Source organism: Kosakonia sp. CCTCC M2018092 (genome assembly GCF_003864115.1).
Classification (GTDB): domain Bacteria; phylum Pseudomonadota; class Gammaproteobacteria; order Enterobacterales; family Enterobacteriaceae; genus Kosakonia; species Kosakonia cowanii.
On the sequence record NZ_CP034225.1, the window covers coordinates 57,672 to 173,014 of the forward strand.

Annotated in this window: 105 protein-coding genes, 1 tRNA gene and 1 pseudogene (2 of these 107 cut by a window edge); 47 read left to right on the forward strand and 60 right to left on the reverse strand. The window is 55.3% G+C overall.

What is annotated here, in order from left to right:
• From EH164_RS00290 to EH164_RS00340, 11 genes and pseudogenes are all read right to left on the reverse strand, one after another.
• A protein-coding gene (locus EH164_RS00290) for an AbrB family transcriptional regulator (RefSeq protein WP_124966959.1) crosses the window boundary here: on the reverse strand, positions 1-311 show its start. 748 nt of this gene lie to the left of the window's left edge; only the first 311 of its 1,059 coding nucleotides appear in the window; the start codon lies at positions 309-311; the stop codon falls past the left edge of the window.
• A 214-nt stretch (positions 312-525) separates the two neighbouring features.
• Positions 526-2,022, reverse strand: coding sequence for a pyridoxal-dependent decarboxylase (locus EH164_RS00295; RefSeq protein WP_241174992.1), 1,497 nt, complete (start codon positions 2,020-2,022; stop codon positions 526-528).
• A 251-nt stretch (positions 2,023-2,273) separates the two neighbouring features.
• A complete protein-coding gene (locus EH164_RS00300) occupies positions 2,274-2,864 on the reverse strand; it encodes an N-acetyltransferase (RefSeq protein WP_124966961.1) in 591 nt (196 codons plus the stop codon).
• 227 nt (positions 2,865-3,091) lie between these two features.
• Positions 3,092-3,392: pseudogene (gene rhuM / locus EH164_RS22865) on the reverse strand (RhuM family protein); the annotation flags it as partial.
• 375 nt (positions 3,393-3,767) lie between these two features.
• Positions 3,768-4,364: a hypothetical protein gene (locus EH164_RS00310; protein WP_124966962.1), complete on the reverse strand. Its 597-nt coding sequence runs from the start codon at positions 4,362-4,364 to the stop codon at positions 3,768-3,770.
• Complete coding sequence (locus tag EH164_RS00315) at positions 4,357-5,271, reverse strand: DUF4747 family protein (RefSeq protein WP_124966963.1); 915 nt, start codon at positions 5,269-5,271, stop codon at positions 4,357-4,359. Before EH164_RS00315 ends, EH164_RS00310 begins: the two co-directional genes overlap by 8 nt.
• A gap of 448 nt (positions 5,272-5,719) precedes the next feature.
• On the reverse strand, positions 5,720-8,053 hold the full coding sequence (locus EH164_RS00320; RefSeq protein ID WP_124966964.1) for a primase-helicase zinc-binding domain-containing protein: 2,334 nt from the start codon (positions 8,051-8,053) through the stop codon (positions 5,720-5,722).
• An 11-nt stretch (positions 8,054-8,064) separates the two neighbouring features.
• Positions 8,065-8,385: a DUF5375 domain-containing protein gene (locus tag EH164_RS00325; protein ID WP_076736647.1), complete on the reverse strand. Its 321-nt coding sequence runs from the start codon at positions 8,383-8,385 to the stop codon at positions 8,065-8,067.
• Positions 8,382-8,615 carry a hypothetical protein gene (locus tag EH164_RS00330; RefSeq protein WP_124966965.1) on the reverse strand — a complete coding sequence of 78 codons (234 nt, stop codon included), beginning with the start codon at positions 8,613-8,615 and terminating at the stop codon, positions 8,382-8,384. The genes EH164_RS00325 and EH164_RS00330 overlap by 4 nt, the downstream gene beginning before the upstream one ends.
• Positions 8,612-9,169 (reverse strand): host cell division inhibitor Icd-like protein, encoded by a 558-nt coding sequence (locus EH164_RS00335; RefSeq protein ID WP_124966966.1) that lies wholly within the window; start codon positions 9,167-9,169, stop codon positions 8,612-8,614. The genes EH164_RS00330 and EH164_RS00335 overlap by 4 nt, the downstream gene beginning before the upstream one ends.
• Positions 9,166-9,432, reverse strand: coding sequence for an AlpA family transcriptional regulator (locus EH164_RS00340; RefSeq protein WP_124966967.1), 267 nt, complete (start codon positions 9,430-9,432; stop codon positions 9,166-9,168). Before EH164_RS00340 ends, EH164_RS00335 begins: the two co-directional genes overlap by 4 nt.
• A 539-nt stretch (positions 9,433-9,971) precedes the next feature.
• Here EH164_RS00340 and EH164_RS00345 point away from each other — a divergent pair.
• The 4 genes from EH164_RS00345 (at position 9,972) to EH164_RS00360 (ending at position 12,782) form a co-directional block, all read left to right on the forward strand.
• Entirely contained in the window at positions 9,972-10,766 is a 795-nt protein-coding gene (locus EH164_RS00345; protein WP_124966968.1) for a capsid protein, read from the forward strand.
• The gene (locus tag EH164_RS00350; RefSeq protein WP_124966969.1) at positions 10,766-10,972 is read left to right on the forward strand and encodes an ogr/Delta-like zinc finger family protein; all 207 of its coding nucleotides are present in this window, start codon (positions 10,766-10,768) and stop codon (positions 10,970-10,972) included. The genes EH164_RS00345 and EH164_RS00350 overlap by 1 nt, the downstream gene beginning before the upstream one ends.
• Entirely contained in the window at positions 10,969-11,382 is a 414-nt protein-coding gene (locus EH164_RS00355) for a phage polarity suppression protein (RefSeq protein ID WP_164483589.1), read from the forward strand. The genes EH164_RS00350 and EH164_RS00355 overlap by 4 nt, the downstream gene beginning before the upstream one ends.
• 482 nt (positions 11,383-11,864) lie before the next feature.
• Complete coding sequence (locus EH164_RS00360; protein WP_124966971.1) at positions 11,865-12,782, forward strand: TIR domain-containing protein; 918 nt, start codon at positions 11,865-11,867, stop codon at positions 12,780-12,782.
• 78 nt (positions 12,783-12,860) lie between these two features.
• On the opposite strand, the gene EH164_RS00365 is transcribed toward EH164_RS00360, so the two are convergent.
• From EH164_RS00365 to EH164_RS00375, 3 genes are all read right to left on the reverse strand, one after another.
• Positions 12,861-14,867 carry an ATP-binding protein gene (locus EH164_RS00365; protein ID WP_164483590.1) on the reverse strand — a complete coding sequence of 669 codons (2,007 nt, stop codon included), beginning with the start codon at positions 14,865-14,867 and terminating at the stop codon, positions 12,861-12,863.
• A gap of 1 nt (position 14,868) precedes the next feature.
• Positions 14,869-16,047 (reverse strand): tyrosine-type recombinase/integrase, encoded by a 1,179-nt coding sequence (locus tag EH164_RS00370; protein WP_124966973.1) that lies wholly within the window; start codon positions 16,045-16,047, stop codon positions 14,869-14,871.
• 162 nt (positions 16,048-16,209) lie between these two features.
• Positions 16,210-16,304, reverse strand: a tRNA-Sec gene (locus EH164_RS00375).
• Positions 16,305-16,590: 286 nt separating this feature from the next.
• Between EH164_RS00375 and EH164_RS00380 the strand changes: the two genes are divergently transcribed.
• Both EH164_RS00380 and yicI read left to right on the forward strand, forming a co-directional pair.
• Positions 16,591-17,982 carry a glycoside-pentoside-hexuronide family transporter gene (locus EH164_RS00380; protein WP_124966974.1) on the forward strand — a complete coding sequence of 464 codons (1,392 nt, stop codon included), beginning with the start codon at positions 16,591-16,593 and terminating at the stop codon, positions 17,980-17,982.
• Positions 17,983-17,992: 10 nt separating this feature from the next.
• Positions 17,993-20,311 carry an alpha-xylosidase gene (gene yicI / locus EH164_RS00385; RefSeq protein WP_124966975.1) on the forward strand — a complete coding sequence of 773 codons (2,319 nt, stop codon included), beginning with the start codon at positions 17,993-17,995 and terminating at the stop codon, positions 20,309-20,311.
• Between the two features lie 461 nt (positions 20,312-20,772).
• On the opposite strand, the gene EH164_RS00390 is transcribed toward yicI, so the two are convergent.
• The 7 genes from EH164_RS00390 to gmk all read right to left on the reverse strand — a co-directional run bounded on the left by EH164_RS00390 (position 20,773) and on the right by gmk (position 30,000).
• Positions 20,773-22,497, reverse strand: a complete 1,725-nt coding sequence (locus EH164_RS00390; protein WP_124971190.1) for an AsmA family protein — start codon at positions 22,495-22,497, stop codon at positions 20,773-20,775.
• 123 nt (positions 22,498-22,620) lie between these two features.
• Entirely contained in the window at positions 22,621-24,006 is a 1,386-nt protein-coding gene (locus EH164_RS00395) for an NCS2 family protein (protein ID WP_124966976.1), read from the reverse strand.
• A 125-nt stretch (positions 24,007-24,131) separates the two neighbouring features.
• Positions 24,132-26,213: an ATP-dependent DNA helicase RecG gene (gene recG, locus EH164_RS00400; RefSeq protein ID WP_054802721.1), complete on the reverse strand. Its 2,082-nt coding sequence runs from the start codon at positions 26,211-26,213 to the stop codon at positions 24,132-24,134.
• A 3-nt stretch (positions 26,214-26,216) separates the two neighbouring features.
• Positions 26,217-26,906, reverse strand: coding sequence for a tRNA (guanosine(18)-2'-O)-methyltransferase TrmH (gene trmH, locus EH164_RS00405; protein ID WP_054802720.1), 690 nt, complete (start codon positions 26,904-26,906; stop codon positions 26,217-26,219).
• A gap of 4 nt (positions 26,907-26,910) precedes the next feature.
• Positions 26,911-29,028 (reverse strand): bifunctional GTP diphosphokinase/guanosine-3',5'-bis pyrophosphate 3'-pyrophosphohydrolase, encoded by a 2,118-nt coding sequence (spoT, locus tag EH164_RS00410; protein ID WP_042715011.1) that lies wholly within the window; start codon positions 29,026-29,028, stop codon positions 26,911-26,913.
• 18 nt (positions 29,029-29,046) lie between these two features.
• Positions 29,047-29,322 carry a DNA-directed RNA polymerase subunit omega gene (rpoZ, locus tag EH164_RS00415; RefSeq protein WP_007369481.1) on the reverse strand — a complete coding sequence of 92 codons (276 nt, stop codon included), beginning with the start codon at positions 29,320-29,322 and terminating at the stop codon, positions 29,047-29,049.
• Positions 29,323-29,376: 54 nt separating this feature from the next.
• Positions 29,377-30,000, reverse strand: coding sequence for a guanylate kinase (gene gmk / locus EH164_RS00420; RefSeq protein ID WP_042715009.1), 624 nt, complete (start codon positions 29,998-30,000; stop codon positions 29,377-29,379).
• A 255-nt stretch (positions 30,001-30,255) separates the two neighbouring features.
• Between gmk and ligB the strand changes: the two genes are divergently transcribed.
• Positions 30,256-31,935 carry an NAD-dependent DNA ligase LigB gene (gene ligB, locus EH164_RS00425; RefSeq protein ID WP_124971193.1) on the forward strand — a complete coding sequence of 560 codons (1,680 nt, stop codon included), beginning with the start codon at positions 30,256-30,258 and terminating at the stop codon, positions 31,933-31,935.
• On the opposite strand, the gene EH164_RS00430 is transcribed toward ligB, so the two are convergent.
• Positions 31,929-32,546 carry a trimeric intracellular cation channel family protein gene (locus EH164_RS00430; protein ID WP_042715004.1) on the reverse strand — a complete coding sequence of 206 codons (618 nt, stop codon included), beginning with the start codon at positions 32,544-32,546 and terminating at the stop codon, positions 31,929-31,931. The genes ligB and EH164_RS00430 overlap by 7 nt on opposite strands.
• 263 nt (positions 32,547-32,809) lie before the next feature.
• Positions 32,810-33,673 carry a YicC/YloC family endoribonuclease gene (locus EH164_RS00435; RefSeq protein WP_124966977.1) on the reverse strand — a complete coding sequence of 288 codons (864 nt, stop codon included), beginning with the start codon at positions 33,671-33,673 and terminating at the stop codon, positions 32,810-32,812.
• 124 nt (positions 33,674-33,797) lie between these two features.
• On the opposite strand from EH164_RS00435, the gene rph reads away from it, so the two are divergent.
• A complete protein-coding gene (gene rph, locus EH164_RS00440) occupies positions 33,798-34,514 on the forward strand; it encodes a ribonuclease PH (protein ID WP_042715001.1) in 717 nt (238 codons plus the stop codon).
• Positions 34,515-34,634: 120 nt separating this feature from the next.
• Complete coding sequence (gene pyrE, locus EH164_RS00445) at positions 34,635-35,276, forward strand: orotate phosphoribosyltransferase (protein ID WP_094418916.1); 642 nt, start codon at positions 34,635-34,637, stop codon at positions 35,274-35,276.
• Between the two features lie 35 nt (positions 35,277-35,311).
• On the opposite strand, the gene EH164_RS00450 is transcribed toward pyrE, so the two are convergent.
• The 4 genes from EH164_RS00450 to coaBC all read right to left on the reverse strand — a co-directional run bounded on the left by EH164_RS00450 (position 35,312) and on the right by coaBC (position 38,884).
• Positions 35,312-36,328, reverse strand: coding sequence for an SMP-30/gluconolactonase/LRE family protein (locus tag EH164_RS00450; protein WP_124966978.1), 1,017 nt, complete (start codon positions 36,326-36,328; stop codon positions 35,312-35,314).
• 184 nt (positions 36,329-36,512) lie between these two features.
• Positions 36,513-37,109: a nucleoid occlusion factor SlmA gene (gene slmA, locus EH164_RS00455; RefSeq protein ID WP_124966979.1), complete on the reverse strand. Its 597-nt coding sequence runs from the start codon at positions 37,107-37,109 to the stop codon at positions 36,513-36,515.
• A 124-nt stretch (positions 37,110-37,233) separates the two neighbouring features.
• The gene (dut, locus tag EH164_RS00460; RefSeq protein WP_164483591.1) at positions 37,234-37,692 is read right to left on the reverse strand and encodes a dUTP diphosphatase; all 459 of its coding nucleotides are present in this window, start codon (positions 37,690-37,692) and stop codon (positions 37,234-37,236) included.
• Positions 37,670-38,884 (reverse strand): bifunctional phosphopantothenoylcysteine decarboxylase/phosphopantothenate--cysteine ligase CoaBC, encoded by a 1,215-nt coding sequence (gene coaBC / locus EH164_RS00465; protein ID WP_124966980.1) that lies wholly within the window; start codon positions 38,882-38,884, stop codon positions 37,670-37,672. Before coaBC ends, dut begins: the two co-directional genes overlap by 23 nt.
• A gap of 169 nt (positions 38,885-39,053) precedes the next feature.
• Here coaBC and radC point away from each other — a divergent pair, with 169 nt between their 5' ends.
• The 4 genes from radC to mutM all read left to right on the forward strand — a co-directional run bounded on the left by radC (position 39,054) and on the right by mutM (position 41,251).
• Complete coding sequence (gene radC, locus EH164_RS00470; RefSeq protein ID WP_124966981.1) at positions 39,054-39,722, forward strand: DNA repair protein RadC; 669 nt, start codon at positions 39,054-39,056, stop codon at positions 39,720-39,722.
• Between the two features lie 216 nt (positions 39,723-39,938).
• Complete coding sequence (gene rpmB / locus EH164_RS00475) at positions 39,939-40,175, forward strand: 50S ribosomal protein L28 (RefSeq protein WP_002436699.1); 237 nt, start codon at positions 39,939-39,941, stop codon at positions 40,173-40,175.
• Positions 40,176-40,195: 20 nt separating this feature from the next.
• Entirely contained in the window at positions 40,196-40,363 is a 168-nt protein-coding gene (gene rpmG / locus EH164_RS00480; protein WP_003024094.1) for a 50S ribosomal protein L33, read from the forward strand.
• Positions 40,364-40,441: 78 nt separating this feature from the next.
• On the forward strand, positions 40,442-41,251 hold the full coding sequence (gene mutM, locus EH164_RS00485) for a bifunctional DNA-formamidopyrimidine glycosylase/DNA-(apurinic or apyrimidinic site) lyase (RefSeq protein WP_124966982.1): 810 nt from the start codon (positions 40,442-40,444) through the stop codon (positions 41,249-41,251).
• A gap of 39 nt (positions 41,252-41,290) precedes the next feature.
• Here mutM and coaD read toward each other — a convergent pair whose 3' ends face one another.
• Positions 41,291-41,770 (reverse strand): pantetheine-phosphate adenylyltransferase, encoded by a 480-nt coding sequence (gene coaD / locus EH164_RS00490; protein ID WP_124966983.1) that lies wholly within the window; start codon positions 41,768-41,770, stop codon positions 41,291-41,293.
• A gap of 8 nt (positions 41,771-41,778) precedes the next feature.
• Positions 41,779-43,056, reverse strand: a complete 1,278-nt coding sequence (waaA, locus tag EH164_RS00495) for a lipid IV(A) 3-deoxy-D-manno-octulosonic acid transferase (protein WP_124966984.1) — start codon at positions 43,054-43,056, stop codon at positions 41,779-41,781.
• Between the two features lie 385 nt (positions 43,057-43,441).
• Here waaA and rfaQ point away from each other — a divergent pair, with 385 nt between their 5' ends.
• The 9 genes from rfaQ to EH164_RS00540 all read left to right on the forward strand — a co-directional run bounded on the left by rfaQ (position 43,442) and on the right by EH164_RS00540 (position 52,360).
• Complete coding sequence (rfaQ, locus tag EH164_RS00500; RefSeq protein ID WP_124966985.1) at positions 43,442-44,494, forward strand: lipopolysaccharide core heptosyltransferase RfaQ; 1,053 nt, start codon at positions 43,442-43,444, stop codon at positions 44,492-44,494.
• Positions 44,494-45,618, forward strand: coding sequence for a glycosyltransferase family 4 protein (locus EH164_RS00505; RefSeq protein ID WP_124966986.1), 1,125 nt, complete (start codon positions 44,494-44,496; stop codon positions 45,616-45,618). The genes rfaQ and EH164_RS00505 overlap by 1 nt, the downstream gene beginning before the upstream one ends.
• On the forward strand, positions 45,611-46,408 hold the full coding sequence (gene rfaP, locus EH164_RS00510) for a lipopolysaccharide core heptose(I) kinase RfaP (protein ID WP_124966987.1): 798 nt from the start codon (positions 45,611-45,613) through the stop codon (positions 46,406-46,408). The genes EH164_RS00505 and rfaP overlap by 8 nt, the downstream gene beginning before the upstream one ends.
• A 19-nt stretch (positions 46,409-46,427) precedes the next feature.
• Complete coding sequence (gene waaB / locus EH164_RS00515) at positions 46,428-47,522, forward strand: lipopolysaccharide 1,6-galactosyltransferase (protein WP_124966988.1); 1,095 nt, start codon at positions 46,428-46,430, stop codon at positions 47,520-47,522.
• Entirely contained in the window at positions 47,519-48,535 is a 1,017-nt protein-coding gene (waaO, locus tag EH164_RS00520; RefSeq protein WP_124966989.1) for a lipopolysaccharide 3-alpha-galactosyltransferase, read from the forward strand. Before waaB ends, waaO begins: the two co-directional genes overlap by 4 nt.
• Before the next feature lie 20 nt (positions 48,536-48,555).
• Complete coding sequence (locus tag EH164_RS00525) at positions 48,556-49,578, forward strand: glycosyltransferase (RefSeq protein WP_124966990.1); 1,023 nt, start codon at positions 48,556-48,558, stop codon at positions 49,576-49,578.
• 20 nt (positions 49,579-49,598) lie between these two features.
• Positions 49,599-50,297: a lipopolysaccharide core heptose(II) kinase RfaY gene (rfaY, locus tag EH164_RS00530; protein WP_124966991.1), complete on the forward strand. Its 699-nt coding sequence runs from the start codon at positions 49,599-49,601 to the stop codon at positions 50,295-50,297.
• A 96-nt stretch (positions 50,298-50,393) separates the two neighbouring features.
• A complete protein-coding gene (waaZ, locus tag EH164_RS00535) occupies positions 50,394-51,251 on the forward strand; it encodes a 3-deoxy-D-manno-oct-2-ulosonate III transferase WaaZ (protein WP_124966992.1) in 858 nt (285 codons plus the stop codon).
• 26 nt (positions 51,252-51,277) lie between these two features.
• Complete coding sequence (locus EH164_RS00540; protein WP_124966993.1) at positions 51,278-52,360, forward strand: glycosyltransferase family 9 protein; 1,083 nt, start codon at positions 51,278-51,280, stop codon at positions 52,358-52,360.
• Between the two features lie 34 nt (positions 52,361-52,394).
• On the opposite strand, the gene EH164_RS00545 is transcribed toward EH164_RS00540, so the two are convergent.
• The 4 genes from EH164_RS00545 to rfaD are packed head-to-tail and all read right to left on the reverse strand — an operon-like array spanning position 52,395 to position 56,606.
• On the reverse strand, positions 52,395-53,651 hold the full coding sequence (locus EH164_RS00545) for an O-antigen ligase (RefSeq protein ID WP_124966994.1): 1,257 nt from the start codon (positions 53,649-53,651) through the stop codon (positions 52,395-52,397).
• Between the two features lie 10 nt (positions 53,652-53,661).
• The gene (gene rfaC / locus EH164_RS00550) at positions 53,662-54,621 is read right to left on the reverse strand and encodes a lipopolysaccharide heptosyltransferase RfaC (protein ID WP_124966995.1); all 960 of its coding nucleotides are present in this window, start codon (positions 54,619-54,621) and stop codon (positions 53,662-53,664) included.
• Positions 54,622-54,624: 3 nt separating this feature from the next.
• On the reverse strand, positions 54,625-55,671 hold the full coding sequence (rfaF, locus tag EH164_RS00555; protein WP_124966996.1) for an ADP-heptose--LPS heptosyltransferase RfaF: 1,047 nt from the start codon (positions 55,669-55,671) through the stop codon (positions 54,625-54,627).
• A 2-nt stretch (positions 55,672-55,673) separates the two neighbouring features.
• Entirely contained in the window at positions 55,674-56,606 is a 933-nt protein-coding gene (gene rfaD, locus EH164_RS00560; protein WP_076769324.1) for an ADP-glyceromanno-heptose 6-epimerase, read from the reverse strand.
• Between the two features lie 214 nt (positions 56,607-56,820).
• Between rfaD and kbl the strand changes: the two genes are divergently transcribed.
• The 3 genes from kbl to EH164_RS00575 all read left to right on the forward strand — a co-directional run bounded on the left by kbl (position 56,821) and on the right by EH164_RS00575 (position 60,372).
• Complete coding sequence (gene kbl / locus EH164_RS00565) at positions 56,821-58,014, forward strand: glycine C-acetyltransferase (RefSeq protein WP_124966997.1); 1,194 nt, start codon at positions 56,821-56,823, stop codon at positions 58,012-58,014.
• 9 nt (positions 58,015-58,023) lie between these two features.
• On the forward strand, positions 58,024-59,049 hold the full coding sequence (gene tdh, locus EH164_RS00570; RefSeq protein ID WP_124966998.1) for an L-threonine 3-dehydrogenase: 1,026 nt from the start codon (positions 58,024-58,026) through the stop codon (positions 59,047-59,049).
• 288 nt (positions 59,050-59,337) lie between these two features.
• Positions 59,338-60,372: a glycosyltransferase gene (locus EH164_RS00575; protein WP_124966999.1), complete on the forward strand. Its 1,035-nt coding sequence runs from the start codon at positions 59,338-59,340 to the stop codon at positions 60,370-60,372.
• 6 nt (positions 60,373-60,378) lie between these two features.
• Here the strand turns inward: EH164_RS00575 and EH164_RS00580 are convergent, their stop codons facing one another.
• The 3 genes from EH164_RS00580 to gpmM are packed head-to-tail and all read right to left on the reverse strand — an operon-like array spanning position 60,379 to position 64,130.
• Positions 60,379-61,308 carry a divergent polysaccharide deacetylase family protein gene (locus EH164_RS00580; protein ID WP_124967000.1) on the reverse strand — a complete coding sequence of 310 codons (930 nt, stop codon included), beginning with the start codon at positions 61,306-61,308 and terminating at the stop codon, positions 60,379-60,381.
• Positions 61,309-61,310: 2 nt separating this feature from the next.
• Entirely contained in the window at positions 61,311-62,576 is a 1,266-nt protein-coding gene (gene envC, locus EH164_RS00585; RefSeq protein ID WP_124967001.1) for a murein hydrolase activator EnvC, read from the reverse strand.
• A gap of 9 nt (positions 62,577-62,585) precedes the next feature.
• Positions 62,586-64,130: a 2,3-bisphosphoglycerate-independent phosphoglycerate mutase gene (gene gpmM, locus EH164_RS00590; RefSeq protein ID WP_124967002.1), complete on the reverse strand. Its 1,545-nt coding sequence runs from the start codon at positions 64,128-64,130 to the stop codon at positions 62,586-62,588.
• Positions 64,131-64,373: 243 nt separating this feature from the next.
• On the opposite strand from gpmM, the gene EH164_RS00595 reads away from it, so the two are divergent.
• The 5 genes from EH164_RS00595 (at position 64,374) to cysE (ending at position 67,526) form a co-directional block, all read left to right on the forward strand.
• The gene (locus EH164_RS00595) at positions 64,374-64,805 is read left to right on the forward strand and encodes a rhodanese-like domain-containing protein (protein WP_042718673.1); all 432 of its coding nucleotides are present in this window, start codon (positions 64,374-64,376) and stop codon (positions 64,803-64,805) included.
• A gap of 47 nt (positions 64,806-64,852) precedes the next feature.
• Positions 64,853-65,104, forward strand: a complete 252-nt coding sequence (gene grxC, locus EH164_RS00600) for a glutaredoxin 3 (protein WP_054802704.1) — start codon at positions 64,853-64,855, stop codon at positions 65,102-65,104.
• Between the two features lie 39 nt (positions 65,105-65,143).
• Positions 65,144-65,611: a protein-export chaperone SecB gene (gene secB / locus EH164_RS00605; RefSeq protein WP_124967003.1), complete on the forward strand. Its 468-nt coding sequence runs from the start codon at positions 65,144-65,146 to the stop codon at positions 65,609-65,611.
• Positions 65,611-66,621, forward strand: coding sequence for an NAD(P)H-dependent glycerol-3-phosphate dehydrogenase (gene gpsA / locus EH164_RS00610; protein WP_042718668.1), 1,011 nt, complete (start codon positions 65,611-65,613; stop codon positions 66,619-66,621). The genes secB and gpsA overlap by 1 nt, the downstream gene beginning before the upstream one ends.
• 83 nt (positions 66,622-66,704) lie before the next feature.
• Positions 66,705-67,526, forward strand: coding sequence for a serine O-acetyltransferase (gene cysE / locus EH164_RS00615; protein ID WP_042718667.1), 822 nt, complete (start codon positions 66,705-66,707; stop codon positions 67,524-67,526).
• Between the two features lie 108 nt (positions 67,527-67,634).
• Here the strand turns inward: cysE and trmL are convergent, their stop codons facing one another.
• The 8 genes from trmL to EH164_RS00655 form a co-directional block, all read right to left on the reverse strand.
• The gene (trmL, locus tag EH164_RS00620; RefSeq protein WP_042718666.1) at positions 67,635-68,108 is read right to left on the reverse strand and encodes a tRNA (uridine(34)/cytosine(34)/5-carboxymethylaminomethyluridine(34)-2'-O)-methyltransferase TrmL; all 474 of its coding nucleotides are present in this window, start codon (positions 68,106-68,108) and stop codon (positions 67,635-67,637) included.
• Positions 68,109-68,170: 62 nt separating this feature from the next.
• Positions 68,171-69,358, reverse strand: coding sequence for an FMN-dependent L-lactate dehydrogenase LldD (gene lldD, locus EH164_RS00625; protein ID WP_124967004.1), 1,188 nt, complete (start codon positions 69,356-69,358; stop codon positions 68,171-68,173).
• The gene (gene lldR, locus EH164_RS00630; protein ID WP_124967005.1) at positions 69,355-70,131 is read right to left on the reverse strand and encodes a transcriptional regulator LldR; all 777 of its coding nucleotides are present in this window, start codon (positions 70,129-70,131) and stop codon (positions 69,355-69,357) included. The genes lldD and lldR overlap by 4 nt, the downstream gene beginning before the upstream one ends.
• Positions 70,128-71,783 (reverse strand): L-lactate permease, encoded by a 1,656-nt coding sequence (gene lldP, locus EH164_RS00635; protein WP_124967006.1) that lies wholly within the window; start codon positions 71,781-71,783, stop codon positions 70,128-70,130. Before lldP ends, lldR begins: the two co-directional genes overlap by 4 nt.
• 261 nt (positions 71,784-72,044) lie before the next feature.
• The gene (locus EH164_RS00640; RefSeq protein WP_124967007.1) at positions 72,045-72,407 is read right to left on the reverse strand and encodes a YibL family ribosome-associated protein; all 363 of its coding nucleotides are present in this window, start codon (positions 72,405-72,407) and stop codon (positions 72,045-72,047) included.
• A gap of 54 nt (positions 72,408-72,461) precedes the next feature.
• Entirely contained in the window at positions 72,462-73,049 is a 588-nt protein-coding gene (gene mtlR / locus EH164_RS00645) for a mannitol operon repressor MtlR (RefSeq protein WP_076770295.1), read from the reverse strand.
• Positions 73,049-74,212, reverse strand: coding sequence for a mannitol-1-phosphate 5-dehydrogenase (gene mtlD / locus EH164_RS00650; protein WP_124971199.1), 1,164 nt, complete (start codon positions 74,210-74,212; stop codon positions 73,049-73,051). Before mtlD ends, mtlR begins: the two co-directional genes overlap by 1 nt.
• Positions 74,213-74,306: 94 nt before the next feature.
• A complete protein-coding gene (locus EH164_RS00655) occupies positions 74,307-76,220 on the reverse strand; it encodes a PTS mannitol transporter subunit IICBA (protein ID WP_124967008.1) in 1,914 nt (637 codons plus the stop codon).
• A gap of 654 nt (positions 76,221-76,874) precedes the next feature.
• On the opposite strand from EH164_RS00655, the gene EH164_RS00660 reads away from it, so the two are divergent.
• The 4 genes from EH164_RS00660 to EH164_RS00675 all read left to right on the forward strand — a co-directional run bounded on the left by EH164_RS00660 (position 76,875) and on the right by EH164_RS00675 (position 81,373).
• A complete protein-coding gene (locus EH164_RS00660; protein ID WP_124967009.1) occupies positions 76,875-77,483 on the forward strand; it encodes a glutathione S-transferase in 609 nt (202 codons plus the stop codon).
• 92 nt (positions 77,484-77,575) lie between these two features.
• Positions 77,576-78,952 carry an L-seryl-tRNA(Sec) selenium transferase gene (selA, locus tag EH164_RS00665; RefSeq protein WP_124967010.1) on the forward strand — a complete coding sequence of 459 codons (1,377 nt, stop codon included), beginning with the start codon at positions 77,576-77,578 and terminating at the stop codon, positions 78,950-78,952.
• On the forward strand, positions 78,949-80,799 hold the full coding sequence (gene selB, locus EH164_RS00670; RefSeq protein WP_124967011.1) for a selenocysteine-specific translation elongation factor: 1,851 nt from the start codon (positions 78,949-78,951) through the stop codon (positions 80,797-80,799). The genes selA and selB overlap by 4 nt, the downstream gene beginning before the upstream one ends.
• A 106-nt stretch (positions 80,800-80,905) precedes the next feature.
• Positions 80,906-81,373, forward strand: a complete 468-nt coding sequence (locus EH164_RS00675) for a 4Fe-4S dicluster domain-containing protein (protein ID WP_124967012.1) — start codon at positions 80,906-80,908, stop codon at positions 81,371-81,373.
• Positions 81,374-81,380: 7 nt separating this feature from the next.
• Here the strand turns inward: EH164_RS00675 and avtA are convergent, their stop codons facing one another.
• Together avtA and EH164_RS00685 are read right to left on the reverse strand one after the other, a co-directional pair.
• Positions 81,381-82,637, reverse strand: a complete 1,257-nt coding sequence (gene avtA, locus EH164_RS00680; RefSeq protein ID WP_370276871.1) for a valine--pyruvate transaminase — start codon at positions 82,635-82,637, stop codon at positions 81,381-81,383.
• A gap of 136 nt (positions 82,638-82,773) precedes the next feature.
• Positions 82,774-84,810: an alpha-amylase gene (locus EH164_RS00685; RefSeq protein ID WP_124967014.1), complete on the reverse strand. Its 2,037-nt coding sequence runs from the start codon at positions 84,808-84,810 to the stop codon at positions 82,774-82,776.
• A 317-nt stretch (positions 84,811-85,127) separates the two neighbouring features.
• Here EH164_RS00685 and EH164_RS00690 point away from each other — a divergent pair, with 317 nt between their 5' ends.
• The gene (locus EH164_RS00690; protein ID WP_076769334.1) at positions 85,128-85,955 is read left to right on the forward strand and encodes a protein bax; all 828 of its coding nucleotides are present in this window, start codon (positions 85,128-85,130) and stop codon (positions 85,953-85,955) included.
• 48 nt (positions 85,956-86,003) lie between these two features.
• Here EH164_RS00690 and xylR read toward each other — a convergent pair whose 3' ends face one another.
• From xylR to xylF, 4 genes are all read right to left on the reverse strand, one after another.
• The gene (gene xylR / locus EH164_RS00695; protein WP_042718640.1) at positions 86,004-87,182 is read right to left on the reverse strand and encodes a D-xylose utilization transcriptional activator XylR; all 1,179 of its coding nucleotides are present in this window, start codon (positions 87,180-87,182) and stop codon (positions 86,004-86,006) included.
• A gap of 102 nt (positions 87,183-87,284) precedes the next feature.
• Entirely contained in the window at positions 87,285-88,466 is a 1,182-nt protein-coding gene (xylH, locus tag EH164_RS00700) for a xylose ABC transporter permease XylH (protein ID WP_042718639.1), read from the reverse strand.
• A complete protein-coding gene (locus tag EH164_RS00705; protein WP_124967015.1) occupies positions 88,444-89,985 on the reverse strand; it encodes a xylose ABC transporter ATP-binding protein in 1,542 nt (513 codons plus the stop codon). The genes xylH and EH164_RS00705 overlap by 23 nt, the downstream gene beginning before the upstream one ends.
• Before the next feature lie 87 nt (positions 89,986-90,072).
• On the reverse strand, positions 90,073-91,065 hold the full coding sequence (xylF, locus tag EH164_RS00710) for a D-xylose ABC transporter substrate-binding protein (RefSeq protein WP_124967016.1): 993 nt from the start codon (positions 91,063-91,065) through the stop codon (positions 90,073-90,075).
• A gap of 349 nt (positions 91,066-91,414) precedes the next feature.
• Here xylF and xylA point away from each other — a divergent pair, with 349 nt between their 5' ends.
• The 4 genes from xylA (at position 91,415) to EH164_RS00730 (ending at position 95,807) form a co-directional block, all read left to right on the forward strand.
• Positions 91,415-92,737: a xylose isomerase gene (gene xylA / locus EH164_RS00715; protein WP_042718634.1), complete on the forward strand. Its 1,323-nt coding sequence runs from the start codon at positions 91,415-91,417 to the stop codon at positions 92,735-92,737.
• Positions 92,738-92,776: 39 nt separating this feature from the next.
• The gene (xylB, locus tag EH164_RS00720; protein ID WP_124967017.1) at positions 92,777-94,231 is read left to right on the forward strand and encodes a xylulokinase; all 1,455 of its coding nucleotides are present in this window, start codon (positions 92,777-92,779) and stop codon (positions 94,229-94,231) included.
• A gap of 121 nt (positions 94,232-94,352) precedes the next feature.
• Positions 94,353-94,889 (forward strand): isochorismatase family protein, encoded by a 537-nt coding sequence (locus tag EH164_RS00725; RefSeq protein ID WP_124967018.1) that lies wholly within the window; start codon positions 94,353-94,355, stop codon positions 94,887-94,889.
• Positions 94,890-95,807 (forward strand): GlxA family transcriptional regulator, encoded by a 918-nt coding sequence (locus tag EH164_RS00730; RefSeq protein WP_124967019.1) that lies wholly within the window; start codon positions 94,890-94,892, stop codon positions 95,805-95,807.
• On the opposite strand, the gene EH164_RS00735 is transcribed toward EH164_RS00730, so the two are convergent.
• Positions 95,800-96,795, reverse strand: coding sequence for an acyltransferase (locus tag EH164_RS00735; protein WP_124967020.1), 996 nt, complete (start codon positions 96,793-96,795; stop codon positions 95,800-95,802). The two genes, EH164_RS00730 and EH164_RS00735, sit on opposite strands and share 8 nt — an antisense overlap.
• A gap of 172 nt (positions 96,796-96,967) precedes the next feature.
• Between EH164_RS00735 and EH164_RS00740 the strand changes: the two genes are divergently transcribed.
• From EH164_RS00740 to glyS, 3 genes are all read left to right on the forward strand, one after another.
• Positions 96,968-97,267, forward strand: a complete 300-nt coding sequence (locus EH164_RS00740; RefSeq protein ID WP_124967021.1) for a YsaB family lipoprotein — start codon at positions 96,968-96,970, stop codon at positions 97,265-97,267.
• 135 nt (positions 97,268-97,402) lie between these two features.
• A complete protein-coding gene (glyQ, locus tag EH164_RS00745) occupies positions 97,403-98,314 on the forward strand; it encodes a glycine--tRNA ligase subunit alpha (RefSeq protein WP_042718627.1) in 912 nt (303 codons plus the stop codon).
• A gap of 9 nt (positions 98,315-98,323) precedes the next feature.
• On the forward strand, positions 98,324-100,393 hold the full coding sequence (glyS, locus tag EH164_RS00750; RefSeq protein WP_124967022.1) for a glycine--tRNA ligase subunit beta: 2,070 nt from the start codon (positions 98,324-98,326) through the stop codon (positions 100,391-100,393).
• Positions 100,394-100,591: 198 nt separating this feature from the next.
• Here glyS and EH164_RS00755 read toward each other — a convergent pair whose 3' ends face one another.
• The 3 genes from EH164_RS00755 to EH164_RS00765 are packed head-to-tail and all read right to left on the reverse strand — an operon-like array spanning position 100,592 to position 102,563.
• The gene (locus EH164_RS00755) at positions 100,592-101,551 is read right to left on the reverse strand and encodes a sensor domain-containing diguanylate cyclase (RefSeq protein WP_124967023.1); all 960 of its coding nucleotides are present in this window, start codon (positions 101,549-101,551) and stop codon (positions 100,592-100,594) included.
• Positions 101,552-101,553: 2 nt separating this feature from the next.
• Entirely contained in the window at positions 101,554-102,195 is a 642-nt protein-coding gene (locus tag EH164_RS00760) for a chemotaxis protein CheC (RefSeq protein WP_042718620.1), read from the reverse strand.
• Positions 102,192-102,563: a response regulator gene (locus EH164_RS00765; RefSeq protein ID WP_054802698.1), complete on the reverse strand. Its 372-nt coding sequence runs from the start codon at positions 102,561-102,563 to the stop codon at positions 102,192-102,194. The genes EH164_RS00760 and EH164_RS00765 overlap by 4 nt, the downstream gene beginning before the upstream one ends.
• A gap of 420 nt (positions 102,564-102,983) precedes the next feature.
• On the opposite strand from EH164_RS00765, the gene EH164_RS00770 reads away from it, so the two are divergent.
• From EH164_RS00770 to EH164_RS00780, 3 genes are all read left to right on the forward strand, one after another.
• Entirely contained in the window at positions 102,984-104,603 is a 1,620-nt protein-coding gene (locus EH164_RS00770; protein ID WP_124967024.1) for an ABC-F family ATP-binding cassette domain-containing protein, read from the forward strand.
• A 174-nt stretch (positions 104,604-104,777) separates the two neighbouring features.
• Complete coding sequence (locus EH164_RS00775; protein WP_042718613.1) at positions 104,778-105,740, forward strand: hypothetical protein; 963 nt, start codon at positions 104,778-104,780, stop codon at positions 105,738-105,740.
• The gene (locus EH164_RS00780) at positions 105,740-106,327 is read left to right on the forward strand and encodes a hypothetical protein (RefSeq protein WP_042718611.1); all 588 of its coding nucleotides are present in this window, start codon (positions 105,740-105,742) and stop codon (positions 106,325-106,327) included. The genes EH164_RS00775 and EH164_RS00780 overlap by 1 nt, the downstream gene beginning before the upstream one ends.
• A gap of 51 nt (positions 106,328-106,378) precedes the next feature.
• Here the strand turns inward: EH164_RS00780 and EH164_RS00785 are convergent, their stop codons facing one another.
• Positions 106,379-106,672 (reverse strand): HTH-type transcriptional regulator, encoded by a 294-nt coding sequence (locus EH164_RS00785; protein ID WP_042718609.1) that lies wholly within the window; start codon positions 106,670-106,672, stop codon positions 106,379-106,381.
• A gap of 390 nt (positions 106,673-107,062) precedes the next feature.
• Here EH164_RS00785 and EH164_RS00790 point away from each other — a divergent pair, with 390 nt between their 5' ends.
• Positions 107,063-107,776 (forward strand): DUF3053 domain-containing protein, encoded by a 714-nt coding sequence (locus EH164_RS00790; RefSeq protein ID WP_094418951.1) that lies wholly within the window; start codon positions 107,063-107,065, stop codon positions 107,774-107,776.
• Between the two features lie 61 nt (positions 107,777-107,837).
• On the opposite strand, the gene ghrB is transcribed toward EH164_RS00790, so the two are convergent.
• The 5 genes from ghrB to EH164_RS00815 form a co-directional block, all read right to left on the reverse strand.
• Complete coding sequence (gene ghrB / locus EH164_RS00795) at positions 107,838-108,812, reverse strand: glyoxylate/hydroxypyruvate reductase GhrB (protein WP_124967025.1); 975 nt, start codon at positions 108,810-108,812, stop codon at positions 107,838-107,840.
• Entirely contained in the window at positions 108,809-110,101 is a 1,293-nt protein-coding gene (locus tag EH164_RS00800) for an MFS transporter (protein ID WP_124967026.1), read from the reverse strand. The genes ghrB and EH164_RS00800 overlap by 4 nt, the downstream gene beginning before the upstream one ends.
• A gap of 79 nt (positions 110,102-110,180) precedes the next feature.
• Complete coding sequence (locus tag EH164_RS00805; RefSeq protein WP_124967027.1) at positions 110,181-111,122, reverse strand: sugar kinase; 942 nt, start codon at positions 111,120-111,122, stop codon at positions 110,181-110,183.
• Positions 111,115-111,876, reverse strand: a complete 762-nt coding sequence (locus EH164_RS00810) for a sugar phosphate isomerase/epimerase (protein ID WP_124967028.1) — start codon at positions 111,874-111,876, stop codon at positions 111,115-111,117. The genes EH164_RS00805 and EH164_RS00810 overlap by 8 nt, the downstream gene beginning before the upstream one ends.
• A 114-nt stretch (positions 111,877-111,990) precedes the next feature.
• The gene (locus tag EH164_RS00815; RefSeq protein ID WP_124967029.1) at positions 111,991-113,007 is read right to left on the reverse strand and encodes a LacI family DNA-binding transcriptional regulator; all 1,017 of its coding nucleotides are present in this window, start codon (positions 113,005-113,007) and stop codon (positions 111,991-111,993) included.
• Positions 113,008-113,250: 243 nt separating this feature from the next.
• Between EH164_RS00815 and EH164_RS00820 the strand changes: the two genes are divergently transcribed.
• On the forward strand, positions 113,251-115,343 hold the 5' portion of the coding sequence (locus EH164_RS00820) for a molybdopterin guanine dinucleotide-containing S/N-oxide reductase (RefSeq protein ID WP_241175058.1). It continues 187 nt past the right edge of the window; 2,093 of the gene's 2,280 nt are visible here — the first part of the coding sequence; the start codon lies at positions 113,251-113,253; its stop codon lies beyond the right edge, outside the window.

The window sequence follows — 115,343 nt, forward strand, 5'->3', positions numbered from 1 at the left end:
CCGAGAATGGCGCTGGCGAAAATTACGGAGAAAATACAGACCACAAACAGCGGCCAGTCGGCGGCGATACGACCAAATACCGACGGCGGAATCGCGTGCGCAATCATCGCGCCCACCACCGCCTGCGCGGCGCTAAACCCCTGTTTATTAATGGTGACCGGACGATTGTTGATCGCGAGAAAAATGCCCGCGAACATCGGGCCAAGCAGCAGGGCGGCGGGAAGATGGAGCCACTCCATCACCACCACCAGCAACAATGAGAGGGTAATAAGTTGCAACCAGTTACGCCATATGGGCGTTAACGTGGTCATTAACGGCAATCCTTTTGTGTCGCGGCAATATGAATAAATAGGCTGGATGACATACGCTTCCCGCAATCAATAAATTGAAGAGCAAATCAGATTATTGGAATGTAAGCGCTCTCTCTGTGGACTGCAAACCTGAGACTCTTTTTAAATAAAAAGGGTGTAAATCAAACATTATTTACACCCTGCGTCACTAATGCCGGAAAAATAAAGAGATCTTTTATTGCTGTAATTCCTGCCCTACTACCTCGTCCCGTGCCGCCATAATGCAATCCAGCACGTGCTTCATCAGCTCCGGCGTCAGGTGCATGTTCATAATGTAGATTTTCAGTGCGAACACTTTGGCATCAGGATCGGCCGCATCGCGGTTGTACTCTGTGACGCAGAATCCGGTGGTAAAGCTCATATAGGGCGTATGCATATCGTTAATTTGCTTGCCCTCACGGAACCACGCATAGAGTTTATTACCAATATCCAGCGTTAACTGATTATGCGCCGACAGCTGTGGTTTATACGCGGGATCGGTCAGTTCACGTTGATACTGCTCCTGCGCATCCACTCCTTGCGGATAGATGCGCAGCAGGGTGACCATGCCATTGTCCTGCGGATTGACGCATACCGTAGACGGCTCTGCTTGCAGCAGATTACGCATTACAAGATGATTTTCCAGGATCGAGCCCAGGCACGCCTGGAAGCCCTCATAACCAAAGTATTTCATCGTCGCCCAGCCCGCGACCGCGCCGGTTGCCGCGCGCGAGACTTCAAGCGTGTAGTGGTAAGGATTGTAATCCGTACGCGACTGCAGATAAGCCGAGCCCGGACGCTGCAACAGCGCTTCAAACTCGCCGGCATCGCGGTAAGCAAAGAAGCTGCTGGTGTAAGGCGAAAAGCCCGCTTTATGGAAATCAATGCCGATAGCGTCCGCGTATTTCATCTTCTCAAGTTCACGCGCGTTGCTCTTCATCATCGGCAGTAGCGCTTCGGTGAACTGCAGCGGGTTAGCGGCAAAGTCATATTTCTGGAAGGCCAGCCATGACCAGCTGGTCACTGCATCGCAGTAGAGCAGCGCCTTGCCATATGGCGCAGCGTTGCGATAGCGATCCAGTAAGCGGCGCACGTCCGCCACCGGATCGAAGGCGTTAGCGTCGGTTGTCCCCATCGTACAGACCACTGACGCAACCGGGATATTTTGCATCCGCAGCGCGATCAGCACCGCTTCCAGATCTTTTAGATCCATGGCGTTAGTCTTCGGATCGGTTTTGATGCAGATAATGTTATCCGTCCCGAGACCGGTCCAGTCTGTGCTGTTCAGCATGGTGAAGTGCGCCTGCTGAGAACAGAGGACTTTCGCATTGGTGCGCACGCCTTCGCGTCTGGAGTCAGGCAGAACGCGCGACAGGGCATATTTGAGATGATAGGTCCAGCAGCCGGAGCCGCCGTAGGTATAAAGACCGCCAGCCCGCTGCGCATCCCAGCCAATTAAATTTGCTAACATCCCACCGCTTTCCAGCTCAGCGCGTTGAACGTTCCAGGAGTACTCCCCCGACACAATATTGGGGGAGAATACCTGTGCGATCATGCCTGCAATAACCGATGCTGTATTGCCCTGAGGGATGGTATTACACATCGCTAATGGATGGCCCCAGTTCGGCATGCCGTGAAAAAGCGATGCCGTCTCGTTAATAACATCCTCGCACTGGCGTAAATTATCGGCCATTTCAGCAACTCTGACGCTTTTATAATCAACGTCAAGCTCGCCGCTATTACCTAACCACGCTGGGCCATTATTTTCCGGCCGCAATCTGTTTATATATTCTGAAATACGCGTAATGTTTTCAGAAAGAGCGTCATGGTTATCAGAAAATGCTGAAGGAAACAATGAGTTTGCTAATTCCTGATATTTCTTTGCTCTTCTTGGTTGATTTTTATTAATAGTATTCATCACAATCCTTTGCGCGTGGAGTGGTATTAAACGAGCGGTTTTTGCGGTTCTCTTAAAATAGGGTAAAGCTCAGGAAAACCGTCAATGCAGAGTTTGAAATCTGCGGGTTTAAAGCCAAGCCGCCCGGCAAGACGCTGTACACGCGCAGCTGTACATTCGGCATAGCAAGGTACGCCTGCTTGATCCTGTAAATGGATTAACCGGTACATCAACGCGTTAATAACGTCCATGCCGCGATCCTGGCCAGGAATAGCAAGCACGAAAATATAGAAATGTGGATTTTTTGGATGATAAGCACTCAGTTTGTGCATTAAATAGGCCATAGTAGCGTAATCGGCGCTATATTCATCCCGTAACTGTTTGAACAGGATCTCATCGGTAATATTTTCTGAGTCATAATGAAAATACATTAATGCACCGACATTATTTTCATCAATAATAACGCCGCCTTTACGTAGCGCGACTTCGGCATAGATCCTGAAGAAGCTGCGCAGCGCCTCCCTTCGTCTTTCCGGCGCTGGAAAGGCAGATTCAATAAGCACATCATCATAAAATGCTTCGGCAAGCAGATCGCATATCAGCTCAATATCAGAAAAGGTAGCATCCCTTACATTCATTATTTTTCCTCGATTAGTTGGATTGATATAAATGTTCTATTAATGCGTCGTTATTAATTGCAGGGGTTGTATGGCGAAAAAAGATATCATGATTAATAAATGTGAGGGAAGCGAAACATCCGAAAATAAAATGACAGATCGCATGTTGCTAAAGAGGAGAATAATTATTGTAGAGATGTTGTTTTATTTACATAAAAGCTATTGGCTCTTTTATTAAACAAATAAAATTAAGTCATGTTGAGTGATGCGTTTATCGATTTTTTGCTTTCTGCTTCTTTTAAATAACGCTGTAGCCTGGTAGATCGACAATATTCAGCAAGCGCTTTTCATCCGCTATTTTTAACCAATCTTGCCTGCGTCGTGTAAAACCTCCCGATGGTTAAATCGCAGAAATTGATCCAGCTTATTTTGCCAGTCGCGGAGGAATATATACTTACAACAGCGAGCCTGATCTTCATCAAATTCCAGCCACATATTTAATATACGGTTGAGTTCTCCAGCTTCATGTTGGCTGAGGAGATATTTGGCGCCTGCTCGCTGATCGTCAGCGGCCAGCGCATATGGAGCGCTTAATTGATTTAAGGCGCGCGCAGGCTGCTAATAGCGTGGTGTAAATCAGAAGTGATGTTTAAAGATTTGCCAGACAGAGACTTAATTTTGGCGGAAGATCACAGGAGTGCGATTTGTTGCTTATTGTTATGATTTTAAAGGCTTTTTTTATATCCTGCTTTTGTTTTATACACATTCTTATACACGTCAGTTTATGCCTTAAAAGGATTTTTTTGTCATAGAAACTTTTGTTGTCTAGAGACATAGTTAATTTAGAATAACAATAGATATTGATGTCCGGTTTATAGGTTGAAGAAAAATATATGGTAATGTGTAGATGAAAATGCATTAATTCTACAGTTTATCTAATAAACTGTTGTTAGTAAGTCCAAATAAAACTCCGAGCATTTCAATTATCACGATGAAACTATACCAAAGCATGAGCCAAGTGAAAATGCAAATATAAAATCCATTAAAAAATACTATTTGGAAAATACCAGTAGCAAGTGTTAGCACTAATATAATCAAAGGATAAGCTAAATCTGAACTAAGAACCAATACGCTACCGGATTTCATTTCCTCACTTTGGGAATAAGCTGTTTGAAATTCTTTAACTACTGATTTATCTAGCGCAAATATTAATGCATAGACGCCGATACCAAAGCCAATCAGCGATGGAAAAATAGATGTAATTATTGTACCCGGTGAATTAATTGCATATGATCCGATATGTGCTGCTAGTTCTGCCGCCTCAAGAGATTTAGCAAGAGCGCCTAAGTAGGTTAAAATAGTTAAGGCACATACAAGAATAAATTTGATGAAGAATTTTCTTACCCATAACTTTAAAGGAGCAAATCGCTTTCCTGAATTAGCGTCACCATTGTATACATAACTATTAGTAATTAATAGCAACGTCCCTATTACAGGGATGGATCTGAAAAACTTATACATTCTCATTTTCCTGTAATTTCTCATCTTTATTTTTTAAATAATTTCTGATTTTTACCGAGCAACTCACTAGAAATGTTCTGTCGGTTTGATCGGATCTATTATGTCTTAAGTTAAGGAATAAAGGCGAGTTTTCAGAATCGTAATTCATCATTTTAGTTTCTCTGGAATTAGGTAGCTTTACTTTATACCTCATTTTTATTTTACCGTGTGTTTGAGCAAATTTAATGATTTTTTTAACAAAGGGCGGAATGTTAAGCATATAACCATCATCACTTGAGCCATTTATTTTTAGTTTCTGCATTTTACTTTGCTTCATTTCTTCTAAAATATTTTCTGCGTCATCGCCGTTGGGGGCGTAAAGATCTATATCAACGGATTTATATGCTATTGCTTCTAGAAAAACTTCGTCAAGGGCACTAGGGAGCGATAGCATATTAATTGTGAGTGTATGGTCAGGAAACTCTTTTAAGGCAATATCCCGAAGGAAATATTCCAAAATCTCCGTCAACTTTTGATAGTTTTTTGATGGCGCTGCATTTTGATCAATGGCCAATATGTGGTTTTTAGCGTCAAAGACGAAAGGTATTTTCTTTTTCCCGGATACTGCAGAGCGCTGTTTGCTTCTTTCAAATAATAATCTATCAGTTAATAACTCTGTCACATCATCGGTTTCGTTGTACTTGATGAAATTACCATTTATACCGCCTCGTTCGCTGTAAAATTCGTATGGGCCTATGTATGATGCTTTGCCTAACTTATAATGATAACCTAGATGGTTTTTTGATTTTATTTCTCTTATATTCTTTTCTTTTAATACCATAAAAAGCTTTTTATACCCACTTATTCCAACTTCATTGGAAGAAATCGTTGGCAGAAGTTGAACATTATAAAAAATAAAGCTTGCCATATAAAGATTCCTTTCGTTCTATATTTAGTAGAATATTTGTTCATTTTTCATTCTTAGTCAAGAAGCTTGTTGCGATTGTTAAATCTAGTTATTTTTACGCTTTCCTTTAAAAAATAAATTTTTCAGTGGGTTGTAAGGTATTGATGATTTTTTAAGTCAGGATTGTTCCTTAGATCATGCGATAAAGGTACTTGTAAACTCATCATCGCTCATAGTGCTGTACGATTGGCACATGGGGGTTTGACTTAACGGATAGGGTGCTTTAACTAACCCAGCGACTCCAACAAAAACTTTTTTTGGGCTTTACTGTTCACACTGTTCACCCTCCTCTTTTACCCTTTACTTTCAGTAGCTTGAGTGGTGAACAGAAGGTGAAGGGTGAACAGTGCACTGTTCACTACCGGGAATGTCAGATAAAAAAAGACCGGCGGCTGCCGGTCTGGTGAGGTTATGTCGCTGCGGGCTCGTCGCACTTCGGCAGCCAGTCGCTGTTACTGTCTTCCCGGAGGGTGAGATTGGTCTGCGTCCCGTGTTTTGTGTGCCGCTTTTCGTAGTTTATGCCGTACTCTTTCAGCATCATCGGCAGCCCTGTTCCGAACATTTTCAGGCTCAGCACATGCTTAAACCCGTTCGCCTCCATATACACCAGGTAGGCATGATAGAGATAGCTGCGGGGCTGACGCGGCACGATGTTGGCGTTGCCCATGAACATCCCGTTAGTCTGCGGCAGCGCCTCCAGATAGCCGCAGAAATCAAAGGCCGGATCGGCATCGCGTTTGATGCTCAGCGCCTCGTCAGAGTTCTGCTGCGACTGGAGCAGCGTGCGGGCGCTCATGGGGTCGCTGAACCGCTGCATAAGCTGGCGCACAATGACCGCCAGCTCGCGGGCGATTTTGTCCTTCAGGTGCGGGTCGCGCTCTGCCGGGGCTATCTGCTCCGGGAAGTGGATAATCACCCGGCGACGGGACACGCCGCCGCTGCGGTCGGTGAAGCGCATCGGGTTGTTGTTCACGGCAAGAATCACCGCCGGAATATGCGTGGAATACGCATCCCGGTATTTCGGGTCAACCGACACGGCATCGCCCCCGGTGATGGCCTTGAGTCCCGCCCCGTCCCCGCTCCACTTCTCCTGGTCAGGCAGGCGGATGAGCGAGAAGCCAATCAGGGCTGCGCGTTCACGCGGTGATTCCAGTGTCTCGATGGTCGCCGACGTGGCGTTGTCCTCGCCTGCGAGCATGGTCGCAATCTCGGCCAGAATGCTTTTCCCGCTTCCGCCTGGCCCGGTCACTTCGAGGAAGAGCTGCCAGTCATAGCGGTTCGCCAGCACCATAAACAGCGCGGCCAGTATCACATCGCGTTTGTCAGCACTGCCACCGGCGGCGCGGTCGAGCCACTGCCAGAAATGCGGGGCATGCGATGCCAGCGTTTCGCCCGCCACCGGCGGGGTGAAATCCACATCACACAGGGTACGCAGCCAGTGCGATTTGCTGTGCGGGGTGAACGTGCCGGTTTTCGTGTCCAGCACCCCGTTACGGAAACCAATCAGACGACGGGCGGGCGCATTCTGCTGCGGGATAATCAGTTTCAGGGTCTCCACCACCGAGGCGATACGTCCCGACGAGAAGGGGGCGCGCAGGCGCTGGAACAGCCCGGCCACGTCGCGGGCAAAGTCTGAAGGCGGTATGACCTTCCAGATACCGTTTTCATACCGGGACAGGAGCTGGCCGTTCGCATCCACCGCCAGCGCCTCGCCGTAGTGCTCATGGACGCGCATGGCCTTCTCACTGGTGCTCATGGCGGTAAATTCCGCCTCGCTCATGGTGTCGAACGGACTTGCAACCGGCGGGCGGATGGCGTCGTAAACTGCCCGGCGCGTGGCATCCTCCCCGTTCAGGGTAAAGGCATCATTCCAGTCCCCGAACACCGGCGGCAGGGCAACCACCCCGTTGCAGGCGTCTGCGGCCGCTGCGGCTTTTGTCTGGCCGTCACCGCTCAGGTCACGGTCAGCCGCGAGGATAATCTGGCAGGCCGGGTGCTGACGGCGGGCAAGGCTCGCCAGAGAAAGGAGGTTCACGGAGGACAGCGACACCATCACGGTCTCGCCGGTCAGGTGATGCACGGTCAGCGCCGTGGCATACCCCTCCGCTATCCACAGGCGTTTTCCGGCCTGTTTCTGGCCTTCGATGATGTGGCATGCGCCTTTCACCGCCCCGCCTTTCAGGGTGCGTTTGTCCCCGTCAGCGTTAATGAGCTGGACGTTAACCAGTGCCCCGGTGTCGTCATGCAGGGGGACAACCACATCCCCGGCGCGGTAGCTCACGCCCCCGGTTTTGTGCGTGGTGGCGAGGGTCAGGCATTCGCGGCCAGCCAGCCCCTTGCGGGTCAGGTAGGCGTTACCGGTGACCGGGCGGGCAGAGGCCACGAGCTCAGCCGCTACTGCGGCCGCCGCTTTTCGCCCGGCGTCCGTTCCGGTGTCTGCGGTCGCGGTGGCTGCCGGGGCAACCGGCGGCAGGGTGCCGGTCACGGCATTCACTTTTCCGGCGGCCTCGGACGGGGTTACGCCGAACACCTTTTCAACCAGTTTCAGCCCGTCACCCGCGCCACACTGGTTACAGAACCACGTTCCGCGCCCCTCTTTATCGTCAAAGCGGAAGCGGTCAGAGCCGCCACAGACGGGGCAGGCCTGATGCCGGTTTCTGATGACCGGGACGCCCAGCGCCGGGAGAATGCGCGGCCAGTGGCCGCACGCCATGTTAACGGTGTCCGTTACGTTCATTTTCATTGGTGTGTTCCTCAGTGCAGGACAGGCACGCTGATATGGCGGGCGCAGAGTTCATCCATCACGGCCAGACCGAGAAAGGACAGCGACGGGGCGGCTTTCAGGGGACCGGCATCCATTAAATCTTCCAGCAGGGCACAGGCAATCAGGCGGCCTTTTTCCTCGCCGTGCTGGCGCAGGTAGAAGCCCTCCAGCTCGGCGGCAATGGCCGATTCCAGCGCATCGAGGGTGAGGTGCGGGTAACGGTGCTGACGGTGGCACACGGTCAGCCAGGCACAGGCCACGGCGCGGCGGTAAAGCGCGGCGCGCAGCACGGGTGTTAGCGGGGTTTTCATGCGCTGACCTCCTCTGTGAGCCAGCGCTGCATGCAGCGCTCCACCACGCCGTCGAGCTGGGTGGTCATCAGGTAAATCACGGAGGAGAGCTGCGCCTGGTGCGCCGGTTCGCGGCTGACCGTCACGCTGTCATTTAACAGCGTCATGGCATTCACGAACTGGCCGACGTTACGCAGGTGCTCCAGGCACGCAAGCTCATCACGGGTGAGCGTCAGGGTCAGGTCTTTCACGCGCACACCTCCGCCACCGGCAGACGCCCGGCAAACGCGAGAATGTAATCCCGGACAAGGGAGCGGCGTGCAGCGCGCTCGTCACCGGCAACGGTGCGGAGCATACAGATACGGGGTGTGCGGTCAGCGCGGCGAACAGCAGCGAAGACATAGACAAACTGCGGGTGTGACAGGGTGAGGTGGGTAGCCATGGTGGCAGCCTCCATTGAGTAGCGGTTATTGCCACCACCGGAGTTCCTACGCTCATGGGTGGTAGCCCGGACGGGGGTAGGAATACCGGCCTCAATGGATACCGGCCAGCCCGAAGGCTGCCCCGCCCGGGCCACCATTATCTGTATGAAACCATGGTGTGTGCATAAACACCACAGCCCGATAAATGGGTGTGCCTGAGCCACGACATAAAAAAAGACGCCTGGCGCGTCTGTTGTCGCCATTGAGTAACTCGGGTTCCTACGCCCGGCTGCCGATTTTGCGGCAGCGCGAAAACTATACCCGGGAACGGCCAGAAGAAGCAAGCCAGGAAAAGGCGGTTTTTGCACGGCGAACATCATCATGCGTCACAGCCCCGGTTACGGTCGGCGATGCGGGCAGCCATCCAGGCGGTGATTTCGGTGTGCAGCCAGGCGACATTTTTGCCGCCCAGGGAGACCTGCTGCGGAAAGGCATTCCGGCTGATGAGATCGTAAACGGTGGAGCGCGACAGACCGCAGAGGTGCATCACTTCGGGCAGGCGCAGAAAGCGCTCCTGAGCGGGCTCAGTCCCCGGCATTAGCGGGGCGGCAGGGACAGAAATCGGGGAAGAAAAAGCGGTGTGCATCGGGCTACCTCATAAAGTCCGTGTGGTGCCGGTCATGTCTTTCCGGCGTCAGGTAGCGCTCTATTTTGTGAATATTTTCAGTCAGGGCAACAAGTGATTTTTCACGTTTCAGGCGGGCGAATGGCTGATTTTTATACGGTGGCAATGTTCTCGCACATCCTGAACATGGTCTGGCACATTCTGGCATACCCGGATATAACCAGAATGAATTTAATATTAACAAATTATAACAATTTTATCTGAAAGCGGGCCAGGCAGCATTTCAGGCCGGTGAACAGTGGTGAACAGTGGGTGAACAGTCAGACCCTCAACTGTTCACCCCTTAACTTACTGTATTACTTACTTTTTATCTTTCTGGTGAACAGTGTGAAGAGTTAAATACAGAAAAACAAACAGGGAGAGGGGTTTTCCTGCGACCTCTTTCTGGCGAGCCGGTTTTTTCAGCGGTTTTCTGTACCATCCCGGCCACAACAGCAACAGCTCGTGATGTTGTGCAGGCCACGGCAGAATGCCCTCACACTGAAAAGAGAGAGCCCGCCATGAAAACTGAAATTATCACCGCCCTGATGAAAACCGTTGCCAGCACCCGGCCTGCCCCTGACCGCGCACTTATTGAGAATGTCGTGGCGGTCGCCAGTGAAAAGGCTGCGCAGAAAAATGCCGCCGCCGTAAGTGAGGCGCTCACCCGCTTTACAGAGGCGAAAGCCGCCCACACCGGCAGCATGATGGCGCTGAACGACATCGGCGCAGCCATCATCCGCAGCGAAAAAGAACGGCAGACTGCCCTTGAGGAAAGCGCGGAGGCTGACAAAAGCTGGCGTACCCGCCTGCGCAGCCTGGGTGGTGCCATGACCCCGGAACTGAAAGCCGAACACGGCCGCCGCATGGCCGGGCGCGAGCTGGCAGAGGAGTTCACCGGCCTGATTGCCGAGCTGGAGACAGACAAATCCCGTGCCATGCTTGAGGCGTGTGCGACCGGCAGACAGTATGTCGATGAACACAGGGCTGCCCTTACCGTCTGCGCACAGGCGGCCTGGTCAGAAGCGATGAACACCATCAGCCCGGCGCTGGTACGCGCTTACTGTCTGCGCCTGCGCGAACTGGAGCTGAACGGTGAGTCACGTCCGGGGCGTGTGCTGGGTGAGGAGCTGCAACAGCATGTTGCCCTCCAGGCACAGTTCTATACCTTCGACATGGACAGTGAGCCGGTTATCTCTCAGCTCGGCCTGCACCGCCCGCCGCTGACCGGCGTAGACATGACCCTCTATAAAAGCCCTGTTAAACGTAATCAGCTTGCCGCAACGCTGGCAGAGAAAAACAAGGCGCAGGGCTGATGTTCCACTGCCCGTACTGCAGACAGCCCGCGCACACCCGTACCAGCCGGTATGTGTCGGAGAACCTCAAGCAGCGCTACCACCAGCGCACCAGTCTTGAATGCTCGGCCACGTTCCGCACCTCCGAGACGCTCGACGGGGTGATACGTCAGCCGGCCATGCCGGAAAACGCCGTGGCGCTTTTAACCGCAGGAGAGAGACCATGACAGGAAACACCCTGACGCAGGCCGCAGAGACCTGCAAGCAACACCGTGCCGTGTGGCTGAGCCGCCGGGAAACGCCCTGCGCCCCGGAAGAAACCCGGCAGGCCGCAAGACAGTACATCCGTGCCCATGAGACCGTCCAGGCACTCAGTATCCGCCACCGGCTTGATGACTTCATGCATCAGCACGGCGCAGAGCTGGCCGCCATTCTTGCCCCGGAGCTGATACATATCCGCAGCCTCCCGGCGCACCTGCAACACCGGGCGCTCGACCGGGCAACGCATCATCTGCGCGACGCCCTCGCATCCTGGCTGGCCGCCGGTAACGGGATTAACCCTGACGGCTGCGCGGTGCTGAATGCCGTCGGAATCAGGCCCGATAAAGCGTCGCGCACGGACAGCCAGCAGCCATAATTCTCCGAAAAATGCGCACCGGTAATCCCCTGCCGGGCGCATCCTCCCGCCCTGAAAAATCCCCAAAAAAAACCGTTAATTATTTAAAAAATACCCTGCATGCATATGCTGCATTTAACTGCATTTATTTCTGCCTCCGCCTCATGCCCGCCCGCGCCAGTCCCGGCGCGGTCTGAGCCCGGTCATGCACCTGCATGTAAACCGGCCCGTGAAGCGGGCAGGCGAGGAGGGGAAAGCACTGCGCGCCAGCGGTGATGCGTAATAAAAAAATTATCGCCTGCGCCATAGTCGCTGTTAATTCGTCGCTAGTAGGCTGTGGTCATGTGCGTGTATAGGGAAAGCATCACACGCAGATGAACAGGTTTAAATCTTTTTAATGGACACCTGAAGCCAGTGGTTAGCATACTAATGCTCTAGAGTGACTACATGCTTTTGATAAAAAAACTATACTTTTAAAAATTATATGTCTGGGGGGGTAGAGGATGTTTAATTTATTAATTACAAGTGATGAAGAGGGTTGGGCAACGGGACGGTATGTGATGAGCCGAAGCAGAGCAATCGTCGAGTATACAGCTCCCGAGATTATTGAACGTTACAAAGATTTAAATCAGAAGAATATAGATGAACTTAAAAAGTTCCCCTGTCTATTTGTTGTGGAGGCGGAGCCAGTTCCTTCATTGATTGGTTATATTACAGACATAAGATTACGAGCGAAGGAATGTGTCATAGAATTTAGAATTGATAATAGTTTTCCACCTTTACCGCCAGGGGCTATTAATTCAATTCGAACAGACATTGATCTTGGTGAGTGGGAGTTGTCAAGAACGCATTGGGCTGTAAAAGATGAGCCATTATTTGAGATACTTTTGGAAAATAAATTTATAACAAAGGAAAATATAAATTCATCTTATTTCTTTCGAGTCTATGATAGTTTTGATGATCCGCTTGCTAATAAAAATGAAATATCCAGATATAATCATAAGCAAGTATTTATAGTTCATGGTCATGACGAAATAACACGACTTCAGGTCGAGGATTTCTTAAGATCTCTAAATATTGAACCAATAGTTTTAAGCCAACAACCAAGCTCAGGGAAAACAATTATAGAAAAAATAGAGCATTACTCAAATGTTGGTTTTGGGGTGGTTTTATATACCGAGTGTGATGTTGGAGCTAAAAAAGGCTCGCTCGTTTATAAATACAGAGCTAGGCAAAATGTTATATTTGAACATGGTTTTTTGATTGGGAAACTAACAAGAAATAGAGTCGCTGCTCTAGTAAAAGGCAATATTGAAACTCCAAATGATATCAGCGGAGTAGTGTATATTAATATAGATGAGAGTGAACGATGGAAAAATGAACTTACACAGGAGATGAGAGTTGTGGGATATAATGTTTGAATCGGAATTAGCTGTATTGAAATAGCATGGAACTGTACTCGCTTGAAGCATGGTATCTCCTAGCGAGTACAGATGGAACTATTGTGATGGGGTCCAGGTAAATTGTGCTGGTGAATCTGAGGTTCGGTGTGCGTTGACTATCTCATCAGCATTCGTATATAGCCCAGCTTGGATTTTGTCTTTTTCTACCTGCAGTTTTTGATTAAGAAAATCGTGTTTTATTTTAAATTCTGAGAAAACTTCAGACCATGTTCTAACATAGACTTCATACTCTCCTTTATAAACCAAGCCATAATCACCTTTCCCTTTATAAGCCTCCATCATATGCTCAATATATCCTGTGCTATCATATTTATTTCCAATTAAATAAAACTTCCATGTCATGTTGCTTGCATTGAATAGGCTTTCATTTCTTATGACTTGATAATACTCATATACTTGGTCTACTTCCTTTTTTCCTAGTCTAATATTTACAGGGTGTTTAAGCTCAACGACAATATGCTCTATCTTGTTTTCGTTCATTCTTTGACGAACCATAAATAGGTCCATTTCTTTTTGCTCAGAAACGTGCCCTACTTTATGTTTTCTAATTTTTTCTCCCCGTAATATATATGCATGTCGCCTAACCGCCTCATTAAAATCGGGTTCCTCGGCAGTTACTAGTTGATATTGCTCTCCTAACAACCAGTAATTTTTTTCCATCATTTTCTGCAAGTGTGGAACTTCACCAGCATACATCTCTGGGTCATATACTAGCTTTTCAAATTCGACCACGGCTTTATATCTATCAGTTAATAGTTCGATGGTCTTTAAAATTGAAGATAGTTGCGTTACCTTCAATTGTTCAGCGAAACGGTCTTTTTCCTCTGATGAAAGAGATATAACACTATCAACTATATTGAAAAAGCTTTCGACCTCACCACCATCAATTATCAAGGACAGCATGCGAACCAGGATTTTTTGCTGAGGTTTATTTAGATCTTTAAAAAATCTTGGTTCTATTTTATAGAGTTCCTGTATGGCTTCACGTAAGTCATCGGCTTTCATTTTTTCCCATTTGTTATTGTAGTTAAAGGTGGGAAATATTCCTCTTTCTTCATATTTATCGACAAGTTCTTTAGCATATTCAACTAAAAAAGGTTTGCGTTTTGTTCTTAAAAAGGAATTAAGTTCGTTAATTAATTTTTTATAAATTTCTGAACCAGTGCTGTTTGAATAGAGATCATCTTGGTCGTTGTTGGAAATGAATTCATTAAAATATGAGCTTTTAACGTAAATACTGTGATAAAATGAGTCTGACTTGTTATTTAACTGCGTTGTTTCTGAATGGCAGAAATTACCATTTTCATTAGAAAAATAAAATCTTGATGATTGCGTGTTTAATTTACTTACCCATCTAACATATTGTATATTAAAAGAATATTCTTCAATTATGATTTCGAATGTCTCTTGGTCTTTGATCATGTTTTCTGGGTTGATTGCATGGCCACCAATTTTTAATGAGTAGCCAGATTCTCTGAATAAATATAAGAACCATGAAAATTCTTTTTCTACATATGGAGTTAGGGTATTTTTTATATATGTATCTGACAGTTCAATGATATTGGTAAAAACAACATTTGTACCAGAGTATTTTGAGCTAGATAATGAGCCATCTATCTTGGAAAAGTTGTCTAAACTATCGGAGTTAATAGTTATTGAATAGTCATATAACAGATTATCATTGTTTAAATAAGTAGTGTCCCAAGTAGCCTTATTTGCAAACTTAAAAAATGTAAGTCTGCCTAATCCATTTTTTCCATGAACCAAATTAATATGCTTCAAATCTGTACCATTTCTTTTCTCAGAAGAGAGAAATGGTTTAAATCTTATGTCCAATTCTTGTTCGGATATACCTGTGCCATTATCCTTTATAGATAAGTAATCAAGAGTACCAAAATCATTACTTGACCACTTTATTTCAACCTCATCGGCTTTGGCATCGAATCCATTCCAAATATATTCAGCGATGGCGCTAAAAGGCTTAATAGATTTTAATCTGTTTTTAATACCTCTGTCATTTACAATTACTCTTTCTTTTGACATTTTATTTTTCCCTAAACTTAGTGATGTTATCAGCATACCATGTGAGCATTTTTTTTCTTTGAGGTAGATACAATGCATGATTGTATCTACCTCTAATACTATTCTTATCAACATGAGCAAGCTGCATCTCTATCCATGCTGTGTTAAACCCATGTTCATGTAGAATAGTAGACATGGTATGCCTAAAACCATGACCTGTAGCACGTCCTTTGTATCCCATTAACTCAATCACTTGGGTAACACTCTCTTTGCTTATAGGGTTGTTACGGTTATTTCGTCCAATGAAAATATACGGATAACGTCCGGTAATTGGATATAGCTGTTTAAAGAGTTCCACTACTTGCGGTGAGAGAGGTACAATATGAGGCCTACGCATTTTCATTCGTTCCGCTGGAATCTCCCATGTCTCTTTGTCGAGATCAACTTCCTCCCACGTAGCAAAACGCATTTCTTGCGTCCTTACGCCTGTGAGCATCAAAATTTTTGTCGCGTTTTTAGTAATGATGCTTCCAGTGTACGCCTCTAAATCCTGAACAAAATGAGGTAGTTCTTCTGCTGATAGGAACGGGTGATGTCTTTGCTTGGGAACTGCCAACGCGATAGCCAAATCAGGTGCAGGATTGTATTCAGCACGCCCTGTTATGATGGCATAGCGAAACACCTCTCCACACCTCTGTCGCACCTTTCTAGTTTTCTCTAAAGCCCCACGTTTTTCAATGCGTCGCAGCACTTCAAGCAACTCTAGTGGCTTAATCTCACCTATAGGTCGTTTACCAATGAAAGGGAAAACATCCTGCTCAAATGTTTTGATGATTTCCTCTCGATAAGCAACCGTCCAACGATCGGCTTTAGTTGAATGCCACTCACGGCTTACTGATTCGAAAGAGTTTTCTATTGATAGCTTTTGAGCGAGTTTTAATGCTTTGCGTTCCTCTACCGGGTCAATGCCATTAACAACTTGCTTACGGGCGGTATCACGCTTTTCGCGCGCTTCTGCAAGGCTTACTAAATCGTAGCTACCAAATGACATTAACCGTGCTTTCCCGGCAAAGCGGAAACGGAAACGCCAGCCCTTCGAGCCATCGGGCTTGATAAGCAATGACAGGCCTTGCCCGTCATTCAATGTGTAGGGTTTGTCTTGAGGCTTTGCTCGTTTGATTTGTATGTCTGTCAGTGCCATGTGTATAAGTCAAAATTGTGTAAAAAAAATCTATACACATCACTATACATATTTTTCATGGATTCAGGGAGAAGTTGTCGGACTGCCACGGATGAGTAATTTGATAGTTCTATTGAAAACAAAGGTTTTTTTAGACGATTACGGATGGGTGTGGAGCAACTTTGGCGGAAGATCACAGGAGTCGAACCTGCCCGGGACCGCTGGCGGCCCCAACTGGATTTGAAGTCCAGCCACCTCACCGGAGATGACGATCTTCCGCGCCTGCATTGCTACATGGAGGCGGGGCGCATTATACCTACTTTCAGTGATTTACCACATCCCTCACCGTAATTTTTCACGTTCTGCTTTCCCTTTCTCTGACCGTTTAAGATAAATCTCTATCTTTTCCATTGGTTAGCTTTTTTCATACGTTAAGGAATCGCGATCACAGAAAAGAATAAACGTAATTTAATAACCAGAAATCGCAATTTCCGCCCGTAAAGCGATCGATTAAAACCCTTAACACCGTAATCGGCATGGTTTTGCTGCGTTAAGGAAACAAAAATGGACAGTCAGGCTATTTCTGTAAAAGAAAAGATTGGCTACGGGATGGGCGATGCCGCCAGCCACATCATCTTTGATAACGTCATGCTCTACATGATGTTCTTCTATACCGATATCTTCGGCATTCCCGCCGGGTTTGTCGGCACCATGTTCCTGCTGGCGCGTGCGCTGGACGCCGTTTCCGATCCCTGCATGGGGCTGCTCGCCGACCGTACGCGCAGCCGCTGGGGCAAATTCCGGCCATGGATTATCTTTGGCGCGCTCCCTTTCGGTATCGTCTGCGTGCTCGCTTACAGCACGCCGGATCTCAGTCTTAACGGCAAGATGCTCTATGCCGCTGTCACCTATACGTTACTCACCCTGCTTTATACCGTCGTCAATATTCCCTACTGCGCGCTGGGTGGGGTCATCACCAACGATCCGCAGCAGCGCATCTCTCTGCAATCCTGGCGCTTCGTGCTGGCTACCGCAGGCGGCATGCTTTCTACGGTATTAATGATGCCGCTGGTGAAGCTGATTGGCGGAGGGGATAAGGTTGTCGGTTTCCAGGGCGGGATCGCCGTGCTTTCGGTGATTGCGTTTATGATGCTGGCATTCTGCTTTTTCACCACCAAAGAGCGCATCCAGGCCCCGCCAGCCACCACTTCCATGCGTGAAGATCTGCGCGATATCTGGCAAAACGATCAGTGGCGCATTGTGGGGATGCTGACCATTCTGAACATTCTTGCGGTGTGCGTGCGCGGTGGCGCGATGATGTATTACGTCACGTGGATTATGGGCGATGCCGCAATCTTTACCGCTTTTCTCACGACCTACTGCGTCGGCAACCTGATTGGCAGTGCGCTGGCGAAACCGCTCACCGACTGGAAGTGCAAAGTCACCATCTTCTGGTGGACCAACGCCGCGCTCACCCTGCTCAGCATTGCCATGTTCTTTATTCCCCTCCAGGCCAGCTTCACCATGTTCGCCTTTATCTTTGTTATTGGCGTGCTGCACCAGCTGGTCACCCCGATCCAGTGGGTGATGATGTCCGACACCGTCGATTACGGCGAATGGTGCAACGGCAAGCGTCTGACCGGCATCAGCTTTGCGGGCATGCTGTTTGTGCTGAAGCTCGGCCTCGCGCTTGGCGGAGCGCTGATTGGCTGGGCGCTGGCGGGCAGCGGCTATGAGGCCGCCGCATCGCGACAGAACGGTATGACACTCACCATCATCGTCTCGCTATTCACGCTGGTGCCGGCAGCCTGCTATCTGTTCAGCGCGATTATCGCCAGGCGCTACTACACCCTGATAACCCCCCTGCTGAAGTCGATTGTGGCGCAGCTGGCGCGCGGCGAACACCGTAGCCAGAAGCGGTTCGGCAATATCTCACCCCGGGAAGAGTTACTGTAAGGAGCAACGCATGAAGATCAGTGATGGCAACTGGCTTATCCAGCCCGGCCTGACATTAATCAATCCGATTCAGGTATTTGATGTTGACCAGCAGGGGAGTGAGATGGTGGTGTATGCCGCCCCGCGCGACGTGCGCGAGCGCACCTGGCAACTGGATACGCCGCTCTTTACGCTGCGCTTCTTCTCGCCGCAGGAGGGCATTATCGGGGTGCGTATCGCGCACTTTGAGGGCGGCACAGAGAAAGGTCCGCATTTCCCGCTCAACATTGCGCAAGATGTGGCGGTCGCGATAGATAACACGCAGACGTATGCCGAGCTACGCAGCGGCGCGCTGGCCGTTCGGGTGACGAAAGGCGAAGCGTGGGCCATTGATTTTCTGCGCAACGGCGAGCGCATCACCGGCAGCCAGCTTAAAAACAGCGGCTACGTGCAGGATGGTAACAGCGGGCGCAATTACGTTTTCGAACGGCTGGATCTGGGCGTCGGTGAAACGGTTTATGGCCTGGGCGAGCGCTTCACGGCGCTGGTGCGGAACGGACAATCTGTGGAAACCTGGAACCGCGATGGCGGCACCAGCACCGAACAAGCCTATAAAAACATTCCTTTCTATCTCACCAACCGGGGCTACGGCGTGCTGGTCAATCATCCGCAGGCGGTGGAGTTTGAAATCGGTTCGGAGAAAGTCTCCAAAGTGCAGTTCAGCGTTGAGGGGGAGTCGCTTGAGTACTTCGTCATTGACGGCCCGACACCGCAAGCGGTGCTAAACCGATATACCCGCTTCACCGGCCGCCCTGCGCTACCACCGGCGTGGTCGTTCGGCCTGTGGCTCACCACCTCTTTTACCACCAACTACGACGAAGCGACCGTAAACAGCTTTATCGACGGCATGGCTGAGCGCCAGCTGCCGCTGCATGTTTTTCACTTCGACTGCTTCTGGATGAAGGCCTTCCAGTGGTGCGATTTTGAGTGGGACCCGGTGACCTTCCCGGATCCGGCAGGGATGATCAAACGCCTGAAGGAGCGTGGGCTAAAAATCTGCGTCTGGATAAACCCCTACATTGGACAAAAATCCCCGCTGTTCCGCGAACTGAAAGAGAAGGGCTATCTGCTGAAACGCGCGGACGGCTCGATATGGCAGTGGGATAAATGGCAGCCGGGGCTGGCGATTTATGACTTCACCAACCCGCAAGCCTGCCAGTGGTATGCCGATAAGCTCAACGCGCTGGTGGCCATGGGCGTCGACTGTTTTAAAACCGATTTCGGCGAGCGCATCCCAACGGATGTGGTGTGGCACAACGGTGCCTGCCCGCAAAAAATGCATAACCACTACGCCTATATTTACAACGAGCTGGTGTGGAACGTGCTGAAAGATAAGGTGGGTGAGCAAGAGGCGGTGCTGTTTGCCCGCTCGGCCTCCGTCGGCGCGCAACAGTTTCCGGTGCACTGGGGCGGGGACTGCTATGCCACCTATGAATCGATGGCGGAAAGCCTGCGCGGCGGGTTATCCATTGGTCTTTCCGGCTTTGGCTTCTGGAGCCACGATATCGGTGGCTTCGAGAATACCGCGCCTGCGCATATCTATAAGCGCTGGTGTGCGTTCGGCTTACTCTCCAGCCACAGCCGCCTGCATGGCAGCAAATCCTATCGGGTGCCGTGGGCTTACGATGATGAGTCCTGCGATGTGGTGCGCTTCTTCACGCAGCTGAAATGCCGCCTGATGCCCTATCTCTACCGGCAGGCGGTAGCAGCAAGCGAATGTGGTGTGCCGATGATGCGCGCAATGATGCTGGCTTTCCCGGACGATCCGGCCTGCGATTACCTTGACCGCCAGTATATGCTCGGCGACGCCCTGCTGGTCGCGCCGGTGTTCAGCGAAGCGGGCGAGGTGCAGTTTTACCTACCGGAAGGGCGCTGGACGCACCTGTGGCATAACGACCTCCTCGAAGGTAACCGTTGGCACAAACAGCGACACGGCTTTATGAGCCTGCCGGTCTACGTTCGCGACAATACGCTGCTGGCGCTGGGCGATAACGATCGGCGACCCGATTACGCCTGGCATCAGGGCACTGCGTTCCAGCTCTTCCAACTCGACGATGGGCGCGAAGCCGTGTGTGAGGTGCCGGATAGCAGCGGCGAGAGCATTTTTCGCGTATCCGCCAAACGTGAAAGCGGCGTGATCACCGTGCGTGCTGATGGCGAAGGCAAAAACTGGACGCTGTGCCTGCGCAATATTATGCAGATAACCCATCTGCAGGGGGCGACGGCGAGCAAGAGTGAAACCGGTTTGGTCATTACCCCGCATGGCACCGAAGTTTCTATCACCCTCTAAACGCAGATTGCCCGGTGGCGCTAACGCTTACCGGGCCTACAAAGGGAAAGTCAACGTAGGCCGGATAAGCGCAGCGCCATCCGGCAAAGGCGCAGGAGCTTGCCCGGTGGCGCTAACGCTTACCGGGCCTACAAGGGGAAGGTCAAACGTAGGCCGGATAAGCGCAGCGCCATCCGGCAATGGTGCAGGAGCTTGCCCGGTGGCGCTAACGCTTACCGGGCCTATAAAGGGAAGGTCAAACGTAGGCCGGATAAGCGCAGCGCCATCCGGCAATGGTGCAGGAGCTGCCCGGTGGCGCTAACACTTACCGGACCTACAAAGGGAAGGTGAAACGTAGGCCGGATAAGCGTAGCGCCATCCGGCAATGGTGCAGGAGCTGCCCGGTGACGCTAACGCTTACCGGGCCTACAAAGGGAAAGTCAAAAGTAGGCCGGATAAGCGCAGCGCCATCCGGCACGGGGTTACGGAGTTGCCTGCGACGGCGCTGCGGCTGGCGCAACGGCACTCGCGCTGCTCACCGTACCGCCGTGCATGCTCTGTTTAATCTGCTGTTTTTGCGCGTTGACCGCCTGTAACTCGCCGTTGACGGAGGGCTTTAACGGCGCTTCGGCGCGCACCTGGCCGCTGGCGGTTAACTGCAAATTGCCTTCGCCATCAATCGGCAATGCGGGCCAGCCCCACGCCTGCAATACATTGACCGGCACGCCGCGCCCGCTGAGGCTGACATTGACACTGCGGTCCGGGGTTTGCGCAACCACCGCTCTCGCTTCCAGCAGCCCCTGACCGGTAAAGGCACTAAGCTCGGTGATATTGACCGTGTTGCTATTGGCATTGAGCGCCAGCGACGGGCGGCGGACATCGACGCGGTTAAAGGTGCCTGCGGCGGCGTTCAGCTTCGCATTTCCGCTCCAGATCCCCCATTTGCGCTCGCGCACCAGCTGCAAATTGTTGCCATAGCCATCCAGCGCGGTGAGCTGCCACGGAAACGTCGGATCGATATCAATCACCAGGTTGCGGCTGGCGCTGAATTTTTTCAGCACCAGGCTGTTCAGCCATGGGGGTAGATCGTCCATCCACAGCTGTTTCCAGTTTGCCGGCAGCGTGTATTCCAGCCCGGCAAACGCCGCATCATCCAACACTAGCGCCTTACCTGTGCGGTACCAGTTACCGGAGGTGCGCACCATGCCGTTTTCCCAGCGGGAGGTGAACTGCTGCAGCGCGATGCCCTGCGGGGAGAAGCTGGCATTAAGAATCGGGTCGAAGAAGTGCAGCGAACCGTAGATAAACTCGCTGGCATTCATCGACAGTTTGCCCTCTTCGCTCTCCCAGTCGCCCTTCCTGAAGGTCAGGTTGCGCAGGCTAAGATCGAGGTCAGTCACCGCCCACTCTGGCCCCTGCAAGGTGGCGTCGGTCACTTCCACACGGCCGATTTTCAGCGAAGGCAGGGTGGTGAGCGGGGCAAAGAAATCCTGCAGTGACTTATCGCTTTGCAGACGAATATCGTTAAGACGCAGATTATTCACTACCCAACTGCCATCGGCGCTGCGCTTTGCATCACCCGTGAGCGAGCCGCGCGCCATATCGGCACCGATAGTGGTTAAGGTCACCACATCCTTATCGATACTGCCCTGAATCAGCACGTTACTGGCGGGAACGCCATTTAACGTCAGCGAACCGGCGCTCATCTGCAACTGCGTTTTACTGCCGATCACATTACCTGCGGCTGGCTGCCAGGGTGAAATACCGCCGGTAACGCGCTGGGCACTTAACTCCCAGCCAGTTGCCGGGCTGTTAAAAGCCATGTTGCGCAGTTGCAGGCGATCGGCCTGGAAAGGCAGCGGTGCGGCGGTTGGGGAGAGGTTAAGCGTACCGTCCTGTAACAGAATGGTGTCGGCATGCAGCGGGTCGGTGAGTTGTCGGCTGCTGAGGCCAATATCGACCATTTTTGCCACCAGCGTTGCTGGCTGACCTTTGCGGCCGAAGCTGACGCCTTTTAATACCAGATGAGAAGGGGAAGAGAAGCGGTGGTCAACAGCGTCGAATGTGAGGCGATAATCGCTGTTATCGCTGATCCACCGACTCGCTTGCGTCGCGCCCCAGCGGGTTTGCAGCAGGAAGTAGGCCGCCAGCAGCAGCACCAACAGGATAATAGCGACCGCTAACAGCAGCTTCCCAAGAAATTTCATCATCTTCCTCCCTCACGTGACCGTAAGGGAGTTATGCACGAATTGCGCGCGATGCTCAAGGGAGGAATGATGAAAGGAAATTGCTGCGGCAACAGAAGATACTCAGTTGCCGCGCGAGGCAATTTACTCTTTTTCCGGGGGGAAGATGAGGTTCAGGACGATAGCGGTGATCCCGCCTGCCGCGATACCGGAGGAGAGCAGATTTTTCAGCCAGTCCGGCGCAAATTGCAGGATCTGCGGCTGCTGCGACACGCCTAAACCCACCGCCAGCGACAGCGCGATAATCAGGATCGCGCGGCGGTTGAGCGGTTCGCGGGAGACAATGCGCACGCCGGAGGCGGCGATAGTACCGAACATCACCAGCGTGGCTCCGCCGAGTACCGGCTCCGGTAACTGCTGCACAAACGCGCTCACCGCCGGGAAGAGGCCGAGCACCATCAGCATCACCGCGATAAAGAAGCCGATATAGCGGCTGGCGACGCCGGTTAGCTGGATCACCCCATTGTTCTGACCAAAGCAGGAGTTGGGAAAGGTATTGAACACCGCAGAGACAAAGGAGTTAAGACCATTCGCCAGTACGCCGCCCTTCAGTCGCTTCATGTAGAGCGGGCCGGAAACAGGCTGTTCAGAGACGTCGGAAGTGGCGGTGATATCGCCGATGGTCTCCAGGGAGGTGATCATAAAGACCAGCATCAGCGGCAGTAACAGGCTCCAGTCGATGCTCAGGCCGTAATAGAGCGGCGTCGGCACCATAAAGGTACTCTCCGGCGCGTTGTATTCCGGCAGCATGCCCATAAACATCGCCAGCACATAGCCCACCGCCATTGCGATCACCAGTGAGGCAATGCGCAGATAGGGGTTACGCTGGCGGTTAAGCAGGATAATCAGCCCGAGCACCACGCCTGCCAGCAGCAGGTTTTTTGGCGCGCCGAAGGTGTGATTGCCCATTGCCGCGAAGCCGCCGCCGACGGAGGTCAGGCCAACCTGAATCAGCGACAGACCGATAATCATCACCACCACACCGGAAACCAGCGGGGTGATAATGCGGCGCGCCAGAGGCAAAATACGCGAGATAACCATTTCTGTGCAGCTTGCCAGCATCAAGGTGCCAAACAGCGCTGCCATCATCGTCGGCACATCGGCACCGCCGGTTTTCAGCGCCGTGCCGCCCATAATCAGCGGTGCCACAAAGTTAAAACTGGTGCCCTGAATTGAGAGCAGCCCGGAGCCGACCGGACCCCAGGCTTTAATTTGAATCAGCGACGCGACGCCGGAAGCGAAGAGCGACATGCTGAGAATATGTTGAGTGTCCTGAGCCGGTAAACCCAGCGCCTGGCAGATCAGCAGCGCGGGCGTGATCACGCCAACAAACATCGCCAGCAGGTGTTGCAGCGCCGCAAACAGTGTTTGTGGCAGCGGGGGACGATCTTCAAGGCGGTAGATCAATTCGCTGGGTTGAGTCTGCGCAACCGGTTGCGCCTTTTCCGACTCGATGGTGTTTACGGACATCTCAAGCTATCCCCTGATGGAAAAGCGCTGATTTTATCGGACTGAATGGTAAAAGCAAACGGTTGCTTAGGATAGAAGCATACTTTTCTAAGGGAGGTTGATCTCGCACCAACAGGTTCTAAAAATCAGGCGTTGGAGTAGCGTTCCGTTTCCGGCATCCAGCGGTCAATCAGCGCTTCTGCCAGTTGTGGATAACGTTCGTGAATGTGGCGCGCAACGCGCTGCACTTCGGGGATCATTGCCTGGTCGCGCAGCAGATCGGCGACTTTGAATTCGGCGTTGCCGGTCTGGCGGGTACCCAGCAGTTCGCCCGGGCCGCGGATCTCGAGATCTTTTTGCGCAATCACAAAGCCGTCGTTGCTGTCGCGCAGCACCTGCAGGCGCTTTTGCGCGGTTTTCGACAGCGGGGATTTGTAGAGCAGCACACAGTGTGAGGCCACTGCGCCACGTCCGACGCGCCCGCGCAGCTGGTGGAGTTGCGCAAGACCGAGACGTTCGGGGTTTTCAATAATCATCAGGCTGGAGTTCGGCACATCCACGCCAACTTCAATCACCGTGGTGGCGACCAGCAGATGCAACTCGCCCTGTTTAAAGGCCTGCATCACTGCCTGTTTCTCTGTCGGCTTCATGCGGCCATGCACCAGCCCAACGTTCAGCTCCGGCAGGGCCAGCTTTAACTCTTCCCAGGTCGCTTCTGCGGCCTGGGCTTCCAGCAGATCCGACTCTTCAATCAGCGTGCAGACCCAGTAGGCCTGGCGACCTTCACCGGTGCAGGCGCTGCGGACGCGATCGATAATCTCGCTGCGACGTGTATCGGGAATGGCGACCGTGGTCACCGGCGTACGGCCCGGTGGCAGTTCATCAATCACCGAGGTATCGAGATCGGCATAGGCCGTCATCGCCAGCGTTCGCGGGATCGGCGTGGCGGTCATAATCAATTGATGGGGGTGAAAGCCCTGCTGCTGCCCCTTTTCCCACAGCGCCAGCCGCTGGTGGACGCCAAAGCGGTGTTGCTCATCAATAATCACCAGCGCCAGGCCGTTAAACTGCACCTGCTCCTGGAAAATGGCATGGGTGCCAACGATCATCTGTACCTGACCGCTGGCAATCGCCTCTTGCTGCGCCAGGCGGGCTTTGCCTTTCTGCTTGCCCGCCAGCCAGCCGACTTCGATACCGAGCGGCGCAAACCAGGCGCGGAAATTGTTGGCGTGCTGCTCTGCCAGCAGTTCGGTGGGCGCCATCATCGCCACCTGTTTACCATTAGCGATCGCGCGTAGAGCCGCGAGCGCGGCCACCAGCGTTTTACCGGAGCCGACGTCGCCCTGGACCAGGCGCATCATCGGCATATCCAGCGCCATGTCGCGTTCAATTTCTGCCACCACCCGCGCCTGAGCGCCGGTTGGTTTAAAGGGCAGGGAGGCGAGCAGCTGCTCTTTTAACGTATCGTTAGCGGCGAGCGACTGCGCATGGTAACGCTGCGCACCGGCGCGCAGCGCCAGCATGCTCAGGTTATGGGCCAGTAGCTCTTCGAGAATTAGTCGGCGCTGGGCGGGATGCTGCCCGCTCTCCAGTTCGCTTAATTGCAGCGATGGCGGCGGGCGATGCAGCGTATGCAGCGCCTCCGGCAGGCTCATCAGACCCTGCGCCAGTTCGGGCGGCAGCAGTTCGCTGATGGCACAGGTTGCCAGCAACTCCAGTGCCTGATCGGTTAATTTGCGCAGCGTGGCCTGCTTAACGCCTTCGGTTGTCGGGTAGACCGGCGTTAACGTTTCCTGAAGCTCCGGCGTGCTGAGGTCGCCCTGCACCTTGTACTCCGGGTGGATCATCTCCGCGCCATACTTTCCGCGTTTCGCTTCGCCATAAGCCAGCACGCGGCGGCCAACCGCAAGGCTGTTTTTCATCGCCGCGTTGAAGTTGAAAAAGCGCATGGTCAGCATGCCGGAGCCGTCGCTTATCTGGCAGGTCATCATCCGGCGACCGCCGAACGTGACGTTACAGTTCAGCACTTCGCCCTCCACCGTGGCGTAAATGCCCGGCAGCAGGTCAGCAATGGGGTAGAGTTGAGTGCGATCTTCGTAACGCAGGGGAAGGTGTAACAGCAGATCCTGAACGGTATGCAGGCCAATTTTCGCCAGCTTGCTGCTCTGCGCCGCGCCAACGCCGGTCAATGAACTCAGTGGCACCGCATCGAGCAGCTTCCCTTTCATCGGTTACCTCGAAGCCTGCATGGTAGCCCACCACGTCGGGTCGGCTTCAATCTGCCCCTCATTATTCACATGAGGATAAGGCAGGCCTTTTTGTTTCGCGACCCGCGCGAGCACCGGGTAGCCGCCTTCGAACAGCAGGCGCTGCTGCTCGGCGTCCGGCAACATGCTGTTTTCACGCTTATACATACCGGCGTTTTGCCGCTGGCGCTGCGCTTCGTAGAGAATGAGCGCCGAGGCTACGGAGACATTGAGCGACTGCACCATGCCCGTCATCGGAATGATGATATCCCGATCCGCGAGATCCAGCGCTTGCTGAGTGATCCCGGTTTTCTCCTGCCCCATCAAAATACAGGTCGGGCGGGTATAGTCGATTTCACGGAAGTCGACGGCTTTGTCCGACAGATGGGTAGCCAGGATCTGCATGCCGCGCTGCTTGAGCACGCCGACGGCATCTTCAATGGTTCGGTGAGTTTTAACATCCACCCAGCTGTTGCTGCCCGCGGCGGAAGAGGCCATGGTGCGCATGCGGTTCCCCGGCCAGACAGCGTGCACTTCATGCACGCCGACGGCATCCGCAGTACGGATAATGGCAGAGACGTTATGAGGTTTATGGACCTGCTCCATGCAGACCGTCAGATCCGGCTGACGCCTGGCGAGCATCTCGCGGATTCGCGCATAACGCTGAGCATTCATACAATCAGTTTCGGTTACGGGTGACTTTAATCACATCCGGCATCACGCGGATTTTACGCATGATATTCGCCAGATGAACGCGATCGCGCGCCGTCAGGCGGATGAACGCGCTATAAACGCGGCCATCTTTCTCTTCCGTATTCAGGCTCTGAATATTGGAAGTGGCGGTGTTAATGGCCGCCGTCAGGTTCGCCAGCGCGCCCTGGTGGTTAAACATATCCACCTTGATCTCGGTGATAAACTCCTGCGCTGTCTCTTTATCCCACTCCACGGCCATAAACTTCTCTGGCTCTTTCTGGTAGCCACGAATATTACGGCAGGACTCATGGTGGATAACCAGCCCTTTACCGGGGCTGACGTGGGCGACAATCGGGTCGCCGGGGATCGGGCGGCAGCATTTGGCGAAGGTGATCAGCACGCCGTCTGCGCCTTTGATCGGCAGGTGCGCGGTATTTGCGCCAGTCGGTGCGGCGGTGCCCGGCGTGGCTTCCCCTTGCTGCAGATTTTTCGCCACCACAACGCTCATCGCGTTGCCAAGGCCGATTTCCGCCAGCAGATCGTCAAGCGATGCCAGCCGCATACGCTCCAGCTCGCGCTGAATATGCTCCTGCGGAATTTCCGCCAGCTTGCGGCTTCCGCCCAGCGCGTGATTCAGCAGACGGCGGCCGAGGCTTACGGAGTCGTCGCGCTTGAGGTTCTTCAGCATCTGGCGGATCTTCGCGCGCGCTTTCGAGCTGACGACAAAGTTCAGCCAGGCGGCATTCGGGCGGGCGCCCGGCGCGGTGATAATCTCCACCGTCTGGCCGCTGGAGAGCGACTGTGACAGCGGGTAGGGCTGACGATCGACGCGCGCGCCAACGCAGGCGTGACCGATATCCGTGTGCACCGCATAGGCGAAATCCACCGGCGTGGCGCCAGCAGGCAGTTCGACAATGCGGCCTTCGGGGGTGAAAACATAAATCTCATCGGGGAAGAGATCAGATTTAACGCTTTCGATAAATTCGAACGAGCTACCGGCGCTCTGTTGCAGCTCCAGCAGGCTCTGCATCCAGCGCTGGGCGCGGATTTGCGCGGTAGTGCTGCTTTCGCCGTGCTCTTTATAAGCCCAGTGCGCGGCAACCCCCATTTCCGCCATTTGATCCATATCTTCAGTACGGATCTGCACCTCGACCGGTACGCCGTGCGGGCCAATCATTGAGGTATGGAGGGATTGATAGCCGTTCGCCTTGGGGATGGCGATGTAGTCCTTTACGCGGCCAGGACGCGGCTTGTAGAGGCTATGCATCTGACCGAGTACGCGATAGCAGGTATCGAGATCGTGAACAATGACGCGGAAGGCGTAAATATCCATGATCGAGTGAAAACGCTGCTCTTTCAGCACCATCTTGCAGTAGATGGAGTAAAGGTGCTTTTCCCGCCCGCTGACGCGGCAGGGAATACCCGCTTCCTGTAAACGCCCTTCGATTTCCGAGAGGATTTTTTGAATCATCTCTTTGCGGTTGCCACGCGCGGCTTTTACCACTTCTTTGATCACGCGATAGCGGTTCGGGTAGAGCGCCTCAAAGCCCAGCTCTTCCAGCTCGGTTTTGATGTGATGGATACCTAAACGGTGCGCCAGCGGACTGTAGATTTCGAGGGTTTCACGGGCGATGCGGCGACGCTTGTCCGGGCGAAGAGAGCCCAGCGTGCGCATGTTGTGGGTGCGGTCGGCAAGCTTGATAAGGATGACGCGGATATCCTGCACCATCGCCATGATCATCTTGCGAAAGTTTTCCGCCTGCGCCTCTTTTTTATCCTGGAATTTGAGCTTATCCAGCTTGGAGACACCCTCCACCAGCTCGGCAACGCTTTTGCCAAAGAGCTGCTCCATATCCTGGTAGGTGGCGGGGGTATCTTCAATCACGTCATGCAGCAGCGCGGCCATCAGCGTTTCGTAGTCGAGTTTCATCTCGGCCAGAATACAGGCCACCGCTACCGGGTGCGTGATATAAGGTTCACCGCTTGAACGTGTCTGACCCTCGTGAGCGTCACGTGCAACGAGATACGCCTGCCTGAGACGTTTGATCTGGTCTTCAGGCAGATAGTTTTGAATCAGCTGATTCAGGCTTTCAAACAGATACAAGGGTGACCTGCAGGTTAATTAACGACGACCTTCAGCAATGGCGGTAACAGCCTGCAGTTCTGCGGCTTCCTGCTCTTGCTGTTCCTGGCGCTCACGGACATCAAGGATCTGGTTGTTAATCAGACCTTCTTCGATTTCGCGCAGCGCGATAACGGTGGTTTTATCGTTTTCTTCCGGTACTAACGGATCTTTACCGCCAACCTGCATCTGACGAGCGCGACGCGCGGCGACCAGCACCAGGTCAAAACGGTTACCAACTTTCTCTACAGCGTCCTGAACAGTTACGCGTGCCATACTTAAAATGCTCCACAGGTGAAGAAATGACTGGGCATGATACTGAAACCAGGCTCAGTCTGCCAATAGTTTGCTGATTAAAGCGTCATGTCGCTGCTTTTGGCGGCTCATGCGCAGACGTTCAGCGCGAATAATGGTTTTCAGATCGCCCAGGGCGGTATCGAAATCATCATTCACAATCAGGTAATCATACTCGGCGTAATGGCTCATTTCGGCAACCGCCTGGGCCATACGTTTCGCGATCACCTCTTCGCTATCCTGGCCGCGGCCACGCAGGCGGCGATCCAGCTCCAGCTTCGACGGCGGCAGAATAAAGATGCTGCGCGCCTGCGGCATGCGGGTACGAATTTGCTGCGCGCCCTGCCAGTCGATATCAAGAAACACATCGACGCCCGTTGAGAGCACTTGCTCAATCGTCGCGCGCGAGGTGCCGTAATAGTTGCCGAACACTTCGGCATGCTCAAGAAACGCATCCTCACTAATCATCGCTTTGAACTCATCGTGATTAACGAAGAAGTAGTGTTCACCGTGCACTTCACCCGGGCGCGGTGCGCGAGTGGTGTGCGAAACAGAAACTTGCGTGTCGTATAACGGTTGGGTTTTCAGCAAAGCCTGGATGAGGCTTGATTTACCCGCGCCGCTAGGGGCGGAAACAATATAGAGCGTGCCTTGAGCCATGAGAGTCTTTTGTATGTGAATGCGATAGGAACTTACATACGTGCCTATTATACACATCGCCGCTACGTGACGTAGCTTTTGTCACCCGTTTTCCCATCAATGATTCGATTTTGCGTACTGCTTTCCTGATTTTTATGCACGTTTTCATCGCCATGTAAGTTTCCCGGAAGCCCGCTCGCATCCTGCTCTTTTCCCGCTCGAAAGCGCTCAACCGCAGCGCTATAACCACTCCGCAATCACAAGGGAGAAGGGATGATGTGGAGAAGAGTTGGGGTCACCATTTTTCTACTGCTATGGAGTGCGTTCAGCTTCGCGGCTTGTCCGGTCTGGTCGCCCTCACGGGCGCAGGAGGAGGTAAAGCGCCTGAAACAGCAGCTCAGCAGATGGAACGACGATTACTGGTCCAGAGGCGCAAGCGAGGTGAGCGATGATGTTTACGATCGGATGAGCGCGCGCCTGGCGAACTGGCAGCGCTGTTTCAACATAACGTCCGCAGACATTGCGCCTGCTTTACCGGGCGGCAATCTTAATCATCCGGTTGCCCATACCGGGGTGCGCAAGCTGGCGGATAAATGGGCACTGCAGCAGTGGATGAGGGGAAAGCAGGAGCTTTGGGTACAGCCAAAAGTGGATGGCGTTGCCGTCACGCTGGTCTATCGCAACGGCAGGCTGGCACAGGCTATCAGCCGGGGTAATGGCCTTGCGGGCGAGGAGTGGACAGCAAAGGCGCAGGCCATTCCTGCGATCCCGAAAACCGTTACCGGTGCACTGGCGAATAGCGTCTTGCAGGGTGAGCTCTATTTACGCCGCAAGGGACATATCCAAAAACAGGCCGGGGGGCTTAATGCCCGAGCAAAAGTCGCCGGTGCGATGATGCGGCACGACAACCCGGAGTTGCTTAATGACCTCGCTTTCTTTGTCTGGGCCTGGCCCGATGGCCCTGCCACTTTAGCGCAGCGGTTGGTGGCACTAAAAAAGGCGGGCTTTGAAGAGGCGCACTACTACAGCGCGCCGGTTAACAGCGTGCAGGACGTAGAGCGTCTGCGCCAACACTGGTTCACTTCGCCGCTGCCTTTCGTCACGGATGGCGTGGTGGTGCGCACCAGTGCGGAGCCTGCGGGCAAAGAGTGGTTGCCTGGTCAAAGTAACTGGGTGGTAGCCTGGAAGTATGAGCCGGTAGAAGAGGTGGCAGCGGTGCAGGATATTCAGTTTGCCATCGGGCGGACCGGGAAAATTTCCGTTGTCGCGCTGCTGGAGCCGGTAAAACTGGGTGATAAGCGTGTGCAGCGCGTGAATATTGGGTCCATCCAGCGCTGGCAGGCGTTAGATATCGCACCGGGCGACCATATTGCCGTCACCCTCGCCGGACAGGGGATCCCTCGCGTGGAGCGCGTGGTCTGGCGCAACCTTGTTCGAAAGCTGCCCACGCCGCCGGAGGCTCGCTTTACGCCGCTGAGTTGCTTTTATGCCACGCCGGATTGCCAGCAACAGTTTATTGCCCGCCTCTCCTGGCTCAGTTCCGACAAGGCGCTGGAGATAGCCGGATTGAGCGAGAGCGGCTGGCGGACTCTGCATCAGGCTCACCATTTTGAGCATCTTTTCTCCTGGCTGGCGCTGACAAAAGAGCAGTTGCAGGCCACACCCGGTATGTCGCCCGCGCGCGGGCTGCAACTGTGGCACCGTTTTTCCTTAACGCGGGAGAGACCTTTAAGCCGCTGGCTTCACGCGCTCGGTACGCCGTTGCCACAATCGGCGATCAATGCCGCGGGCGATGTTTCATGGCGGCAGATGCGAAGCCGGGATGAGCTGGCCTGGCAACAACTACCCGCCATCGGCGCACAGAAAGCGCGTCAGGTTGTCGCTTTTATCCGCGAGCCGGCGGTTGAGCAGCTCACGGCGTGGCTGGCGAAGCAGGGCGTAAAGGCCTTTCAGTGAGCATTATGCTTGTAGTGAAACACCGGCAGGCCCAGTTTCCAGCGAATCGCCAGCAGGCGGCTGGTAAAGCCAAACAGCAGGGTGGTAATCACCACGATGTCATGGTTGGTGACGACATGGCTTAGCGCGATATAGAACACGGCGGCAGCAAATGCGATCCCGGCATAGAGTTCTTTCTGAAACACGAGAGGGATGCGCTTACAGAACATATCGCGCAGCACGCCGCCAAAAACGCCGGTGATGACGGCCGCAATCACGGCGATGATGGGGCCTTCGCCCATATCGAGGGCGATTTGCGCCCCGATAATGGAAAATACCACCAGGCCGAGTGCGTCGAGCACCAGAAACAGGCGGCGCAGATGGGGCATCACCGGGGCAAAGATTGTTGTCAGTACCGCTGCGACAGCAACAATGATCACATACTCCGGGTGCTTCACCCAGCCAAGCGGGTAGTGGCCAAGCAGGATATCGCGCACCGAACCGCCGCCGAGTGCGGTCGCAGTGGCAATAATAATGACGCCAAAGGTGTCCATACGACGTCGCCCTGCCGCCAGCGCGCCGGTCATGGCTTCGGCAGTGATGCCGATTAGATAGAGAATGTGTAACAGCATGCCGCCCCCTTAAACTCAGTGCGGGCAGGGTAATGATTAAGCCGGAAGAGGGCGATTGAGATTTTCTAAGGAGAGGCGTTTCGGATTAGATTGGCTAATGTCTTTGATAACAAGATTTTATCTTTATGCCATTGATTTTATTTAACTTAACTTGAATTCATCTGCAGTGTGCGCCAAGGTTACAAGCCTGTTATCAATAAATAATATGCAGGTGGCAGAGTGCAGAAAAAGGCCCTGGCGGGCCTTTTGATAGGAAGAGAAGTTTATTCGATATTCTGAATCTGCTCGCGCATCTGCTCAATAAGCACTTTCAATTCAATAGCCGAGTTGGTCACTTCCGCATTGATTGATTTAGAGGCCAGCGTGTTCGACTCGCGGTTGAACTCCTGCATCATAAAGTCGAGGCGGCGACCCACAGCTTCCTTCTTCTTCAGGATGTTGTAGGTCTCTTTAACATGCGCTTCGAGCCTGTCCAGCTCTTCGGCAACGTCGATTCGCTGCGCCATCATCACCAGCTCTTGCTCGAGGCGGTTGTTTTCCAGCTGCACCTGCGCCTCTTCCAGCTTGCTGACCAGGCGCTCACGCTGCCATTGCAGGATTTGCGGCATATGGGCGCGCACATTGTTGACTTCGGTGCTGACGCCTTGCAGACGCTGCTCGATCAGCGCTTTCAGCGCCTGGCCTTCGGTTTCACGGGCGACGATAAAGTCGTCCAGCGCGCCATCCAGCGTGGCGAGGATTTCAGCGGTAATCGCATCGAGATCCTGCTCCTGAGCCGCCATCACGCCAGGCCAGCGCAGAATATCGACCGGGTTAATTTCACCTTCGTCGCTCTGCATTTTTACCCAGTTAGCGGCGGTGACCAGCTGCTTAGCCAGTTTTTCATTCAGAATCAGCTCGCCCTGCGCGCTGGCGTCCGGCTCAAAGCGTAAGGTGCATTCCACTTTACCGCGGGTCAGACGGGTACGCAGACGCTCGCGGACAACCGGTTCAAGGCTGCGGAATTGTTCCGGCAGGCGGAAGTAAGTTTCCAGATAACGCTGGTTAACCGAGCGCAGTTCCCAGGAGGCGGAGCCCCATGCACCCTTGATTTCACGCCGGGCGTAGGCGGTCATACTGCGGATCATAGTCGTTCCCGTTTTGAAGGAGAGATGCGGGGGATTATAGCTTTGGTGGCCTTATCAGGATAGGAATAACCAGGGTTAGCCAGTATAATGCGCAGCCACATTCGTAACAGCCGGAGAAATCATCATGCGTCCAGCAGGCCGAAGCGCCACTCAAGTGCGCCCCGTCACCCTGACCCGTAACTACACAAAACACGCAGAAGGTTCCGTGCTGGTGGAATTTGGCGACACCAAAGTGCTCTGCACCGCCTCCATCGACGAAGGTGTTCCACGCTTCCTCAAAGGCCAGGGCCAGGGGTGGATCACTGCCGAATATGGCATGTTGCCGCGCTCGACCCACACCCGTAACGCCCGTGAAGCGGCGAAGGGCAAGCAGGGCGGACGTACCATGGAGATCCAGCGCCTGATCGCGCGTGCACTGCGCGCGGCGGTCGATCTGAAAGCGCTTGGCGAATTTACTATCACCCTCGATTGCGATGTTCTGCAGGCCGATGGCGGTACCCGTACCGCGTCGATCACTGGTGCTTGCGTGGCGCTGGCCGATGCGCTGAACAAGCTCATTGCCGCAGGCAAGCTGAAGACCAACCCGATGAAAGGCATGGTCGCGGCCGTTTCAGTGGGCATCGTCAATGGCGAAGCGGTATGCGATCTGGAATATGTTGAAGACTCAGCGGCTGAGACCGACATGAACGTCGTGATGACTGAAGATGGCCGCATGATCGAAGTGCAGGGCACCGCAGAGGGCGAGCCCTTCACCCACGAGGAACTGCTCGCAATGCTGGCGCTAGCCCGAGGGGGCATTGAGTCCATTGTCGCGGCGCAAAAAGCGGCATTAGAAAATTGATTTTGAGGGCGACGATGAGTCGCCCTTTTTTTTGCGCAACATCCGGCCTTCAAGCCTGTTGTCTGCGCAACGCACTTTGCTAAATTTTTAAATCATCAAAACAGGAAGAGGAGCGGATCCATGAAAGCGTACCAGCGTCAGTTTATTGAATTTGCGCTTAACAAACAGGTACTGAAGTTCGGCGAGTTCACGCTGAAATCCGGGCGCAAAAGCCCCTATTTCTTTAATGCCGGGCTGTTTAATACCGGGCGCGATCTGGCGCTGTTAGGCCGTTTTTACGCTGAAGCGTTAATGGATTCCGGGATTGATTTCGATCTGCTGTTCGGCCCGGCCTATAAAGGCATTCCGATTGCGACTACCACTGCGGTAGCGCTGGCAGAGCATCACGAGCGCGATGTGCCTTACTGCTTTAACCGTAAAGAAGCCAAAGATCATGGCGAAGGCGGTAACCTGGTCGGCAGTGCGCTGCAGGGCCGTGTGATGCTGGTGGATGATGTGATCACCGCCGGGACGGCGATCCGCGAGTCGATGGAGATTATTCAGGCTAACGGCGCGACCCTTGCTGGCGTGCTGATCTCGCTCGACCGTCAGGAGCGTGGCCGCGCAGAGATCTCTGCAATTCAGGAAGTTGAGCGTGATTATGGCTGCAAGGTGATTTCCATCATTACGCTGAATGACCTGGTGGATTATCTGGAAGAGAAACCGGAGTTGGCCGATCTGGTCGCCTCCGTGCGTGCGTATCGCGAAGAGTACGGCGTCTGAGTAGCTACCCGGCAGCAGGCCTGCCGGGTTTCGCCTTACAGAAGCTGTGCGCCCTGCGTGTTGACATACAGGGCGTAAATCGAGCTGCTGGCTGCCATAAAAAGCCGGTTTCGCTGCTCACCGCCGAAGCAGAGATTGGCGCAGCGCTCGGGCAGATGAATCATACCAATCGCTTTGCCCTGCGGGTTAAACACCCGGACACCATCCAGCTCGTCGCTGCCCATCCCCCAGCCGCACCATAAATTGCCGTCAACATCGCAGGCGATACCGTCCGCGGTGCCGTTGCCACAATCAATATGTACCCGCTTATTTTGTAACTGCCCGTCGACAATGTCCCACGCTAGTATTAAACGATTAGGCCTAGCGCGACTCTCCACTACATAGAGGATTTTTTCGTCCGGCGAGAAGCAGATGCCATTCGGCCCGCGCACATCGCTCAGCACCACTTCCAGCTTGCGGGTCTGCGGATCGAGACGATAAACATTCTGCGGCAGCTGCGGCTCGGCTTTATGCCCTTCATAAAAACCGGCAATGCCAAATGGCGGGTCGGTAAACCAGATTGAACCATCTGATTTGACCGCGATATCGTTCGGCGAGTTGAGCGGCTTACCGTCGAAGCTATCCGCCAGCACTGTGATGGTGCCATCGTACTCCGTGCGCGTAATGCGCCGCGTATCGTGCTCACAGCTGATTAGCCTCCCCTGGCGATCGCGGGCATGACCGTTGGCGTTATTCGCCGGTTTGCGAAAAACCGCGGTCTCGCCGGTCTGCTCATCCCAGCGCATCACCGCATTATTGGGAATGTCGCTCCAGAGCAGCATGCGCATATCACCAAACCATACCGGCCCTTCCGCCCAGCGACAGCCGGTGGCGATTTGCTCCACTTTCGCGCTGGAGACCATATATCCGCGAAAAGCGTCATCAAGCGCGACCACGCGCGGATCCGGGTAGCGCGGCGCAGGTGTCCAGGCAGCGAAGCTCTTTTGACTCAGTAACAGGGAAGCGGTAGCGATACCGCTCAGCTTTAACAGTTCCCGACGAGATGTTGCCATCCGGTCTCTCCTTCTTGCTTTTGTAGGGTATCGAAGCGGTAATTTGTTTCAGGAATAACCAGGTGCCTGAAGGAGCGTAGAGAATCGGGAAAGGTGCCACATCTGGCATTTTTACGAATTACGTTGGGCTTTTACACAGAATGGCGGGAAATGCGAATGCAGCCACAGAGGCTGCATAAGGTGATTACTGTAATTGCAGAAGTAACAGCGGCCAGCGCGCGTCAAAATCTTCGGTTGGGCTATATTTGAACTCGCTGCGCACATAGCGCGACAGCATCCCTTCACAGAAGGCCAGCAACTGGCTTGCCAGCAGCGTTTCGTCGGTCGTATACCCTTCACCTTCACGCATTTTGCGTTCGCGCAGCACCTGGCGCAGCTGCGCTTCGATACGCTCAAACAGCTGGTTAATACGCCCTTGCAGGCGATCCTGCTCAAACATCAGCGCATGGCCGGTCATGATGCGAGTCAGGCCTGGGTTACGTTCGCCGAAGCCCAGAATCAGTAAGACAATCAGACGCAAACGCGCAGTCGTGTCTTTTTCATCTTTTAAAATCAGGTTGATGCGGGTAATCAGGCTATCTTCGATAAACTCGATCAGGCTATCGAACATGCGTGTTTTGCTGGGAAAGTGACGATACAGCGCGGCTTCAGAGACGCCGACCGATGCCGCCAGTTTCGCCGTGGTAATACGTTGGCTTCCATCGCTGGATTCCAGCATTAACGCCAGAGATTGAAGTATTTCCTCACGGCGATTCTTTTTCGCAGTCTGTTTTTCTGCCATGTTCTAAAAAACCCCAGAAAATAATCACTTGTCAGGCGAGCAACCACACAACGGCCGCAAATGCCTGGCATTTGCGGTCATCTTATCGCGTTAGAGTGTTGTGTAATGCGTTAAATAGCGCGGATTATTGACGCCCGGAGTGGCCAAAGCCGCCTTCGCCACGCACGGTGGCATCGAACTCTTCCACCAGGTTAAATTCAGCCTGCACCACCGGTACAAAGACCATCTGCGCGATACGCTCGCCAGGCACAATGGTGAAGCTCTCTTTCCCGCGGTTCCAGACGGAGACCATCAGCTGCCCCTGGTAATCGGAATCAATCAGCCCCACCAGGTTGCCCAGTACCACGCCATGTTTATGACCGAGGCCCGAGCGCGGCAGAATCACGGCTGCAAGTGTTGAGTCGGCAATGTGAATCGCCAGACCGGTTGGCAGCAGCGTGGTGTCGCCTGGCGCCAGCTCTACGGCGTCATCCAGACAGGCGCGCAGGTCAAGACCGGCGGAGCCGGAGGTGGCATAGGTCGGCAGCGGGAACTGCTCACCCACGCGCGGGTCCAGAATCTTAACGTCGATTTTTTTCATCATAACGGGTAACAATCTCGTCCAGTAATAGGTGTCCCAGCAGCGCTTTGCGCTCCAGCGGCAAGCGCTTATCGCCATCTTGCCAGAACAGATGTAATGCGTTGTTGTCGCTATTAAAGCCTTGATTAGATTGCGAAACATCGTTGGCGCAAATCAGGTCGAGGTTTTTGCGGGCGCGTTTCTGCCGGGCGTATTCTTCCACATTATTCGTTTCCGCGGCAAACCCAACAACATAAGGTCGATGGCTGGTGAGTGCCGCAACGCCGGCGACGATATCGGGGTTTTTCACCATTTTTATTGTGATTTCATCGCCTTGCTTTTTAATTTTCTCAGGGGCGACCTCGCTGGCGCGATAATCCGCGACCGCCGCGCAGCCGATAAAAATATGCTGCTGCTGGGCGCGCTGCTGTACCGCCGCTTCCATCTCAAGGGCGGTGGTGACATCCAGACGCTGAACAAAGGCGGGCGTAGGCAGCGACACCGGGCCTGAAACCAGCGTCACGTTCGCGCCGCGCTTCGCGGCCGCTTCAGCAATGGCGAAGCCCATTTTGCCGGAGCTGAGATTGGTGATGTAGCGCACCGGATCCAGCGGTTCGCGGGTCGGGCCGGCGGTAATCATAATGTTCAGATGTTGCAAATCCTTGACCGGGGAAAAGTGAGCCGCGGCCATATCAACAATAGTCAGCGGATCGAGCATGCGGCCCGGGCCGACATCACCGCACGCCTGGCTACCGCTGTCTGGCCCCCACAACAGCAGGCCGCGCGAAGCCAGCACCTGTAAATTGTGTTGGGTGGCGGCGTTACGGTACATCTGCTGATTCATCGCCGGGACAACCGCAACCGGAGATGGGGTGGCTAGGCAGATGGTTGAGACCAGATCGTTCGCCATGCCCACCGCGACGCGGGCGATTAAATCAGCGGTGGCGGGTGCCAGAATCACCAAATCGGCCCATTTACCCAACTCGATATGCCCCATTGCCGCTTCCGCAGCGGGGTCGAGCAGGCTGTCAGAGACCGGGTAACCGGAAACGGCTTGCAGACTTAGCGGTGTGATAAAGGCTTTGGCGGCCTCGGTCAGCGCCACGCGGACTTCCGCGCCGCGATCGCGCAAGCGGCGCACCAGCTCAGGCGCTTTATAGGCCGCGATACCGCCGCTTACGCCGAGGACAATTTTTTTACCCGCCAGAGTTGTCATGATTCTTTCCCGTTGGATTCGCCAGAGGGTGGGGATTTTATCACAATCCTGATGTCGTCGTGCCTATGCCCGTAAACCACTTTGCGAGGCGTTACGCAATGTTGAAAAGTGCCATTCGATGAGCATTCCAGGATGTGGCAGCATGAGTTCCTGACAGGGAGGTGTGGATATGGCGATTGTGTTAATTCCTCAAAAGCCGCGTGAAAAGATGATGCAGTTGGGCGTTGAGTCCCTTACGGACGTTGAGTTACTGGCGCTGTTTTTACGCACCGGCGCGTGCGGGAAAAGCGTACTTACCGTTGCGCGCGAGATGTTAAACCACTTTAGCTCGCTCCACTCTCTGCTCTGTGCTGACTATGATGAGTTCCGGTTTATCTCGGGCATTGGCGTCGCCAAATATGCGCAGCTCAGGGGCATCGGTGAACTGGCGAGACGCTCCTACAACGCGCGTATTGCCGAGGAGAGCTCTCTGCTCAGCCCGGACATGGTGCGGGAGTTTTTACAGAGCCAGCTGGCGAACGAAGAGCGGGAGGTCTTTATGGTGATCCTGCTTGATAACCGCAATCGCATCATCAAACATGCCCGGCTATTTTCCGGCACGATTAACCATGTTGAGGTGCATCCGCGAGAAATTTTGCGCGAAGCGATAAAATTCAATGCGGTCGGCGTGATCCTCGCGCATAATCACCCCTCGGGTAATGCTGAGCCCAGCAGAGCAGATAAGGCCATCACCGAACGAGTGATAAAATGCTGCCAACTCATGGACATTCGCGTTCTTGATCATCTGGTCATTGGTCGCGGCGAGTGCGTTTCTTTTGCGGAACGCGGTTGGATTTAGACCACTTTGCGCGATCCATCGGGATCTTTGTCTGTTCGGGACTTGAGCACACCGCCGAGTCAGCGTATACTACGCCACCTTTGAGAATCTCGGGTTTGGCATTTGGGCCTGGCAATCGAGAGTTCACATAGAACTGCGATGACCGGGCTGTAAAGCCTGACGAGGCGCCAATACCCCATACGAAGCTCGAGCTAATTTGATTTTTGGAGAATAGACATGTCCCGAGTCTGCCAAGTTACTGGCAAGCGTCCGGTGACCGGTAATAACCGTTCCCACGCACTGAACGCGACTAAACGCCGTTTCCTGCCGAACCTGCACTCTCACCGTTTTTGGGTTGAGAGCGAAAAGCGTTTTGTCACCCTGCGTGTATCTGCTAAAGGTATGCGTGTAATTGATAAGAAAGGCATCGATACAGTTCTGTCTGAACTGCGTGCCCGTGGCGAAAAGTACTAAGTACTTAAAGGATATAAATCATGGCTAAAGGTATTCGTGAGAAAATCAAGCTGGTTTCTTCCGCTGGTACTGGTCACTTCTACACCACCACGAAGAACAAACGTACTAAGCCGGAAAAACTGGAACTGAAAAAGTTCGATCCAGTTGTCCGTCAGCACGTGCTGTACAAAGAAGCTAAAATTAAATAATTTTAGTTTTCTTGAACAAAAACCCCGCACTGTCGGGGTTTTTGCATTTCTGATAGCCCGCAAAAAGCCGGAGACGAGATGCCTGAATTACCAGAAGTTGAAACCAGCCGCAGAGGCATTGAGCCGCACCTGGTCGGTGAGACCATCCTGCATGCGGTGGTGCGTAACGGCCGCTTACGCTGGCCTGTTTCCGATGAGATCCACAGCCTGAGCGATAAACCGGTGCTCAGCGTGCAGCGACGCGCTAAATACCTGCTGCTCGAACTGCCGGATGGCTGGATCATCATTCACCTCGGTATGTCCGGCAGTCTGCGCATTCTTCCCCATGAGCTTCCCGCACAAAAACATGACCATGTCGATCTGGTGATGAGCAACGGCAAAGTGCTGCGTTACACCGATCCGCGTCGTTTCGGGGCCTGGCTGTGGACCAAAGAGCTGGAAGGGCATAACGTGCTGGCGCATCTCGGCCCGGAGCCGCTGAGCGACGCCTTTAATGCCGACTATCTGCGGGAGAAGTGCGCGAAGAAGAAAACGGCGATCAAACCCTGGCTGATGGATAACAAGCTGGTGGTGGGCGTCGGGAATATTTATGCCAGCGAATCGCTGTTTGCCGCCGGGATCCATCCCGATCGGCTCGCTTCATCCCTCTCGCAGCAGGAGTATGAACTGCTGGTACGCGTGATCAAAGCGGTGCTGTTACGCTCCATTGAGCAGGGCGGGACGACGCTGAAAGACTTTCTGCAAAGCGATGGCAAACCAGGTTATTTCGCGCAGGAGTTGCAGGTTTACGGGCGAGAAGGACAGCCGTGCCGCATCTGCGGTGCGCCAATCGTGGCGGCAAAACATGCGCAGCGCTCGACGTTCTACTGCCGTCAGTGCCAGAAATAGGTGTGGAGTAAAGCCGGATAAACTATCCGGCATAGAAGCTTACTTCAGCTTATCAAGCAGCGCCTGGTGAACCGGCTGCGGCAGGAAATGCGCGACGTCGCCCTGATGGCGCGCCACCTCTTTGACCAGCGAAGAGGAGATAAACGACCACTCTTTCGACGGCATTAAATAGACGCTTTCCAGATCCGGCATCAGATGCCGGTTCATATGCGCCAGCTGCATCTCATACTCAAAATCCGCCACCGCGCGCAGACCGCGGATCAAAATCGTGGCCTGCTGGTCACGCGCGAAGTTAGCCATCAGATCGCTAAAGCCCACTACCGTGACATTTTGCAGATGCGCCGTTGCCTGCTTCGCCAGCGCAACGCGCTCATCAAGGCTGAACATCGGCTTTTTGCTTGGGCTGGCGGCAATCGCCAGTATCAGCTCATCAAACATCGCGGCGGCACGGGTCACAATATCGATATGCCCGTTAGTGATGGGATCAAACGTACCAGGGTAGATCGCCCGCTTTTGCATAATCAACCTTATTGCGCTTTAGGTGGCAGATAGGGTTCCAGCAGTTGCAACAGAAGCTGCAGAGCGCCCTGGTTCTGGTAGAGCACTTCCACTGCGTGGCGACCGTAAAAACTCCGGTAATCTTCATCGGTCAACAAAGAGGTGATCTCTTTGATGAGCGCATCCACGTCGTTCACGGTGATCAACCCATCAGCCTGCGTCAACCGCGCGCAGATATCTTTGAAGTTGAACGTATGCGGCCCCATCAATACCGGAATCGCATGCGCGGCGGCTTCAAGAGGGTTATGCCCGCCTCTCTCTACCAGCGACCCGCCGACAAAGGCCAAATCGGCAATGCCGTAAAGCAGCATCAACTCGCCCATCGTGTCGCCAACCACCACCTGCGTGCTGGCAGAGGGGATCTCGCCGGAAGAGCGCGTGATGAAACTCAAACCCGCCTCCCGCACCATATTCACGGCGTCAGGGAAGCGTTCAGGATGACGTGGAACCAGAATCAAGAGTAAATCAGGAAACTGTTTTAGCAAGGCCTGATGCGCGAGCAGCATGATGCTCTCTTCGCCTTCATGGGTGCTGGTAGCAATCCACACCGGGCGATGAGGTGCCCACTGACGACGCAGCGCGACAGCGCGGGAGGCAAGCTGCGGTGTGACAGAGATATCAAACTTCAGGCTACCGGTTACGGTAAGCTGATTGCGTTTGGCGCCAAGTGCGATAAAACGGTCGCCATCTTCGCTGTTTTGCGCGGCAATCAGCGTAATTTTACGCAGCAGCTTCTGAATAAATTTACCCAGCTTCGCATAGCCAGCGGCGGAGCGCGCCGAGAGGCGGGCGTTGGCAATCACCAGCGGAATGTTTCGTTTATGCAGCGCGCTAATCAGGTTGGGCCACAGCTCGGTTTCCATAATCAACACCAGCTTGGGGTCGACCTTATCAAGGAAACGGTTTAGCGCGCCGGGCAGATCGTAAGGCAGATAGACATGCTGAACGTCGCCGCCAAATGCGGACATAACGCGCTCAGAGCCAGTTGGCGTCATGGTGGTAACGGTAATCGGCAAATCGGGATAGCGGTGACGTAAGGCGCGCACCAGCGGAATCGCCGCCAGAGTTTCGCCGACCGAGACGGAGTGCAGCATGATGCCGCCTGCTTTCAACGGCTTATTGTAGAAGCCATAGCGCTCGCCCCAGCGTTTGCGGTAAGCCGGAGCTTTTGCACCACGCACCCACAACCGCACCCAAATCAGCGGCTGAATGATGTACAGCAGTGTGGTGTAGAGCAATTGGAGCATAGTATGTTGCAGGCTTAGGAATGTGCTGGGGATTTTATGTATTTAGTACCGGCATTGCTATTACTTTTGCTGAAATCGGTCAAATTCACCTCTTATCACGTCATTAGTATCAATCTTATGAATTTTTTTTCATTTTTATATAATTTATTGAATGTTTCAGAACGTACCCATTATCACCATGCAGCATTGTTATGTTTTTATCATATTGATTTTTATGGTCATTATAAGGGCTTTGTTGAAAAGTGCTTCGAGTCGGATTGGTGATAAAGAAGTGGTACAATAAAAGATCTATAAGTGCGCAATATCAGTGTTCAGGTAGCTGTCGAGCCTGGGGCGGTAGCGTGCCTGTAATTTTTCACGGACATCACATCAAGAAGAGCCGATTGTGGAAAAGCCATTTCACCGAATTCTGGTTATTAAAATGCGTTTTCATGGAGACATGCTGCTGACTACGCCGGTCGTCAGTACGTTAAAACGCAACTATCCTGATGCGCGCATTGATATGCTGCTTTACAAAGACACAATGCCAATCCTATCCGAAAACCCGGAGATTCATGCTCTTTATGGCATGAGCAATAAAGGGGCGTCATCAAAGGAAAAGATACAGAATTTCTTCTCTCTTGTGAGCCAATTACGCAAGAATAATTATGATCTTATCGTCAACCTGACGGATCAGCATATCGTGGCGCCGCTGGTACGTTGTCTGCCAGCAAAAGTGAAAATTTCACAGGATTACGCCCATCGTCAGTCCGCTTTCTGGAAAAAGAGTTTTACCCATCTCGCACCGTTTGCCGGTGAGCACGCGGTAGAACGTAACTTATCGACCCTTGCTCCGCTGGGCATCACTGACTTCTGTCGTGAAACCACCATGAGCTACGCGCCTGAACACTGGGAGCGTATGCGCAGCGCACTGAATGAAGCAGGCGTTGGTGAACACTATGTTGTCGTGCAGCCGACTGCCCGACAGCTATTTAAATGCTGGGACAATGAAAAATTCTCGCAGGTGATTGATGCCCTGCAAGCCCGGGGCTATGACGTTGTGCTGACCTCCGGTCCAGGCGCGGACGATCTCGCCTGCGTTGAGGAGATTGCCCGCGGATGCGCGCGCAGGCCCGTCACCGCTCTGGCAGGTAAAACACGTTTTCCTGAACTGGGCGCTTTAATTGCCCACGCTGCGCTGTTTATCGGCGTGGATTCCGCGCCAGGTCATATCGCCGCCGCGGTGAAAACGCCGATTATCTGTCTCTTTGGCGCGACCGACCACGTTTTCTGGCGCCCGTGGAGCGACAACATTATTCAGTTCTGGGCCGGCAATTATCAGCCGATGCCTGCGCGCAGCCAGCTGGACAGAAACAAGAAATATCTCTCCGTCATTCCGGCAGAAGATGTCATCGCAGCAACGGAGAAAATGTTGCCCTCTTTAGAAGGCGTCTCCTGATGATTGTCGCTTTCTGTTTATACAAATACTTTCCCTTCGGCGGTCTGCAGCGCGACTTTATGCGTATTGCGCAAACCGTTGCCGGGCGCGGGCATCATGTCAGGGTTTATGTCCAGTCCTGGGAAGGCGATGTGCCAGCCGGGTTTGAGCTGATCCGCGTCCCGGTCACCTCGCGCACTAACCACGGTCGCAACGCCGAATATCACGCCTGGGTAGTGGCGCATCTGGCGCAGCATCGCGCCGATCGCGTGGTCGGCTTTAATAAAATGCCGGGCCTTGATGTCTATTATGCGGCCGATGTTTGTTACGCCGAAAAAGTGGCCCAGGAGAAAGGCTTTTTTTATCGCCTGACGGCTCGCTATCGCCACTATGCCGCGTTTGAGAAAGCGACCTTTGAACAAGGGAAAGCGACGCAGCTGCTGATGCTGACGGATAAGCAGATCGGTGATTTTCAACGGCACTACCATACAGAAAGCGACAGGTTTCACATTCTGCCGCCGGGGATCTATCCGGATCGTAAATATAGCCAGCAGATCGCCAATGCCCGCCAGATCTTCCGTGAAAAAAATGGCATCGCGGACGATCGGTTCTGGCTGTTACAGGTCGGATCCGATTTCAGCAGGAAAGGCGTTGATCGAACGCTTGCCGCTGTTGCCGCGCTGCCAGAAGCATTAAGAAAGAAAACGACGCTGTTTGTGGTCGGCCAGGACAAGCCGGGGCGCTTTGCCGCCCAGGCGGCGAAGGCAGGTATCAAAGAGAATGTGCACTTCTTTTCAGGGCGCAGCGACGTGGCTGAACTGATGGCGGGTGCCGATCTGCTGATGCATCCGGCTTACCAGGAAGCGGCGGGCATTGTGCTGCTCGAAGCGATAACAGCTGGCCTGCCGGTGATTGTCAGCGCCGTTTGTGGATATGCGCACTATATTTCCCGCGCGCAGTGCGGCGTGGTGATTGACGAACCATGGTCTCAGGCCGCGTTAAACGAGGCGCTACAGCATGCGCTGCAAGAGCCAGCCTTGCGCGAAGCGTGGGCGGAGCGGGCGCGCCACTTCGCGGACACAGAAGATCTTTATAGCCTGCCGGAGAGAGCGGCGGACATCATTACGGGTGAAGTGAATGGTTGAATTGAAAGAGCCGCTGGCGACACTCTGGCGGGGTAAAGATGCGTTTACTGAAGTTGAAAAGCTACAGGGAGAGGTGTTTCGCCAGCTCGAAACGCGCCGCACCCTGCGTTTTGAACTTGCCGGTAAAAGCTATTTCCTGAAATGGCATCAGGGCACGGCGTTTAAAGAGGTAGTGAAAAACCTGCTTTCGCTGCGCCTGCCGGTGCTGGGTGCCGATCGCGAGTGGAAAGCCATTCATCGCCTGCATGATGCGGGTGTTGATACCATGCACGGCGTTGGGTTCGGCGAAAAGGGTGCTAACCCTATCAATAAAACCTCCTTTATTATCACTGAAGATCTAACGCCAACCATTAGTCTGGAAGATTATTGCGCCGACTGGCTGAAGACGCCGCCGGAACCGCGCGTCAAACGGATGATTATTCGACGCGTCGCAACCATGGTGCGCAAGATGCATCAGGCTGGTGTAAACCATCGTGACTGCTATATCTGCCATTTTCTGCTTCATCTGCCGTTTGACGGCGATGAGCAGCATCTGAAAATCTCGGTGATCGATCTTCATCGTGCGCAAATGCGCGCGCATGTGCCGACGCGCTGGCGCGATAAGGATCTGATTGGGCTCTACTTCTCTTCACTCAATATTGGTCTTACCCAGCGGGATATCTGGCGTTTTCTTACGGTTTACTTTGCCGCGTCGCCGCGAAAGATTGTTCAGCAAGAAGCGGGATTGTTAGCGCAAGCGCAGGCCCGGGCTGAAAAGATCCGCGAAAGAACGGAACGTAAGTCTCTCTAAAATGAGAAGTGGTCACTCAATGAAAATTGCATTTGTTGGCGAAGCGGTATCGGGTTTTGGTGGCATGGAAACGGTCATCAAAGCTGTCATTCATTCGTTTCAGCAAGACGCCTTTGCACAGTGTGAGATGTTCTTTTTTTGCCGTAACGACAAAATGGATAAAGGATGGCTGGCAGGGATTAACGCCGCTTACTCCTTCTCGAACAGTAAACTCAGCTTCCTCAGGCGCGCGATACATATCCGTAATTTCAAGCGCTGGGTAGATGAGCATAAGCCCGACCTCGTTATCTGTATTGATACACCTTCCTGCTTTCTGGCAAGCAGAGCGCGGCGTAAAAGCAAACATCGTTTTACCGTTTTGTCCTGGCCGCATTTCTCGCTGGATCACAAAAAGCACGGCGATGCTGTAGCCTGGGCTGATTATCACCTCGCGATAAGCAGCGGCATCAAAACGCAGATGGAGGCGCGGCACATTGCGCCAGAGATGATCCACGTCATCTATAACCCGGTTGAACCGCAGGCTGATACGATCCCCGCCCCGAATGCGGACGAGACCACGACCTTCTTATATGTCGGCAGGATGAAGTTTGAAGGGCAGAAACGGGTTAAAGATCTGCTTGATGGGCTCGCGCAGGTCAAGGGCGACTGGCATCTGCATGCAATTGGTGACGGCTCGGATTTTGAAAAGTGCAAGGCCTACGCGCGCAAGCTCAATATCGACCGCAATATCACCTGGCATGGCTGGCAGGCTCAGCCCTGGGTGGTGGTCAGGGACAAGATAAAAAAAGTCTCCGCATTGCTGCTGACCTCATCTTTTGAAGGCTTCGGCATGGTGCTGCTGGAGGCGATGGCGTGGGGCGTTCCCTGTATCAGTGCAAACTGTGTGGCCGGCCCGGAAGATATTATTCGCCAGGGCGTGAATGGTTACCTTTACCCGCCGGGCGAAATGGCTGAGTTTGTGACATTGCTACAGCAGGTTGTTGATCGTCGTACCTCGTTCCAGCCGGATACGATTAAGCAGTCAATCAACAGGTTTTACAGCGAAACATATAATCGAAATATGCGAGAGGCGATTCGCTCTGTCCTCGCTGCACTGACAACGAGCATTAAATGAGCCAAACTTATTTTGATGAGAAAGAAGTGATTCTTTCGATAAAGGATTATAACTATTTATCTGATGCTGGCATCAGTACGTTTAATATCGCCTACGGCATCGATAAAAATTTTCTTTATGGATGTGGGATCTCGATAGCGTCAATTCTTTTAAATAATAAAGATAAGCGTTTATCCTTCCATGTCTTTACAGATTATATAACCGAAGAGGATAACAAAAAATTCTCTTCGCTCGCAGAGCAGTACCAGTCACGAATCACGGTTTATCTGGTGAACTGCGATAAATTAAAATCGCTGCCCAGCACCAAAAACTGGACCTATGCGACCTATTTCCGCTTCATTATTGCTGACTACTTTACGGAAAAAGCCGACCGCGTGCTCTATCTTGATGCGGATATTGCCTGTCAGGGTAACGTCCAGGAGCTGATTGATCTTGAGTTCAAGGATCATGAGATCGCCGCGGTTGTTGCTGAAGGTGATATCACCTGGTGGCAAAAGCGGGCGGTGAGCCTGGACTCGCCAGGATTAGTTAACGGTTATTTTAATGCGGGCTTTTTGCTGATTAATATCCCGTGCTGGACAGCGAATGATATCTCGCGGAATGCGATTGAAATGTTACGCGATCCGATTGTCGCCAGCAAAATTACGCATCTCGATCAAGATGTATTGAATATGCTGCTGGTGGATAAAGCGAAGTTTATTGATAAAAAATTTAATACTCAGTACAGCATTAATTATGAATTGAAAACCGGCGTATTAAATCCGGTAAACGAAAATACGGTATTTATTCATTATATTGGGCCAACGAAACCTTGGCACGATTGGTCGGACTATCCTGTTTCACAGGGCTTTCTGCGGGCTAAAAGAGAGTCACCGTGGAAAAATGATCGCTTACTGAAGCCAACCAATGCAAATCAGTATCGATATTGTGCCAAGCATATGCTGCATCAGAAGAAGTTCGTTAAAGGGTTGATTAGTTATTTGTTCTATTTTCAAAAGAAAATCGCAAACTAAAAAAATACATAGGTGATGCAGTGGACTCATTTCCAGGTATTAAAATTTCTGAATTCGAAGTTTTTGATCATAGCAAAGAGAAAACAACCAACGCTCTAAACATCGCCTATGGAATTGATCGCAACTATCTTGATTGGGTGGGCGTATCAATAACGTCGATTGTAATCAATAACAGCATCAGCATTAATTACCATATCATTTCAGATGAGTATGATGACTGTTTCCTGAAGCGAATAGCGGTTCTGGCTGAGAAGTATGCAATCAAAATCAGCTTATACTTGATTAATGCTGAATGCCTGAGCGATCTTCCGAGCACCAAAATATGGTCACGTGCCATGTATTTCAGGTTGTTCGCCTTTGAATACTTCAGCAATAGCTTCGATAAGTTGCTCTATCTCGATGCTGACGTCTTTTGTAAAGGTAAGCTTGACGAGCTGGCTGGGTGTAATCTTGAAAACGTTGCCGCCGCGGTGGTCAGGGATGTTGATTCGATGCAAAGTAAAGCCATCGAAAGATTAAAAGACCCTGACATCCGCAACAATTATTTCAACTCTGGCGTGGTGTTTGCCAATCTTAAAGAGTGGGTAAAAAACGATCTCACTAATCGTGCATTCTCCATTCTGCTTGATAAAAATAATTGTGGCATACAATTTAAGTATCCGGATCAGGATGTGCTTAATGTATTACTAAAAGATAAAGTCCATTTTCTGCCGGGAAAATTTAATACAATTTACACCATTAAGAGTGAGTTAAAAGATAGCACTCACCAGAATTTCAAGAATATTATTTCGGATGAAACAGTATTAATACATTATACAGGTGCAACAAAGCCCTGGCATAAATGGGCGACGTATCCGTCCACCATTTACTATCAAACAGCGTTAGCTGCGTCACCATGGAAAGATCAACCGCCGCGTGACGCAAGAACATTTATTGAGTTTAAGAAGAGATACAAACATCTTCTGGTGCAACATAAATATATGGCAGGTATCAAAGCAGGTTTCTTATATCTTCTGAGAAAATATTCTTTACATTCAAAATAAAATAATAGCTGGTTTAATTTATGAGTGACAAATATCAAGTTGGGGGTTATGTTGTTTTCACCAAAACAGGGGTTGAAAAATACCTGAAAATCTTTAAAGATTTCATGGATTATAATCTCGATGTGATAAAAGTTTTTCGTAGTATTGATGACACAAAAGTTGTGTTAATCAATACGGAATATGGTAAGTACATTTTAAAAGTCTTCGCACCTAAGCAGAAAAAAACAGAGCGTTTTCTCAAGTCTATTTTCAAGGGCGATTACTATGAAGCCTTGTTTCATCAGACTGAACGCATCAGGAAAAATGGCGCCGGTGCAATCAATGATTTTTACCTGCTGGCGGCTAAAAAGACATTTCGCTTTGCCCACTCCTATATTATGTTAATTGAATATATTGATGGTATTGAGTTAGCAGACTTTACCTCTATTGATGATGAACTTAAACAAAAAATAAAATTATCGATAGATGAGTTGCATAAAAATGGTATGGTCTCAGGCGATCCGCATAAAGGCAATTTTATCATTCAAGGCGGTGAGGTTCGCATCATCGATTTGTCAGGTAAATCGCCATCCCGGATACGAAAAGCCAAAGACCGCATCGACCTGGAGCGACATTACGGTATTGTTAATAGCGTGAAGGATCTCGGCTACTACCAGTTTGTTTATAAGAAAAAAATACGTAATTTTATTCGTAGGGTTAAAGGCAAACCGGTTCGCTGAAAAAGTATAAAAATTTTCAAGTTTGGCCCACATTATTAAAGATAAGCATATTGTTAGTCTGAAACAGTAATATGTATTAATCCCAACAGGTTTATTATGAAAAATATTAAATATATTACACATGCATGTGTTGAACGGTTGAAAAGACACAAGTCTTCAGATGACATTGTTATCTTTCTGTCTGGGCCTACGTCAAAGAAGACACCTCTGTCGATTCTTCGAACTCGTGATGTGATCGCGGTCAACGGGTCAGCCGCTTATTTAATCGAGAACGATATTACTCCGTTAATTTACGTTTTAACGGACGCCCGCTTTTTGCTGCAGCGACGCGATGATTTTTATCACTTCAGCCGCAGCAGCCGTTTTACCATCGTTAACGCAGATGTGTACGAGGCGGCATCGGAAGAGGATAAACATTATCTGCGCGAAAATTGCCTGGTCCTGCGCGCCTTCTATAAACGGGAAAAAGGTGGGGCGGTGAAAAAGGTAAAATTTCTGATGAAAAGCCGCCTGCATAAAAATTTACTCATCAATATCCCATGGTCAAAGAAAGGGCGTCTGGTCGGCTTCAGTAAAGATATCGCTTTGGGCTACTGCTCATGCCATACGGTGGCTTACACCGCGATTCAAATTGCGTATTCGTTGCAGTACAGTGCAATTATTTGCTCAGGCCTCGATCTGACGAATACCTGCCGTCGCTTTTATGAAGAGATCAGCAATCCTATGCCCTCTGAATTAAGTAAAGATCTGCCGAAGATTTTACCTTTCTTTATCTTTATGCGGGCTAACATTCCAGATATAAATATCTATAATCTTTCGGATGATACCGCAATTAGTTACGACATCATTCCTTTCATTCAACCCGATGAACTTGAAAATAATCATTATAAAAACAGTCGCGAGTTGCATGAAAAAATTGATTTCGAACGCAAAGCAAATACCTTTGCTAACTAGTGACAGACACCTTTTTGGTAAGAAAAATGCGCCTTGGAACTTTCCACAAGAAGAAAAAGCATTTAATCAATAAAATTAAAATCAATTTCCTCTCTGTGTTGCTTAAAAACAGAAGGGGAGCTGATATTGATGGCAAAAGCATCAAGAGCTGCTTGTTAATTCATGACAACAGCAAGATTGGCGACCTGATTGTTCTCAGTGCGCTTTACAGAATACTGGCCAAAAAAGGTATCACGTTATCGATACTCTCCTGCGGCACGGGGCACGCTTTTCTTAAAGCGCACCCGCATATCGAGCAGCTGTTCATAAAAAAATCAAACAGCCTGACGGAAACGCTTAAACTTCGCCGCCAGTTACGAGAGCGGCAGTTCGATGTTGTTCTCGATCCCTTTGAAACGTTTCCCTGCTTTGGTCACGCGCTGCTGCTCTCGGGCTTCCGGGATTCGTACGTGCTGGGATTTGATAAATGGTACCAGCGCTACTATTCGCGCTACAACCCTCATGATGAGCAGTTGAATGAGCATATGTCTTCGCGCACGAACGTCATTGTGCGACAGCTTTTCGGCAGCGATGCAGACGATGATTATCGTTACGATATCGCTATTCCAGCCGAGGTCGAGGATGCGGTGAGTGCGTTGGTGGGATCGTCTGATGTTGTTGTTATCAATCCACTGGGCGCCAAGAAGATTTGTCGCCTTACATCTGAACAGATGTTGCTTATCCACAGTTGGTTTACACAGCATCATCCTGGCCTGAGAATTATCTATACTGGCCATCCGGATGACTTACCGACCATCCCTGTAAGCAATATTGAAACGCTGCCCTATCCTGATTTTATCTATACCGTAGCCTTAACGAAGCTCAGCAAATACGTTGTCTCCGTCGATACCGCACTGGTGCATATCGCTTCAGCCTTTAACCGGCCAATGCTGGCGCTCTATCCTCAGGCACGCACCGTCGAGTATCCGTCGCCGCTGATTTGGGCACCAAATAACGAGTGCGCGCAGCAAATTATCTCTCCCACGCATTTCGTTTCTGATATCGATGAACGCACGTTAGTTCACGGGCTGGAAAACCTAATGTCCGGCAGGATGAACGCAACGCAATAAAATGGCCACACGCGGTGGCCATTGATTCATCATGCTATTGCGTGCTGCGAATCTTATTGAAGAGTAAAAGCAGCGTCAGACCGCAGATAATGATAATCGGCACGCTTCTCGCCCAGATAAGCACATCGCTTAACCCGGTGCCAATGATTGCGAGGGTAAAAGCAAATAGCCCTAGCGAACGATAGTACCAGGCAGAAAACATCAGCGCGACATAAAAACAGAGAACAGATATTACGCCGACAATACCTTTCAGTGAGGCATTTTCGATAATTTCGTTATGCAGATGGACGTTGATATATATCATCGCAGCACCTAGCGTCTTATTTTTTACGCTCAGGCTTTCAATCTCCTGCGAACGTTCTTCTGCTGAGCGCCATTTCAATGGCGCTTCCTTAAAGAGCGTCATACCGGATTCGTACATCGCAAATCGCGCACCGAGAGAGGTATCACCATTACCTTGCTGGTATAGGTTTATATCATTAATGGCGGCATCGTACCGGCTGGCAATTGACTGGCTAAACACGAGACCAAGAACAATCATCAGTGCTAAGAAACCACATATTCCCAGAAAAAGTTTTTTCGGATTCTTAAGGTAATAAGTGATGATCGTTATGCAGCAGATAACCGGGAAAATCAAAATGGATGAGCGGGTCTGCGTCATCACCAGAGCAGCAAAAACCATCACCGTATTCAGCACGAATAATAGCGGATGACTTTTAGGGGTATACAGAATGGATACCGCGCTGATCAACCCAACCAGCATGATGGAGTAAGCGGCACCCGTTGACGTGCCGATACCAAAATCAATCCTGTCCATGCCGACAGAGAATTTCTGAAACAGCGCGTAGCCCAGAATAATAAAAGAGACTGAGTAGAGAAGATAAAGGAGCACGCTGCTCTTGTACTTAATTTTTGTCGTGGCGGCCAGCAATACGATAAAGAAACCAAAAATAAAGACCCGCACGGTATTGATGTAGTTATGGTACGTCGCCTGAAAGGGCGAGTTACTAACTTTAAAAAGCTTGTACCAGATAAGATCGATAATGCCAATAAACAGAATGGAAGCGGGCAATGCGAAAATCTTCCAGTTTATATTTGACGACCTTCCTTTAATGATTAGCGTTAATATCGCAAGGATCCCGCAGATATTAAACAGCTTCATGCTCAAGTTATTATTTATCATCGCGACGACCAGCGTAGCGGCGCTAATAATAAACGTACCATACTCCATAAAAAAGGCGGCTTTCTCACTTCGCCCCTTCCAGGTTTGCGCATTCATAGAGACTGGCATTTACTTTCCTTTATGCTAAACAGGCTATCTCATTAAAAACGTTATCTGCGCTGAGATGGGCTAAATTGCCATCACTTGCGCGGCATATATGCTGGTTTTTGCCATACCCGCCAATAAGCCCGGGATCGGTTGGGCCATATAACGTGATATTTGGTCGATCCAGTGCCGCCGTCAAATGACTGAGGCCCGTATCCACCGATACCACGAACTTCGCGCCAGCAAGTGTCTGCGCGACCTTCTCAAGAGTCATCTTCGGCAACACTTCAACGTAATCAAACCCTTCCGCTAACCGCTTCGCACGCGCCTCTTCATGCGCGGCTCCCCAGGGGAGCTTTATCTGCAAGCCGCTGCCGTTAAGCAGGCCAATCAATGTGCGCCAGTGGCTCTCCGGCCAGTGTTTATCATCGCGCGTGGTGGCATGTAAAAAGACGGCATAGGAGGAGGCTGGTGCAGCGCGGGAAGTAAAATGCTGCGCAATGGCGTAGTCGCCCTGCGCCTGCGGTTTGGCGTAGCCCAGACTCTTCGCAAAGAGTTCGCGCGTCCGTTCAACCGCGTGTTGCTGCTTCGCAATGGCGTGGCGGCGATTATAGAACAGGCTCGCCAGCGGCTCGCGCGCGGAGTGCCAGTCCATCCCATGTTTCACGCCATGCGCCAGCCGGGTGACCAGCGCGGCGCTCTTCACCAGCCCCTGCGCGTCAATGATGGCGTCATACTGCCTCTCCTTCACCGCGTTGCGAAACGCCTGGCGCTCTGCCGTAACAGGCGCGGAAAACCACGCTTTGCGCCAGCGGCGGATCGCCACCGGGATAACGCGATCGACCGCTGCATGCCAGGAAGGAATTTGCGCAAACCCCTCTTCCACCACCCAATCAAAACGAATGCCTGGAATGGCCTGCGCGGCATCGGTCAGCGCAGGCAGCGTGTGCAGCACATCGCCCATTGACGAGGTTTTTACAATCAAGACCCGCATCGCTTATCCTTCTGCTGCCAGCAACAAACCATTCAACTCATCCAGCACGCGCTGCGGCGTAATGTCGATCAGGCTCTGGTGATACCCTTCCGCGGCATCGCCTTTGCGCACCTTGTGGTAGCCAGAGATTAAGCGGATCACGCGCGCTTTGTGTGAGAGCGGCGGCGTGAAATCAGGGCTGCTTGGGCCATAGAGCGCAACCAGCGGGCGATCGAGCGCGGCGGCAACGTGCATCAAGCCTGAATCATTACTTACCACCGCTTTACAGGCGGCAATCAGCACTACGGCCTGCTCCAGCTGCGTTTCTCCCGCCAGGTTGCGGCACCACGCCTGTTGCTCAACGCTCAGCGCGGCCAAAATCTGATTACCCGCGTCGTGATCTTTTGCCGAGCCGAACAGCAGCACCTGATAGCCTTCATCAATCAGCTGTTTCGCCAGCTCAGCATAGTGATAGTGCGGCCAGCGCTTCGCCGGGCCAAACTCTGCCCCGGGACAAAAACCGATCATCGGGCGCTCAGACGCGAGGTCGAAGGTGGCGCAAACCTGTAGCTTCTCACTCTCATTGACCTGCAACTGCGGCCATAACAGCGGCTGCGGCAGATCTTTCGCCGAGTGCATTACGCCTTTGTCATACGCCAGCGCAACATAGCGCTCGACCATCAGCGGCCAGGCTTGCTTATCCAGCACGCGCGCATCGTTAAGCACGCCATAGCGCATCTCGCCGCGCCAGCCGGTACGGTGCGGAATGCCGGCAAAGAAGGGAACCAGCGCAGATTTAAAGGAGTTAGGCAGCACGTAGGCGCGATCGTAACGCCGTTCGCGCAGGCTGTGTCCCAGCTTACGGCGCGCGCCAATCTCCAGCGCGCCGTGGCCGAGCGGCATCGGGATCGCCTCGTTAACTTCCGGCATGCGCGATAAAAGCGGACGGCACCACGCGGGTGCCATCACATCGATTATCGCCTGGGGAAAGCGCGCCTTCAGCGTGCGGTAGAGACTTTGCGACATCATCATGTCGCCTACCCAGGAGGGTCCAATGACCAGAATTTTCATACTTACGCGTCGCGGTTCAGCCAGGCCATATATTCACTCACGCCTTCAGCCACGGTTTTAAACGGCTTGTCGTAGCCCGCCGCGCGCAGATTGGTGAGATCGGCCTGCGTAAACGCCTGATAGCGGCCTTTCAGCTTGTCCGGGAACGGGATGTACTCAATGCTGCCTTTTTTATGGAAAGCGAGCGTGGCATCCGCTACGGCCTGGAAGGACTCCGCGCGGCCGGTGCCGAGGTTAAAGATGCCGGAGACACCATTTTCCCAGAACCAGAGATTGACCGCCGCCACATCGCCAACGTAGACGAAATCGCGTTTAAAGTTGTCGCTGCCTTCGAACAGTTTCGGGCTCTCGCCGTTGTTCAGCTGCGTATTGAGATGGAAAGCGACGCTCGCCATGCTGCCTTTGTGCCCTTCGCGCGGGCCGTAGACGTTGAAATAGCGGAAGCCGACAATCGGTGAGTTCGCTTCCGGCAGAATGCTGCGCACATACTCGTCGAACAGCATTTTCGAGTAGCCGTAGACGTTAAGCGGCTTTTCATATTCGCGCGATTCAATAAAGTCAGAAGTGCGGCCGCCGTAAGTGGCTGCGGATGAGGCGTACAGGAAGGGGATTTCGCGCTCCAGGCAGTAGTGCAGCAGCTCTTTGGAGTACTGATAGTTGTTCTCCATCATGTACTTGCCATCCCACTCGGTGGTAGAGGAGCACGCACCTTCATGGAATACCGCTTCAATCTCGCCGAACTCTTCGCCAGACATAATCTGGATCAGAAAATCCTCTTTATCCATATAGTCGGCGATATGCAAGTCGACCAGATTGACAAACTTAGTGCCGTCTTTCAGGTTGTCCACCACCAGGATATCGGTGATGCCTTTGTCATTCAGGGCTTTAACGATATTGCTGCCGATAAAACCCGCGCCGCCAGTGACGATGATCATAACTGTACCTTTGCAAAATGAAGCGTTGAGACAATCTCAGACACGAATAACTTTATCATACCATCACATTGCTGCCCCTTCAGCCATTCCCCGGGAAAGGGGAGGGCTATGCGTGATTTATGCTGCAAAACGGATAAGCAGTGAAGCGTCATCTCGTATCAACGTATAGCTTTGGGTAATATGTGCCGAAATTTGCCCAGTCTGGAGAATTGCGATGCGTGGGGATTTTTATCAACAGTTAACGAACGATCTGCAAACCGCACGTGCGGAAGGGTTGTTCAAAGAGGAACGCATTATCACGTCAGCGCAGCAGGCTGATATCACCGTGGCGAATGGTAGCCACGTCATCAACTTCTGCGCCAACAACTACCTTGGCCTCGCCAACCACCCGGAGCTGATTGCCGCCGCGAAAGCCGGTATGGATAGCCACGGTTTCGGCATGGCCTCGGTGCGCTTTATCTGCGGCACGCAGGATAGCCACAAAGTACTGGAGAAGAAGCTGGCCGACTTCCTCGGCATGGAAGACTCCATTCTTTACTCCTCCTGCTTCGATGCGAACGGCGGGCTGTTTGAGACGCTGCTCGGCGCGGAAGACGCCATCATTTCTGATGCCCTCAACCACGCGTCGATCATTGACGGCGTGCGTCTGTGTAAAGCGAAGCGCTACCGTTACGCCAACAATGACATGCAGGAACTGGAAGCGCGCCTGCAAGAAGCGCGTGCAGCAGGTGCCCGCCACGTGCTGATCGCCACCGACGGCGTCTTCTCAATGGATGGCGTGATCGCCAACCTGCAAGGGGTCTGCGACCTGGCAGATAAATATGATGCGCTGGTGATGGTTGATGATTCCCACGCAGTCGGTTTTGTCGGTGCCAACGGCCGCGGAACCCACGAATATTGTGACGTGATGGGTCGGGTCGACATCATTACCGGAACGCTTGGCAAAGCGCTCGGCGGCGCATCAGGCGGTTATACCGCTGCGCGTAAAGAGGTAGTTGAGTGGCTGCGTCAGCGTTCGCGCCCTTATCTCTTCTCCAACTCGCTGGCGCCTGCGATTGTCAGCGCATCGATCAAAGTACTGGAGATGCTGGAGTCCGGCGGCGAACTGCGTGACCGTCTGTGGGCCAATGCCCGCCTGTTCCGCGAACAGATGAGCGCCGCGGGCTTTACGCTGGCGGGTGCCGATCATGCCATTATCCCGGTGATGCTGGGCGATGCCGTGGTGGCGCAAAACTTTGCCCGTGAGCTGCAAAAAGAGGGCATTTACGTCACGGGCTTCTTCTTCCCGGTGGTGCCGAAAGGCCAGGCGCGTATTCGTACACAGATGTCGGCGGCCCATACGCCTGAACAAATTGAACGCGCGGTAGCAGCCTTTACCCGCATTGGTAAACAACTGGGTGTGATCTGAGGACGTGAAATGAAAGCGTTATCCAAACTGAAAGCGCAAGAGGGCATCTGGATGACCGATGTGCCGGAACCGGAAGTTGGGCACAACGATCTGCTGATTAAAATCCGCAAAACCGCGATTTGCGGCACCGATGTGCACATCTACAACTGGGATGAGTGGTCGCAAAAAACCATTCCGGTACCGATGGTGGTCGGTCATGAGTACGTGGGTGAAGTAGTTGGCATCGGCCAGGAAGTTAAAGGCTTCAAAATCGGCGATCGCGTCTCCGGCGAAGGGCATATCACCTGCGGACACTGCCGTAACTGCCGCGCGGGCCGCACCCATTTATGCCGTAATACCGTCGGCGTAGGCGTCAATCGCCCGGGCTGTTTTGCGGAATATCTGGTGATCCCGGCCTTCAACGCCTTCAAAATCCCGGACAATATCCCTGACGAGCTGGCATCGATTTTCGACCCGTTCGGTAACGCAGTCCATACGGCGCTCTCCTTCGATCTGGTGGGGGAAGATGTGCTGGTCTCTGGCGCAGGTCCTATCGGCATTATGGCGGCTGCGGTCGCCAAACACGTTGGCGCGCGCCATGTCGTGATCACCGATGTGAACGAATACCGTCTTGAGCTGGCACGCAAAATGGGCGTCACGCGCGCGGTAAACGTCGCTAAAGAGAATCTCACTGAGGTGATGGCGGAGCTGGGGATGACGGAAGGGTTCGACGTGGGTCTGGAGATGTCCGGCGCGCCTGCGGCGTTCCGTACCATGCTCGATACCATGAACCACGGCGGACGCATTGCCATGCTCGGTATTCCGCCTTCGGAGATGTCGATCGACTGGAACAAAGTCATCTTCAAAGGGCTGTTTATCAAAGGGATTTATGGCCGTGAGATGTTCGAAACCTGGTATAAAATGGCCGCGCTGATCCAGTCCGGTCTCGACCTCTCACCGATCATTACCCACCGCTTCGGGATTGATGAATTCCAGCAGGGATTTGACGCGATGCGTTCGGGTCAGTCCGGCAAAGTTGTGCTGAGCTGGGATTAAAAGAGTAAGGGCCAGATAATGGCCCTTTTTTCTGCGATAAATCTCAAAACACATTTATTAAATGTAAACTTTTGTCAGTGTCATAAATTCTTCGCAATTCCGCAATACTCTTATTACGCCCTTTAACTCCCCAGGCTACTCTGAATAATCTTAGTTCGCATCGGCGATGAAACTTAATCGTAACCGCTGTGTCTGAGAATTTACCTAATCAATCTGCCAGACCTTAATTTTTTCTTAATTAAAACAATTTAAAAATAGTCACTGTAATGACAATGAATCAGGTAATTAATGATGAATAGCCCTGGTAAGCTTAGCGTTATTATCCCCCTCTACAATGCGGGCGATGACTTTGTACCTTGCATGGAATCCCTGTTAGCGCAAACCTGGACGGCGCTTGAAATCATCATCGTTAATGATGGTTCGACCGATAATTCTGCTGAAATAGCAGAGCGTTATGCAAAGAAGTACCCGCATATCCAGCTTATTCACCAGTGTAATGCCGGTGCCTCGGTAGCGCGTAATCGTGGCTTAACGTATGCCACAGGTGAATACGTCGCGTTCGTCGATGCCGATGATATTGTCTATCCGCAAATGTATGAAACACTGATGAAAATGGCGCTGGAGGACGATCTGGACGTCGCGCAGTGTAACTCGGACTGGTGCGATCGGCAGAACGGCAGTACCTGGCAATCCATTCCGCTGGATCGTATTCGCTCCACCGGCGTGCTTAGCGGGCCTGACTGGTTAAGAATGGCGCTGGCAAGCCGCCGCTGGACGCACGTGGTGTGGATGGGTGTTTATCGCCACGATGTGATTAAGCAAAATCGTATTGAATTTATTCCCGGGCTGCATCACCAGGATATTATCTGGAGCACCGAATTTATGTATAACGCCAAACGCGTGCGTTATACCGAACAATCGTTATATAAATATTTTCTCCATGGCTGTTCGGTCAGCCGCTTAAAGCGCCAGGGATTAAAAAACCTCGCCTATCAGCGTCATTACATGAAAATTACGCGCCTGCTGGAGAAATTGAATCGCGATTACGCTGACCGCATTACGATATATCCCGAATTCCATCAACAAATTACTTATGAAGCACTCCGCGTGTGCCACGCCGTGCGAAAAGAGCCGGATGAAATAATCCGCAAACGCATGATTGCTGAAATATATGCATCAGGAATGTTTAAACGGATGGTGAATAATGTCCGCAGCCCTAAACTCGCTTATCAGGCGCTGCTGTGGTCACTTCGTTTGTATAAATGGCGGGACAAGACGACATCTCACCATCGTCTTGCCCGTAAAGCGGTGAAAATCTACTAACGCTACTTATTTCCGGCCCCAGCCCTGCCACTGGTGCTGGAAGTACTGTACCAGCGTACTTTCGCTGATGCTCTCTCCCACCACGCTAAAGAAGCGGCTGGCATTCACCGGCTCTGGCTTCTGCTTCGCTTTACACACCTTCGCAACGCGGAACGGATTACGTGGCGGCTGCGGCTGTGCGTCAGGTTTGGCAGGCGTTGAGTTGTCGACCTGGGGCTCATGAAGCAGATCGCTCGGTCGCACCAGCGTAATGTCAGAGGGTAAGTTTGCCAGCGCCTGCTGCAATACGCGTACGGTCGCGGGGTGTGGGTGTCCAATAGCGATAGCCGAGCCGTTACGGCGCGCCAGCGCGACGGCACGATCGAACTGGCGGCGAATATCGCCCTCATTCTGCGTATCGTCGAGGAACACTTTGCGCTTAATCACTTTTACCCCGGTGCCGGAGGCTGCGCGCATCGACTGGCTATTGCCAATGGTCATGCTGTCGAGGAAGTAGAGGTTGTAGCGCTCCAGCGCCTGCATCACTTTCTGCATGCCAAACAAGCTGGAGGTCATGGCGCTGCCCATATGGTTATTCAACCCGACAGCATAGGGCACCTTATTCACGGCATCACTGATGATGCGCTCAATCTCTGCGCTGCTCATCTCCGGGCGCAGGGTATCTTTTTCCAGCGGCTGTTTGCTGAGCGGTGCCATCGGCAGATGGATCAACACTTCGTGTCCGCTATTGTGCGCTTTGGTCGCCATGTCGCGGGCGTGCGTAGCATTGGGCAGCACCGCGACGGAGACCGCCTGCGGCATGGCCAGCACCTGGTTTTCTGTCTGGGGACGGTAGCCAAAATCGTCGATAACGATGGCCAGTTTGCCGGCAAACACCGGCGAGGAGAGCGCCAGCACGCTGGCAAGAGTAATCACGATGCGGCGAAGTTGAAGCAAACCTATCTTCCCAACCACGGCTGTGGATTGACCGCCTGGCCCTGACGGCGAATTTCAAAATAGAGTGAAGGCCGGCCCTGACCACCACTGCTCCCGACGAGAGCTATCGGCTGGCCTGCGCGCACCTGCGCACCGACGCTGACGAGGGCGCTTTGGTTATAACCATAAAGGCTCATATCGCCTTTGCCGTGCTCTACGACAACCACCAGGCCATAGCCCTGTAGCCAGTCGGCGAGGATCACGCGCCCGTCGGCGATGGCTTTGACTTCGCTGCCTTCAGACGCACCGATAACAATCCCTTTCCACCGTAGCTCACCCTGCAACTGTTCGCCATAACGATGAAGTAACGGACCGCGAACCGGCCATATCGCGCGGCCTGCCGGCGAGCCTAAGCCGCCGGTGCGGGACATCAGTGAGCGTTCGCTCTCGGTTGGCTTATAGGTAGTGCCTTTGCGGCTGGCCTCGTTCTGCCGCTCACGCACCGCCTGCGCTTCACGGGCTTCGCGCTCGGCGCGGGCTTTCGCTGCTGCTTCCGCGCGGGCAAGGCGATCGCGCAGACGTGATTCGTTAGCGCGCATCTCGCTAAGCTGCTGCTGACCTTCCTGAATCGAGGATTCAAGCCCGGCAAGGGTCTTTTTACGTTCGTTTCGCGCCTGCTCCAGCTTCGCCTGCTGCGCTTTCTGCTCATAAAGCAGGGTTTGCTGCTGGCTCTGCTTCTCTTCCAGTTCGGCCTTTTGCGAGGTGACCTCTTCACGCGTCTGTTTGAGCTGTGCGATGGTCTCCTGGCGCGCCTGGTTGAGATAACCGAAGTAAGCCTGCAAACGCTGGCCGCGCTGGCTCTCTTCACCGCTCAACAGAAGCTGGATACCGCTGTGCTCGCCCTGGCGAAACGCGGCATCGAGCTGCGCGGCAAGATTGCGCTCCTGCGACGCGCGCTGACGCTCCAGTTTGGCGATGGAGGCGTTCATCTCATCAATCTGTTTATTGAGTTCTGAGAGTGTGCTTTCGGTTTCGTGCAGCTGGCGGGCAGCGGCGGAGATGGCCTCCTCCTGCGCCTTCAGCTGCGCAAGCAGGCCTGCGCGCTGCTGCTGCTGTTGGCGAACCGCGCGCTCTTTGGCGGCGATATCGGCCTGGATAGATTTGAGCTGATCGCGGTCATCCGCGTGGGCGGGAACGGCGCACAGCAAAACGCCAGCGCTGAGTGCGCTGGCGCAGAGCAGAGGTCGGAGCCCGACCCATGTAATTGAAAAAATCGCCTTTCCCCTCATGGGGAGCGATTATTCCACGATGAACAGCGGCTTACCAGTCATCTCTTGCGGGATTTCCTCGCCCATCAGCGACAGCATGGTCGGCGCGATGTCGGAAAGTTTGCCACCGGAGAGCGCTTTCACTGTTTTCTCACCCACATAAATAAGCGGAACCGGCAGATTGGTGTGCGCCGTATGTGCCTGACCGGTTGAGGGATCGCGCATCTGCTCGGCGTTGCCGTGGTCGGCGGTGATCAGCAACTGCCCGCCAACAGACTCAACGGCGCGGGTGACCTGCGCAATGCAGTTATCCAGCGCTTCCACGGCGGCGACAGCCGCATCAAACACACCGGTATGGCCAACCATATCGCCATTCGGGTAGTTACAGATGATGGTGTCATATTTGCCGCTGGTAATGGCGGCGACCAGTTTTTCCGTCAGTTCGGCGGAACTCATCTCCGGTTGCAAATCGTAAGTAGCAACTTTTGGTGAGTTAATCAGAATGCGGTCTTCGCCCGGGAACGGCTCTTCAACGCCACCGTTAAAGAAGAAGGTGACATGGGCATACTTCTCCGTTTCGGAGATACGCAGCTGGGTACGATTTTTCTTCGCCATCCACTCACCAAGGGTGTTGGCAAGAGAGGTCGGCGGGTACGCCACGGCAGTTTTGATGTCGGCGGCGTATTCGGTCAGCATCACAAAATCGAGATTGACCACTTTTTTACGCGCGAAGCCGTCAAAATCGGCGTTAACAAAGGCACGGGTGATTTCACGGGCGCGGTCGGCGCGGAAGTTCATGAAAATCAGCGCGTCGCCATCTTCCATTGCCGCATCGGGCTGACCGGCGGCGCGAATGACCGTCGCTTTCACAAACTCGTCGTTTTCGTCGCGGGCGTAAGCGGCTTGCAGCCCGGCAACGGCGCTGTCGAAGGTGAACTCGCCTTTGCCCTGGGTCATCAGGTCGTACGCCTGCTCGACGCGATCCCAGCGGTTGTCGCGATCCATGGCGAAGTAACGACCAATAATTGACGCCACGCGGCCTTTACCGAGGGCGGCGAATTTCTCTTCAAATTTTTTCAGCGAGGATTCAGCGCTGCGCGGCGGCGTATCGCGGCCATCAAGGAAGGCGTGCAGGTAGATTTTCTCTGCGCCGCGTTCGGCGGCCAGTTCGACCATCGCCATAATGTGATCTTCATGGCTGTGCACGCCGCCTGCGGAGAGCAGACCCATAATGTGCACCGCTTTGCCGGCGCTAACTGCCTTATCCACCGCGCCGCGCAGCACCGGGTTAGTAAAGAAGGTGCGCTCTTTAATTTCAACGTCCAGGCGAGTTAAGTCCTGGTAGACAATACGCCCGGCACCGAGGTTGACGTGGCCCACCTCGGAGTTGCCCATCTGGCGATCCGGCAGACCGACTTCCAGGCCGGAAGCATCAATCAACGTGTGCGGACGGTTGGCCCACAGGCTATCCATCACCGGGGTTTTAGCGTTGAAAATGGCGTTATCTTGCTGATCTTCGCGATAGCCGTAGCCATCGAGAATCACCAGTACCATAGGTTTTTTTGAAACCGACATTGCGACAACCTCATGCTCTGAAGATAAAAATTTGCGTAATTTTACTACAGCTGAATCGATCAAATAGCCGCAGAAGATCAAAGAAAGGGGTCACCTGAGGGGGTGTTTTACATCGCTTTGTTTATTTTTTCGTAACACGCCGCAGAAAATGCAATCCATCGCGCTCGCTGGCTGTATTTGCCCAACTGCGCAGGTATACTCCTTGCTGGTTTTTAATCACTTAGTCGGGAGCTGTTACCCCAGATGCAAGAAATTATGCAATTTATTGGACGCAACCCGATACTCTGTATCGGCTGGCTTGCGTTGTTCGCCGCGGTGTTATACACGACCTTCAAAGGCGTCGCGTCGAAAGTGAAAGTGATTTCCCGTGGCGAAGCCACGCGCCTCATCAACAAAGAAGATGCGGTGGTTGTGGACTTACGTCAGCGCGATGATTTCCGTAAAGGTCATATCGCCGGCGCGGTGAATTTGCTGCCAGGCGAGATCAAAGCCAATAATGTAGGTGAGCTTGAAAAACGTAAAAGCACGCCGATTATTGTTGTAGACGGTACCGGCCTGCAGGCGCAGACCCCGGCAAACGAGCTGGTAAAAGCCGGTTTCGAGAAAGTCTTTGTGCTCAAAGACGGTGTCTCCGGCTGGGTCGGCGAAAATCTGCCGTTAGTACGCGGTAAATAAGTTACCCGGTGGGCTTCGGCTCACGGGGTAAAACCAGGAGAAGAGATATGGCCAATATTGAGATCTACACCAAAGCAACCTGCCCGTTTTGCCACCGCGCAAAAGCGCTGCTGAGCAGCAAAGGCGTTGATTTTGCCGAGCTGCCGATCGACGGCGACATGGTAAAACGTGAAGAGATGATTCAACGTAGTGGCCGTACCACGGTTCCGCAGATCTTTATTGATGCACAGCATATCGGCGGCTGCGACGATTTATTTGCGCTGGATGCGCGTGGCGGATTGGATCCGCTGTTAGGTTAATGCTTTCTAAGCACTACAACACTTAAGGGTTACTTATTCATGTCTGAGCTAAACAACAACGAAATGACTTTCCAGATTCAGCGTATCTACACGAAAGATATCTCTTTCGAAGCGCCGAATGCGCCGCACATCTTTCAGAAAGAGTGGCAGCCGGAAGTCAAACTGGACCTCGACACCGCGTCAACGCAGCTGGCGGATGGCGTGTATGAAGTGGTTCTGCGCGTAACCGTAACCGCCTCACTGGGCGAAGAGACCGGCTTCCTGTGCGAAGTACAGCAGGGCGGCATCTTCTCTATCGACGGTATCGAAGGCACCCAGATGGCGCACTGCCTGGGCGCATACTGCCCGAACATCCTGTTCCCGTATGCCCGTGAATGCATCACCAGCCTGGTTTCCCGCGGTACATTCCCACAGCTGAACCTTGCACCGGTCAACTTTGATGCGCTGTTCATGAACTACCTGCAACAGCAGACTGGCGAAGGTGCCGAACAACATCAGGATGCCTGATGAACGCACTTAATGCTGCAATGACTGTGATCGGTGCCGGCTCTTACGGCACCGCTCTTGCCATCACGCTGGCAAGAAATGGCCACCAGGTTGTGCTCTGGGGCCATGACCCAAAACATATCGCGACGCTGCAACGCGACCGTTGCAACGTGGCGTTCCTGCCCGATGTGCCTTTCCCCGACACCCTTGAGCTTGAGAGCGACCTTGCCCGCGCGCTGGCCGCCAGCCGCGACATTCTGGTCGTTGTGCCAAGCCACGTCTTTGGCGAGGTGCTGGCGCAGATCAAACCGCTGATGCGCAGCGATGCGCGCATTGTCTGGGCGACAAAAGGGCTGGAGGCGGAAACCGGGCGTCTGTTACAGGACGTGGCGCGTGAAGTCTTAGGCTCCTCTATTCCGCTGGCGGTGATCTCAGGTCCTACGTTCGCCAAAGAGCTGGCGGCGGGAATGCCGACGGCAATCTCTTTAGCCTCCACCGACCCGCAGTTTGCCGACGATCTTCAGCAACTGCTGCACTGCGGCAAAAGCCTGCGCGTCTACAGCAACCCGGACTTTATTGGCGTGCAGCTTGGCGGCGCGGTGAAGAACGTGATTGCGATTGGCGCGGGCATGTCCGATGGCATCGGCTTCGGCGCGAATGCGCGCACGGCGCTCATCACGCGCGGTCTGACGGAGATGTCGCGGCTTGGCGCGGCGCTGGGTGCCGATCCTGCTACCTTTATGGGCATGGCGGGGCTGGGCGATCTGGTGCTGACCTGTACCGACAATCAGTCGCGTAACCGCCGTTTTGGCATGATGCTCGGTCAGGGCATGGATGTCGAAGGCGCGCAGGAGAAGATAGGCCAGGTGGTTGAGGGCTATCGCAATACCAAAGAAGTGCGCGCGCTGGCGCACCGGTTTGGCGTCGAAATGCCAATAACCGAGGAAATTTATCAGGTATTGTATTGCGGAAAAAATGCGCGCGAGGCAGCATTAACGCTGTTGGGCCGCGCCCGCAAGGATGAGCAATAAGCGGCTAATCGCAGGGATTCTCATCACTATCACGTCAAGGCTGGCTGAGTCCGGCCTTGCTTTTATTTCGTCTGGAGTAAGCAATGCCGTGTGAAGAACTGGATCTGGTCTGGAAAAATATCAAAGCCGAAGCGCGTGCGCTGGCGGACTGTGAACCGATGCTGGCCAGTTTTTATCACGCAACCTTACTCAAGCATGAAAACCTCGGCAGTGCCCTGAGCTATATGCTGGCGAACAAGCTGGCGTCGCCGATTATGCCCGCCATCGCCATCCGCGAAGTGGTGGAAGAGGCCTACGCCGCAGATCCGGAGATGATCGCCTCCGCCGCCTGCGATATTCAGGCCGTGCGCACCCGCGACCCGGCGGTAGATAAATACTCAACGCCGCTGCTCTACCTGAAAGGGTTCCACGCCCTGCAGGCGCACCGTATTGGTCACTGGCTGTGGACGCAGGGCCGCCAGGCGCTGGCGATTTTCCTGCAAAACCAGGTCTCAGTGAGCTTCCAGGTCGATATTCACCCGGCAGCGACCATCGGGCGCGGCATCATGCTCGACCACGCCACCGGCATTGTGGTGGGTGAAACGGCGGTTATCGAAGATGACGTGTCGATTCTGCAGTCGGTTACCCTCGGCGGGACCGGCAAAACCAGCGGCGATCGCCATCCGAAGATCCGTGAAGGGGTGATGATTGGCGCGGGGGCGAAGATCCTCGGCAATATCGAAGTGGGGCGCGGCGCGAAAATCGGTGCCGGCTCCGTGGTGTTGCAGCCCGTTCCGCCGCACACCACCGCCGCAGGCGTTCCGGCGCGCATTGTCGGCAAGCCAGAGAGCGATAAGCCGGCGATGGATATGGATCAGCATTTTAATGGAGCCAATCATGGCTTTGAATACGGAGATGGTATTTGAAAAATGCCGGATGGCGCTGCGCTTATCCGGCCTACGGGTAGAGCAGGAAGATATTTGTAGGCCGGATAAGGCGTAGCCGCCATCCGGCAATTCCAACCAACTACCTCATCAGCTGCGCAATACCGCGCCGGGATATCCGAGCTGGCGCCAGGCTTCATACACCACTACCGACACCGCATTGGAAAGGTTCATGCTGCGGCTGTCCGGCATCATCGGAATACGGATCTTCTGCTCCGGCGGCAGCGCGTCAAGAATGGTGGCGGGCAGGCCGCGGGTTTCCGGGCCAAACATTAAATAATCCCCATCGGCAAACGACACGGCGCTGTGCGCGGGCGTCCCTTTGGTGGTCAGCGCAAACAGGCGCTGAGGCTGAGCGGCGGCCATAAAGGCGTCGTAATCAGCGTGGCGCTGCACGGCGGTGAATTCGTGGTAATCCAGCCCTGCGCGGCGCAGGCGCTTATCGTCCCAGGTAAAGCCCATCGGCTCAATGATATGCAGACGAAAGCCGGTGTTAGCGCACAGGCGGATAATGTTCCCGGTATTGGGCGGGATCTCAGGTTCAAATAAGACAATGTTCAGCATGCAGCCCCCTTAATAGCGGGGGCAGGATAGCACTCTCCCCAGGGCGGGGAGAGCATTTTTTACTACGCCGCATCGCCGTGGGACAGCGGTGCCAGCGCCGCCGGGATCTCGCTCTGCGCCTGCACCAGCGACTCTTTACTGATTTCGCGAATCGATTTCGCGCCGGTCAGCGTCATCGCCACGCGCATCTCTTTTTCAATCAGATCCAGCAGGTTAGCCACACCTTGTCGGCCATGTGTTGCCAGCGCATAGAGATAGGCGCGGCCAAGCAGCACGGTGTCTGCGCCGAGCGCAATCATTCGCACCACATCAAGGCCGTTACGAATCCCGCTATCCGCAAGAATGGCAATATCGCCCTTCACCGCATCGGCAATCGCTGGCAGCGCGCGCGCCGAGGAGAGCACGCCATCAAGCTGGCGACCGCCGTGGTTAGAGACGACAATCCCATCCGCGCCAAAGCGCACCGCGTCGCGGGCATCTTCCGGATCGAGGATCCCTTTGATCACCATCGGGCCATCCCAGAATTCACGGATCCACTCCAGGTCTTTCCAGGAGATGGAGGGATCGAAGTTGTTCGCCAGCCAGCCAATATAATCCTCCAGCCCGGTAGGTTTACCGAGGTAAGAAGAGATATTGCCCAGATCGTGAGGACGACCATTGACGCCAACATCCCACGCCCACTGCGGATGCATTACCGACTGCCAGTAGCGGCGCAGTGCGGCATTCGGCCCGCTCATCCCGGAGTGCGCATCGCGATAACGCGCGCCGGGCGTCGGCATATCGACGGTAAAGACCAGCGTGGAACAGCCCGCTGCCTTTGCCCGCTCCAGCGCGTTGCGCATAAAGCCGCGATCGCGCAGCACGTAAAGCTGGAACCACATCGGGCGCTTAATGGTTGGTGCCACCTCTTCAATCGGGCAGACGGAGACGGTCGACAGGGTGAAGGGGATGCCTTTGGCATCTGCTGCGCCTGCGGCCTGCACTTCGCCGCGCCGGGCATACATGCCGCACAGCCCGACCGGTGCCAGCGCGACCGGCATTGAGAGCTTTTCATTGAACAACGTGGTCTCAAGGCTGAGGTCGGACATATTCTTCAGCACCCGCTGGCGGAGCGCGACCTGCGATAAATCCTCAACGTTGCGGCGCAGGGTATATTCTGCGTAAGCGCCACCGTCGATATAGTGAAACAGGAACGGCGGCAGAATGCGTTTTGCCGCGGCGCGATAGTCGCTGGCTGCGGAAATAATCATGCTTTTTTCTCCCTTAAATGAATCAGTTGCTCGTCGGGCAGGCGGGTGATGCGCGCCTGGCGGGCCCGGTCCTCGTCAAACTGGCGAATTGTGGTGTGGACGAAAGCGAGGTGCGCCATCATCGCCTGGCGCGCGCCCTCGGCATCGCCCGCAAGAATGGCGTTCATTACCGTGCGGTGTTGCTCCGTAAGCCGGGCGAAAACCGGCGGAACAAGGTACATGCGCTGGCGGCTCTGCTTGACCGAGGATTGCAGTAGGTCGAAGAAACCGCGCATGGTTTGCAGCAGCACCACATTGTGCGAGGCTTCGGCGATCGCCAGATGGAAACGCACATCCGCCTGCGAGGCGAGATCCGGATCATCGGATTGCGAGGCCTCAAAGCAGAGCACGATTTTCTCTTGATCGGCGTCGGTCGCGCGCATCGCCGCATGCCAGGCGGTGCTGGCCTCGATGGCGTGGCGGGCTTCGAGAATATCAAAGCTGTAATCGGGGTCGTCATTGAGCAGCGTTTTCAGCGGCTGGACGATGTTCTGCTCCGACCAGGCCTCATGCTGCCAGCGCACAAAGGTTCCACCCCCGCGGCGGCTTAACAGCACGCCTTCGCTGACCAGCATTGCCAGGGCTTCGCGTAAGGAGTTGCGCGACACGCCAAGCTGCACGGCAAGCTGGCGCTCGGCGGGCAACTTCATGCCCGCTTCCAGCTGTTGTTCTGCAATTAACGCCCGTACGCGGTCAGCGACCTCGTCAGCCAGGCGTCTGGGTAATAGGTTCATGGGATCATCCAGGTCAGTACATAAGCCTGCAAGGTGGTGATCACGCCGACCATACAGGTGAATATCAGGCTGTGTTTGACGGTAAAGCGGAAGAGATCGGACTCTTTGCCCACCAGCCCGACCGCCGCACAGGCGATAGCGATGGATTGCGGTGAGATCATCTTGCCGGTCACGCCGCCGGTGGTGTTAGCCGCCACCATCAGCACATCCGAGACGCCAATCTGCTGCGCAGCCGTGGCTTGCAGCGCGGCAAACAGCGCGTTTGATGAGGTGTCGGAGCCGGTTAAAAAGACCCCCAGCCAACCGAGGAACGGCGAGAAAAAGGTAAACGCACTGCCGGTGTGCGCCAGCGCTAATGCCAGCGTTGACGACAGGCCGGAGTAGTTAGAGATAAAGGCGAAGGCCAGCACCATACCGATAGAGTAGATGGGCAGCGCCAGCTCTTTCAGCGTACCGGCAAAGGTGGTGATGGCATCCTTCGGTTTCATCTTCAGCCACACAATCGAGAGGATTGCCGCAAAGAGAATGGCGGTGCCGGTGGCAGAGAACCAGTCAAACTTATAGACCGCCGCATACGGCGTGGCGGCGTTCACCACCGGCGGCATGCGCGCCACCAGCTTATCAAGGTGCGGCACGGAGATATTAAACACCCAGTCGTAGAGCGCGCCGCCCGGCGCAAAGAGCGCTTTGAAGGGTGGAACGCTCCACAGCGTCACGGTCGCCGTCAGGAACAGGAACGGTGACCAGGCGCGCAGGATCTGCCCGGCGCTGTATTTCGTGCGGGAGAGATCGAGATCGACCTGCGAGGCGCCCATATCGCCAAAGCGGAAAATGCGCACTGGCTTCCAGCGCTTCAGGAACAGCGTCAGGCAGACCAGCGATACCAGCGAGGAGATGATATCCGGCAGCTCCGGGCCGATAAAGTTAGAGCTGAGATACTGCGCAATGGCAAACGACCCCCCGGCAACCATCACCGCAGGCCAGGTCTCTTTCACCCCGCGCCAGCCATCCATAATCGCCATGATCCAGAAGAGCACAATAATGGTCAGGAACGGGAGCTGGCGGCCCACCATCTGGCCGATTTCGAAGCTGTCCAGCCCGGTCACCTGGCCAGCAACCAGAATCGGAATCCCCATCGCACCGAAGGCCACCGGCGCGGTATTCACAATCAGGCACAACCCGGCGGCATAGAGCGGGTTAAAGCCCAGCCCCACCAGCAGGGCGGCGGTGATCGCCACCGGCGCGCCAAAGCCAGCGGCCCCTTCCAGAAACGCGCCAAACGAGAAGCCGACAATCAGCATCTGCAAACGCTGGTCTGGCGTAATGGAGAGAATCGACGAGCGAATAATGTCGAACTGGCCGGTTTTGACGGAGATCTTATAGACAAAGACGGCAGCGATAATGATCCACGCAATGGGCCACAGGCCATAGAAAAAGCCGTACACCACCGACGCCAGCGCGCGATCCACCGGCATTTTGTAGAACAGCAGCGCAACGGCAAGAGCGATGGCGACGGTCCAGCTTGCCGCAACGTAGCCTTTCAGCTTCAGTTTTATCAGCGCGAAAAAGAAGAACAGGATCGGAAGCGATGCGATGAGGCTGGAAAGCCAGAGATTGCCAGCCGGGTCATAGTTCTGTTGCCAGAGCGTCATGCAGGTCTCCTGAGAACCACAGCAAAACCGCGAGCGATAAGTCTCTGCTTAGCTCTGTCTCACAGGTTTTGTAAAAGTGGTCCTGCCAGTGGGGTTGTGTAGGGTTTGTGATAACGAATGGTTATCCAAATGTTGCGGCGTGGCAATCAGGCTGTGAAGGCATTTAGTGGAACTGTGAAGCGCGGAGAAAAAGCAGAGGTAATTGGTAGGGCCAATTAAGGCCGCCCGCGCGCTCAAGGGAGGCGGGGCGGAGAGAAGCTATCAGAACTCGGTGTTGGCGAAACCGGTCATCGCGTCGAGGCCCATTTCACGGCCCAGCGCCGTCATCGGGTGAACCACGACAATCCCGCGCACGCTTTTTTTCAGCTTGCCGAGGTCAGCCTGCTCTTTCTTGGTAATCGGGCGGCTGAAACGCATTTGCGTCAGCTTCTGCGCCTCTTTACTCAGCTTCTGGCTGTACTGGTCGCGCAGACGGGCGATTTCAGTCTCCAGCGTGGTTTTCTCTTTTTCCAGTTCGGCATACTTCTCAGCCGCGTCAACCAGAGAGAGCTCCGCCTGCTGGTGGCGGATCGCGTCGAGACGGTCGCTCAGACGCTTAATTTCGTTTTTTTCGACTTCTTTCATGATAGGCATTTTCTTCAGGAACAAAGTGCAAGGATACAACACTTCAGGAGGGGATTACTTCTGGAATGCTTTTTTTAAGCTGATCCGTGAGATCAGCTCGGTAAGCGAAAGCACCATGGTGGAGCGCACCACCTGCTGATAACGCTGTTTTTGCATGGCGAAAAAATCTGCATCGCTGGTATCGAACACAGGCTGAGGCGGCAGGGCGGCGACGCAGTGCAGCTCGCCAAACGGCCCGAGGATCTCATCATCGGTGAAGGCGTACTCCGTGCCATCATGATTCAGCTCTTCGCGCAGCGCCATCAGCAGCTCGGCGTCTTCATACTCGGCCCGCGAGATAACCCCGAGGCCGTAAATCAGCTTCAAACGCACAGACAAATTGCCCAGCGGACCGTCGCCGTCCAGCAGCGGCTCGACGGCATATTTCACCGCGTAGTCATCTTTGCGAAACACCTGTAGCACGAGGATATTGATCGCTTCATTGAGTAACTCAACGGCGGCAATCAAAAAACTGCGCACGGTTTTTCCCGCATTCAGACGCTCGAGTACACGGTTTTCGAAAGCCTGGGTGTGTTCCATTATTGCCTGCATATCTGACAACTTCGTTAGCTGGCGCGGGATCTCCCGCGCCAATATCGGCATCATGCCTGGGTTTGATAAGCGTTAACGGCTTCGTGTACCACCGGGCTGTCGGCGTCGAGGCCGGAAACCTGTGCCAGTGCCGCCTGCGGCCCTTTCTCAGCAATAAGCTGAGCCAGCTCCTGCGCCTGCGGATCCTCTTCGCTGCGATAGTGCATCGCGGCGGCGATCCCTTGCACCAGGTTGGCGTGCGGCAGGTTGTACTCCAGCGTGCCGAGCAGCGGTTTAATCAGACGGTCGCCCGCGCTCAGTTTACGCAGCGGTTGACGCCCTACGCGCTCGACATCGTCTTTCAGATAGGGGTTCTCAAAACGACCCAGGATTTTCTGAATATAGGCTGCGTGCTTGTCAGCATCGAAGCCATAACGCTTGATCAGCACCGCGCCGCTCTCTTCCATCGCGCCTTTCACCACGGCACGAATTTTCTCATCAAGGATCGCGTCGCGAATGGTTTGATGGCCGGTCTGTTTTCCAAGGTAGGCGGTTATAGCATGCCCGGTATTCAGCGTGAAGAGCTTACGCTCAACAAAGGCCATCAAATTGTCGGTCAGCTCCATGCCCGGAATGGTCGGCAGCGCGCCTTTGAACTGGGTTTTATCGACAATCCACTCGCTGAAGGTCTCGACGGTCACTTCCAGCGGATCGTTGTTGGCAGACGCGGAAGGGGGAACAATGCGGTCGACGGCAGAGTCGACGAAGCCGACATGCGCCTCAACCCAGGCTTTATCCTCCTCCGCCAGCTGGGCGAAAACGTGCCCTTTCAACTGGCTGGTGCCGCGCACCATATTTTCACAGGCGATAATGTTCAGCGGCGTATCAATGCCCTGCGCCTTACGTTTTACCAGCCCTTTGGCAACCGCCGGGGCGATACGCTCCAGCACTACCGGGCCAACGGCGGTAGTAACTAAATCGACCTGCGCAATCAGATCGACAACTTCATCGCCGATGCTGCTCACCGCATTGACGCCAGAGACGGTATCCACCTGCTCTTGTTCACCGACTACGTGAACCTGATAGCTATGACGGGCGTTGAGGGCGTCCAGAACCACCTGATTAACATCGGCGAACGTCAGTTCAATCCCCGCGTCGGCCAACAGCTTGCCGATAAAGCCACGTCCGATATTACCTGCGCCAAAATGTAATGCTTTCATAGAATGACCCTTTATCAATGTTTTTACCCGAGAGGGCTGGGGTGAGGAACGTCAGCGGGTTCTCCTCACCCAAGCCCTCTCCTCCGAAGAGGAGAGAACGTGGAGCGGATTACTGGTTCAGCAATGCCAGCACTTCCTCAACGCTTGTGGTGTGCGTGAGACGTTCGACAATCGTCTCATCATCCAGCGCAGTGGTCAGGCTGGTAATCACCTGAATGTGCTCGTTATTACGTGCGGCAATACCGATCACCAGATGCGCAATCTCATCCTCTTCTTCACCGAAGCGCACGCCCTGCGGATACTGGCAGAAGACCACGCCGGTTTTCAGGACGCGATCTTTCGCTTCCACCGTGCCGTGCGGAACCGCAATAGACTGGCCCAGATAGGTCGGCGTCAGTTTTTCACGTTCCAGCATCGCGTCAATATATTCTGGCTGTACATAGCCGCCTTTGACCAGTTGCTCACCGGCAAAGCGAATCGCCTCTTCTTTCTGCGTGGCGCTACAGCCAAGGAAGATATTCTCCGCGCCCAGCTTAAACAGATGGCTGTTGGAGGTATCAAAGCTGTCCTGCAGGCTGCTGTTAACCTTCGCTTCGTTAGTCGTGTGGCGTTGAGCTGCCACCAGACGCTCGGTCAGGCCGGTGTAAAGGCCGCTGTCGAGGAAGTTGGTCAGCGAGATATGCTGCGCTTGCGGTGCCTGGCGCATGGCGCGTTCGGTCAGGTCGCGGTGCGTAATCACCAGATCGACATCGGACGGCAGGCTGTTAATCGCACTATTGGTAACAGAGATGTTGGTCAGGCCCGCATCCTGCACTTTCTTACGCAGCACGCCTGCGCCCATGGCGCTGGAACCCATCCCGGCATCACATGCGACGATGATTTTGCGCACGTGGCTCAGATCGTTAGTGACATCTTTTGTCCCCTGCGCAGTAGCAGCGCCTTTGGACTCAGCTTTCATATCCTGCATACGGCGGGTTGCCGCTTCGATATCGTCCTCGTCCTCTTTCACTTTGCTGGTTTTCAGCAGGATTGCCGCGATAACGAAGGAGATAATCATGGCTGCGAAAATCGCCGCGAGGTTAGCGAAGTAAGCGCCTTTTGGCGTCATCGCCAGTACCGCGAGAATAGAGCCCGGAGAAGCCGGAGAGACCAGGCCGCCGTTCAGCACGCTCAGGGTAAAGACGCCGGTCATACCGCCGAGGATCACCGCAATCAGCAGACGCGGGTTCATCAGCACGTACGGGAAGTAAATCTCATGGATCCCGCCGAGGAAGTGGATAATCGCCGCGCCGCCCGCAGACTGCTTCGCGCTACCGCGACCGAAGAACATATACGCCAGCAGGATACCCATACCCGGGCCCGGGTTTGCTTCAATCAGGAAGAAGATGGACTTGCCGATCTCATGGGACTGCTGAATACCCAGCGGCGAGAAGATACCGTGGTTGATGGCGTTGTTAAGGAAGAGGATTTTCGCCGGCTCAACGAAGATAGAGGCCAGCGGCAGCATGTCGTGAACCACCATAAAGTTCACGCCTGCGGCGAGCGCTTTAGAGAGTACTTCCACCGCCGGGCCAATCGCCATGAACGCCAGAATGGCGAGGATCATCCCGATGATGCCAGCGGAGAAGTTGTTCACCAGCATTTCGAAACCGGACTTGATCTTACCGTCGACGGCCGCGTCAAATTTCTTGATGCAGAAGCCGCCCAGCGGGCCTGCAATCATCGCGCCGAGGAACATCGGCATATCCGCGCCCACGATCACGCCCATGGTGGTGATAGCACCCACCACGCCGCCGCGATCGCCACCCACCAGACGACCACCGGTAAAACCGATTAGCAGCGGCAGCAGGTAGGTAATCATCGGGCCGACGAGTTTCGCCAGCGTCTCGTTAGGTAACCATCCTGTCGGTATAAACAGCGCGGTGATAATCCCCCACGCGATAAAGGCGCCGATATTCGGCATCACCATATTGCTCAGGAAACGACCAAAGCTTTGCACCTTGATCTTGATATCGGATGACATAGAACACCCCTTCTTATGTTTGCTAGCGCACAGGCCGGAAGCCCGAGGTTTATTGTTAATGTGGCGGCAGAGGTAGCCGGACCTGAATTGTCTGTGATGCGGAATCTGGCACCGAATCGTTAACCTGTCCAGATGACACACTTTTATGTGATCTTGATCACGCTTAGGCCGGGGGTTATCCACCATTAACAGTGATTTTCGTCACAAAAAATGAGTGTAAAAAAAGAACAGCGCGCAGAATTTGTGCGGCATTGGGCATTAAATGTGAGTTGCGTCACATTTGTTTGCCGAAGGTTTGTTATTAATTTGTGACATAAGTCACAAGATATTTTCCTCGGAAAATTCCGAACGTGATCGACCGCAAAGTGTGCCTTTTCATCAGCCCAAAGATGTAACTCCCTTTCATCATCCAGGCGGTAATGATGCTGGAGTAAGAAATTGACACGGTGATGAAAGCAACGCGCGCCTTTTATGCTTTAAGAGAGGCTCTTTGTTTCAGTAAGAGGTTCCTGGTTTTCGCGGCCTGACACTCCAGCACGGGTTAAAAGGACTATTTTATTAATGCCGGGCGATGTAAAGAGGTTCGCTGTACAACCCCCGCACGTGACGTACACTCTTTTTTATCCCTGCGGCAAATTTCAAAAGGACACGGCAATGAAACTGATCGGCAGCTATACCAGCCCGTTTGTACGCAAAATCTCCGTCATACTGCTGGAAAAAGGCATCACCTTTGAATTTATCAATGAGCAGCCCTACAGCGCCGAGAGCGGCGTCGGTCACTACAATCCGCTCGGCAAAGTACCGGCGCTGGTCACCGATGAGGGAGAAGTGTGGTACGACTCGCCGATCATTGCGCAATACATTGACCTGCTGGGTGCAGAGCCGCCGATGCTGCCGGACGATGCTAAGGCGGCGCTGAAAATCCGCCAGCTGGAAGCGCTGGCCGACGGCATTATGGATGCCGCGCTGGTCTCGGTGCGTGAATTAGCCCGCCCGGTAGAGCAGCAGTCGCAGGCGGAGCTACTGCGCCAGCGGGAAAAAGTCTCTCGCGGTCTGGATGCGCTGGAGAAGTGTCTGCAAGAGGGCGAACTCGGCGTCGACACGCTTAATCTTGCAACCATCGCGATTGCCTGCGCCATCAGCTACCTCAACTTCCGCCGCGTCTCGCCGGGCTGGAACGTCAATCGCCCGCTGCTGGTGAAGCTGGTGGAAAATCTCTTCCAGCGTGAAAGCTTTGCCCGTACGGAACCGCCCAAGGCATGATCCGGGTTATGCCCGCCTGAGAAAATCGCTGTACAATCCCCCTCACGTCAACACCCCTGACGGGAGGGGTAACTCCACAGCCGGGCCTTTTCATGACAACTCTTTACAGCCAGATTCCCTCGATCGATCGCCTGTTACGTGATGAGGCGTTCGCATCGCTGTTAACCACGTATGGCCATAGCCGCGTTACGCAAACCCTGCGTCAGTTGCAGGATGAGGCGCGCGCAGCGATCCGCGACGCCCAGCGCTTGCCTGCGTGGTGTGAAAACTGGGCGCAGGCCGCGTTACAGCACCTGGAGCAGGAAAACAGTGGCGCACTGCGTTCGGTGTTTAATCTCAGCGGCACGGTGCTGCATACCAATCTCGGGCGCGCGGTGCAGTCGCAGGCGGCCATTGATGCGGTGACCACGGCGATGGGCTCGGCGGTAACGCTGGAGTACGATCTCGACGGTGCCGGACGCGGTCATCGCGATCGCGCCATTGCGGCGCTGCTCTGCCAGTTAACCGGCGCGGAAGATGCCTGCATCGTCAACAATAATGCCGCGGCGGTGCTGCTGATGCTGGCGGCAACGTCATCCGGTGGCGAAGTGGTGGTATCGCGCGGCGAGCTGGTGGAGATTGGCGGCGCGTTTCGTATTCCCGATGTGATGCGTCAGGCGGGCTGCATTCTGCATGAAGTGGGCACCACCAACCGCACCCACGCCAAAGATTACCGCCAGGCGATCGGCGCCAACACCGCGTCGCTGATGAAAGTCCACACCAGTAACTACCATATTGCAGGCTTTACCAAAGCGGTGGAGGAAGCCGAGCTGGTGGAACTGGCGCAGGAAGCCGATCTGCCGGTAATTGTCGATCTCGGCAGCGGTTCGCTGGTCGATTTAAGCCTCTACGGTTTACCGAAAGAGCCGATGCCGCAGGCGCTGATTGCCGCGGGCGTTAGCCTGGTGAGCTTCTCCGGCGATAAGCTGCTCGGCGGGCCGCAGGCAGGGATTATCGTTGGTAAAAAAGCGTTGATTGAACAGCTTCAGCACCACCCGCTGAAACGCGCGCTACGGGCGGATAAAATGACCCTCGCGGCGCTGGAAGCGACGTTGCGCCTCTATCTGCACCCGGAAAAACTGACGCAAAACCTGCCGACGCTGCGCTATCTCACCCGCCCAGAGGCGGAGATCCGCGACCAGGCCCAGCGCTTATGCGACGCGCTTACCGCCCGCTACAGCGAGTTTGCGCTGCGCGTCGAGCCCTGTCTGTCGCAAATTGGCAGCGGATCGCTGCCCGTCGAGCGGCTGCCGGGCGCGGCGCTAACCTTTACCCCGCATGACGGTAGCGGCCGTCGGCTGGAGGCACTGGCAAGCGAGTGGCGCGCGCTGCCGCAGCCGGTGATTGGCCGTATCTATGAGGGCCGTCTGTGGCTCGATTGCCGCTGTCTTGATGATGAATCCCGCTTGCTGGAGATATTGCTGAAATGATTATTGCCACTGCCGGGCATGTCGACCACGGCAAAACCACCCTGATCGAAGCCATTACCGGCGTCAACGCTGACCGCCTGCCGGAAGAGAAGCGGCGCGGCATGACTATCGATCTGGGCTACGCCTACTGGCCGCAGCCGGATGGTCGCGTGCCGGGCTTTATTGATGTGCCGGGGCATGAAAAATTCCTCAGTAATATGCTTGCGGGCGTCGGCGGTATCGATCACGCGCTGCTGGTGGTGGCCTGCGACGATGGCGTGATGGCGCAGACCCGTGAACACCTGGCCATTTTGCAACTGACCGGCAACCCGGCGCTCACCGTCGCGCTCACTAAAGCCGATCGCGTCGATGACACGCGCATCGCCGAGGTGCGCGAAGAGGTGGAGAAGACCTTACGGGCGTTTGGCTACCCGCAGGCGACGCTGTTTGTCACCGCTGCTGCCGAAATGCGCGGCATTGATGCGCTGCGCGCGCACCTGTTGCAGCTGCCGGAGCGGGCGCATCCGGAGCATCAGCGCTTCCGGCTGGCGCTGGATCGCGCCTTTACGGTGAAAGGGGCAGGGCTGGTCGTCACCGGCACGGCGCTCTCCGGCGATGTCCGTATCGGCGATACGCTGTGGCTCACCGGCATTAATAAGCCGATGCGCGTGCGCGGTCTGCATGCGCAGAATCAACCCGTTGAACATGCTCACGCCGGGCAGCGCATTGCACTGAATATTGCCGGTGATGCGGAAAAAGAGGCGCTCAGTCGCGGCGACTGGCTGCTGTCGCAACAGCCGCCTGCGCCAACGGAGCGGGCGATCGTTGCCCTCCATAGCCATACGCCGCTCACCCAGTGGCAGCCGCTGCATATCCATCACGCCGCCAGCCATGTCACCGGGCGCGTGTCGCTGCTGGAGGATGGCTTAGCCGAACTGGTGCTGGATACGCCGCTGTGGCTGGCAGATAACGACCGGCTGGTGCTGCGCGATATCTCCGCGCGCGCTACGCTTGCGGGCGCTCGTGTGGTGACGCTGAACTCGCCGCGGCGCGGCAAGCGCAAAGCGGATTACCTGGCGTGGATCGCCGACCTTGCGCGTGCTGAAGATGATGCGCAGGCGCTCAGCGCGCACCTGTCGCGCGGCGCGGTGGATCTCACTGCCTTCGGCTGGGCGCGCCAGCTCAGCGCCAGCGGCCTGAATCTGCTGCTGGAAAATCCCTGTTTTATTCGTGCCGGTAATAACCTGCTCGATGCGCCGATAGCCGCCCGCTGGCAGCGCAAGCTGCTGGAGACGCTGGCGACCTACCATCAACAGCACCATGACGAACCCGGCCCTGGCCGCGAGCGTTTGCGCCGCATGGCGCTGCCGATGGAGGATGAAGCGCTGGTCTTAACGCTGATTGAGCGTATGCGCGAGAGCGGCGATATCCAGAGCCATCACGGCTGGCTGCATCTGCCGGAGCATAAAGCCGGTTTTAACGAGGAACAGGCGCAGCTGTGGCAGAAAGCCGCACCGCTCTTCGGCGATGAGCCCTGGTGGGTGCGTGATTTGGCGCGTGAAACGGGGGTTGATGAGCAGGTGATGCGCGGCGTATTGCGCCAGGCGGCGCAGCAGGGGCTGATCACCGCCATCGTCAAAGACCGCTACTACCGCAACGATCGCATTGTCACCTTCGCCAGCATGATCCGCGATCTCGATCAGGGGCGCGGCTCCACCAGCGCGGCGGATTTTCGCGACCAGCTTAATGTCGGGCGCAAGCTGGCGATTCAGATCCTCGAATACTTCGATCGCATTGGTTTTACCCGCCGCCGTGGCAACGACCATATTCTGCGCGACAAGGCGCTCTTTATTAACGAGAAGGGGTAAGGCGCTTCGCGCGGGGATAAATGTGCCGATCTGCCGGGTGCGATCAAAGCGCGCAGGCGGTTTTTTCTGGCACTCTCGCTCTTTTCAGCCTCAGGCGGGAGGACGCGTGAACCGATTTATCATCGCCGATGCGGCAAAATGTATCGGCTGCCGCACCTGCGAAGTGGCCTGCGCGGTGTCGCACCAGCAGGATCAGGATTGCTCGGGCCTTAACCCCGCCCGTTTCTCTTCACGCATTCGCGTGGTCAAAACCGGCGATTTCTCCACGGCAGTTACCTGTCATCACTGTGAAGAGGCGCCCTGTGCCAGAGCCTGCCCGGTCGGTGCCATTTACCGCGCGCAGGGCGCAGTGCTGGTGGAGCAATCGCGCTGTATCGGCTGCAAAAGCTGCATGATCGCCTGCCCGTTCGGCGCAATGGAGGTAACTTCAGCGCCGTTACAGGCGCTGAAGTGCGATCTCTGTCAGCACCGCGACGGCGGGCCTGCCTGCGTTGAGGCCTGCCCGACGAGTGCGCTAAGTTGTGTCGATCCGGCGCGGTTACGCGAAGCGCGGCTAAAAAGCCTGCCCGCGTAAACCGCTGTCAGGCGCTGTGCTCCTGCCAGGCGCGCTCCACCTCTTCGGCGAGGATTTTAACGCCCGCTTCGATAAGCTCTGGCTCCGGCACATAGTTCATGCGCATGCATTGATGGGTGTGCGGCCACGGCTTATCGAGGCCGGGGAAGAAGTAGTCTCCCGGCACCATCAACACGCCGCGTTTTTTCAGGCGCTGGTACAAAAGCTCAGTGCTGATCGGCAGATCTTTAAACCACAGCCAGAGGAAAATCGCCCCTTCCGGTTTGTGGATCAGGCAGCGCTCCGGCGGCAGATAACGGCGCAGCGTGGCGATGGTCTCCTGCACGCGCTGGTAGTAAAACGGCTTAATCACCTCGTTTGAGAGGCGCAGCAGGTCATTGCGCTTAATCATCTCGCACATCATCGCCGGGCCAATGCCGCCCGGTGAGAGGCTGATAATGCCGTTCATATTGCGAATGGCAGAGATCACTTTGTCATTGGCGATAATGATGCCGCAGCGGCTGCCCGGCAGGCCCAGCTTCGACAGGCTCATGCAGAGAATGATATTCGGGTTCCACAGCGGGCGCGCTTCGCTGAAGATAATGCCGGGGAAGGGGACACCGTAGGCGTTATCAATCACCAGCGGGATATTGTGCTGATTGGCCAGCACGTCCAGCTTCATCAGCTCCTCATCGGTGATGACGTTACCGGTCGGGTTGGTCGGGCGCGAGACGCAGATCATCCCCGTCTCTTCACCGATATGCAGGTGTTCGAAATCGACGTGGTACTTAAACTGCCCTTCCGGCAGCAGCTCAATATTGGGTCGCGTAGAGACGAAGAGATCCTCTTCCAGCCCGGCGTCGGCGTAGCCGATATACTCGGGCGCCAGCGGGAAGAGCACTTTGCGCGTGCTGCCGTCGGCGCGGCGGCCAGCAAAGAGGTTAAACAAGTAGAAAAACGCGCTCTGGCTGCCGTTTGTCAGTGCAATGTTCTGCGGTTCGATATCCCAACCTAACTCTTCACGCAGCATCGCGGCCAGCGCCGTCAGAAGCTCGGTTTTACCCTGCGGACCATCGTAATTACACAGGGCATCCGTGGCGCTGCCGCTCTCCAGCATCTGTGAAAGTAGCTGCTGGAAGTAGTCGGTCATCGCCGGGATTTTTGCCGGGTTGCCACCGCCGAGCATGATAGCGCCAGGGGTGCGTAAACCGTCGTTAAGATCCTCCATCAGACGCGTAATGCCTGAATGTCGGGTAAATTTGTCGCCGAAAAGTGAAAATGTCATCGCTACTGCTCTGTCGGGCTGCGGGTGAAAGTGGCTAACCATAACGCTCTCACCCGCGAGGTGCAAATCTCCCTTCGTCGCAGTTTATCGACGTTTACTCTCAACAAACGTGCTTTATCAGCACAATCTTCTGGTATTAATTCTGCTGCGCCCGCCCGGCCCAGACCACCATCACTTTATCCTCGCCCTGGGTGCGCACAAAGCCGTAACCCTGCGGCAACGTAAGCGATGTTTGCTTGCCGCTACCCAGCGCCGGATGGCGCGCGCGGAACTGCCCGAGCGTCTGCCAGTGGCGCAGGCTGGCGGCGGCTTTACCATCAAGATCCTGCCAGTTCATCTCCGATCGCGTGCCCTGTAGCGGATCCGAACCCGTCGGGCCAAAGGGGCGATCGGATTCGTCGCCATAGAAGATCTGCACCGCACCGGGGGCCAGCAGCAGCAACTCTGCCGACTGCGCACCGCCTTCGCGGAACAGGCGGGTATCATGGGAAGAGAGATAGCTCAGCACATTAAAGCTTTGCAGCTTCTCCGCCATCTCTTGCCAGACGCTGTCCATATTCGCCAGGCAACTGGCGGCATCTGCGGCCTGCTGCTGGTAGTCGAAGTTGATCATCGCATCGAAACCATGCTGATAGTAAGCGCTCTGCATCACGCCGTGCCCCCAGGATTCGCCGGTCATCCAGAAGGGCGCATCGTCGATTTTCTTCTGCGGATTGGCCTGTTTCCACTCTGCCAGCGCCGCCGTAGCCTGGGTTTTCAACTGCTGCCAGGCCTCCAGCTCAACGTGTTTGGCGGTATCAACGCGGAAACCATCAATGCCGTAGTCGCGCACCCACTTGCTCAGCCAGTGGGTCAGGTAGTCGCGCGGCGTGTAACCGGCAATCTCGCGCGCGGCGGTATCCGGTTTATGGCGATAAAAGAGTGGCAGCCCGGAAGGCTCTTTCGATTCGGTTTTCAGATCCGGCAGGAAGGCCAGCGACATCGTCAAATCGTCGAAACCGGGGTTGTCGTAATCGCCAATATCGGTGCGGATCCACTTTTTGCCCCACCAGTTTTGCCAGGCGGTTTTATCGCTGAAGTTGATGTAATCATTGAAGCTGTGCCAGGTTTGCCCGGCGGCGGGTTTCCAGTCTGTCCAGTGCTCGCCGAGGATTTTTTTGCGCTCCTCCTCTTTCAGGTAGAGCGCGCCGAACTGGTAGGTCTGCATATCCGCAAGCGTTGCGTAACCGGCATGGTTCATCACCACATCAAACAGCACGCGGATGCCGCGGCGGTGCGCTTCATCAACCAGCGTGCGCAGATCGTTTTCATCGCCCATATTGGCGTCGAGGCGCGTCCAGTCGAGCGTGTAGTAACCGTGGTAGGCATAGTGGGGGAAATCCCCTTTGGTGCCGCCGCCGACCCAGCCGTGGATCTGCTCCAGCGGTGAGCTGATCCACAGGGCGTTTACGCCGAGCTGCTGCAAATAGTCGAGCTTGCTGGTCAGCCCCTTCAGGTCACCGCCGTGGAAGGTGCCAATCTCCTGCATGCCATCTTTGTGCCGCCCGTAACTGTTGTCATTGGCGGGATCGCCGTTGACATAGCGGTCGGTCAGCACGAAGTAGACCGTGGCGTTATGCCACTGAAACGGTGCCGCGCCGCGCGTCTGCGCTGGCTCAAGCAGCAGCAGCCCGTTGCTCTCTTTCGCTGGCAGCAGCGTGATTTTGCCCTCGCGCACCGTTGCAGTTTGCTGGCTGTAGAAATCCCGCACTTCGCTGCCTTCCGGGAAGGTGTCGCCAACCGGAATGGTCAGCGGTTTATCGCTGCGCACCGGGCACTGGCGCGCCACCACCGCTTGCTTCTCTGCCGGGGCTTTTACGCTGATTAACAGCGTCGGCGTGCCGGAGCGGGTATCAAGCTGCAACTGATAGTCGCCGTCGCGGAAGATACGCCACTGCGGCGCGCTGGCGCTGCACGGCACAAGCGACAGCATCTGATTGAGCTTGATGGCACCGGCAGGCTGCCAGCACGCGTCGCCTTGCTGCACGGTAACGGGCATCTCACCCTTTTTCAGCGTTGCCTGGCTGCGCCAGACGCCGGTGCCGTCGTCAGTTAACGCGGGAAAACCGGCCGCCGTCCAGTCGGCGCAGGCGACGCCAGGCAGTAACAGCAGAAGTAAGGCAGCGTGTTTCATCAATAAGCCCCGTGATAGCGATTTTCCCTAGTGTGCCCGTCTGCTGGCACGGGTGACTCCTCCCGATCGCCGGTTCGCCAGGGAGGAGAGCGAGGGTTGAGAAAATACGTAAAACGTGCGGTTTTCAATATTGCGATAATCACCGCAATTTTAAGAACTTGTGCGTTTTATATGCAGTTTACTGATGACATAGTTTCAGAATTGGATTATTTCTGTACGTGCCCGATAAGGTTAATTTTGGTATGATTTGCGATTCAGCCCGCAAAATCGTGCATAAAAGAAGGCGTTGGAATGCTTATATCCGACCAGGAGACCTAATGATATCGATACCCATGCGACGAAGTGGGGCGACGATACTCATGTTTTTCACCTTGATGTTTTCAGGTGGAGTGCTGGCAAAAACGCACACAGAAACAGCGAGTCACAAAGCCCACGTCACTAAGGCAAGCGTAAAAAAACAGGCAAGCAGTAAGAAAGAGTATTCTCGCAATAGTGTAAAAAGCCGTTCACTTCCTGATTTGCGAAAATACCCTTCCGGGACACCACGAAAGAGAGCGTTTCTCCGGACCGTAATGCCTTACATCACCAGCAAAAACGCTGCGATCACCGCGGAGCGTAACTGGCTGCTCAGAAAACAGTACGACAGCCAGTGGTCGCCCTCTGAGCGCACGCGTATGAAGGATATTGCCAAACGCTACAAGGTGAGCTGGTCCGGGAATACGCGCCGTATTCCGTGGAACACGCTGCTGGAGCGCGTTGACATTATTCCGGACAGCATGGTCGCCACCATGGCCGCAGCAGAGAGCGGCTGGGGCACCTCTAAGCTGGCGCGCAGTAACAACAACCTGTTCGGCATGAAGTGCGCGAAAGGCGCCTGTAAAAGCGGCTCGGGCAGAGTGAAAGGTTACTCGCAGTTTGGCTCGGTGCAGGAGTCGGTCGACGCTTACGTCACCAACCTGAACACGCACGCGGCCTATGCTTCATTCCGTAAATCCCGTGCGCAGCTGCGTAAAGCGGATCAGGAAGTGACGGCGACGGCGATGATCCACAAGCTGAAGGGCTACTCCACCCGCGGCGCGAGCTACAACAACTATCTGTTTGCCATGTATCAGGACAATCAGCAGTTAATTGCCGCCCACATGTAACCCCGCTTGCTGAAACGCCTTCCACCCGGAAGGCGTTTTTCTTTATGCCTAAATGAGGATTTCGCTGTAGCGGTCGCGATAATCCTTCGGCGTGCTGTCGTAGGCCTTGCGAAACACCGAGTAGAAGTACTGCAATGACGGATAGCCGCACATCTGCGAAATCTCATTGATAGAGAGCGAGGTGGAGATCAGCAGGCTGCGCGCCTTCTCCAGCTTCTCGGCGTGGATCACCGCGTGAATGGTTTCGCCCACCTCCTCTTTGAAGCGCTTCTCCAGATTGGAGCGCGAAATACCGACCGCATCCAGCACCTGATCGACCTTAATGCCTTTGCAGGCGTGGTTGCGGATGTAGTGCATCGCCTGAATCACCGCCGGATCGTTGAGCGAGCGGTAATCCGTTGAACGGCGGGCAACCACCCGCATCGGTGGCACCAGCAGGCGCTGCAACGGCATCGCTTCGTTATCCAGCAGCCGGTGCAGCAGCTTTGCGGCCTGGTAGCCCATCTGCCGCGTGCCCTGCGCTACCGAAGAGAGCGCGACGCGGGAGAGGTAGCGGGTCAGCTCTTCGTTATCGATGCCGATCACGCACAGCTTCTCCGGCACCGGGATATGCAGATGGTCGCAGACCTGCAAAACATGGCGCGCCCGCGCGTCGGTAACGGCAATAATCCCCGTTTGCGGCGGCAGCGTTTGCAGCCAGTCGGCAAGGCGATTTTGCGCATGTTGCCAGTTTTCCGGCGCGGTAGTCAGCCCCTGATAGACCACACCGCGATACTTCTCCTGCGCTACCAGCTGGCAGAAGGCGTATTCCCGCTCGGCGGCCCAGCGCTTACCGCTTGAGGCGGGCAGGCCGTAAAAGGCGAAGCGATGCACCCCTTTCTCTTTCAGGTGCAGAAAGGCGCTCTCGACCAGCGCGTGGTTGTCGGTGGCGATATAGTGCACCGGCGGGTAGTGCTCCGGCGTGTGATAAGAGCCGCCGACGCCGACAATCGGCACATCGACATCCGCCAGCAGCCGCTCAATCTCCCGGTCATCGTAGTCGGCGATCACGCCGTCGCCGAGCCACTCTTTAATGTTCTCAATACGGGCGCGGAAATCCTCCTCGATAAAGATATCCCACTCCGATTGCGACGCCTGAAGATACTCCCCAACGCCTTCGACCACCTGACGGTCGTAGGCTTTATTCGCGTTAAATAACAGCGTGATGCGATGGCGCTTTTCAAACATAGTGGTTCGCTTCCTGACTATTCATCAGTTCTGATTACCATATTCAACACACTGCCGGACAAAAATAATCCGGCAGTGTGATCGCGCCTCTGTTCGCCTGGCTCAGGCACGACGTTTGGTGGCGGAGTCCATCCACACCGCCAGCAGTAAAATGGCTCCCTTGACGATGTACTGCCAGAAGGTGGGCACATCCATCATGCTCATGCCGTTATCCAGCGAGGCCATAATAAACGCCCCCATTACCGCGCCCGCCACGCTGCCGATGCCGCCCGCGAGGCTGGTGCCGCCAATCACGCAGGCGGCAATCGCATCCAGCTCGGCAATGTTCCCGGCCGACGGCGAACCGGCACCGAGACGCGAGCTGAGGATAAGCCCGGCAATCGCCACCATCAGGCCGTTAATCGCAAAGACCGCCAGCTTGGTGCGCTCAACGTTAATACCGGAGAGCCGCGCCGCTTCAAGGTTGCCGCCGATGGCGTAAATGCGGCGGCCAAAAGCGGTGCGCGTCGCCATAAACAGCCCGGCCAGCAGCAGAAAGACCAGCAGCAGCACCGGCGTCGGCACGCCGCGGTAATCATTCAGCAGCCAGATGGCACCGAGCACAATCACCGCGATCAGCGCCTGACGGCCAACCGCATGGCCGGAAGAGGAGGTGGCTAAGCCGAGCGACTGGCGGCGCATGCGACCGCGCCACTGCCAGAGCACAAAGGCGACCAGCCCGAGCGCGCCAACGCCGAAGCCCACGCCGTCCGGCAGATAGCTCTGGCCGATTTGCGACATCGCCGCGCTGGTGGGTGAAACGGTGGTGCCGTTGGTAATGCCGATTAACACGCCGCGAAACGCCAGCATCCCGGCGAGGGTGACGATAAACGACGGCACTTTACGATAGGCCACCCACCAGCCGTTCCACGCGCCGAGCAGCAGGCCAAGCAGCAGCGTCACCACCACGGTGAGCGGCAGCGGCCAGCCGAGCCAGACGTCGAAAATAGCCGCCGCACCACCCAGCAGGCCCATCATCGAGCCTACCGAGAGGTCAATCTCCGCCGAGATAATGACAAACACCATCCCCACCGCGAGGATGCCGGTGATGGCGGTCTGGCGCAGCAGGTTAGAGATATTGCGCGCGCTCAGATAGGCACCGTCGGTCATGCCGGTGAAAAAGAGCATGATCACAACGATGGCCGCAAGCATCACAAACACCTGCAGGTTGAGTGATTTCAGCCCGGAGAAGGGGCCCGGCGACGCGGTGGATAACTGACTTTCAGACGGGTTGCTTTTCGACATGATGTTCGCTCCTCAGCGCCGCTTCCATAACCTGCTCCTGGGTCAAATGACGGTTGATAAGATCGGCTTTCAGCTTCCCTTCGTGCATCACCAGCACGCGGTCGCTCAGGCCCAGCACTTCGGGCAGCTCGGAGGAGATCACAATCACCGCGATCCCCTGCTGCACCAGTTGGTTAATCAGTTTGTAGATTTCATATTTCGCGCCGATATCGATGCCGCGCGTCGGCTCATCGAGGATCAAAATGCGCGGGTTGAGCAGCAGGCAGCGGGCGAGAATCGCTTTCTGCTGGTTGCCGCCGCTCAGCCGACCAATCGCCAGCTCCGGCGACGAGGTTTTCACCTTCAGCCGCTGGATTGACTGCAAAATGCACGCCTGCTCGGCGGCGTCATCGAGGCTGCTCAGGCTGCCGGTAAACTGGTTTAGTGCCGCCAGGGTGATGTTTTTGCCCACCGCCATCACCGGCACAATGCCGTCGCGCTTGCGATCCTCCGGCACCATAGCGATGCCGTGGCCAATCGCCTGCTGGCAGTTACGGATCTCAACTTCCTTGCCATCCAGAAAGATTTTTCCCTCCCAGCGACCCGGCCAGACACCAAACAGACACTGCACGGCTTCGGTGCGCCCGGCGCCGACCAGCCCGGCAATGCCGAGGATCTCGCCGCGCTTGAGGCTAAAGGAGACGTCGTTGACGCGTTTGATATGACGGTTAACCGGATGCCAGGCGGTGAGGTGCTCGACGCGCAGGATCTCCTCGCCGTGGGTGTGCGGTTCATTGGGGTAGAGCGCCGTCAGCTCGCGGCCGACCATCATGGTGATAATGTCATCTTCACTCATCCCCGCCGCATCGCGGGTGCCGATGTGCTTCCCGTCGCGGATAACGCAGATAACGTCGGAGATCGCTTTCACTTCATTAAGCTTATGGGAGATGTAAACGCAGGCGATATCGTGGTTGCGCAGGTCGCGGATGATATCGAGCAGCACCGCCGTCTCCTGCTCGGTCAGCGAGGCGGTCGGCTCATCTAAAATCAGCAACCGCACCTGTTTGTTCAGCGCTTTGGCGATCTCCACCAGCTGCTGCTGGCCTAAGCCTAAGTCACCGACGCGGGTATCGGGGGAGATGGCGAGGCTCACCTGTTTGAGCAGCTTCTCGCAGCGCAGGGTCATCTGATCGTAATCCATCACGCCGTGGCGGGTGATCTCCGCGCCAAGGAAGATGTTCTCCAGCACCGTGAGATGCTTCACCAGCGCCAGTTCCTGGTGAATGATGGCGATCCCTTTGCGCTCGGTGTCGCGGATATGGCTCGCTTGCAGAAGCTCCCCGGAAAAGTAGATTTCGCCTTCATAGCTGCCGGTCGGGTAGATGCCGCACAGCACTTTCATCAGGGTCGATTTACCCGAGCCGTTTTCGCCGCACAGGGAGAGCACTTCGCCCGCGTTAAGTTGCAGGCTGACGTTATCAATCGCCTTCACGACGCCGAAGGCTTTGGTGATGTTCTTCATTTCGAGTAAGTAAGGCATGGCTGCTCCACGTCGATCGCTTATCAGACAGCGCCTGAAGTGAGGGCGGCGGCGCGCCTGATTCTGAACTCAGGCGCGCCGTCGTTTTCAGAGCTGATTCTTCTGGTGGAAGCCGTCTTTGATCACCGTGGCGTCAATATTCTCCTTGGTGACTTCAATCGGCGTCAGCAGGCGGGCAGGCACATCTTTCAGGCCATTATTGAGCGAGGCATCGGCCTTCGGCTGCTTACCGTTGCCAAGCTCGACGGCGATCTCCGCCGCGGTGTTGGCAAGCTGGGTGATAGGTTTATAGACGGTCATTGTCTGGCTGCCGTTCATCAGGCGTTTGACCCCAGCGAGATCCGCATCCTGGCCGGAGATGGCAACTTTGCCCGCCAGCCCTTGCGCGCTTAATGCCTGAATAGCGCCGCCAGCGGTTGCGTCATTTGAGGCAACCACGGCATCGATTTTATTGTTGTTGGCGGTCAGCGCGTTCTCCATTATTTTCAGCGCATTTTCCGGCAGCCAGCCATCGACCCACTGGTCGCCGACAATTTTAATTTTGCCGCTGTCGATATAGGGCTTTAATACCTTCATCTGCCCGGCGCGGAACAGCTTGGCGTTATTATCCACCGGTGAGCCGCCCATTAAGAAATAATTACCCTGCGGCACCTTATTGACCAGGCTTTGCGCCTGTAATTCCCCGACTTTTTCATTGTCGAAGGAGATATAGAAGTCGATATCCGCATTATTAATCATGCGGTCATAGGCCAGAACTTTAATTCCTTCCTGTTTGGCTTCTTTCACAACGTTACTTAATACCTGACCGTTGTAGGGAATAATAACCAGCACGTCGACGCCGCGGTTGATCATATTTTCAATTTGCGACATCTGGGTCTCTTCATTACCGTTCGCCGACTGGACAAAGACATCGGCGCCGAGGGATTCGGCTTTCTTCACAAAAATGTCGCGATCTTTTTGCCAGCGTTCAAGACGCAGATCGTCAATCGCCATGCCGATTTTTATCGTTTTGGCATGGCTGAACGTGCTGGCAAGCAGCAGGGTAGCGCAGAGTGTAAGGCAGAGATTCTTTATCTTCATAATAGGAATACCTTTCGTAGGGTGGTGTGCGAGATAAAAGAAACGTGCACTGCTTAGAACGAGCAAATTCTTAACGCAGAATGGAATAGTGGCAATTACAGATTTTAATAGGCGGGTTACGTTTTTTGGTTTATTTGCTGATTTATGACCCCGATCTTATTTTAAAAAAAATAAAACTGGCGTTGCATAAAAAACAGGAAAGCACCTCGCAGCAACTTTTGCGGTTATTTTGCGAGCCAGCGCACGTTTGCGTATTCTCTCAATGGCAGTGTGAAATAACGTAATTGAGCAAGGCGCAGAGAGAATCCAGTATTAACTCAGATATGTTCACTCGCCAATGGAGCTCATTATGCACGCTTATTTTGACCAGCTGGATCGGGTTCGTTTTGAAGGTTCAAAGAGTACGAATCCGCTCGCGTTTCGTCACTACAACCCGGATGAGCTGGTGCTCGGTAAACGCATGGAAGATCACCTGCGTTTCGCCGCCTGCTACTGGCACACCTTCTGCTGGAACGGCGCGGATATGTTTGGCGTCGGCTCCTTCGATCGCCCCTGGCAGCAGCCGGGCGAGGCAATGGCGCTGGCAAAACGCAAAGCCGATGTCGCCTTCGAATTTTTCCATAAGCTCAATGTGCCCTACTACTGCTTCCATGATGTCGATGTCTCCCCGGAAGGCGCCTCGCTGAAAGAGTACCTGAGCAACTTTGCCGAAATGGTTGATGTGCTCGGAGAAAAACAGCAGCAGAGCGGCGTCAAGCTGCTGTGGGGCACGGCAAACTGCTTCACCAACCCACGTTACGGCGCGGGCGCAGCCACCAACCCGGATCCGGAAGTCTTCAGCTGGGCGGCAACCCAGGTGGTAAGCGCGATGAACGCCACCCATAAACTCGGCGGCGAAAACTACGTGCTGTGGGGCGGACGCGAAGGCTACGAAACCCTGCTCAACACCGACCTGCGCCAGGAGCGCGAGCAGATTGGCCGCTTTATGAACATGGTGGTTGAGCATAAGCACAAAATCGGTTTCCGCGGCACGCTGCTGATTGAGCCAAAACCGCAGGAGCCGACCAAGCACCAGTATGACTACGACGCCGCGACGGTCTATGGCTTCCTGAAACAGTTCGGGCTGGAGAAAGAGATCAAGCTCAATATCGAAGCCAACCACGCCACCCTCGCGGGCCACTCCTTCCACCATGAAATCGCCACCGCCATTGCGCTGGGGCTGTTTGGCTCCGTCGACGCTAACCGCGGCGATCCGCAGCTCGGCTGGGATACCGACCAGTTCCCGAACAGCGTCGAAGAGAATGCGCTGGTGATGTATGAAATTATCAAAGCGGGCGGCTTCACCACCGGCGGCCTCAACTTTGACGCCAAAGTGCGTCGCCAGAGCACCGATAAATACGATCTTTTCTACGGCCATATCGGCGCGATGGACACCATGGCGTTGGCGCTGAAAATCGCCGCCCGCATGGTCGAAGAGGGTGAACTTGATAAACGCGTCGCCAAACGTTACGCGGGCTGGAATGGTGAGCTGGGCCAGCAAATTTTGCAGGGGCAGCTTAGCCTTGCGGAACTTGCGAAGTACGCTGAAGAGCAGAACCTGGCACCGCGTCACCAGAGCGGTCACCAGGAGCAACTGGAGAACCTGGTCAACGCGTATCTCTTCGATAAGTAACCGGCTTCTGCGCGGCACACTCAACAAGGAGTAGTCACTATGTATATCGGGATCGATCTCGGTACCTCGGGCGTGAAGGCGATTCTGCTCGGTGAGCAGGGCGAGGTGCTGGCCTCCCATACGGAGAAACTCAGCGTCTCTCGCCCACACCCGCTATGGTCGGAGCAGGATCCCGAAAGCTGGTGGCAGGCGACGGATCGCGCCATCCAGGCGCTCGGCGCGGCGCATTCGTTGCAGCAGGTGAAGGCCATCGGCCTTGCCGGGCAGATGCACGGCGCGACGCTGCTGGACAGTGAAAACCGCGTTCTGCGCCCGGCGATCCTCTGGAACGATGGTCGCTGTGGTGAGGAGTGCGGGCTGCTGGAGGCGCGGGTCGCTAACGCCCGTGCGATCACCGGTAACCTGATGATGCCGGGCTTTACCGCGCCGAAGCTGCTGTGGGTGCAGCGGCATGAACCAGAGATCTTCGCAAAGGTGGCGAAGGTGCTGCTGCCGAAAGATTATCTGCGGCTGAAGATGTCCGGCGTCTTTGCCAGCGATATGTCCGATGCCGCAGGCACCATGTGGCTCGATGTGGCGAAGCGCGACTGGAGCGATGAGATGCTCGCCGCCTGCTCGCTGTCGCGCAGCCATATGCCAGCGCTGTTTGAAGGTAGTGAGATCACCGGCGAACTGCTGCCGGAAGTTGCCCGGCGCTGGGCGATGCCGGTAGTGCCGGTTGTTGCAGGCGGCGGCGACAACGCCGCTGGCGCGGTCGGCGTTGGCATGGCGGATGCGGGGCAGGCGATGCTCTCGCTCGGCACATCCGGCGTCTACTTTGCCGTCAGCGAAGGGTTTCTCAGCAAGCCGGAAAGCGCGGTGCACAGCTTCTGCCATGCGCTGCCGGGGCGCTGGCACCTGATGTCGGTGATGCTGAGCGCGGCTTCCTGTCTGGACTGGGCGGCGAAACTGACCGGCATGGAGTCGGTGCAGGCACTGATTAGCGCCGCGCAGCAGGCCGACAAGAACGCGGGCGATATCTGGTTTCTGCCCTATCTCTCCGGCGAGCGCACGCCGCACAACAACCCGCAGGCAAAAGGCGTCTTCTTTGGTCTGACTCATCAGCATGGTCCGGCAGAGCTGGCGCGCGCGGTGCTGGAAGGGGTGGGGTATGCGCTGGCAGACGGGATGGATGTGGTGCACGCCTGCGGTGTGACGCCGCAAAGTATTACCCTTATCGGCGGCGGCGCGCGCAGCGACTGGTGGCGGCAGATGCTGGCGGATATCAGCGGCTTGCAGCTCGATTACCGCACCGGCGGGGATGTTGGCCCGGCGCTGGGTGCGGCGCGGCTGGCGCAAATCGCCGTTAACCCCGGCGTACCGCTGGCAACGCTGTTGCCACAGCTTCCTGTTGAGCAGCAGCATCAGCCGGACGCGCAGCGTCACGCGCACTATGCCGCGAAGCGCGACACCTTCCGCCGCATCTATCAGCAGCTGTTACCGCTGATGTCATAACCTTTCCGGCCCACTTGCAACGGTGGGCCGTAATCACCCTGATGTTGTCCTTTTTTGGTCTTAGCAGCAGCGTAATCCCTTGCCAGAATAGCGTTAACCCCACTGAGCAAGGAGTCCTGAAATGACCCGTACCGCCCTGATTAACATCGACACCCAGCAATCCTTTTTCCACCGTGACTTCTGGCAGGATAACGACTTTCCCGCTTTCCAGCAGGCGATGTTGACGCTGATTGCCGGTTGCCAGGCGCGCGGCATTCCGCTGGTGGATATTTTTCACGTCGCCGACAGCGGCCCCTTCTCGCTGGAGAGCGGCTTTGTGAAAACGATGCCCTTTTTGCAGCACCAGGCGGATGTCACCTTCCATAAGCATGTCCACAACGCCTTTACCGATACTGGCCTCGATCGCTGGCTGCGTCAGCGCGATATCAATCATCTGATCATTTGTGGTATTCGTACGGAGCAGTGCTGTGAAACCACCGCCAGGGTGGCATCGGATCTGGGCTATCGCGTGACCTTTGTCAGCGAAGCGACGCTCACCTTCCCGATGACGCACAATGGCGTGACGCTGGAAAGCCACACGCTGCGCCACCGTACGGAAACCGTGCTCGTCGGGCGCTTTGCCGCCATTAAAACCGTCCAGGAGACGCTGGAACAATAAATGTGTGATGTCTGGTTTGTGATGCTGCCCGGCGTGCTGGCGCTCGATATGGCCGGTCCTGCGGAGACCTTTGCGCAGGCGCAGGAGACCTTTCGCCTGCACTACATCGGCCCGCAAGCGGAGGTGGCAACCTCCCTTGGCTTAACGATGGGCAACATCGCGCCGCTGCCGGAGACGTTACCGGAGGGGAGCCTGCTGGTGCTGCCCGGCGTCAGCGATTCGTCGCAGTTATTTGATACGCCGCAGGCAACGCAGGTGCGCAACTGGCTGATGCGCCTGCAACCGCTGCTCCATCTCCGGGCGATTACGCTGATGTGCGTCTGCTCCGGCGCGATGCTGGCGGCGAAAGCCGGGCTGTTAAACGGGGTGCAGTGCACGACGCATCACAATGTGATTGCCCGCTTGCAGGCGCTCGAACCGGCGGCGCTGGTCAAAGAGAACCGGATTTTTATTGAGGATCGCGGCATCTGGACCAGCGCGGGCATCACCTCTGGCATCGATCTCGCCCTGCATATTATCAACCGCTTATGCGGGCCAGCGCGTGCGCTGGCGGTGGCGCGCGAAATGGTGGTCTGGTTTCGCCGCTCCGGCGACGATCCGCAGCTTTCACCGTGGCTGCGCTATCGCAACCATCTCCATCCAGCGGTACACCGGGCGCAGGATGCGCTGACCGCCGAGCCGCAAAAAGCCTGGCAACTGGCGGAGATTGCCGCGCAGGCACACGTCAGCGCCCGGCATCTCACCCGTCTTTTTCAGCAGCATCTGGGGATCAGCGTACGCGACTATCTGGAGCAGCTGCGGCTGGTGATTGCCGAGCAGGCGCTGTTACAGGGCCAGGGTGCGGAGCAGGCGGCGCTGGCCGCTGGTTTCTCCTCCCCGCGCCAGCTGCACCGGGCGCGGGCGCGAATTGCTAGCTGACAAACCGCCGTCGGTCGATGCGCTGCACCAGCATGGAGAGCGCCAGGCTCGCCGCCAGCGCCGCGCTGAAGACCCACAGAATGTCGAGCAGCGGCCAGTTTTGCACCTCAACGCCGCGCGTACGCAGCGCATGAATAATCAGCGCGTGAAAACCATAAATACCGAGTGAGTGGCGCGAAATCAGCGCCAGCCCCGGCAGAGTGCGGCTGTTAAGCGTGTTTTTTACCAGCGTAAACAGCGCGATGGCGCAGAGAAAGACCATCGGGCCGCAGTAGAGATACCAGGTATCGGCGAAGTTGCCGCGCCATCTCAGCTCATGCAGCGTACCGCGTGAAATCGCCACCACCGCCAGCACCACTACCGCGGCGCTCAGCCAGTTCAGCGCCCGTTTTTGCGTCTCCATCATGCCGATGGCGCGCCCGAGAATGGCGTAGAGCACGTAGTAAAAGGTATCGCCGTTGATATAGAGATTGATCGGCAGCCACTCAACGCCATCGCTTTTCAGCGTCACCAGATTGGGGTTAGCGATGATGCCAATCACCGCAATCAGCGCCAGCAGCATCTTGCCGCTCAGGGCTTTGACCTGAATCAGGGGCGAGAGCAGGTAGATAACGATGACGGCGAAGAAGAACCACAGGTGATAAAAAATCGGCTTTTGCAGGACGTTCTTCAACGACAAATCGCTGTTAATCGAAGTAAACAGCATGATGTAGAGCAGGGCGATGAGGCTATAAAACAGCAGGCAGAGTCCGATACGCAAAAAGTGGCGCGGCTGGGCGCTGCGTTCGCCATAAAAGAGGTAGCCTGAAATCATAAAAAAGAGGGGAACGCTGACGCGCGAGGCGGAGTTAAGCAGGTTGGCAACATTCCAGTCGAAGCTGGTGACGGCGGCCGGATTAGTAATGTACCAGGTCGTGGTGTGGATCATGACCACCATTAAACAGGCTATCCCGCGTAAATTATCTATCCAGTGAATTTTTGACGGCATCACTTCCTCAATTTCTTATTGTCGACAAATATCCTGAGACTGGTAATTTACCTGCGTATCTCTTTGGATAATTCTGAGTTTTCCCACGCGTGGTTGTGCACGAAGCGCAGTGCTGCACAATGGCGTTTTTGGCCGTTCACCCCTATCAGCCCGCAAGGAAATGCGTAAGAAAATGATGAAGTTTACTCTGCCGATGCTGATGTTGCTGCTGACAAGTTGCAGTGCGCCCGAGAAAATGCCGGAGCAGAAAGCGCAAACGGCGCGGCCTGGCCCGACGCGCTCCCTCGATATGGAGCAGCTCTGCCGGCAAAACGCTGCGCACCGCTACAACACCGGGGCGGAAAAAGTGAACGTTACCGGTTTCGAACAGTATCAGGGCAGTTACGAGATGCGTGGCGTTACGCCGCGTCATGAAGCGTTTGTCTGCTCTTTTGACGCTGAAGGGCAGTTTTTGCATCTTTCGATGCGTTAAGCCCCATAATACGCGCCAATGCCGCCGCTATTTCCCAATTTTCCGTAAACAACCCCGTTTCGTACTGTATATCTTGCAGTCAGCGGGTATACTGGTCGCTTCCTTTAAATCCACACGTATCCAGCACGAAATAATATGCAAAAGTTTGATACCAGGACCTTTCAGGGTCTGATCCTGACCTTACAGGATTATTGGGCTCGTCAGGGCTGCACCATCGTTCAACCTCTGGACATGGAAGTGGGTGCCGGTACTTCGCACCCAATGACCAGCCTGCGCGCGCTGGGCCCGGAGCCGATGGCAACCGCCTACGTTCAGCCTTCCCGTCGCCCGACCGATGGTCGCTACGGCGAAAACCCGAACCGCTTACAGCACTACTACCAGTTCCAGGTGGTGATTAAACCCTCTCCGGACAATATTCAGGAACTGTACCTCGGGTCACTGAAAGAGCTGGGTATGGACCCGACCATTCACGATATTCGTTTCGTGGAAGATAACTGGGAGAACCCGACGCTGGGTGCCTGGGGACTTGGTTGGGAAGTGTGGCTTAACGGCATGGAAGTGACGCAGTTCACCTACTTCCAGCAGGTTGGCGGCCTTGAGTGCAAGCCGATCACCGGCGAGATCACCTACGGTCTGGAACGTCTGGCGATGTACATTCAGGGCGTAGACAGCGTCTACGATCTGGTCTGGAGCGACGGCCCGCTGGGTAAAACCACTTACGGCGACGTGTTCCATCAAAACGAAGTGGAGCAGTCCACTTACAACTTCGAATACGCCGATGTCGACTTCCTCTTCACCTGCTTCGAGCAGTATGAGAAAGAGGCTCAGCAGCTGCTGGCGCTGGAAAACCCGCTGCCGCTGCCGGCTTACGAACGCATTCTGAAAGCCGCCCACAGCTTCAACCTGCTTGATGCGCGTAAAGCCATCTCCGTCACCGAACGCCAGCGCTACATTCTGCGCATCCGTACGTTGACCAAAGCAGTCGCTGAAGCCTATTACGCTTCCCGTGAAGCCCTTGGCTTCCCGATGTGCAACAGAAATAAATAAGAGGCGGCCATGTCAGAGAAAACATTCCTGGTGGAAATCGGCACCGAAGAGCTGCCACCAAAAGCCCTGCGCAGCCTGGCTGAGTCCTTCGCTGCCAACTTTACCGCGGAGCTGGATGCGGCAGGCGTTGCCCACGGCGACGTTAAATGGTTCGCCGCGCCGCGCCGTCTGGCGCTGAAAGTGGCAAATCTTGCCGCCGCGCAGCCGGATCGCGAAGTTGAAAAACGCGGCCCGGCCATCGCTCAGGCGTTCGACGCCGAAGGCAAACCGAGCAAAGCGGCTGAGGGCTGGGCGCGCGGCTGCGGTATCACCGTCGATCAGGCCGAGCGTCTGACCACCGACAAAGGCGAATGGCTGCTCTATCGCGCCCATGTGAAAGGCGAAAGCATCGAAGCGCTGCTGCCGAACATGATCGCCACCTCGCTGAGCAAACTGCCGATCCCGAAACTGATGCGCTGGGGCGCGTCGGACGTGCACTTTGTGCGTCCGGTTCACACCGTTACCCTGCTGCTGGGCGATCAGCTGGTTCCGGCAACGATCCTTGGCATTCAGTCCGATCGCGTCATTCGCGGCCACCGCTTTATGGGCGAGCCGGAGTTCACCATCGACAACGCCGATCAGTATCCGCAGATCCTGCTGGAGCGCGGCAAAGTGATGGCGGATTACGCCGAGCGTAAAGCCAAAATCAAAGCGGACGCCGAAGATGCGGCGCGTAAGATTGGCGGTACTGCCGATCTGAGCGACAGCCTGCTGGAAGAGGTTACCTCTCTGGTTGAGTGGCCGGTGGTGCTGACCGCGAAGTTCGAAGAGAAATTCCTCGCGGTTCCGGCAGAAGCGCTGGTCTACACCATGAAAGGTGACCAGAAGTACTTCCCGGTGTATGGCAACGACGGCAAACTGCTGCCAAATTTCATCTTCGTCGCCAATATCGAGTCGAAAGATCCGCAACAGATTATCTCCGGTAATGAAAAAGTGGTGCGCCCGCGTCTGGCGGATGCCGAGTTCTTCTTCAATACCGACCGTAAAAAACGCCTGGAAGATCACCTGCCGCGTCTGCAAACCGTGCTGTTCCAGCAGCAGCTCGGCACGCTGCGCGACAAGACCGATCGTATTCAGGCGCTGGCGGGCTGGATTGCCGGTCAGATTGGCGCAGATGTGAACCACGCCACGCGCGCGGGCCTGCTCTCCAAGTGCGATCTGATGACCAACATGGTGTTTGAGTTTACCGACACCCAGGGCGTGATGGGCATGCACTATGCGCGTCACGACGGCGAAGCGGAAGACGTTGCCGTTGCGCTGAACGAGCAGTATCAGCCGCGCTTTGCCGGTGACGAGCTGCCATCTAACCCGGTGGCTTGCGCCGTGGCGATTGCCGATAAGATGGATACCCTCGCGGGGATCTTCGGTATCGGCCAGCATCCGAAAGGCGATAAAGACCCGTTCGCGCTGCGCCGTGCCGCGCTGGGCGTGCTGCGTATTATCGTCGAGAAGAACCTGGCGCTGGATCTGCAAACCCTGACCGAAGAAGCGGTGCGTCTCTACGGCGATAAGCTGACGAACGCCAAAGTGGTCGACGATGTGATCGACTTTATGCTGGGCCGCTTCCGCGCCTGGTATCAGGACGAAGGTTACAGCGTTGATACCATTCAGGCGGTGCTGGCGCGCCGTCCGACCAAACCGGCCGATTTCGACGCGCGTATGAAGGCGGTTTCCCACTTCCGTACGCTGGAGGAAGCGGCGGCGCTGGCGGCAGCCAACAAGCGCGTCTCCAACATCCTGGCGAAATCTGACGAAACGCTGAATGAGAACGTGCAGGCGGCGGTGCTGAAAGAGGCCGCAGAGATTAAGCTGGCGGGCAACGTGGTGGTTCTGCGCGATACCCTGCAGCCGTTCTTTGCCGAAGGGCGCTATCAGGAAGCGTTGATCGAGCTGGCGCAGCTGCGCGAGCCGGTGGATGAGTTCTTTGAGAACGTGATGGTGAACGCCGAAGATAAAGAGGTGCGCATCAACCGCCTGACGCTGCTGGCGAAACTGCGCGAACTCTTCCTGCAGGTTGCGGATATCTCGCTGCTGCAGTAATCGTTCAGTCGATAAAAAACCCGCTACGGCGGGTTTTTTCATGCCCAGATGTTGCCGGGAGTTGGTTTTGCCGGATGGCGGCTACGCCTTATCCGGCCTACGATTTAGCGCGGCTAATGTCCCTTGTAGGCCGGATAAGCGAAGCGCCATCCGGCAAAGCAGACGGTTCGGCACTACCATCCGGCAATACCGCCCAACTCAGCGGCGTGGCGCGTGGGTGAATCGACGAAAGGCGGTGCTGACGCGAACGGTGTTGCGCCCGGCGCGTTTCGCCTCGTAGAGCGCATTATCCGCGCTCTGGATCAGCTGCCCATATTCGGTATGGTTCTGCTGACACAGGCTGGCGACGCCGATACTGACGCTGACGCAGCCATCCGGGGAACTGGCGTGGGGAAGCTCCAGGCGCTGCACGCTGGTGCGCAGCTTCTCTGCCAGCTCCACCGCCGCTGCCGAGCGCGTTTCCGGCAACAGGGCGCAAAACTCCTCGCCGCCGTAACGAAACAGGATCTCATTCGGGTTGCAGAGCACGCCGCGCATCGCCGCTGCGATCTGTTGCAGGCACTCATCGCCGTGCTGGTGACCATAGCTGTCGTTGTAGGACTTGAAATAGTCCACATCGATCAGCAGCAGCGACAGCGGTTTGTTATTACGCTTGCTGGCGCGCCACTCGCGCTCAATGCAGAGATCGAAATAGCGGCGGTTGCCGACGCCCGTCAGGCCATCCGACAGGGATTGCGACAACAATTCATGGGCCTGATCGCGCAGCAGCGACTCACGGCGGACTGCCGCAGTGACATCGACGATCTGAATCAGGCAGTAACGCTCGGCATCGCCGAGTGGAACAATGGTCACCGCCTGGCTCAGACGGGCGGTTGGTCGCGCCGGTTCCGCATAGAGCGGAAAAGGCGAGCGGTGTAGCGATTGTGAAAGCAGGGAAGATAAATTGTGACCAATGGCCTGACGGATCGCATCGCCAACGCGGTGATAGGTCAGGTCCGGGAAGACGGAAAAAAAGTCTTCGCCAACGGTGTCGCTGGCCGCCCGCCCGGTATGCGTCTCTAACCACGCATTCCACAGCGCGATACGGTACTGCGCATCCACAAGGATGACACCGAGGCTGAGGGCTGAAAACGCATCCAATAACAACTTATCTTTCATGATTAATGCATTCCGCTGGGAACACTACCGGATTCTAAACGGCTGATATAAAGCCGAACCTGCTCGCGTAAGTCGCACAGAGCGGACATATCGAGGATAAACGCGAGATAGCCCTGGATCTGCTGGCGCTCAAGCGCAAAATCAATGCGCAGCATCATCACCAGCGGATCGTTCTCATCTTTTTCCGGGTTGAGGATCTCTTCGCTGCTGCCAACCCGCACCACCGGCAGCGACCCTTGTAGCTCTTTCTGGAACATATTTGCCAGCGTACCGACGCAGGCGTTGAGCACGATATTGCCAATCTCGCTCATCGCTTCGCGCTCCATCTCGCCCAGTTCGTGCGCCGGGATCAGATCGCCAACCATCATGCGGACGATTTCAAAACTGGCGGCTTCCGGGAACATCAAAATCGCTTCGGTGGCGTAGGCGCCTTCGTAATGCTGGCTAATGCCGAACAGCGATACGCCAGCACCCATTTCGTCGGCCGCTTTCGAGCGCGGCGTAAAGCGGATGGTCGGCACCGACATGCGTACCTCTTCGTTGACGATGTTGCTCATCGCCGCCGCCGCGTGACCGACACCGATGTTGAAGATCTCCATCAGGCTGTCCGCTTCAATCTCGCTGATATCGGGCAACTCGGTCATGGCTGGCTCTCCAGGCTCTTCAACATGGCGTGCAGCTGCGGCTCTTTCAGCGGTTTCGGCAGAAAGCCGAGGCCCATCTCTTCGGCGGCAGCCTGCACGGAGTTCTGCACGTTAGCGGTGAGCAGCACGATGTGGGTCTGCGGATGGGTCTGACGCAGGCGTGACGCCGCTTCAATACCGCCAATTCCGGGCATATTCACATCAAGCAGAATTAAATAGGGAGTGTTCGCCGCGGCGTGGGCAATCGCCTCTTCGCCCGTACCGGCCTCATCAATGCTCCAGTCGCTGTGCAAGTTAAGAACATACTGGCGGGAAATCATGCGTGACAGGCGGCTGTCATCGACAATCAGAATATATCTGGACATCATTCATTCTCATTTTAGGATTCAGGGCCTGAAACCAGAACAATGCTTTACTTCCGGACCTCCTCCCTGAGCAGTGCTGAACGATATGCCACCGTTATGCGTTTGGGGTAACGCGCGGTTTTATCGTCTCCTTTCTGAAATGGCGATCCTGGATTGCACGCATGGCCTGCTACTTTCAGTTAAGTCACCTTATTCATCGGCAATATTGCGCAAACAATTAGCCCTCAATTTTGCGCGCCGCGACGTAAAGATGAAAATTTGACCTTGAACCTGGCCTGGCTCTCTGGCTATCCTGTGCCGCGACGAACTTCTCGTCTCACTGGAGCGCACCTGGAAAATGAACAAACACGACTGATGAATCCACTACCTTGTTAAACGCTCGCGCGTTGGCAAGGCCGTTTACGATCTCATTCAGGAGTGCTTATGGCTCATTGTGCGCAGTCACCCGCCTTTATTTTGCATCAGGTCACCTGTCAGTTTGCGACGGGCGAGACCCTTTTCGGCCCGCTGAATTTAACCCTCGACGCCTCGCTGTGCGGGCTGGTCGGGCGTAACGGCGTCGGCAAAACCCAACTTTTACGCCTGCTTGCCGGGCAAAGTCAGCCCGCGTTCGGGCATATCGAATCCGCAGTGCGCTGGGCGTATGTCGCGCAGCAACACACTCTCTCTTCGCAGGCTACCCTTACGCAGCTGCTCGGCTATGGCGAGATCTTCGCTGCCCTGGAGCGCGTGTTGCAGGGGCGCTATCAGGAGGGCGATCTGGAGTTACTCGACGGTCAGTGGGATCTGCCTGAGCGGCTTGCGGCCGCCTTTCAGCACGCTAATCTGCCGCCGTTCGCGCCGGACAAACCGGCTGTCGCACTGAGCGGCGGCGAGCGCGTTCGGGCGCTGCTCTGTGGCGCGTTTATGACCGGCGCGGATTACCTGTTAATGGATGAACCGACTAATCACCTCGATAGCGAAGGGCGCGCATGGTTTAGCGACCAGCTCCGGCAGCATAAAGGCGGTGCCCTGATCGCCACTCACGACAGGCAACTGCTCGGTGAGATGTCGCGCATTGTTGAACTGACACCCGCCGGGCTTCGCAGCTACGGCGGCAATTACGCTGATTATGAGCAGCAGCGCGAGGCGCAGCAGCAGGCCGCCCGCGCGATGCTGGATCATGCCGCCGTTGAGCGTCGGCGCGCACGCAGCCGGATGCAGAAGGAGCACGACGCCAGCCTGCGGCGTTCGGCGAAGACGCTGCGCACCGTCGATACGCTCAACATCGCTTCTTTTGAACGGGTGAAATATAAAAACCTCGCCAAAGAGCGACCGGCGAGCTGGCGCAAGCAGCATCAGCAGCAAAACGAGGCGCTTAACGCGGCGGTCACCGAGGCGCGTGAGCGGGTCGAGGAGGAGATGCCGGTGCTGTTTACGCTGCCCGGCAGCCAGGTGCCGCCGGGCAAACAGGTGCTGGTGCTCGACGAAGTGGTGCTGCCGCACGTCGTGCTTCCTCCCCTGAGCCTGCGCATCGACGGCCCGCTGCGCGTTGCCATTCGTGGGCCAAATGGCTGCGGCAAGTCGACGCTGTTAAAGGCGATCCTCGGCGAGCTATTGCCGCTGGCAGGCGAATGTCACCGTTCGGTCACCTGCGCGTGGTTGGATCAGCATCTCTCCCGGTTCGATCTCTCGTTATCGGTGCTGGAACACCTTCAGCGGGGTGATTCATTGCTGGAGGAGGGCGTGCTGCGCAGCCGCCTGGCGCAGTTACAGCTGGGCGCGGAGAAGGTGATGTTGCCGCTGGCAGCCCTGAGCGGCGGCGAGCGGTTGAAGGCGGCGCTCGCCTGCGTGCTCTGGCAGCGTGATGCCACGCAGCTGTTACTGCTCGACGAGCCGACCAACCATCTCGATCTTGCCTCCACCCGTGCGATTGAAGCGGCGCTGGCGGATTTTCCCGGCGCGATGCTGGTGGTTTCACACGATGAGGCGTTTCTTGCCGGGCTTGGGTTGACGCACAGCCTGACGTGGCACGCCAGCGGATGGTGCTGGCAGCAAGCGTGAGCGGGCAACCAATTCTCGTAGTCAATCCTGCTCTAAACTTGAGTGATGAAAATAAACGCGATACGGTTGCCTGCTGTTAATAAGAAGTAACATAAGTGAAAGCGATAGATATGCTCACGCTGTTTAGCCCCGGCTGGACAGCTTCTGCTACGCCACCGCCACAAGGAAACGATGATGAATCTGCCTGGAATGAACCCCGAAAGAAATCTGCCGGGGTATGAATTTGCCCGTATGACCGGTGCAGGAGCGAGTGATTTTGATTTTAAAGCCCTCGGCGCCGCAATGGATTGTACCCGTGAATTTGCCGACGCAGGCATCATCTATGCCGATGGCCCGGAGCGTTACCTGGTGCGTCCGAGTAAACGCCACCCCAACGGGCAGAGCGGCATCGTCACTCACGTTATCGTCACTAAAGCCGCCGCCCAGCCGACCAACTCCAGCAACGGTAAAGCGCTGACGGAAGCGGTCTCTGCAACGTCAATGGGCACCGAGATCGCCTCGACGGTGCTCTCCTGCGGCGCGATGCTTATCACCGCGGGCGTGATGGCCGCCGGTACCGTCGCAACACCGCTCACCGCGGGCGGCAGCACCGTGCTGGTGGCGATTGGCTATGCGGGCACGGCGGCGACCGGTTTGCAGTGCCTTAACGGTATCTATCGCGTGTACGATCTGGTGGAGAACGGCGGTGAAAATGTCGCCTGGCTGGATTCCCAGGAGTGGTATGTCGCCACTTCAACCTCGCTGGATCTTGTCTCGCTGGCGAGCGCCGGTGGTGCGCTGAAAGAGGCGCTGGCAACCTGGAAAGCGATGAAGTCGGTCTCTTCGCTGAAAGCGACGCAGTGGCTGAAAGAGTATCCGCGCCAGGATCGCGCCCGTCTGACGGAGCTGATTATTCGCGCGCAGAACCCCGGTATCAGCAATAAAGGCATCAAGGCCGCCATCCGCGCGGGTCTCTATCCGAAACGCTTCCCCGTCGAGCCGGTACAGGTTGAGCTGACCCGCCAGCTGGGCCAGGTGGTGACCAGCGCGGCGGCACTGGCAGGCAGCGCGGTGAGTGGCGTTATTGCCGCACCGGGCAACGTGCCGCGCACCGGGCGCTATATCGTCGGCACCATTCAGTCGCTGGCGGTGATCTGATGTCGTTGTTGAGCTGGCTGACGGGATCGGTGTTCTACGATTTATGGCAGCACGGGCGTGAAATCGAGCCGCTGATTGCGCGCAAAGATGAACGCGTCTTGTCGCGCTCCACGCCCGAGCTGGAGCGCCATTTTGACAAAACCGCCGCCGAGCAGCCGCGCCAGAATGGCTTTCCGGTGGCGTTTGTGATCCTGCTGCTGCTGGTGGCGTTTGCGCTCAATTTGCTTTCTCTGCTGCGACTCTTGCCGGGGCTGACGCCGCCGCTGCACGCACTCGCCTTTTTTGCCCCTGCGCTGGTGGTGCTGGCGACAACCCTCAGCAGCATGTTTATGCTGGCGCGTGGATTTAGCGCCGGGCTTGCCGGTTTTGCGTATCTCTTTAGCGGCTTGCTGCTGGTCACCGTGGCGCAGTTGGTGATTAATCTGCTGACGGGCGGCGGCGCGGCGATACCGTTGCTAATTGCGCTGGCGGCATTAGTCGGGTGTCGGCGGTTGCTGAATGGCGAAGGGTTTGTGGTGTTTGCGCTCTACTGTCGAACAGCGCGTCTGACAAGAGTGGCGAGGACGTTGCGGTTGAAGTCTCGTTAAGGCGGGAAAAACATAAACCCCCGGCGTGGCGGGGGCTCTGACCGTTGCAGCTTAGTCAATAAGCTGCTTGCTGAGCATCGGATTCGAATGAATCAGACGCATCAGTTTCATCTCGGTGGCGGTGGGTGTTATACGTTGTGATTCCCACTCATGCACCATTGAGACCGAGACTCCCATCGCACGAGCGAAGTCATCAATCTTCAGACCGGTTCCACGTCGCAATTGTTCAAAGTCACTAAAGGAATTCGGCTTCTTGCTCAGGGTTCCCGTCTGCGCAACATCTTTCTTAAATACGATCTGTTCGAGACTGCTCATCAGTTCAAACATCGGGTCTTTGTACTCCATTGAGCACTCCTCATAAAATCACACAGCGGATATCGTGATACAGCCTGATAAGAGTAGTCGGAAAAAAACCTGGCGTATGATTTCGCCAGTGATTATTTACGTTGTAAGCGGGGTAGATGTGCTCAAAATGCACCTTCTGCCGCTTAAGTTTTGTTTAATTGATTGATTAATAAGAGAGCGATTTTGCTCGGTATAAATTTGTAAATCGTCAGCAAAAATTTGGATTAAGAATAATCCGACCGCGATCACGGAAAATATCGTGCCAAAACGGATCCGCACGCTTTTGTGTGTAATGAAGGGGTATCTTGCGAGGCTGACCTGGACTATCCTTGTAGGCCGTTGGGCACGCGTGTGCCGAGAAGCGGTTTTATGGGTGAAAGGAGTAATAAAATGGCGACAGGACAGTCCTGCTCTCGCTGGTTTGCGTCTCTTGCGGCGCTATTAATGGTGGTAAGCCTGAGTGGGTGTTTTGATAAAGAAGGCGATCAACGTAAAGCGTTTATCGATTTCCTGCAGAATACGGCAATGCGCAGCAGCGAACGTCTGCCAGCGCTGACGGCGGATCAGAAAAAACAGTTCGGCCCGTTTGTCTCTGATTATGCGGTTATCTATGGCTATTCCCAGCAGGTGAACCAGGCGATGGATTCCGGTCTGCGCCCGGTCGTTGATAGCGTTAATGCCATCCGCGTTCCGCAGGATTATATGACGCAGCGCGAGCCGCTTCGCCAGGCCAACGGTTCTCTCGGCGTGCTGAGCCAGCAGTTGCAGAACGCTAAAATGCAGGCCGATGCTTCTCATGCCGCGCTCAAGCAGGCAGACGATCTGAAACCGGTCTATGACCAGGTTTACACCAAAGTGGTGACCAACCCGGCTAACGCGCTGCAACCGCTGATCCCGGCGGCGCAGGTCTTCACCCAGCAGCTGGTGCAGGTGGGCGACTTTATCGCGCAGCAGGGCACGCAGGTGAGCTTTACGGCGAACGGCATTCAGTTCCCGACCTCCGAGCAGGCCAGCCAGTACAACGCGCTGATTGGGCCGCTGGCGGCGCAGCATCAGGCCTTTACCCAGGCCTGGACGGCAACCGTCTCTGCAACCCAGCAGTAAGCGGATGCAGGCATAAAAAAAGAGGCGACCTTGTCGCCTCTTTTTTATTGCTGAATGGAGATTAGCGGACGACCTGCGGGTTAACGCAGTTCTGCTCCACCTTGCCATTGAGCGCATCAATCAGGTTATCGACCGCGCAGGCCGCCATGTTGTAGCGCGTCTCATGGGTCGCAGAGCCGATATGCGGCAGCGCCACAACGTTGGGCAGCGACAGCAGCGGTGAATCCGCCGGCAGCGGCTCCTGCTCAAACACATCCAACCCGGCGGCGTGGATTTCGCCGTTTTGCAGCGCCTCAATCAGCGCCGCTTCATCCACTACCGGACCGCGCCCGGCATTAATAAAGATGGCGGATTTTTTCATCATCGCGAACTGCGCTTTGCCGATCAGATGCTGCGTCTCTTCAGTGAGCGGCAGTACGACACAGACAAAATCGGACTCCTGCAACACCGTTTCCAGATCGCAGTGGCGCGCCTGAAAGCGCTCTTCCGCTTCGGCATGCTGGCGGCGGGCGTGGTAAAGGATCGGCATCCCGAAGCCGCAGTGTGCGCGCTGCGCCAGTGCCAGGCCAATGCGCCCCATACCGACAATGCCCATCGTTTTATGGTGTACATCACTGCCGAACCAGTCCGGCCCAATGCTTTTGGTCCACTCGCCCGCTTTAACGCGCTCAGCCACATCCACCACCCGGCGGGCGCTGCTCAGCACCAGCGCCATAATGGTGTCGGCGACGGTTTCGGTCAGCACGGTTGGGGTGTGCATCAGGGCAATCTTGCGCGCGTTCAGCGCATCCACATCAAAGTTGTCATAGCCTACCGAGATGGTCGAGGTAGCACGCAGCTGCGGCATCTTCTCCAGCAGCGCGCTATCCACTGTCTGGCTGGAGCCTAACAGCCCCTGCGCGTTGGCAAACGCCTCGGCGTGTTGCTGCACCGTTTCTGGTTTCAGGTTAGCAACCTGGGTTACGGTAAAGTGCGTCTCCAGTCGTGCGAGCAGATCATCGGGCAAGGCTTTGTACAGGATGATAGATGGCTTCATGCGGTTCTCCCTTGTGACGGTGCGCCTGCCGGAATCTGCTTATTGTTAGCAGGCTTAACAATTAAAGTAAGCCATACAGAGGCGAAAAGCGCCACCCCCATAAATATGTACGAAGCGGACGGGCTGCCGGTCGCGCCGTTAAGGTAGCCGACAAACCACGAGCCGCAGAACGAGCCGAGCGCGCCCATGCTGTTGATTAGCGCCATTGCGCCACCCGCGACGTTGCGCGGCAGCATCTCCGGGATAATCGCGAAGAAGGGGCCATACGGCGCGTACATTGCCGCCCCGGCAATCACCAGCAGGGTGTAGGAGATCCAGAAGTGGTTCGCGCCCACTGCCCACGAGCCGATAAAGGCGAACGCGCCAATCAGCAGCAGCGGCCAGACAAAGAGTTTGCGGTTTTGCAGCTTATCGGAGGCCCACGAGGCGAGGATCATCGCAATGGTCGCCGCCAGGTAAGGTACGGAAGAGAGCCAGCCCACTTCCACCATGCCGAGGTTGTCGCCGCCGCTGCGGATAATGGATGGCAGCCACAGCACAAAGCCATACACGCCGATGCTCCAGGCGAAATATTGCAGGCAGAGCAGCACCACATTGCGCGAGCGGAAGGCTTCGCTGTAGTTACGAACCGCTTTAATGCCCTGCTGCTCTTTATCAAGCTGTGTTTGCAGCGCGCGCTTCTCATCTTCGCTCAGCCACTTCGCTTCGGTCGGTTTATCTTTTACCAGCACCCACCAGCAAAAGGCCCAGATCACCGCTGGCACGCCTTCGATGATAAACATCTCACGCCAGCCGAAGGACTGGATCAGGTAGCCGGAGACCACCGACATCCACAGCACCGTGACCGGGTTACCGAGGATTAAAAAGGTGTTCGCCCGCGAACGCTCCGATTTGGTAAACCAGTTACTGATGTAAATCAGCATCGCTGGCATTACCGCCGCTTCGACCACGCCGAGGATAAAGCGGATGGCGGCCAGCATCGGGATATTGCTCACCACGCCGGTTAGAGATGCGCAGGCACCCCACAAAATCAGGCAGATAAAGATTAGCTTGCGCACGCTGCGCCGTTCGGCGTAGACCGCGCCGGGGATCTGGAAGAAGAAGTAGCCGAGGAAGAAGAGCGCGCCCAGCAGCGAAGAGACGCCTTTGGTGATGCCGAGATCGTCGTTAATCCCGGCCGCGGAGGCGAAGCTGAAGTTCGCGCGATCGAGGTAGGCCAGACTGTAGGTGATAAACACAATCGGCATGATATAGAGCCAGCGTTTGGCTGAGTTGGTGGCGTTGCTCATAAGGTTGCCTCTATGGTTGAGGTTATTTTCCACCTGTCATGTAGGGTACAGGCGGTTTGAGTATCGGCGAAACGGGCGCTTACAGCGCGCCAAGCTCCGCGCGGGTTGGCAATCCTTCGCTGTCGCCGGGCACCTGAATCGCCCGCGCACCGATGGCATTGCCCCGGCGCACCGCATCGTGCAGCGTTTTTCCTTCCAGCAGGGCGCTGATCACCCCGACGGCAAAACCATCGCCTGCGCCAACGGTATCGACGACGTTCTCGACAATAACCGGCGCAACCGCCCCCTGTTCTCCCTCGGCGGTTTTAAACCACGCGCCGTCAGGGCCGGTTTTGATAATTACCGCCTTCACGCCGCGTTGCAGATAGAAATCAGCAATCCCTTCCGGCGTCTGCCGACCGGTGAGAATGACGCCCTCTTTCAGCCCCGGCAGCACCCAGTCCGCCTGGAAGGCGAGCGCGTTGAGCTTTTCGACCATCTCCGCTTCACTTTTCCACAGCACCGGGCGCAGGTTGGGATCAAACGACAGGGTTTTGCCCTGCGATTTCATCGCCTTCGCCGCATGCTCCAGCAGGGCGTAAGAGGTGGTGGAGATCGCCGCCGCCACGCCGCTCATGTGCAGATGGCGCGCATCGCTGAACAGCGCGGCGTTAAAATCCTCCGGCGAAAGATGGCTGGCAGCGGAGCCTTTGCGGAAGTACTCCACAATGGGATCGGTTCCATCATCGCATTTCGATTTCAGCTGAAAGCCGGTCGGGTAGCGGGTATCCAGCGTCACGCCGGAGGTATCAATCCCCTCTTTGCGCAGCGTGTTGAGGATAAAGCGGCCAAAGCTGTCATCGCCGACGCGGCTGACCCAGCTCACTTTCAACCCCAGACGCGCAAGGCCGGTAGCGACATTTAACTCGGCACCGGCCGCACGTTTAATAAAGTGCCCGGCCTCGGCGAGATCGCCGGTTTCGGTGGCGACAAACATCGCCATCGCTTCGCCAAGGGTGATGACATCCAGCGCGTTATGCATGGCTGAACTCCTTACGCAGCAGAGAGACATAGTGGCGGGTGACGGCGGTCAAATCGTCGCCTTCAAGCGGGAATTCGATGCCGCGCGGTACATCGCCAGGCAGTGCGTCGAGCAGCGCCAGCCAGCGCGGGTTTTCGGCATTCGGTGGTGTTGCACAGTGCTTATCGCCTGCGCGCTCAACGGCTTTGACATGCACATAGCTCACGGCGGGCGCGAGCTGGCGCACGGCCTCTTCCGGCTCATCGCCAACCCACAGCCAGTTGCCGGTATCAAAAGTGAGCGTGACGGGGAGGTGCGCAGTGTGGCAGGCGGCTTTAAAGCGCAGCATCGGTGCGAGCTTGCCGCACTCGGTTTGATCATTTTCCACTACCAGCGGCACATCGCTTGTCGCCAGCCAGCCGCGCAGGGTCTCCAGCACGGCGTTATCTTTGAAATGACCCAGCGAGACTTTCAGCCACAGCGCTTTCAGCGTGCGGGCTTCGTCCAGCAGGGCGGGCAGGCGCGGGTTTAAGCTGCCATCTTGCAGGCAGAGCGGCTCCGGCGCGGAGTAACAGACCAGCAGGTTGTGCATATCAATGGCGAAGGCCAGCGACGGCAGGTGAGACAGCTCCTCGTCGTTGAGCAGTTCGCGGCGGATCTCCACGCCGTCGGCACCCGCATTGGCAATGATCGGCAGCGTGCCGACCTGGCCGCCCAGCGCCGCCACCTGGTCATGACCATAGGCGGCGGTAACAACAATAATTTTTCTTTCCATCTTCCGGTTCCCCGATAACGGCAGGGTGATTAGCTTCCATTAACGCTAGATGGAACCGGTTCCAAAGAAAAGTTCACTGTGTCGAATTTATGATCGGCATCACGAAGGGGAAAATTAACGCGACGTAGAGCCGCGCACGATCAGTTCGCCGGAGAAAACCCGCTCGTGCACCGTATCGCTGTGGCCCTCAATGCGGCGCACGACCTGCTCGACAGCGGCAAAACCGATCTGCCAGGTGGGCTGTTTGAGGGTGGTAATGCCGACGCCCGCCAGCTCTGCCCACTCCAGCTCATCAAAGCCGAGCAGGCCGATATCGCTGCCCCAGTTCAGGCCAATACGCTTTAGCGAGCGCGCCACCTGAAGAGTTAACGCACCGTTGGCAGAGATCACCGCTTTGCGCATGCCGCGATGGCGGGCGTGGAACTGGCGCAGGGTGTTATCCAACTGCGCCGCTTCGTGCAGCACCACTTCCGCATCTTCCGCCACCACGCCAGGGTAGCGGGCAAGGGTGGAGTGAAAAGCGTTTAGCCTTTCGCGGCGAGTGTTGACGGTGCCCAGCGGTTCGCTGAGGAACAGCAGGGCTTCAAAACCCTGCTCGATAAGGTGTTCAGTGGCGGTGGTGGCGGCCTGGGTGTTATCCAGCCCGACGACATCGCAGGCGAAATCAGGGATTTTGCGGTCAATCAGCACCATCGGCAGGGAGGATTGTTGCAGGCGGTTTAGCCCCTCTTCGCGCATGCCCACGGCGTTCACCACAATCCCCTCCACCTGGTAGCTGCGCAGCAGGTCAAGGTAGTGCAGCTCCTGATCGACTTCGTTATTGGTATTACAGACCAGCGGCGTAAACCCCTTTTCGCGGCAAGCAGCTTCGATGCCGCTCAGCACATGCACGGAGTAGGGATTGGTGATATCGGCAATAATCAGCCCGATAAGCCGGGTGCGCCCGCGCTTAAGACCGCGCGCCATCAGGCTTGGGCGGTAATCGAGTGCGGCGATGGCCTGCTCAATGCGCGCCAGAAGGGCAGCGGAAAGCAGATGTTTTTCACCGTTGAGATAGCGTGAAATACTGGTTTTGCCGGTGTTGGCCGCTTTCGCCACATCGCTGATGGTTGGGCGCGTCGTTTTCGCCATTGTTGCTTCCCTCGCCGTAACTGGTTGCCCTCACCTTAGCGCGAAATCGCGGGCAATCAAGCACTAACCTGCGCTTATCACCCGGCGCGCGGCGGTAATGACGTTTAATTCTTTGCCAAACGCGCTTCGCCGTGGATGATAGAGCGCAAACAACACATCCGACACCACCTGCAAGCTATTCAGGAGCGCGCTTTGGCAAACTCTGCTATCAAAACAGTTCTTACGGCGGCCCACTGGGGCCCGATGCTGGTCGACACCGATGGTGAAAAGGTGCTCGCCTCACGCGGCGCGCTGCCGACGCCATTCCCCAACTCGCTGCAAAGCGTGGTGCAGGAGCAGGTGCACAGCGAAACGCGCGTACGCTACCCGATGGTGCGCAAAGGCTTTCTCGCTTCGCCCGACAGCCCGCAGGGCGTGCGCGGGCAGGATGAGTTTGTGCGTGTCAGCTGGGATCAGGCGCTGGATCTGATCCATCAGCAGCACAAACGTATTCGTGACAGCTATGGCCCGTCGTCAATCTTTGCGGGTTCCTACGGCTGGCGCTCCAACGGCGTGCTGCACAAAGCCGCCACGCTGTTACAGCGCTATATGAGCCTCGCGGGCGGCTATACCGGCCATCTCGGGGATTACTCCACCGGCGCCGCGCAGGCGATCATGCCGCACGTGGTTGGCGGCAACGAAGTTTACCAGCAGCAGACCAGCTGGCCGCTGATCCTCGAACACAGCGACGTGGTGGTGCTGTGGAGCGCCAACCCGCTAAACACCCTGAAGATCGCCTGGAACGCCTCGGATGAGCAGGGCATTCCTTACTTTGACGCGCTGCGCAACAGCGGCAAGCGGGTGATCTGTATCGATCCGATGCGATCGGAGACCGTCGATTTCCTCGGCGATCGCGCCGAGTGGATCGCGCCGCATATGGGCACCGACGTGGCGCTGATGCTCGGCATCGCCCACACGCTGGTGGAGAACGGCTGGCAGGATAATGATTTTCTCTCCCGTTGCACCGTGGGCTACGAGATTTTTGCTGCCTACCTCACTGGCGAAAGCGATGGCGTGGCGAAAACGGCGGAGTGGGCGGCAGGCATCTGCGGCATTGAAGCGGCTAAAATCCGCGAACTGGCAAAAGTTTTCCATGAAAACACCACCATGCTGATGGCAGGCTGGGGGATGCAGCGCCAGCAGTTTGGCGAGCAAAAACACTGGATGCTGGTGACGCTGGCGGCGATGCTTGGGCAGATCGGTACGCCGGGCGGCGGGTTTGGCCTCTCTTATCACTTTGCCAACGGTGGCAACCCGACACGCCGCGCGGCGGTGCTTGCTTCAATGCAGGGGCTGGTCAAAGGCGGCACCGACGCAGTACATAAATTCCCCGTCGCGCGCATCGTTGAAGCGCTGGAAAATCCCGGCGCGCCTTACCAGCACAACGGCATCAACGGGCACTTCCCGGATATCCGCTTTGTCTGGTGGGCGGGCGGCGCAAACTTTACCCATCATCAGGATACCAATCGCCTGATCCGCGCCTGGCTGAAGCCGGAACTGGTGGTGATCTCCGAGTGTTTCTGGACGGCAGCGGCGAAACACGCCGATATCGTGCTGCCAGCGACTACCTCGTTTGAACGTAACGACCTGACGATGACCGGCGATTACAGCAACCAGCACCTGGTGCCGATGCAGCGCGTGGTGCCGCCGCAGTTTGAGGCGCGCGATGACTTTGAAGTGTTTGCGGACTTAAGCGAGCGCTGGGAAGCGGGCGGGCGCAAGCGCTTTACCGAAGGGAAGAGCGATCTGCAGTGGCTGGAGACCTTCTACACCATCGCTGGCGAACGCGGGGCGAGCCAGCAGGTGACGCTGCCGCCGTTCGCTGAGTTCTGGCAGGCGAACCAGCTGATTGAGATGCCACAGAGCGAGCAGAACGCGCGCTTCGTGCGTTACGCCGATTTCCGTCGCGATCCGCAGGCGCACCCGCTGAAAACGCCGAGCGGGAAAATCGAAATCTACTCTGAGCGCATTGAAAGCTTTGGCTATGCCGACTGCCCGCCGCATCCGACATGGCTGGAGCCGGATGAGTGGCATGGCAATGCCGAACCGGAGCAGTTGCAGGTACTCTCTGCGCATCCGGCGCACCGCCTGCACAGCCAGCTCAACTTTACCCGTCTGCGCGAAGAGTATGCGGTGGCCGGGCGCGAGCCAATTACGCTCCATCCGCTCGATGCGCAGGCGCGCGGTATTGCGCCGGGCGATGTGGTACGGGTGTGGAACCAGCGCGGGCAGGTGCTGGCGGGCGCGGTGGTGAGCAGCGGCATTAAGCCTGGCGTGATCTGCATTCATGAAGGGGC

Bases quoted from the DNA above. Each gene is read 5' to 3' on its own strand.
- EH164_RS00295 (WP_241174992.1), bottom strand. From the start codon at position 2,022: ATGGCCGATAATTTACGCCAGTGCGAGGATGTTATTAACGAGACGGCA.
- EH164_RS00300 (WP_124966961.1), bottom strand. From the start codon at position 2,864: ATGAATGTAAGGGATGCTACCTTTTCTGATATTGAGCTGATATGCGAT.
- EH164_RS00310 (WP_124966962.1), bottom strand. From the start codon at position 4,364: ATGTATAAGTTTTTCAGATCCATCCCTGTAATAGGGACGTTGCTATTA.
- EH164_RS00315 (WP_124966963.1), bottom strand. From the start codon at position 5,271: ATGGCAAGCTTTATTTTTTATAATGTTCAACTTCTGCCAACGATTTCT.
- EH164_RS00320 (WP_124966964.1), bottom strand. From the start codon at position 8,053: ATGAAAATGAACGTAACGGACACCGTTAACATGGCGTGCGGCCACTGG.
- EH164_RS00325 (WP_076736647.1), bottom strand. From the start codon at position 8,385: ATGAAAACCCCGCTAACACCCGTGCTGCGCGCCGCGCTTTACCGCCGC.
- EH164_RS00335 (WP_124966966.1), bottom strand. From the start codon at position 9,169: ATGATGATGTTCGCCGTGCAAAAACCGCCTTTTCCTGGCTTGCTTCTT.
- EH164_RS00340 (WP_124966967.1), bottom strand. From the start codon at position 9,432: ATGCACACCGCTTTTTCTTCCCCGATTTCTGTCCCTGCCGCCCCGCTA.
- EH164_RS00345 (WP_124966968.1), top strand. From the start codon at position 9,972: ATGAAAACTGAAATTATCACCGCCCTGATGAAAACCGTTGCCAGCACC.
- EH164_RS00350 (WP_124966969.1), top strand. From the start codon at position 10,766: ATGTTCCACTGCCCGTACTGCAGACAGCCCGCGCACACCCGTACCAGC.
- EH164_RS00355 (WP_164483589.1), top strand. From the start codon at position 10,969: ATGACAGGAAACACCCTGACGCAGGCCGCAGAGACCTGCAAGCAACAC.
- EH164_RS00360 (WP_124966971.1), top strand. From the start codon at position 11,865: ATGTTTAATTTATTAATTACAAGTGATGAAGAGGGTTGGGCAACGGGA.
- EH164_RS00365 (WP_164483590.1), bottom strand. From the start codon at position 14,867: ATGTCAAAAGAAAGAGTAATTGTAAATGACAGAGGTATTAAAAACAGA.
- EH164_RS00370 (WP_124966973.1), bottom strand. From the start codon at position 16,047: ATGGCACTGACAGACATACAAATCAAACGAGCAAAGCCTCAAGACAAA.
- EH164_RS00380 (WP_124966974.1), top strand. From the start codon at position 16,591: ATGGACAGTCAGGCTATTTCTGTAAAAGAAAAGATTGGCTACGGGATG.
- yicI (WP_124966975.1), top strand. From the start codon at position 17,993: ATGAAGATCAGTGATGGCAACTGGCTTATCCAGCCCGGCCTGACATTA.
- EH164_RS00390 (WP_124971190.1), bottom strand. From the start codon at position 22,497: ATGAAATTTCTTGGGAAGCTGCTGTTAGCGGTCGCTATTATCCTGTTG.
- EH164_RS00395 (WP_124966976.1), bottom strand. From the start codon at position 24,006: ATGTCCGTAAACACCATCGAGTCGGAAAAGGCGCAACCGGTTGCGCAG.
- recG (WP_054802721.1), bottom strand. From the start codon at position 26,213: ATGAAAGGGAAGCTGCTCGATGCGGTGCCACTGAGTTCATTGACCGGC.
- trmH (WP_054802720.1), bottom strand. From the start codon at position 26,906: ATGAATGCTCAGCGTTATGCGCGAATCCGCGAGATGCTCGCCAGGCGT.
- rpoZ (WP_007369481.1), bottom strand. From the start codon at position 29,322: ATGGCACGCGTAACTGTTCAGGACGCTGTAGAGAAAGTTGGTAACCGT.
- gmk (WP_042715009.1), bottom strand. From the start codon at position 30,000: ATGGCTCAAGGCACGCTCTATATTGTTTCCGCCCCTAGCGGCGCGGGT.
- ligB (WP_124971193.1), top strand. From the start codon at position 30,256: ATGTGGAGAAGAGTTGGGGTCACCATTTTTCTACTGCTATGGAGTGCG.
- EH164_RS00430 (WP_042715004.1), bottom strand. From the start codon at position 32,546: ATGCTGTTACACATTCTCTATCTAATCGGCATCACTGCCGAAGCCATG.
- EH164_RS00435 (WP_124966977.1), bottom strand. From the start codon at position 33,673: ATGATCCGCAGTATGACCGCCTACGCCCGGCGTGAAATCAAGGGTGCA.
- rph (WP_042715001.1), top strand. From the start codon at position 33,798: ATGCGTCCAGCAGGCCGAAGCGCCACTCAAGTGCGCCCCGTCACCCTG.
- pyrE (WP_094418916.1), top strand. From the start codon at position 34,635: ATGAAAGCGTACCAGCGTCAGTTTATTGAATTTGCGCTTAACAAACAG.
- EH164_RS00450 (WP_124966978.1), bottom strand. From the start codon at position 36,328: ATGGCAACATCTCGTCGGGAACTGTTAAAGCTGAGCGGTATCGCTACC.
- slmA (WP_124966979.1), bottom strand. From the start codon at position 37,109: ATGGCAGAAAAACAGACTGCGAAAAAGAATCGCCGTGAGGAAATACTT.
- dut (WP_164483591.1), bottom strand. From the start codon at position 37,692: ATGATGAAAAAAATCGACGTTAAGATTCTGGACCCGCGCGTGGGTGAG.
- coaBC (WP_124966980.1), bottom strand. From the start codon at position 38,884: ATGACAACTCTGGCGGGTAAAAAAATTGTCCTCGGCGTAAGCGGCGGT.
- radC (WP_124966981.1), top strand. From the start codon at position 39,054: ATGGCGATTGTGTTAATTCCTCAAAAGCCGCGTGAAAAGATGATGCAG.
- rpmB (WP_002436699.1), top strand. From the start codon at position 39,939: ATGTCCCGAGTCTGCCAAGTTACTGGCAAGCGTCCGGTGACCGGTAAT.
- rpmG (WP_003024094.1), top strand. From the start codon at position 40,196: ATGGCTAAAGGTATTCGTGAGAAAATCAAGCTGGTTTCTTCCGCTGGT.
- mutM (WP_124966982.1), top strand. From the start codon at position 40,442: ATGCCTGAATTACCAGAAGTTGAAACCAGCCGCAGAGGCATTGAGCCG.
- coaD (WP_124966983.1), bottom strand. From the start codon at position 41,770: ATGCAAAAGCGGGCGATCTACCCTGGTACGTTTGATCCCATCACTAAC.
- waaA (WP_124966984.1), bottom strand. From the start codon at position 43,056: ATGCTCCAATTGCTCTACACCACACTGCTGTACATCATTCAGCCGCTG.
- EH164_RS00505 (WP_124966986.1), top strand. From the start codon at position 44,494: ATGATTGTCGCTTTCTGTTTATACAAATACTTTCCCTTCGGCGGTCTG.
- rfaP (WP_124966987.1), top strand. From the start codon at position 45,611: ATGGTTGAATTGAAAGAGCCGCTGGCGACACTCTGGCGGGGTAAAGAT.
- waaB (WP_124966988.1), top strand. From the start codon at position 46,428: ATGAAAATTGCATTTGTTGGCGAAGCGGTATCGGGTTTTGGTGGCATG.
- waaO (WP_124966989.1), top strand. From the start codon at position 47,519: ATGAGCCAAACTTATTTTGATGAGAAAGAAGTGATTCTTTCGATAAAG.
- rfaY (WP_124966991.1), top strand. From the start codon at position 49,599: ATGAGTGACAAATATCAAGTTGGGGGTTATGTTGTTTTCACCAAAACA.
- waaZ (WP_124966992.1), top strand. From the start codon at position 50,394: ATGAAAAATATTAAATATATTACACATGCATGTGTTGAACGGTTGAAA.
- EH164_RS00540 (WP_124966993.1), top strand. From the start codon at position 51,278: ATGCGCCTTGGAACTTTCCACAAGAAGAAAAAGCATTTAATCAATAAA.
- EH164_RS00545 (WP_124966994.1), bottom strand. From the start codon at position 53,651: ATGCCAGTCTCTATGAATGCGCAAACCTGGAAGGGGCGAAGTGAGAAA.
- rfaC (WP_124966995.1), bottom strand. From the start codon at position 54,621: ATGCGGGTCTTGATTGTAAAAACCTCGTCAATGGGCGATGTGCTGCAC.
- rfaF (WP_124966996.1), bottom strand. From the start codon at position 55,671: ATGAAAATTCTGGTCATTGGACCCTCCTGGGTAGGCGACATGATGATG.
- rfaD (WP_076769324.1), bottom strand. From the start codon at position 56,606: ATGATCATCGTCACTGGCGGCGCGGGTTTTATCGGCAGCAATATCGTT.
- kbl (WP_124966997.1), top strand. From the start codon at position 56,821: ATGCGTGGGGATTTTTATCAACAGTTAACGAACGATCTGCAAACCGCA.
- tdh (WP_124966998.1), top strand. From the start codon at position 58,024: ATGAAAGCGTTATCCAAACTGAAAGCGCAAGAGGGCATCTGGATGACC.
- EH164_RS00575 (WP_124966999.1), top strand. From the start codon at position 59,338: ATGATGAATAGCCCTGGTAAGCTTAGCGTTATTATCCCCCTCTACAAT.
- envC (WP_124967001.1), bottom strand. From the start codon at position 62,576: ATGAGGGGAAAGGCGATTTTTTCAATTACATGGGTCGGGCTCCGACCT.
- gpmM (WP_124967002.1), bottom strand. From the start codon at position 64,130: ATGTCGGTTTCAAAAAAACCTATGGTACTGGTGATTCTCGATGGCTAC.
- EH164_RS00595 (WP_042718673.1), top strand. From the start codon at position 64,374: ATGCAAGAAATTATGCAATTTATTGGACGCAACCCGATACTCTGTATC.
- grxC (WP_054802704.1), top strand. From the start codon at position 64,853: ATGGCCAATATTGAGATCTACACCAAAGCAACCTGCCCGTTTTGCCAC.
- secB (WP_124967003.1), top strand. From the start codon at position 65,144: ATGTCTGAGCTAAACAACAACGAAATGACTTTCCAGATTCAGCGTATC.
- gpsA (WP_042718668.1), top strand. From the start codon at position 65,611: ATGAACGCACTTAATGCTGCAATGACTGTGATCGGTGCCGGCTCTTAC.
- cysE (WP_042718667.1), top strand. From the start codon at position 66,705: ATGCCGTGTGAAGAACTGGATCTGGTCTGGAAAAATATCAAAGCCGAA.
- trmL (WP_042718666.1), bottom strand. From the start codon at position 68,108: ATGCTGAACATTGTCTTATTTGAACCTGAGATCCCGCCCAATACCGGG.
- lldD (WP_124967004.1), bottom strand. From the start codon at position 69,358: ATGATTATTTCCGCAGCCAGCGACTATCGCGCCGCGGCAAAACGCATT.
- lldR (WP_124967005.1), bottom strand. From the start codon at position 70,131: ATGAACCTATTACCCAGACGCCTGGCTGACGAGGTCGCTGACCGCGTA.
- lldP (WP_124967006.1), bottom strand. From the start codon at position 71,783: ATGACGCTCTGGCAACAGAACTATGACCCGGCTGGCAATCTCTGGCTT.
- EH164_RS00640 (WP_124967007.1), bottom strand. From the start codon at position 72,407: ATGAAAGAAGTCGAAAAAAACGAAATTAAGCGTCTGAGCGACCGTCTC.
- mtlR (WP_076770295.1), bottom strand. From the start codon at position 73,049: ATGCCGATATTGGCGCGGGAGATCCCGCGCCAGCTAACGAAGTTGTCA.
- EH164_RS00655 (WP_124967008.1), bottom strand. From the start codon at position 76,220: ATGTCATCCGATATCAAGATCAAGGTGCAAAGCTTTGGTCGTTTCCTG.
- EH164_RS00660 (WP_124967009.1), top strand. From the start codon at position 76,875: ATGAAACTGATCGGCAGCTATACCAGCCCGTTTGTACGCAAAATCTCC.
- selA (WP_124967010.1), top strand. From the start codon at position 77,576: ATGACAACTCTTTACAGCCAGATTCCCTCGATCGATCGCCTGTTACGT.
- selB (WP_124967011.1), top strand. From the start codon at position 78,949: ATGATTATTGCCACTGCCGGGCATGTCGACCACGGCAAAACCACCCTG.
- avtA (WP_370276871.1), bottom strand. From the start codon at position 82,637: ATGACATTTTCACTTTTCGGCGACAAATTTACCCGACATTCAGGCATT.
- EH164_RS00685 (WP_124967014.1), bottom strand. From the start codon at position 84,810: ATGAAACACGCTGCCTTACTTCTGCTGTTACTGCCTGGCGTCGCCTGC.
- EH164_RS00690 (WP_076769334.1), top strand. From the start codon at position 85,128: ATGATATCGATACCCATGCGACGAAGTGGGGCGACGATACTCATGTTT.
- xylR (WP_042718640.1), bottom strand. From the start codon at position 87,182: ATGTTTGAAAAGCGCCATCGCATCACGCTGTTATTTAACGCGAATAAA.
- xylH (WP_042718639.1), bottom strand. From the start codon at position 88,466: ATGTCGAAAAGCAACCCGTCTGAAAGTCAGTTATCCACCGCGTCGCCG.
- EH164_RS00705 (WP_124967015.1), bottom strand. From the start codon at position 89,985: ATGCCTTACTTACTCGAAATGAAGAACATCACCAAAGCCTTCGGCGTC.
- xylF (WP_124967016.1), bottom strand. From the start codon at position 91,065: ATGAAGATAAAGAATCTCTGCCTTACACTCTGCGCTACCCTGCTGCTT.
- xylA (WP_042718634.1), top strand. From the start codon at position 91,415: ATGCACGCTTATTTTGACCAGCTGGATCGGGTTCGTTTTGAAGGTTCA.
- xylB (WP_124967017.1), top strand. From the start codon at position 92,777: ATGTATATCGGGATCGATCTCGGTACCTCGGGCGTGAAGGCGATTCTG.
- EH164_RS00725 (WP_124967018.1), top strand. From the start codon at position 94,353: ATGACCCGTACCGCCCTGATTAACATCGACACCCAGCAATCCTTTTTC.
- EH164_RS00730 (WP_124967019.1), top strand. From the start codon at position 94,890: ATGTGTGATGTCTGGTTTGTGATGCTGCCCGGCGTGCTGGCGCTCGAT.
- EH164_RS00735 (WP_124967020.1), bottom strand. From the start codon at position 96,795: ATGCCGTCAAAAATTCACTGGATAGATAATTTACGCGGGATAGCCTGT.
- EH164_RS00740 (WP_124967021.1), top strand. From the start codon at position 96,968: ATGATGAAGTTTACTCTGCCGATGCTGATGTTGCTGCTGACAAGTTGC.
- glyQ (WP_042718627.1), top strand. From the start codon at position 97,403: ATGCAAAAGTTTGATACCAGGACCTTTCAGGGTCTGATCCTGACCTTA.
- glyS (WP_124967022.1), top strand. From the start codon at position 98,324: ATGTCAGAGAAAACATTCCTGGTGGAAATCGGCACCGAAGAGCTGCCA.
- EH164_RS00755 (WP_124967023.1), bottom strand. From the start codon at position 101,551: ATGAAAGATAAGTTGTTATTGGATGCGTTTTCAGCCCTCAGCCTCGGT.
- EH164_RS00760 (WP_042718620.1), bottom strand. From the start codon at position 102,195: ATGACCGAGTTGCCCGATATCAGCGAGATTGAAGCGGACAGCCTGATG.
- EH164_RS00765 (WP_054802698.1), bottom strand. From the start codon at position 102,563: ATGATGTCCAGATATATTCTGATTGTCGATGACAGCCGCCTGTCACGC.
- EH164_RS00770 (WP_124967024.1), top strand. From the start codon at position 102,984: ATGGCTCATTGTGCGCAGTCACCCGCCTTTATTTTGCATCAGGTCACC.
- EH164_RS00775 (WP_042718613.1), top strand. From the start codon at position 104,778: ATGAATCTGCCTGGAATGAACCCCGAAAGAAATCTGCCGGGGTATGAA.
- EH164_RS00780 (WP_042718611.1), top strand. From the start codon at position 105,740: ATGTCGTTGTTGAGCTGGCTGACGGGATCGGTGTTCTACGATTTATGG.
- EH164_RS00785 (WP_042718609.1), bottom strand. From the start codon at position 106,672: ATGGAGTACAAAGACCCGATGTTTGAACTGATGAGCAGTCTCGAACAG.
- EH164_RS00790 (WP_094418951.1), top strand. From the start codon at position 107,063: ATGGCGACAGGACAGTCCTGCTCTCGCTGGTTTGCGTCTCTTGCGGCG.
- ghrB (WP_124967025.1), bottom strand. From the start codon at position 108,812: ATGAAGCCATCTATCATCCTGTACAAAGCCTTGCCCGATGATCTGCTC.
- EH164_RS00800 (WP_124967026.1), bottom strand. From the start codon at position 110,101: ATGAGCAACGCCACCAACTCAGCCAAACGCTGGCTCTATATCATGCCG.
- EH164_RS00805 (WP_124967027.1), bottom strand. From the start codon at position 111,122: ATGCATAACGCGCTGGATGTCATCACCCTTGGCGAAGCGATGGCGATG.
- EH164_RS00810 (WP_124967028.1), bottom strand. From the start codon at position 111,876: ATGGAAAGAAAAATTATTGTTGTTACCGCCGCCTATGGTCATGACCAG.
- EH164_RS00815 (WP_124967029.1), bottom strand. From the start codon at position 113,007: ATGGCGAAAACGACGCGCCCAACCATCAGCGATGTGGCGAAAGCGGCC.